We start from the raw sequence: 114,600 nt of genomic DNA, 5'->3' as shown, positions 1-114,600 counted from the left end.
GGCGGACCAGCTCGCTGTCCAGCCGAACCCGCTCACCCACGCGCTACTCCCCGGAGTCCGCGAGGCGAGCTTGCAGCGCGGTGTGCACGGCGTCGAACACGGCGACGTGCTCCCGCACCGGCTGGTCGCCCAGCGAGCCCAGCGGGATCAGGGCCGCATCGACCGCGGCATCCCCCGTGGACTCGCCGTTGGCGCTCAACTCGTGCACGCATGCTCCTCGTCTGTGATCCGCGGTGGGCAAACCCCACAAGCGGATCGGTGGTGCTCGCAGCTGCCCACGCTACCGGGCCGGTGCGCTGATCAGGCCTCGTCCACCGGGAACTCGGGGATCGAGTCGCTCGCGACCGCGAGGCCCTCGTCGACCGCCGCCCACGCCGCGGCACAGGCCGAGCGCAGCAGGTCGAGCCGATCGACGACGTCGTCGGCCCCGCGCAGCTCGAGCCGTCCGTCGACGACCCGCGCGGCCGCTCCGCGCGTGCTGAACCATCCGGCCGCGGACCGCTCCGGCACCGGATGCGGCACGAGCAGGCTCGCGAGGTCCGCACCGAGGTAGTCCGGCCGTTCGCGCGGGTGCGCAAGCACAGCGTCCCGTCCACTGCTGACGCCGGTGAGGACGTGCAGCCCGGGGTAGTGCGCCGCGCGCGCCCCGGCGAGGTCGGTGTCGAGCCGATCGCCGACGACCAGGGGCCGCTCGGCACCGGCACGCGAGACCGCGAGCTGGTACATGGTCGGCTCCGGCTTGCCCGCACTGTCCGGCACGACGCCGGTCGCCGCACGCACCGCTGCCACGAGCGAGCCGTTGCCCGGGGCCAGGCCCCGCGCGGTCGGCAGGCTGAGGTCCAGGTTGCTCGCCACGTGCCACGCTCCACGCTCGATCGCGTAGGCCGCCTCGGCGAGCTGCGTCCAACCGAGCTCGGGGGCGAACCCCTGGGCGACGGCCACGGGCCCGTCGTCGGCCGAGGTCACCACGACGAAGCCGGCCGCCTGCACGGCGGTGACGAGCCCTGCTCCGCCGATGACCAGCACCTTCGCACCAGGGGCCAGCCGGGTCGCCAAGACCCCGGCCGCCGCCTGCGCGGCCGACATGATGTCGTCCGGCTCGGCCGGGATCCCGAGCCCGCTGAGCTGGGCCGCCACGGACTCCGGCTCGCGCGAGGCGTTGTTCGTCACGAAGACCAGGCGCATCCCGTGCGCCCGAGCGCCGGCGAGGCCGTCGGCCGCACCGTCGATCGGGTCGTGGCCGCGGTAGGTGACGCCGTCAAGATCGACGAGCGCCAGGTCGTACCGCTGGGCCAACGGGATGTCGCACCCGAGCAGGCCGATCACGTGTCGGTCGGCGCCGGCTCGGGCGAACCGGCCACGGCCGGCTCGTCGTCCTGGTCGTCCTCGTCGTCGTCGCTGCCTTCGTCGAGATCGAAGACGACGACGTCGTCCTCGTCATCCCCGTCGGCCTCGGCGAGCTCGGCCGCCGTGAAGCCGGCGAGCGACGCCACCGCGTCGTCGGGCCGACCCAGCGCCTCGAGGGCCGCAGCACGTGCCTGCGCCACGCGAACCGCCACGATCCCGGCCGCGCCACCCAGCTTCGTGATCGCACTCTCGGACAGGACGGCGTACGCGGCCTCGGCCTCGCCGAGGTCCAGCCGCGCGCCGCTGACGACGATGGCAAGCTCGATCGCGGCACCGGGCTCGAGACCCTCGGCCTCGTCGGACGCCGCCAGGGCGATCGCCCGCTCCGGTCGGCCCAGGCCCCGCTCGCAGTCGGCCATGATCGCCAGGTGCTCGGAGGAGCCGTTGAGCCGGCGGACCGTGCGCAGCTCACGCAGCGCCTCGGCGTACCGACCGGTCTTGTAGGCCGCGAGGCCCGCCGCTTCCCGGACCACGTCGACGCGACCGGCGCGCCGCACGGCGGCCTGGGCGTGCTCGTACGAGAGCTCGGGATCGGAGTCGAGCAGCCGACCCGCCATGACGAGGTGCTGACCGACGCCCTCGGCGTTCTCCTTGCTCAGGGTGCGCAAGCGAGCGCGCACCGTGCGATCGAGATCCGAGTACTGCACGTCCTCGGGGATCTCGGGCGCGACGATCCGTGCTTCCTCCGGCGCCCGTACCAGACGGTGATCGTCCGGGTTGGGCTCGCGACGCATCGCGGGCGCAGGGCTCCGCGGGGAGCTCTCGTGCCGGTCACGCCGGTCCGAGCTCTCGCTGGAACGCACGGGACGATCGGTCCGCGGCGCGGAACGGGCCGGACGGTCGGCGCTGCGCGACTCGCGGCTGCTGCCCTGGTACGGCGTGCGCTCGCGTCGGTCCTGCGTCGGCGGCCGCTGCGTCGTCGGACGATCGCTCGTGCGGTCGTCATAGGTGCGCGCGGGACGGTCGGCAGCCGGACGGTCGGTCGCGGGCCGATCCTCGTAGGACCGAGCGGGACGATCGGTCGACGGACGACTCGCGGAGCGATCGTCGTACGACCGGGCGGGGCGATCGGTGGACGGACGACTCGACGAACGGTCGTCATACGAACGAGCCGGACGATCCGTCGAGGGACGACTCGACGAACGGTCGTCATACGAACGAGCCGGACGATCCGTGGACGGACGACTCGACGAACGGTCGTCATACGAACGAGCCGGACGATCCGTGGACGGACGACTCGACGAACGGTCGTCATACGAACGAGCCGGACGATCCGTCGAGGGACGACTCGACGAACGGTCCTCATACGAACGAGCCGGACGATCCGTGGACGGACGACTCGACGAACGGTCCTCATAAGCACGGGGCGGACGCGCGGCACCGCGGTTGTCGCTCCCGCGCACCTCACCGCCGCGGTAGTCGCTGCGATCGCGACGGTCCGGCGTCTGCGGACGGAACGCCGGCCGATCGCTGCCGGTCCGGTCGTCGTTCGAGCGGTACGGCGGACGGGCGCCTGTCGACGGGCGCTCGCCAGCGGGCCGATACGGCCGGTCACCGCTGCGGTTGTCGCTGCGGTTGTCGCTGCGGTTGTCGCTGCGGTTGTCGCTGCGGTCCTCCCAGCGCGGGGAACGCGCCGGACGATCGTCGTTCGAGCGGAACGGAGCGCGAGCTGCGGCGGACGGGCGGTTCGGACGCTCGCCGCGCTCGCCAGCGGGACGGAACGGCCGGTCGGAGCGGTCACCCGAGGGGCGAGCGGGACGGTCATCGTTCGAGCGGTACGGCGGACGGGCTCCGGTCGACGAAGACCGCGGACGCTCGCCACGCTCGCCGGCCGGACGGAACGGCCGGTCGGAACGCTCGCCCGCAGGCCGGTACGGGCGATCGCCCTGCTCGCCGGCGGGGCGATACGGACGATCGGAGCGCTCACCGGCGGGGCGGGCAGGACGCTCCGGGGTGCGGTCGTCCCAACGCGTGTTGCGCGCGGGGCGCTCGTCCTTCGACCGGAACGGCGGGCGACCGCCGCTCGACGGGCGGTCGGAACGCGCGCCAGCTGGCCGGTACGGACGGTCTCCGCCCCGCGAAGCTCCGGACGGCCCACCGCTGCGGGCACCGCCTCGGCCGCGCCCGTCGGAGCCTGCTGAACCGCTCGCGTTGCCGGCGTCGTTGTTCACGTGTCTTCCCCTCATCGTCCTGCGTCGTTCCATGATCTCATTTACCGCTGGCGCGAAGCACATCGTCGCGCCGAAGGAGCACTGGCCCCGGCGGGGCGATCTCTCGCCCCGCGGGCCACACGATCTCGCGCTGCTTGGCGCAAGAGAAATAGAAAGAGCCACCCCATTGGGGTGGCTCCTTCTGTAATGGTTGTCCGGCGGCGACCTACTCTCCCACACAGTCTCCCGTGCAGTACCATCGGCGCAGAGGGGCTTAGCTTCCGGGTTCGGAATGGGACCGGGCGTTTCCCCCTCGCTATGACCGCCGTAACTCTATGGAGATATCAGGTTGCGGTGTTTTCCCGACCGTATCTCGGGAACCGCACAGTGGACGCGACAGCATTGTGTAAGTGTGTCAAGTTATCGGCTTATTAGTACCGGTCAGCTTCACGGGTCTTTAGTCCCCGCTTCCACATCCGGCCTATCTACCCAGTGGTCTAGCTGGGAGCCTCTCGGGATGAATCCCGTGGAAACCTCATCTTGAAGCAGGCTTCCCGCTTAGATGCTTTCAGCGGTTATCCCTTCCGAACGTAGCTAACCAGCCGTGCTCCTGGCGGAACAACTGGCACACCAGAGGTTCGTCCGTCCCGGTCCTCTCGTACTAGGGACAGCCCTTCTCAAGTTTCCTGCGCGCGCAGCGGATAGGGACCGAACTGTCTCACGACGTTCTAAACCCAGCTCGCGTACCGCTTTAATGGGCGAACAGCCCAACCCTTGGGACCTACTCCAGCCCCAGGATGCGACGAGCCGACATCGAGGTGCCAAACCATGCCGTCGATATGGACTCTTGGGCAAGATCAGCCTGTTATCCCCGGGGTACCTTTTATCCGTTGAGCGACGGCGCTTCCACAAGCCACCGCCGGATCACTAGTTCCGACTTTCGTCCCTGCTCGACCTGTCAGTCTCACAGTCAAGCTCCCTTGTGCACTTGCACTCGACACCTGATTGCCAACCAGGCTGAGGGAACCTTTGAGCGCCTCCGTTACATTTTAGGAGGCAACCGCCCCAGTTAAACTACCCATCAGGCACTGTCCCTGATCCGGATTACGGACCGAGGTTAGATATCCAGAGCGACCAGAGTGGTATTTCAACGTTGACTCCACCGACACTGGCGTGCCGGCTTCACAGTCTCCCACCTATCCTACACAAGCCGCACCGAACACCAATACCAAACTATAGTAAAGGTCCCGGGGTCTTTCCGTCCTGCTGCGCGTAACGAGCATCTTTACTCGTAGTGCAATTTCGCCGAGTTCACGGTTGAGACAGCGGAGAAGTCGTTACGCCATTCGTGCAGGTCGGAACTTACCCGACAAGGAATTTCGCTACCTTAGGATGGTTATAGTTACCACCGCCGTTTACTGGGGCTTAAATTCTGAGCTTCGCCTTGCGGCTGACCCGTCCTCTTAACCTTCCAGCACCGGGCAGGCGTCAGTCCGTATACATCGTCTTGCGACTTCGCACGGACCTGTGTTTTTAGTAAACAGTCGCTTCTCCCTGGTCTCTGCGGCCTTCGAACGCTTCCCCAGCTAGTGGGTTCACGCCTCAGGCCCCCCTTCTCCCGAAGTTACGGGGCATTTTGCCGAGTTCCTTAACCATGATTCTCTCGATCACCTTAGTATTCTCTACCTGATCACCTGAGTCGGTTTAGGGTACGGGCGGCTAGAATCTCGCGTCGAGGCTTTTCTTGGCAGCATAGGATCACTCAATCATCCCGCATAAGCGGTCACCATCAGTTCTCAGGCTTCACGAGAGGCGGATTTGCCTACCTCTCACCCTACGACCTTAGACGTGGACTACCATCGCCACGCTGAGCTACCTTCCTGCGTCACCCCTGTTAATACGCTTACCTAATACCGGTTCGGTTCGCACGCTCCCCCGTCACGTCCCCGAAGGGATCTAGACGGCTTCAGGTGCTTAGCATCACCGGGCTCGGTATGGGCGATTCTTCGCCGGTACGGGAATATCAACCCGTTGTCCATCGACTACGCCTGTCGGCCTCGCCTTAGGTCCCGACTTACCCAGGGCGGATTAGCCTGGCCCTGGAACCCTTGATCATTCGGCGGACGGGTTTCTCACCCGTCTTTCGCTACTCATGCCTGCATTCTCACTCGTGTGGGCTCCACCACTGGGTTACCCCGCAGCTTCACTGCCCACACGACGCTCCCCTACCCATCCAGACACCTGGACCACGAAGGCCTGGTTATTATCTGAATGCCACAGCTTCGGCGGTATGCTTGAGCCCCGCTACATTGTCGGCGCGGAATCACTTGACCAGTGAGCTATTACGCACTCTTTCAAGGGTGGCTGCTTCTAAGCCAACCTCCTGGTTGTCTGTGCAACTCCACATCCTTTCCCACTTAGCATACGCTTGGGGGCCTTAGCTGGTGGTCTGGGCTGTTTCCCTCTCGACAAAGGAGCTTATCCCCCGCAGTCTCACTGCCACGCTCTCACTTACCGGCATTCGGAGTTTGGCTAACATCAGTAACCTTGTAGGGCCCATCCGCTATCCAGTAGCTCTACCTCCGGCAAGAAACACGTGACGCTGCACCTAAATGCATTTCGGGGAGAACCAGCTATCACGGAGTTTGATTGGCCTTTCACCCCTAACCACAGGTCATCCCCTCGGTTTTCAACCCAAGTGGGTTCGGTCCTCCACGCGGTCTTACCCGCGCTTCAACCTGCCCATGGCTAGATCACTCCGCTTCGGGTCTAGAGCATGCGACTGAATCGCCCTGTTCGGACTCGCTTTCGCTACGGCTTCCCCACACGGGTTAACCTCGCCACATACCACTAACTCGCAGGCTCATTCTTCAAAAGGCACGCTGTCACCCCTGCTAGGGAGGCTCCAACGGATTGTAGGCACACGGTTTCAGGTACTATTTCACTCCCCTCCCGGGGTACTTTTCACCTTTCCCTCACGGTACTTGTCCGCTATCGGTCACTAGGTAGTATTTAGGCTTAGACAGTGGTCTGTCCAGATTCACACGGGATTTCTCGGGCCCCGTGCTACTTGGGATCCCCTTCGGGAGGCCACGCCATTTCGTCTACGGGGGTCACACCCTCTGTGCCGGGCCTTTCAATGCCCTTCGACTATGACGCGACTTTCTGACTCCCTGCTCATTGGGCAGAATGAACTGAAAGGTCCCACAACCCCGACTACGCAACGCCTGCCAGCTTTAACACGCAATCGGTTTGGCCTGTTCCGCTTTCGCTCGCCACTACTCACGGAATATCTCTTCCTGTCGGTACTGAGATGTTTCACTTCCCGACGTTCCCTCCACACACCCTATATATTCAGGTGCGGGTCACTGGACATGACTCCAGCGGGGTTTCCCCATTCGGAGATCCTCGGATCACGGTTCGTTTGCCAACTCCCCGAGGCTTATCGCAGGCTACAACGTCCTTCTTCGGCTCCTAGTGCCAAGGCATCCACCATGTGCCCTTAAAAACTTGACCACAATAATTCTTACAAAGATGCTCGCGTCCACTGTGCAGTTCTCAAGCTACGGGCGGTCCCACACATATCCCCGAACCGACTCATTGCGCTCCCACCGAAGTAGAAGAGGCGAGCCGGTTTTGCCGGGTTCCGTGTGATCCGCTAGCAGTCACCCTCCCCAGAACTCGAGGAGCACGTGACCTGACGAAACAAGCTTTCGCTCGTTCCCTCAGGACCCAGCAGCGTGCCAAGACCTCTCACCCCACTGGCGACCAGCAACTTTCCTTCCCCCGAACGAGCCGGCAGGAGTACTCGCCACCGATCACCGAAGCGATCAGCCATAGTCGATGTTCCACCCGTGAGCACTGCCCCCGACGCGTTCGGCCGAGGCACAGGCCTGGACAAACCCACCCACCCACTACAGGCGAGCAACGCTGCCAGAGCTCCTTAGAAAGGAGGTGATCCAGCCGCACCTTCCGGTACGGCTACCTTGTTACGACTTAGTCCCAATCGCCAGTCCCACCTTCGACAGCTCCCTCCCCACAAGTGAGGTTGGGCCACCGGCTTCGGGTGTTACCGACTTTCGTGACTTGACGGGCGGTGTGTACAAGGCCCGGGAACGTATTCACCGCAGCGTTGCTGATCTGCGATTACTAGCGACTCCGACTTCATGGGGTCGAGTTGCAGACCCCAATCCGAACTGAGACCGGCTTTTTGGGATTCGCTCCACCTTGCGGTATCGCAGCCCTTTGTACCGGCCATTGTAGCATGCGTGAAGCCCAAGACATAAGGGGCATGATGATTTGACGTCATCCCCACCTTCCTCCGAGTTGACCCCGGCAGTCTCCTATGAGTCCCCGGCATGACCCGCTGGCAACATAGGACGAGGGTTGCGCTCGTTGCGGGACTTAACCCAACATCTCACGACACGAGCTGACGACAACCATGCACCACCTGTATACCGACCTTGCGGGGAGCACATCTCTGCACTTTTCCGGTATATGTCAAGCCTTGGTAAGGTTCTTCGCGTTGCATCGAATTAATCCGCATGCTCCGCCGCTTGTGCGGGCCCCCGTCAATTTCTTTGAGTTTTAGCCTTGCGGCCGTACTCCCCAGGCGGGGCACTTAATGCGTTAGCTGCGGCACGGAGCTCGTGGAATGAGCCCCACACCTAGTGCCCAACGTTTACGGCATGGACTACCAGGGTATCTAATCCTGTTCGCTCCCCATGCTTTCGCTCCTCAGCGTCAGTTGCGGCCCAGAGACCTGCCTTCGCCATCGGTGTTCCTCCTGATATCTGCGCATTCCACCGCTACACCAGGAATTCCAGTCTCCCCTACCGCACTCTAGTCTGCCCGTATCCACTGCAAGCCCGAGGTTGAGCCTCGAGTTTTCACAACAGACGCGACAGACCGCCTACGAGCTCTTTACGCCCAATAATTCCGGACAACGCTTGCGCCCTACGTATTACCGCGGCTGCTGGCACGTAGTTAGCCGGCGCTTCTTCTGCAGGTACCGTCACTTTCGCTTCTTCCCTGCTGAAAGAGGTTTACAACCCGAAGGCCTTCATCCCTCACGCGGCGTCGCTGCATCAGGCTTTCGCCCATTGTGCAATATTCCCCACTGCTGCCTCCCGTAGGAGTCTGGGCCGTATCTCAGTCCCAGTGTGGCCGGTCGCCCTCTCAGGCCGGCTACCCGTCGTCGCCTTGGTGAGCCATTACCTCACCAACTAGCTGATAGGCCGCGAGTCCATCCCAGACCGATAAATCTTTCCAGACGCTCCCCATGCGAGGACGTCTCATATCCGGTATTAGCTCCGATTTCCCGAAGTTATCCCAGAGTCTGGGGCAGGTTACTCACGTGTTACTCACCCGTTCGCCACTGATCAGCTGAAGCAAGCTCCAGCGTCACCGTTCGACTTGCATGTGTTAAGCACGCCGCCAGCGTTCGTCCTGAGCCAGAATCAAACTCTCCGTAAATGTCTATTAGCCCCTCACCACCGAAGCAGCAAGGAAACCGACAACACGAAATGACCCCCGAAGGGACCAGTTGAACTGACCAAAATAAAGACACCCACCACCGAAGCGGTGAACGCTCGCAATTTAGCCAATATAAATCCACCGAACCACCCCGACCAGATCAAAGACCTGGACGAAGCAACCGATGAACCAAATGGCATCGACTACTATATTTGGCACGCTGTTGAGTTCTCAAGGAACGACCGCGCATCGCTTTCGGCCTTTCAACCGGCTGCGAGGCAACTGTTCTAACTTACCCGAACTTCCCCGTCCGACCAAATCCGCATTCCCAGCGAATCTTTCGAAACCAATGAGTTCGACTCCCGCAACAATACCCGACGCAAGGAGCGCCCGATAACAATTGACTTGGGGTGGTTACCTTCCGGGACCAGCCACCGTCTCGCGCTCCGAAGCGCTGCGGTGTCCGTTCCTCCCTGCTGGGCAACATCGAGAAGAGTACGCACACTCTCCAGGTGCGTCAAATCGCGCCCCGGACGGCCCAAGGAGCGGCCCGGTCAGCGCTTCGCGTCGACGACCGCGAGCGTGCGCTTCCCGCGGCGCAGCACAGCCCAGCGACCGTGCAGGAGGTCGCTCGGCGCGAGCGCCGCCGCCTCGTCCACGATCTTGACGTTGTTCACGGAGGCCCCGCCCTCGGCGATCGCGCGCCGGGCTGCCGCCTTGCTCGGGACCACTCCGGTGGCGGCGAGGAGGTCGACGAGTAGATCGCCGGCGCCGCCCGCCGCGGTCGGCAGCTCGGCGACGGCAGCCGCCGTCGTCGGCTCGTCGAGATCACGCAGCTCACCGCGACCGAACAGCGCCGCGCTGGCCGCGACCACCTTGTCGGCCGCCGCGCGTCCGTGCACGAGCGCGGTGACGTCGAAGGCGAGCGCGCGCTGCGCCTCGCGGGCCGCCGGACGCTCGGCCACGGACTGCTCCAGCTCCGCGATCTGGTCCCGCGTGCGGTAGGTGAAGATCTTCAGGTATCCCACGACGTCGGCGTCGTCGGCGTTGAGCCAGAACTGGTAGAAGGCGTACGGGCTCGTCATCTCGGGGTCGAGCCACACGGTGCCGGTCTCGGTCTTGCCGAACTTGGTCCCGTCCGCCTTGGTGATCAGCGGCGTCGTCAGGGCGTGCGCGGAGACGCGCTCGACCTTGTGGATCAGCTCGACCCCGGAGAGCAGGTTGCCCCACTGGTCGTTGCCGCCGGTCTGCAGGGTCGCGCCGTACCGCCGGTTCAGCTCGAGGAAGTCCATCCCCTGCAGGATCTGGTAGCTGAACTCGGTGAAGCTGATGCCCTGCTCGCTGTTCAGACGACGCGCGACGGTGTCCTTCGCGAGCATGGTGCCCAGGCGGTAGTGCTTGCCGATGTCGCGCAGGAAGTCGATCGCCGACATCGGTGCGGTCCAGTCGAGGTTGTTCACCATGCGCGCGGCAGCGGGACCCTCGAAGTCGAGCAGGGGCTCGATCTGCCGCCGGATCCGGTCCACCCACTGCGCCACGACCTCCGGCGGGTTGAGCGTGCGCTCCCCCACCATCTTCGGGTCGCCGATCAGCCCGGTCGCCCCGCCGACCAGCGCGAGCGGCTTGTGCCCGGCCAGCTGCAGCCGGTGCACGGTGAGGACCTGGACGAGGTTGCCGATGTGCAGGCTCGGGGCGGTGGGGTCGAAGCCGCAGTAGAACGTGACCGGCCCGCCCGCCAGGGCGGCGCGTAGCGCCTCGACGTCCGTGGTCTGGGCCACGAGCCCGCGCCACTGCAGTTCGTCCAGGACGTCACTCACGTAGATCCTCCTCGTCGTGCGGCCGCCGCAGCGAACTGGCGGTGTCGGGGCGAGTCTGCCGCACCTGGCCGCGCACCCGGGCATCGCGCCCCGGCGACGCGGCTCGAGGGCCCCCGGCGCGGAAGTCGGAGACCGTGGGCTCGTCGGCCAGCCAGAACCGCCAGCCGAACCGGGCGCCGTCGGCCCCCGGGCCGCTCACCCCGACCCGGGGCCCGCTCCGGACCGTCCCCGCGGTCGGTCCACCGGCCAGGTGCACGACGACGACCCCGCCCGGGTCGACGACGTCCGTCCCGTCCAGCGTCAGGTCGATGCCCAGCGCGACGGCGAGCCGCGCGGGCCCCCGGGCGAGGTCGCGGTCCGTGCGCGCCACCCCGGCGAGAGTCCGCCGGGCGCGCGCCAGGTTCCGCCCGTCGGTCACCTCGCCGGCCCGCAGCAGGACCGCTGCCGCCTCGCCGTGCGGGCCGCACACGACGTTGGCGCACGCGTGGATGCCGAGGTGGCGGTAGACGTAGAGCCTGCCCGGCGCTCCGAACATCGTGGCGTTGCGTGCGCTCGGGCCCCGGAACGCGTGGGACGCCGGGTCCGCAGCGCCGCGGTATGCCTCGACCTCGGTGAGCCGCACGGTCACCGGCCCGTCGGCATGAGTCGTGGTGATGAGTGCGCCGAGCAGGCCGTGGGCGACGTGGAGCACGTCCCGCTCGAACCAGGCCCGGGTCGCGACCTGCCTCGTCATCGCGGCAACCCGCCCCACGTCGTGGTGTCGACGATCTCGTCGGCGCGGGACCGGGTCTCGTCGGCGAGGAAGTGGGCGGCCTCGTCGTGCGCCCAGCCCGACCAGTGCGCACGGTCGGCCTCGCCGCCGCGCGCGAGCCAACGAGCCAGCCGCACGTCCGCCGGCGCCTCGACCCACACCCGCAGCACCGCCACCGGGTCCACGGCGCGGCGGGCCGAGCCACAGCCCTCGAGCACGAGGAAGTCCGCAGCGGGGACGTCGTGCCACTCGGCGAACTCCTGCGCGATCCAGTCGTAGCGCCGGTACCGGCCTGGCCGGCCGGCGGCCAGCGGCTCCAGGACCCACTCCTGGAGCCGCGGCAGCATCCCGACGAGCCCGCCCCAACCGTCGAGCAGGTCGTCGACGTGCAGCACCTGCGCGCCCAGCGCGACCCCGAGGCGGTCCGCCAGGGTGGTCTTGCCGGAACCGGCCGGGCCGTCGACGCACACGAGCCGGACACCGCCGAGCCGGGGTGCGCTCCCCCGGACTCGCGCGGCCAGTCGGTCGAGCAGAGCGGGTACCGCCTCGTGGGTCATCGCGGCCGGGTCAGCCCCGCGACCAGATCCGCAGCTCCGACGCGCGCGCTCGCGCCCGCCCGAGCTGCTCGGCGACGCGCACCGGAGCGGTGCCGCCGAAGGACGACCGCGACGCGAGCGACCCCTCGACCGTCAGGACGTCGCGCACGGCCGGCGTGAGGTGCGCCGAGATGCCGGCGAGCTCGGCGTCCGACAGGTCCCACAGCTCGATGCCGCGGTCCTCGCACTCGCGCACGCACGCCCCGGCCAGCTCATGCGCGACCCGGAACGGGACGCCCTGGCGCACGAGCCACTCGGCGATGTCCGTCGCGAGCGAGAAGCCCTGCGGCGCGAGCTCGGCCATCCGACCGGTGTCGAACGTGAGCGTGGCGACCATGCCCGCGAACGCGGGAAGCAGGAGCGCGAGCGTGTCGATCTGGTCGAACACCGGCTCCTTGTCCTCCTGCAGGTCGCGGTTGTACGCGAGCGGCAGGCCCTTGAGCGTCGACAGCAGCCCGGTGAGGTCGCCGATCATGCGACCCGCCTTGCCCCGGGCCAGCTCGGCGACGTCGGGGTTCTTCTTCTGCGGCATGATGCTCGACCCCGTGGAGTACGCGTCGTCGAGCCGCACGAAACCGAACTCCCGGGTCGCCCAGATGATGATCTCCTCGGCCAGCCGGGACAGGTCGACGCCGGTCATCGCGGCGACGAAGGCGAACTCCGCCACCACGTCGCGGCTCGCGGTGCCGTCGATCGAGTTCTCGACCGGACCGTCGAACCCGAGCTCGGCGGCGATCGCGGCCGGGTCGAGCCCGAGGGAGGATCCCGCCAGCGCGCCGGACCCGTAGGGCGACCGGGCCGCGCGCGCGTCCCAGTCCACCCAGCGCTCGACGTCGCGGAGCATCGGCCACGCGTGCGCGAGCAGGTGGTGCGCGAGCAGCACCGGCTGCGCGTGCTGCATGTGCGTGCGCCCCGGCATCGGCGCCTCGCCGTGCGCTGCAGCCTGGTCGACCAGCGCGTCCACGACGTCGAGCAGCAGGCCCGAGATGAGGCGAGCCTCCTCGCGCAGGTACATCCGCACGAGGGTGGCGACCTGGTCGTTGCGCGACCGGCCGGCCCGGAGCTTGCCGCCGAGGTCCACCCCGGCGCGGTCGAGCAGGCCGCGCTCGAGCGCGGTGTGCACGTCCTCGTCGCCCGGGTCGGGTCGGAAGGCGCCGCTGGCCACGTCGACGCGCAGCTTCTCGAGAGCGACCAGCATGGCGTCGAGCTCGGCGTCGGACAGGAGCCCGGCGCCGTGCAGCACGCGGGCGTGCGCGACCGACCCCGCGAGGTCGTGCCGCGCCAGCCGCCAGTCGAAGTGCGTGCTGAGCGAGAGCGCGGCGAGTGCCTCGGAGGGCCCGCCGGCGAAGCGGCCCCCCCAGAGGCTGACAGGCGCCTGGTCAGGCACCGGCGGTGACGTTCGTCGGGAGCGGCTTGACCGGGCTCAGGTCCACGCCGTTGCCGAACTTGACGTCGCGCGCGGCGGAGAGCTTCGCGGTGAGGCCGTAGATCTCGATGAAGCCCTTGGCCTGCGACTGGTCGAACGAGTCGCCGGTGTCGTAGGTCGCGAGGTTGAAGTCGTACAGGCTCGAGTCGCTGCGCCGGCCGCTGACGACGGCCCGGCCGCCGTGCAGCACGAGGCGCACGTCGCCCGAGACGTACCGCTGCGTGTCCTCGATGAACGTGTCGAGCGAGCGCTTGAGCGGCGAGAACCACATGCCGTCGTAGACCAGCTCGGTCCAGCGCTGGCCGACGGTCCGCTTGAACCGGGCCTGCTCACGCTCCACCGTGACGTTCTCCAGCTCCTGGTGCGCCGCGATGAGCGCGACGGCGCCGGGGGCCTCGTAGACCTCGCGCGACTTGATGCCGACGAGGCGGTCCTCGACGATGTCGATCCGGCCGATGCCCTGGGCACCGGCGCGGCGGTTCATCTCCTGGATGGCCTGCAGCGGGGTGACGGGGACGCCGTCGAGCGCGACGGGTACGCCCTGCTCGAACGTGATGATGACCTCGTCGGCGACCGGCGGGAACGTCGGGTCGTCGGTGTAGGTGTAGACGTCCTTGGTCGGCGAGTTCCAGATGTCCTCGAGGAACCCGGTCTCCACCGCGCGGCCCCACACGTTCTGGTCGATCGAGAACGGGTTGTGCTTGGTGGTCTCGATCGGCAGCGCGTGCCGCGTGGCGTACTCGATGGCCTTGTCCCGCGTGAGGGCGAGGTCGCGCACCGGGGCGATGCACTTGAGGTCGGGTGCGAGCGAGGTGATGCCCACCTCGAACCGGACCTGGTCGTTGCCCTTGCCGGTGCAGCCGTGCGCGACGGTGGTCGCGCCGAACTGGCGTGCGGCCCGCACGAGGTGCTTGACGATGACCGGGCGCGAGATCGCGGAGACGAGCGGGTAGCGGTCGAGGTACAGCGCGTTCGCCTTGAGGGCGGGCATGCAGTACTCGGTCGCGAACTCGTCGCGGGCGTCGGCCACGTAGGCCTCGACGGCGCCGCAGTCCAGCGCGCGCTGGCGGATGACGTTGAGGTCCTCGCCACCCTGGCCGACGTCGACGGCGACAGCGATCACCTCGGCCCCCGTGGCCTCGGCGATCCAACCGATGCCGACCGAGGTGTCGAGACCGCCGGAGTAGGCAAGGACGACGCGTTCTTTCATGGCACTTCTCTTTCGTCAGGGGTAGCGGAGGAAGTTGTGGTGGAGGCCAGGGCGAGGAACCTGGCCGCGAGCGCGCGTCCGCTCGATCCGGCGGAGGCGCTGTCGTTCTCGCGGGCGATCACGAGCACGGTGTCGTCGCCCGCGATGGTGCCGAGCACTCCGGGCATGACGGAGTGGTCGATCGCGGACGCGAAGAACTGGGCCGCTCCCGGCGGCGTACGGAGCACGACGAGATCACCCGAGGCGTCCGCGGTCACGAGCAGCTCGGCGCACAGGCGCGCGAGCCGGGCCGCGAGGTACTCCGTGTCGGCCGCGGGCTGGGGGCTGCGGTCGCCGCCCTCGGCCGGGACGGCGTAGGCCAGCGCGCCGGTCGCGGTGCGGATCTTCACGGCGCGCAGCTCGACCAGGTCGCGCGACAGCGTCGCCTGGGTGACCGACACGCCGGCCTCCGCGAGCGCGGCGGCGAGCTCGGACTGCGAGTGCACCGGGTACCGGGACAGCAGCGTGGCGATGAGCGCGTGCCGGGCCGCCTTGGTCGCCGGCACGCGGGCGGTGCCGACCAGGCCGGTACGCACCGCCCCCAGCGGGGTCGCGGCACTCATTGCTGCTCCAAGAGCCAGCAGAGCAGGGCCTTCTGGGCGTGCAGCCGGTTCTCGGCCTCGTCCCAGACGGCGGACTGCGGGCCGTCGATCACCTCGGCGGTGATCTCCTTGCCGCGGTACGCGGGCAGGCAGTGGAGCACGATCGCGTCCGGGGCCGCCAGCGCCAGCGCCGCGGCGTCCAGGCGGAACGGCACGAACGGCGCCTCCCGCGCGGCGGCCTCGGCCTCCTGCCCCATGGACACCCAGGTGTCGGTCGCCACGACGTCGACGCCCGCGAGCGCTTCCGAACGATCGTGCGTGACGAGGACCGAGCCACCGGTGGAGGCGGCGATCTCGACGGCGTCGGCCACCACCGCGGGGTCCGGCACGTGCGACGCAGGGGTGCCGATCCGGACGTGCATCCCCGCCGTCGCGCAACCGAGCAGGTACGAGGCGGCCATGTTGTTGGCGCCGTCCCCGACATACCCCAACGTCAGGCCGGGCAAGGCGTCGACGCCGCCCTGCTTGGCGCGGTACTGGGCGATCGTGAGCAGGTCCGCGAGCACCTGGCAGGGGTGGAACTGGTCGGTGAGCGCGTTGACGACCGGGATGCTGACGTGCGCGGCCATCTCCTCCAGGCGCCCCTGGCCGTACGTGCGCCAGACGATCGCCGAGACCATGCCACCGAGCACCTTGGCGGTGTCCGAGATCGACTCCCGCACCCCGATCCCGGCCAGCTTGCCGTCGACGAGCATCGGGTAGCCGCCGAGCTCGGCGATCCCGACCGCGAACGAGACCTGGGTGCGCAGGGTCGGCTTGTCCAGGAGGACCGCCACCGCCCGGGGACCCGCCAGCGGCGTGCGGATGAACCGGTCGTCGCGGTAGGCCAGGGCGAGCTCGAGCACGTCGTGCTGCTCGCTCGGGGACAGGTCGTCGTCGCGCAGGAAGTGGCGGGTCATGCGGAGACCTCCCGGTCGGGGGCAGCGAGGTCGGGGACGGCTCCCAGGAAGGCGACGAAGTCGGCCGCCTGCTCGCGCGTGAGGATCAGCGGCGGCACGAGCCGCAGGGTCGTCGGGCGCACGGCGTTGACGATGAACCCGGCGTCGAGCGCGAGCGCGGCGACCTGCGGCGCGACGGGAGCGGCGAGCTCGACGGCGAGGAGCAGGCCGTTCCCGCGCGTCCCGGTCACGAGTGGCTGGTGCAGCGCGGCGATGCCCTGCTGGAGCAGCGCACCGATCTCGGTCGCGTGCGCCAGCAGCCCGTCCCGTTCGATGACGCCGATGGTGGCCAGGCCGGCCGCGGCCGCGACGGGGTTGCCGCCGAACGTCGTGCCGTGCTGGCCGCGGCCGAGAAGCGTCGCGGCATGCTCGCCGTACGCGATCGCGGCCCCGATCGGGAAGCCGCCGCCCAGGCCCTTGGCCAGCGTGACGACGTCAGGCACGATGCCGCCGCCGAGGTGCGCATGCTGGTGGGCGAGCCACTCGCCCGTGCGCCCCATGCCGGTCTGGACCTCGTCGATGACGAGCAGCGCCCCGTGCGCCGCGGTGAGCTCCCGGGCGCGGGCGAGGTAACCCGCGGGCAGCGGGCGCACGCCCGCCTCGCCCTGGATCGGCTCGACGAACAGCGCCGCGACGTCGTCGTCCATGGCGGCCTCGAGCGCCGCGGTGTCGCCGAAGGCGATGAACTCGACGCCGCCCGGGAGCGGCTCGAACGGCGCGCGGTAGGCGGCCTTGTGGGTCAGCGCGAGCGCGCCCATCGTGCGGCCGTGGAACGAGCCCTCGAGCGCGAGGATCCGGGGGCGGCCGGTGCGGCGCGCCATCTTGAACGCGGCCTCGTTGGCCTCGGTGCCGGAGTTGGTGAAGAACACGCGGGAGCCCTCGCCGGCGCGGGCGAGGGCGAGCAGCCGTTCCGCGAGCGCGATCTGGGTCGGCGTGCCGAAGAAGTTCGAGACGTGCCCGAGCGTGCCGAGCTGGGCGGAGATGGCCGCCGTCAGCGTCGGGTGGGCGTGGCCGAGCGCGTTGACGGCGATGCCCGCGAGCAGGTCGAGGTAGCGCTTGCCGTCCGCGTCCCAGACGTACGCCCCCTCACCGCGCACGAGCACGCACTGCGGCGGGCCGAACGTGTCCATCACGGCGTGCGAGTAGCGCTCGGTCCAGTGCGCCCCCGAGTCGGGGGTGGTCAGGACGCTCGTTGATGTCGCGAGATCTCCGGCGGACGTCATGAGCGCACCTCGGGTGTGATGATCGGCATGGCTGCGGTGAAGGGTGAGGGCGACGGCTCGTCGTCGGGCAGCACCATGGTCCCGATGCCCCCCGAGGTGAACACCTCAACGAGGATCGCGTGCGCCTCGCGGCCGTCGATGACGTGCGCCCGGCCGACGCCGCCGGTGACGGCGCGCCAGCAGGCCTCCATCTTCGGGCGCATGCCGCTGTCCAGGTTCGGCAGCAGCTGGGCGAGCGCGCTGGCGCGGATGCGCCGGACGAGCGTGGTGCGGTCCGGCCAGCTCGTGTACAGGCCCTCGACGTCGGTCAGGACGATGAGCTTGCGCGCCCCGAGCGCGACCGCCAGCGCCGCGGCGGCGGTGTCCGCGTTGACGTTGAGCACCTGGGTCGGGTCGTCGATGTCGGGGGCGACGGTCGAGACCACCGGGATGCGACCGGCGTCGAGCAGATCGAGCACCGCGCCGGGGTTGACGCCGACGACATCGCCGACCAGGCCGATGTCGACCGGGCGGCCGTCGATGATCGCGGGGCGACGGCTCGCCTGGAGCAGCCCGCCGTCCTCGCCCGAGAGCCCGACGGCGTAGGGGCCGTGCGCGTTGATCAGCCCGACGAGCTCGCGCGAGACCTGACCCGTCAGGACCATCCGGACGACGTCCATCGTCTCGGGGGTGGTGACACGCAGGCCGTTGCGGAACTCGCTCTCGATCCCGAGCCGGTCGAGCATCGTGTTGATCTGCGGCCCGCCGCCGTGCACGACGACCGGGCGCAGGCCGACCTGCTTGAGGAACACCATGTCCTGGGCGAACGCACGCTTGAGCGTGTCGTCGGTCATCGCGTTGCCGCCGTACTTGATCACGACGAGCGCGCCCGAGAACCGCTGCAGCCACGGCAGGGCCTCGATGAGGACCTCGGCCTTCTGGTGCTCGTTGAGGTCCCGCCGGGTGTCGAAGTCACCCAGGTCAGCGAGGGTGCTCATGACGCGTACGCGCTGTTCTCGTGGACGTAGTCGTGGGTGAGGTCGTTGCTCCACACCGTGGCCCGTGCGTCGCCGGCGTGCAGGTCGATCTCCACGTGCACCTCGCGGGCCGACGCGAGGTCGACGAGCGAGCGATCGGCACCCACCCCGCCGCCGCGGCAGATCTGCACGCCGTTGATCGACACGTCGAGCTGGTCGGCCTCGTAGGGCGCGACGTCGACGGGCACCGTGCCGACGGCGGCGAGCACGCGACCCCAGTTCGGGTCGTTGCCGAACACGGCCGCCTTGAACAGGTTGGACCGGGTCACGGCGCGCGCGACGGCGACGGCGGCGTGCTCGGTGGTGGCGTTGACGACGCTCACCGCGATGTCGTGGCTCGCGCCCTCGGCGTCGGCCACCATCGCGCGGGCCAGGGACGCGCACGCGGCGGTGACGGCGGCGGTCAGCTCCGCGAGGCTCACGACGACGCCGCTCGCCCCGCTCACGAGCAGCGCGACGGTGTCGTTCGTGGACATGCAGCCGTCGGAGTCGACGCGGTCGAAGGTCGCGGCCGTCGCGGCACGCAGCGCCGCATCGGCGGTCGCGGCGTCCACGGACGCGTCGGTGGTCAGCACGCAGAGCATCGTGGCCAGGCCCGGCGCGAGCATGCCGGCGCCCTTGGCCATCCCGCCCACGGACCACGGCCGGCCGTCCGCGCCCACGCGGTCGAGGGCGACGGTCTTGGGCACGGTGTCGGTGGTCATGATCGCGGTGGCTGCGGCGGGGCCGCCGTCGCCGGCCAGCTCGGGTGCGGCGGCGGTGATCCCGGCGAGCAGGACGCCCATCGCCAGCCGCTCCCCGATGAGACCGGTCGAGCACACCAGGACGTCCCCGGCCGACAGGCCGAGCGCTGCGGCGGTGTGCTCGGCGGTCCGGTGCGTGTCCGCGAACCCCTCGGGCCCGGTGCACGCGTTGGCGCCCCCGGAGTTCAGCACGATCGCCTGGGCGACGCCGTCGGCCACGGCCTGGCGCGACCAGACGACGGGCGCGGCCTGGACCCGGTTGGAGGTGAAGACGGCAGCCGCGACCCGCAGCGGGCCGTCGTTGACGACGAGCGCGAGGTCGGGCCGACCCGAGGTCTTGAGCCCGGCGGTCACGCCGGCGGCCCGGAAGCCCCGGGGATGGGTGACGGTCACGGTGCGACTCCGTTCATGGTGAGGCCGAGCGTCTCGGGCAGGCCGAGGGCGAGGTTGAGGGACTGCAGCGCCCCGCCGGCGGTGCCCTTGACGAGGTTGTCGATGGCGGTGACGGTCACGACCCGACCGGCACGCTCGTCGACCATGACCTGGACCAGGGCGGTGTTGGACCCGAGGGTCGCGGCGGTCGTGGGCCACAGCAGCCCTCGACCGGGGACGTGCGGGAGCAGGCGGACGAACGGCTCGTCGGCGTACGCGGCCTCCCAGGCCGCGCGGACCGTGGCCGCGCTGGTGCCGGGCACGAGGCGCGCCGTGGCCGTCGCGAGGATCCCGCGGGCCATGGGCACCAAGGTCGGGGTGAACGATATCCGCACGTCCGCGGCGCCGGCGACGCGCAGGTTCTGCTCGATCTCGGGGATGTGCCGGTGCACGCCGCCCACGCCGTACGGCTGGGCGGAGCCGAAGGCCTCGGCGGCCAGCAGGTGACCCTTGAGGGTCTTGCCGGCGCCCGAGTAGCCGTTCGCGAGCACGGCGACCAGGTCGTCCGGCTCGATCACGCCGGCAGCGATGCCCGGCTGCAGGCCGAGCGTCACCGCTGTCACGTTGCAGCCCGGGACGGCGATCCGGGTGGCGCCGACGAGCGCGGCCCGCTGGGTCTTGGCGGCACTCTCGCCGGCGTGCAGGAGCTCCGGCAGCCCGTAGGGCCAGCTCCCGGCGTAGCTGCCGCCGTAGAACTGAGCCCACGCGTGCGCGTCGGTCAGGCGGTGGTCGGCCCCGAGGTCGATGACGATCGTGTCGGCGCCGAGCTGGGCCGCGATCTCGCCCGAGGCTCCGTGCGGCAGCCCGAGGACGACGACGTCGTGGCCCGCGAGCGTCTGCGCGGAGGTCGGCTCGAGGATCCGATCGGCGATCTCGCGCAGGTGCGGGTGGTGCTCGCCGAGCGCCGAACCGGCGTTGGCGTGCGCGGTGAGGGTGCCGATGCGCGCCTCGGGGTGGCCGAGCAGGAGGCGAAGGGCCTCACCGCCGGCGTACCCACTGGCGCCGGCGACGGCTACGGAGAACGACATGTGCATGAACATACACGCGGGTGTAGATCAATACATAATCGCGTCGAGGGATGATCCGGGCGCCAGGGTAGGTTGCCGGAGCATGCGCGTAGTTCGAGCAATCTCCCCCGGCGGTCCCGAGGTCCTGTCCATCGTCGACGTTCCCGATCCCGTTGCGGGACCCGGCCAGCTGCTCGTGCGGGTCGCGGCCGCGGGGGTCAACTTCATCGACACCTACAAGCGCTCCGGGCTCTACCCGATGCACTTCCCCCACGTCGTGGGTGCCGAGGGAGCGGGCACGGTGGTGGCGATCGGCGCCGACGTCGTCGGGTTCGCCGCCGGTGACCGGGTCGCCTGGTGCGACGGGGCCGGCTCCTACGCCGAGCTCGTCGCGATCAGCGCCGACCGCGCCCTGGCCGTCCCGGCCGGCGTGAGCGACCTCGTGGCCGCGGCCCTGCCGCTGCAGGGGCTCACCGCGCACTACCTCGCCACCTCGACCTTCCCGGTCTCGGCCGGTCAGGACGTGCTCGTGCACGCGGGGGCGGGCGGCGTCGGGCTGCTGCTCACCCAGCTCGCCGTCGCGCGGGGCGCGCGCGTGATCACGACCGTCTCGACCCGCGCGAAGGAGGAGCTCTCCCGCGCGGCCGGCGCGAGCGACGTCGTGCGCTACACCGAGCTGGCGGACATCACGCGGGAGCTGCCGACGATCGTGCGCGACCTGACGGGCGGGGCGGGGGTCCACACCGTGTTCGACGGCGTCGGGCGCACCACGTTCGACGCCTCGCTCGCCTCCTTGCGGCGGCGCGGCGGGCTCGCCCTGTTCGGCGGCTCGTCCGGTCCGGTCCCACCGGTGGACCCGCAGCGGCTCAACGCGGCCGGGTCGGTCTACCTCACCCGACCGACACTCGGCCACTACATCGCCACGCGGGACGAGCTGGCTGCGCGCGCGGACGAGCTCTTCGCCGCGGTCACGGCCGGCTCGCTCGACGTCCGCGTCGGCGCCACCTTCTCGCTCACCGATGCCGCCCAGGCCCACCGCGCCCTCGAGGGGCGCGCCACCACCGGAAAGGTTCTCCTCGTCCCATGACGATCTCCTCCCCCTCAGCCCCGTCCACGACCCGGCTGCAGGTCGACGTCTGGTCGGACGTCGCATGCCCGTGGTGCTTCATCGGCAAGCGGCGGTTCGCGAGCGCGCTCGAACAGTTCGAGCACCGCGAGCACGTCGACGTCACGTGGCGCAGCTACGAGCTCGCGCCCGACGCCGAGGTCGGTTCGACCCTGACGGAGGCCGAGCTGCTCGTCGAGCGCAAGGGCATCCCGCTCGTCGCCGTGCAGGAGATGTTCGAGCAGGTGACCGCCATGGCGGCCGCCGAGGGCCTGGCGTACGACTTCGAGATCGTGCGGCCCGCGAACACATTCGACGCGCACCGGCTCATCCACCTGGCTGCGGCCGGCGGTCCCGGCGTCGCCGACGCCGTCGTCGAGGCGCTGATGACCGCCCACTTCAGCCACGGTGTCGCGATCGACGACCACGACGAGCTCGTCGCGATCGCCGAGCGCTGCGGGCTGAGCCCGGATGATGTCCGCGCCGCCCTCGCCGGAGACGAGACCGGGCAGGCCGCGGGCGCCGCGGTCCACGCCGACATCGACCAGGCCCGAGCCATCGGCATCACCGGCGTGCCGTTCTTCGCGTTCGACCGCCGGCTGGCGGTCTCCGGGGCCCAGAGCACCGAGCTGTTCGCGAGTGCGCTGAACCAGGCCTGGGCGGGTCTCGAGCCCGCCGCGGACCTCTCCTAGCGGCGCGCGCGTGACCTCCGCTCCCCGCCCGATCGCGCCGGCCGACCTACCAGCGCTCGCCGCGCTGAACGACGCCGCCGTGCCCGCGGTCAGTCCGCTCGGGCTCGACGGACTGACGGCGCTCGTCCCGCACTGCGAGGTCGCCGTCGTGATCGACGACGACGACGGCGTCCCGGTCGCGTTCCTGCTCGCCCTCACCCCGGGGGCGGCCTACGCGAGCGAGAACTACCAGTGGTTTGAGACCCACCGGCCCGGCTCGCTGTACGTCGACCGTCTCGCCGTCGCGCCGCGCGCGTTCGGGGTGGGCCTCGGCCGGCTGCTCTACGAGACGGTGTCGGGGCGTGCGCATCGGCTCGACCTGGCGGAGATCACCTGCGAGGTGAACCTCGAGCCGCCGAACCCCGAGTCGATGGCGTTCCACGCCCGGCTCGGGTTCACCCAGGTTGGCGAGCAGGTGACGAAGGGTGGTTCGGTGCGGGTCGCCCTGCTGGCCCGGACGGCCTGACCGCACCCTGGCGTTTGTGGGTAGGTCTTGCTAGAATCAAACACATGTTCGACGACGAGCAGGTGGGCAGCGATGATGACGCGGGTGACCGCGTGCTGGGCGTGCGAGACGTGCCGCCGCGCCGAGCCGGGCGCGCGGCGAGCACCGGTGCCGGTTCGGGCGCGGGTGCCGGCTTGTCGGGGGTGCGGGGCGCCCGGTCGTCGGTAGCTGCGGGGCGGGGCGTTGTGTCGTTCTTGGCACCGTCCGCGGAGCTGGTGGCGTTCTGGGATGCGACGGACGTGCCGGTCGCGGCGCCGGTGCCCCCGGCGGATCTGGTGGCGTTCTGGGAGTTCGTCGACGCGCAGCTGGGCGAGCCGGAGCCGCCGGTGGAGTTCGGGGAGCCGGTCGTGGATGGGCTGGACGACTTCGCCCTGGTGGAGCTGATCGGGGACCTGGAGCGCGAGGCGTCGCGGGCGCGGGCCCGTCAGCTGACCGTGGTGGAGGCCCTGTCGCGGCGGGAGTCGATGAACCCGTTCTGGCCCGTGCGCGTGGCTCAGCCGAACATCACCGCCGAGGAGGTCGCCGCCGCCCTGGGCACCTCCCGCGCCGCTGGCCGGACCCTGGTGGACACCGCCCGGCTGCTGGCCGGACCCCTGCTGCCCACCGCCGCCGCGCTGCACGCCGGGGACATCGACTGGGGCAAAGCGAAGATCTTCGCCGCCGTCCTGGGCGATGTCGCACTCCAGGTCGCAGTGGACGTGCAGGCCCGGGTGCTTCCCGACGCGGGCCGGCGCACCCACGCCCAGCTACGCCGCGACCTGGCCCGGGCGTTGATCGTGGTCGACCCCACCGACGCCGAACAACGCGCCGTGCGCGCGGTCGACAAACGCCGCGTGTGCCACCCCAAGCGCCTGGCGGACGGCATGGCCGGCATCTGGGCCGTCCTGCCCGCCGCCGTGGCCACCCAGATCGACAACGCCCTGTCCGCCGCAGCGCGCACCGCCCGCACCGCCGGCGACCCCCGCACCCCCGACCAGCTGCGCGCCGACACCCTTGCCGCCGCCCTGACCGGCACCTGCGGTCACGGGCCGCTCGGGGTCGGGGCGTTCGCGGCCGGGCCGTTCGGACCCGGGGCGTCGATCGGCGGGTTGACCGGAGTCGGGAGCTGCTGTGTCGGGGCGTTCGGGTCCGGGGCGTCCAACGGTGGTTCGTGCGCCGCGGGGCCGTCCGCGGCCGGGACTTCCACCTCCGGTGCGTGCGGTCGGGGGTGTGCCGGGGTGCGCGTGGACGTGACCGTGTCCCTGGCCACCCTGCTCGGGCAGGACGAGAACCCCGGGGAGCTGGCCGGATACGGGCCCATCACCGCGCAGACCGCCCGCCGGTTAGCCACCGCGGGCACGTGGCGGCGCCTGGTGACCGACCCCACCTCCGGCACCGTCCTGGACGTCGGCACAACCCGCTACCGGCCCCCCGACGACCTCGCCGCGATCATCCGCGCCCGCGACACCCGCTGCCTGGCCCCGATCTGCGAGATCCCCTCCCACCGCTGCGAGCTGGACCACCGCGACCCGTTCCACCCCGACGGCACCGGCGGATCGACCTCCGCAGCCAACCTCAACCCGCTGTGCAAACGCGACCACCTGATCAAGACCCACGCCCGCTGGCACCTGACCCGATCCACCGACGGCACCGCGACCTGGACCACCCCCACCGGCCACGTCTACCACCACCGACCCGAACCACCCCCCGGACACGAACCCCCACTCGCCTGGGACGACACACCACCACCGTTCTGACGTGGACCGCAGGCCGTCAGGCGCCGCGCAGAACCGCCCCGACGCGTCGGGTCGCCTCGGCGACGGCCGCTTCGCGGACCGCGATGGCGTCCTCGGCCGTGAGCGTGCGGTCCGTTGCCCGCAGGCGCAGCGAGAAGGCCAGCGACTTCTTGGCCTCCCCGACCTGCGTCCCGGTGTAGACGTCGAACAGCCGGAGCTCCTCGAGCAGCTCACCGGCACCGTCCCGTACCGCAGCGAACACGTCGGCGGCGGGAACTCCGGCGTCGACCACGAGCGCGATGTCTTCCTTGGCAACCGGGAACGTCGACAGCGCAACCGCGTGCAGCGGCTCCACCGACGCCGCCGCGAGGAGCACGTCGAGATCGAGCTCGAACGCGACGGACCTCGCGGGGAGGTCGAGCGCGGCGACCACCTTCGGGTTCAGCTCGCCGGCATGCCCGACGAGCGTGCCGTCCGGCAGGGTGAACCGAGCGCACCGGCCCGGGTGCCACGGCGCGTGGTCCGGATCGGCCGAGACGGTCAGCTCGACGCCGACGATCGCCGCGACCCGCTGGACGGCCGCGATCGCGTCGGTGTGGTCGACCCGGCGTCCCGGACCCCACCAGCCGGCCGGCTCCGCGTTCCCGGCGAGGATGCCGGCCACGTGGCGGGGCTGCGGCGGAACGGCGGCACGCAGGCGCGCCAGCTCGTCGTCCGTCGGCCGGGACTCGATCCCCGGTCGCCCGGCGGGACCGGCCCCGGCCACAGGACGAGTCACGAGGCCGATCTCGAACAGGGCCAAATCGGTGCTGCCGCGCCCGACGTTGGCCAGCGCCGCATCGACGAGCGTCGCGAGCACGCTCGTGCGCAGCTCGGGGCGCTCCTCCGAGAGCGGGTTGGCCAGCCGGGCGGCGGCGCGCCGTGGATCGTCAGCCGGGAGCCCGAACACGTCGTGGATGGTCGGCGAGACGAACGGGTAGGTCAGCACCTCGACCAGACCCGATTCCGCCAAAGAGCGCGCGACGGACCGACGGGTGCGCTGCGCCGCGGTGAGACCGCGCCCCGCGGGCGCCACCGGCAGTACCGATGGGATCTGGTCGTACCCCCGCAGCCGGGCCACCTCCTCGACGAGGTCGATCGGGGCGGTCAGGTCGGGCCGCCAGGTCGGCGCCACGACGCGCAGGACGTCCCGCTCGAATTCGACAGTGCACCCGATCTGCTCGAGCACCCCGCGCACGACCTCGGCCGGGTAGTCGACGCCGACGATCCGGGTGGGCAGGTCGAACGGCAGCAGGATCGGCTCGGTCACCGCCCGCCGGTCGACGTCGGTCAGGCCGCCGTCGGCCACGCCACCGCCGTGCTCGATCAGCAGGTCGACCACGCGCTGGACCGCGACGGGCGGCAGGGCGGGGTCGACGCCGCGCTCGAACCGGCGCGACGCCTCCGAGGCCAGCTTGTGCCGTCGGGACGTCCGCGCGATCGACACGGGGTCGAAGTGGGCGCCCTCGATGAGGACGTCGGTCGTGGTCGGCGTGACCTCGCTCGAGGCACCGCCCATCACGCCCGCGATCCCGAGAACGCGCGAGGCCCGCCCGGACCCGCCGCCGTCCGTGATCAGGAGGTCCTCGGGGTCGAGCCGACGCACGACGTCGTCCAGGGTCGTCAGGCTCTCCCCGGCCCGCGCCCGGCGGACGACGATCGGGGCGACGAGCCCCGCGAGGTCGTAGGCGTGCAACGGCTGCCCGAGCTCGAGCATCACGTAGTTCGTGACGTCGACCGCGAGCGAGATCGGCCGCATGCCGGCCTGGGTGAGACGGCGCTGCATCCAGACCGGGGAGGGTCCGGAGGCCGCGACCCCGCGCACGATGCGCGCGACGAAACGGTCCGAGCCGGCCTGGTCTCGCAGCGGGGCCTCGTCCGCGAGCTCGACGGCAAACCCGGCACCGGATGTGACGGTGAGCTCGACGTGGGCCGGGTCGCGGAAGGCCGCGCCGGTGGCGTGCGAGTACTCCCGCGCCACCCCACGCAACGAGAAGCAGTAGCCCCGGTCGGGGGTCACGTTGATCTCGAGGGTCTGCTCGCCGAGCCCTAGCAGCTCGATGGCGTCGGTGCCCGGCGCCGGTGCTCCCTCGAGCACGATGATCCCGTCGTGGGAGTCGCCGAGCCCGAGCTCGCGCTCGGAGCAGATCATCCCGTCCGAGACGTGCCCGTAGGTCTTGCGGGCGGCGATCGGGAACGGCCCAGGCAGGACTGCGCCAGGCAGGGCCACGACCACGTGATCGCCCGCGGCGAAGTTGTGCGCGCCGCACACGATGCCGCGCGGGACGGTCCGCGCACCGGTGTCGTCGGGGTCGTTGAGCACCCCGACGTCGACCGCGCACCAGTTGATGGTCTTGCCGTTCTTGTGCTTCTCGGGTTCGAGCGAGACGACCCGCCCGACAACGAGCGGCCCGGTCACCGAGGCGCCGTGAAGCTCCTCGTCCTCGAGCCCCACGCGCGCCAGGTCGGCGGCCACCAGCATCGCGCCGGCCTCGGTCGTCGTCGCGCCCGCAGGCAGGTCGACCCACTCGGCAAGCCAGGGCATCGGTACGCGCGGCATCAGATCTCCATCCCGAACTGCAGGGAGAACCGCACGTCCCCCTCGACCATGTCGTGCATGTCAGCGATGTCGTGGCGGAACATCAGCGTGCGCTCGATCCCCATGCCGAACGCGAAACCCGTGTAGACGTCCGGGTCGATCCCGGCGGCGCGCAGCACGTTCGGGTGGACCATGCCGCAACCGCCCCACTCGATCCACCCGGGGCCGCCCTTCTTGCCCTCGAACCAGACGTCCGGCTCGGCGGAGGGCTCGGTGAACGGGAAGTACGACGGCCGGAACCGGATCTTCGCCGAGTCGCCGAACATCGCCTTCGCGAGGTGGTCGAGGGTGCCCTTGAGGTGCGCCATCGTCAGGCCCTTGTCGATCGCCAGGCCCTCGACCTGGTGGAACACCGGCGTGTGGGTCGTGTCGAGCTCGTCGGTGCGGAACACCTTGCCGGGGCACACCACATAGATCGGCACGTCCCGCTCGAGCATCGTGCGCGCCTGCACCGGCGACGTGTGCGTGCGCAGCACGAGGCCGCTCGTGGGCGGATCGATGAAGAACGTGTCCTGCATCTGGCGCGCGGGGTGGTCAGCGTCGAGGTTGAGCGCGTCGAAGTTGAACCACTCGGCCTCGACCTCGGGGCCCTCGGCGATCTCCCAGCCCATCGCGAGGAAGACGTCGCCGATGCGCTCCTGGAGCGACTCCAGCGGGTGCCGAGCGCCCTTCGGGCCCCGCTCGGCCGGCAGAGTGACGTCCACCCCTTCGGTACCCAGCACGAGCTCGTCCCGCAGCACCTCGAGCTCCGCCTGGCGGACGGCGATCGCGCGGCCCACCTGGCCGCGGGTCGCGCCGAGCAGCTTGCCGGCGCGCGCCTTGTCGGCGGCCGCGAGCTGCCCGATCTCGCGGTTCGCGAGGGAGAGCGCGCTGCGGTCGCCGGTATGGGCCAGGCGCGCCGTCTTGAGCTCGTCGAGGTCCGACGCCGCCGCGATCGCGGCCAGCGCGGCCGACAGTGCCGCCGCGACACCAGCCTCGTCCAGCGGGGACAGCGGAGCGTCAGCGGGCTCTTCGTTGATGTGCGAGGGGGACATCCGAACCTTCCGGGCAGGTACAGGCGACCGAACGCGCGTTGCGCCTGGCCGCAGGAAGTCTAGAGCCGGGCGCCAGCGGCACCGTTCAACGCGAAGCCCGCCACACGGTCGTAGGCGGGCCCGCCGCCTCGCCCCTCCCCCGGTCGGGAGCTGACGAGCACGATCTCGTCGACCTGCCAGCTCGGCCCCTCGTACACCGCCAAGGCGTGCGCGAGCGGGCCGACGTGGTCGGTGGACGAGCCCCTGCTCGCGCCGCGCACGCGCGCCACGGTCAGGTGCGCGCGGGACCGCACCCGATGGTCGTCGCGACCCGTGACGTCCCGGCCGAGGTCGACGCAGGCCGCGCTCAGCGCCGCGAGGGGCACCACGTCCCCGCCGCAGCCGATCCAGAAGATCCGGCGGTCGAACACTCCAGCCCCGCGTAGCCGCAGCTCCAGAGGCGAGCGCTCGTCCGCCACCGCCTCGAGCCCCACGGACAGCTCGTCGGCCTCGCCGGCCGACACCTCGCCGTAGAACGCGAGGGTCAGGTGCCGATCGTCCGCCGGTGCCCAGCGCAAGGCCGAGCGGGCGTCGTCGGGCAACGGGCTTCGCACGGACTCAAGGGCGAGCTCGAGGTGCTCCAGCACGGGAGCCGGCGGCACCACGGCGACGAAGAGCCTCATCGTCGAAGACTTAGCGCTGGGCGCGTGCCGAGGCATACAAGCACACGGCCGCCGCGGTCGCGAGGTTGAGCGACTCGGCTTGGCCGCGGATCGGCACCCGCACGACGGCGTCCGCCAGCACGAGCTCGTGCGCCGGCAGGCCCCACGCCTCGTTGCCGAACACCCACGCGGTGGGTGCGGCAAGATCGGGCGCCGCGCCACGCTCGTCGAGGCGGCCGGCGATGTCGAGCAGGTCGTCGAGGTCGTGCTCGCCGGTGCCGTCGGCAGCAAGGATCCCGACTCCGGCGGCGCGCAGCGCCTGGGTCACGGTGTCGAGCGCCACGCCGGTCACGACCGGCAGGTGGAACAGCGAGCCGGCGGTGGCCCGGATGGTCTTGGGGTTGTGCACGTCGACGCTCTCCAGCGTGAGCACGACGGCGTCCGCGCCCGCGGCGTCGGCCGCGCGGATCACGGCACCGGCATTACCCGGGTCGCGCACGCTCGCGAGAATCGCCACGAGGGTCGGCTTCAGGACGAGGATGTCCTCGAGCGTGGCCGAGGAGACGTTCGCGACGGCGACGACCCCCTGCGCGTCGGGGGACATCGCGGCCAGCACCTCGTCAGAGGCGAGGTGGACAGGGATGCCGCGCTCCTGCGCGTCGGAGACGACCTCGCCGTAGCGGTCGGCCGCCGCGACGGTCAGGTACAGCTCGTGGACCGAGGCGAACCGCACGACCTCGCGCACCGCCTGCGGGCCCTCCACGAGGAACCGCCCGGTGCGCGCACGCATCGAGCGCCCGGACAACGAGCGAACTGCCTTGACCCGCTCGGCGCGGGGGTTGGTCAGCTCGATCGCGGACGGAGACGTCATGACGAGGTCTTCCGGTGTCCGGGCGCTCGGTGGTGGTGTGACGATGCTCAGGCTGCGACGGCCGGGGCGTTGACGTCCGCCGGCAGTGCATCCTTCGCGACCTGAACCAGGACGGCGAAGGCGGCAGCGTCGTTGACGGCCATGTCGGCCAGGACGCGACGGTCAACCTCGACGCCAGCGGCCTTGAGGCCCTGGATGAGGCGGTTGTACGTCAGGCCGTTCGCGCGGGACGCAGCGTTGATGCGCTGGATCCACAGGCGACGGAAGTCGCCCTTGCGCTTCTTACGGTCGCGGTAGGCGTAGACGAGGGAGTGGGTGACCTGCTCCTTCGCCTTCCGGTAGAGACGCGAACGCTGGCCACGGTAGCCAGCGGCGCGTGCGAGGGTACTGCGGCGCTTCTTGTGGGCGTTTACTGCCCGCTTCACGCGTGCCACGTGATGCTCCTTGCGTTTCGGGGCTCAGGGGTGAGGAAGTGGCGCGCGGTGCGCGCCGCCAGGCTCACTTACCGAGCAGCTTCTTGATCTTCGGGGCGTCGGTCGGGGAAACGACCAGGTCACTCGTTAGGCGGCGCTTGCGACGGCTCGACTTGTGCTCGAGCAGGTGCCGATTGCCGGCCTGCTCGCGCATGATCTTGCCGGAACCGGTAACCCGGAAGCGCTTCTTCGCCCCGGAATGCGTCTTCATCTTCGGCATGGCTGCCGCTCTCCTCTGGTCGCACCGCGCGGACTTCGCGCGATTCGTTGTGGGCAGATGCCTGTGGGCGTCCGCTCAGTCAGTCACGTGCTGTGGTTCAGGCCGATCCCCCCGCTGCCGGGGGCTGAGGTGCCGCAGGCTTGCTCGCCGACGGCTTGCTCGTGGCCGGCTTCGCAGCCGACGGCTTGGCAGCCGCCGGTTTCGGAGCAGGACGCGGGGTCGGCGTGGGCCGCGGAACCGCGGTGGGCCGAGGAGTCGCCACGGGCTTCGGTGCGGCGACGGGCTTGGGTGCTGCTGCCGGCTTGGCTGCAGCTGGCTTGGCGACAACCGGCTTGGCTGCTGCGACCGGCGCCGGGGCGGGGGTCGTCGGTGCAGGTGCGGCCGGAGCCTTCACGACGGGAACCACCGGGGGGCGGTCTCCGCGGGAGCGGGGGTGACGACGGGCGCGACCGGAGCGGCCTCGACCGGTGCAGGCGCAGCAACCGGAGCGGCTTTCGCCACCGGGGGTGCAGCAACCGGAGCGGTGTGAGCCGGGGCGGCGGGCGCCTGTGCCTCGCGTGCCGTCTCGGCACCCTTGGCTGCGCGTCGCAGCTCCTGCTTCTGGTCGGCCTTCTTCTTGGTCGGGCCGAGCACCATGATCATGTTGCGCCCGTCCTGCTTGGGCGAGCTCTCGATGAAGCCGAGCTCGGCAACATCGTCGGCCAGGCGCGTGAGCAGCCGGATACCCATCTCGGGGCGGGACTGCTCGCGGCCGCGGAACATGATCATGACCTTGACCTTGTCGCCGGCCTTGAGGAACCGCTCGACGTGGCCCTTCTTGGTGCCGTAGTCGTGCGGGTCGATCTTCAGCCGGAAACGGATCTCCTTGAGCACGGTGTTCGTCTGGTTGCGACGAGCCTCGCGGGCCTTCATGTCTGCTTCGTACTTGAACTTGCCGAAGTCCATGAGCTTGCAGACAGGGGGGCGTGCGTCGGGCGCAACTTCAACCAGGTCGAGGTCGGCCTCCTGCGCAAGGCGCAGCGCGTCCTCAACGCGGACGATGCCGACCTGCTCCCCGTTGGGGCCGACGAGTCGGACCTCAGGGACGCGGATCCGATCGTTGATTCGGGCCTCGGTGATGTGGGTGCTCCTCGTGCTCGCGGTTTTCCACCACCGACGAGGAAGGCCCCCGCCGATGAGCACAGGCGGAGGCCGGGAGTCCGTCGGCGCGGTGCGAACGAGCTCGCGCCACGGCGAAGAGCTAAAAAGACGGTGACCCGTCGATCGCTCTCTCGGACCTATGACCCGGCACCTGTCGCCTTGACGGACAGTTGGTACGCGGGTGGGATTGGCTCCACTTGTGCACCGGAGAACCTTGCTCGCACGAATGCGGGCACGACTCCCCGATTGGTCAGCGCAAAGGCTACCACCCGCCCGCCGCAGGCTCGACCCCGCCCGGCCCCGACGTGCTCAGACCACCGTGCCCTTACTTGAACGGTTCCAGTAAAGGTGGCACTGTCTTGGTATGACCAATCCACGGATCCTTCGGGGGCACGGCCTGCGGGTGACCGGGCCCCGCGTCGCGGTCCTCGAGGCGGTCGCACTGCTCCCCCACACCGACACGCTCGGCATCCTCACGCAGGTGCGCCGAACGCTGCCGAACGTCTCCGTGCAGGCCGTGTACGACGTGCTGCGGACCCTGACCGAGGTCGGTCTTGTCCGGCGGATCGAGCCCGCCGGGCACCCTGCGCGCTACGAGCGCCGCGTCGGGGACAACCATCACCACGTCGTGTGCCGCGGCTGCGGCGCGCTCGACGACGTGGACTGCGCCACCGGCGCCGCCCCGTGCCTGGAACCGATCGCCGCCCATGGCTTCACGATCGAGCAGGCCGAGGTCACCTACTGGGGTCTGTGCCCCGCATGCCAGCAACCTACGAAACCAAGGAGAACCTCGTCATGACCATCGCGAACACCACCAGCCAGACCGGCAGCCCCATCACGAGCGACGCCCACTCACTGACCGTCGGCGCCGACGGCGTCACAGCGCTGCACGACCGCTATCTCGTCGAGAAGCTCGCGCAGTTCAACCGCGAGCGGATCCCGGAGCGGGTCGTGCACGCCAAGGGCGGCGGCGCGTTCGGGGAGTTCGTCGCGACCGGGGACGTGTCGGCGTACACCCGCGCGGCCGTGTTCCAGCCTGGCGCGCGGACCGAGACCCTGCAGCGGTTCTCGTCCGTGGCGGGCGAGCAGGGCTCCCCCGACACCTGGCGGGACGTGCGCGGGTTCTCGGTGAAGTTCTACACGACCGAGGGCAACTACGACATCGTCGGCAACAACACCCCGGTGTTCTTCATCCGGGACGGGATCAAGTTCCCGGACTTCATCCACTCCCAGAAGCGGCTGCCCGGCACGGGCCTGCGGGACGCCGACATGCAGTGGGACTTCTGGACGTTGTCGCCGGAGTCCGCCCACCAGGTGACCTACCTCATGGGCGACCGCGGCCTGCCCCGCTCCTGGCGCCAGATGCCCGGTTTCGGTTCGCACACCTACCAGTGGATCAACGCCGCCGGGGAGAAGTTCTGGGTCAAGTACCACTTCAAGTCCAACCAGGGCAACGTCGAGATGACCGAGGCCGAAGGCGAGCTGATCGCCGGCGCGGACGCGGACTACTACCGCCGCGACCTGCACACCGCCATCGCCGCCGGCGACTTCCCGTCGTGGGACGTCTTCGTCCAGGTCATGGCCTACGAGGACGCCAAGACGTATCGCTTCAACCCGTTCGACGTCACCAAGGTGTGGCCGTTCGGGGACTACCCGCTGATCAAGGTCGGCACCCACACCCTCAACCGGAACCCGGAGAACTTCTTCGCCCAGATCGAGCAGGCCGCCTTCTCCCCCGCGAACACCGTCCCCGGGATCGACATCAGCCCCGACAAGATGCTGATGGCCCGCGTGTTCTCCTACCCCGACGCCCAGCGGTACCGGGTGGGCACCAACTACGCGGACATCCCGGTGAACGCACCGCACGCGGCCGCGGTGCACACGTACTCGCAGGACGGCGCGGCACGGCACGGCTTCAAGCCGTCGTCCGCGCCGGTGTACGCACCCAACTCCTTCGGCGGACCGGTGGCCGACGCCGATGCCGCCGGCGAGGGCTCCTGGGAGAGCGACGGTGAGCTGGTCCGCTCCGCGGCGACGCTGCACTCGCAGGACGACGACTTCGGTCAGGCCGGCTCGCTCTACCGCGACGTGTTCGACGACGCGGCGAAGGCCCGCTTCGTCGCGACGCTCACCGGCCAGGGCGCGTCGATCACGATCCCGGCGATCCTCGAGCGGTTCTTCGCGTACTGGACCAACGTCGACGCCGACCTCGGCGCCACCCTGCGGGCCGCCGTCGTCGGGCTGGTTCCCGCCGTCTGACAGTCCTGGGGTCGTTGACCGCACTCGCCGGGCTCCGCATCGTGGGACAGATGCGGGGCCCGGCGTCACGGCCCGGATGCGGGCCCGGAGTCACTGCCCAGGTGAGAGGATCCAGGCATGTCAGCCCCCCTCGCCCAGCCCGGTCCCGACGTCAACTCCGCCACCCGGGACATCGCCGACGTGTCCGCGATCGAGATCATCACGACCGCCGCGGTGCACCTCATGAGCGCCGCGGCCGTCAAGTGCGGGCTGAGCGAGTCCACGCCGGAGCACCCGGGCTCGGACTACCTCGACCTGGACGAGGCCCGCAAGCTCATCACCGCCCTGGCCGCCCTGGTCACCGCCGCGGCCCCCGACCTCGGCAACCAGCACGCGCGGTCCTTGCGCGACGGCCTGCGCTCGCTCCAGCTCGCCTTCCGCGAGGCCTCGCCGTTCCCGGACGCGCCCGGCGACGGGCCCGGCGAGAAGTTCACCGGGTACGTCAGCTGACTCGAGTCAGCTGACCACCGACTCGAGCCGAGCGCGAGCACGTGCCCGGAAGCTCCGCAGCGCGACGAGCCCGGCGCCGGCCACGACCGCACCGATGACGCCTGCGGCGAGGAAGCCCGCCGATGCCCCGTACCGATCGATCAGCGCGCCGCACAGCGGCGCCCCGAGCGCGGCGCCCACCGTCATCGCGGACCCGTTCCAGCCCATCACCTCGCCGCGCCGGTGCTCGGGCACGATCCGGACCAGCATCGCCGTGATCGCCGACAGCGCGGGCGCGCACGGCACCCCGGCGATCACGACGGCGATCGCGAGCAGGAGCGGGGTCCCCGCGAACGCGGCCGGGATCGTCAGCAGCGCCAGGGCGAGCACCAGTACGAGCGGGTGGATCGAGTGCCGGCCGCCGCCGTAGGCGAGCCCCCCGACGAGGGACCCACCGGCCCACAGCGCGATCATCCAGCCCGCCGACGACGCCTGGTCCCACTCCACGAGCGCCGCGATGATGCTCACGTCCGTGCCGTTGAGCACGAGGGACGCGGCGGCGGCCGCCAGCAGCACGACGAGGAGTGCCGGCGTGAAGGCCCGACCGGTCGGCGCGGGCAGCACGACCTCGGGTCCCGACGGCGCGACCCGTCCCGCAACCCGTCCCGCTTCGCGCGCGAGCACGCCCGCACTGCTCGTCGGCGGGTCGAACCACATGAGCAGCCCGCCCGCCCCCACGGTCGCGAACCCGACCGCGACCAGCGCCGCGGTCGTCGACCAGGTCGTGGCGACCAGCACGGCGAGCGCGGGCGCGAGCATGAACGTGAGCTCGGTGCACACGGAGTCGAGCGCGAACGCCGTCCGCTGCTCGTCCGGGGGCACGAGCACGGCGAGCGACTGCCGCACCACCGAGAAGACCGGCACCATGAACAGCCCCGCCAGCGCGGCGGCCCCGACGAGCGCCTCGAAGCTGAGGAACGGCGCCGCGGTCCAGATGGTCGCCTCGATGAGGACCGAGGGCAGCAGCGCACGGCGCAGGCCCAGCCGGTCGACCAGACGCCCGCGCCACGGGGCCCCGATCGCCATCCCGATCGTGGCCGCGGCCGCCACGATCCCCGCCGCCCCGTACCCGCGGCCGAGGGGGCCCACGACGTGCAGCGTGACGATCACCCCGAGCGACGCGTTGGGCACGCGCGCGACGAGCGCGACCAGCACGAGGCGAAGCACCGCGGGCCGCCGGAGCAGGCGCCCATAGGGGGCGAGGGACATCTGCCCATCCTCCCCTCCAGGGCGACCGGCGCGGGCCGCTGTCCCTATCCTGGGCGGTGTGACGATCGATCCGACCCCCGCTGCAGCCCCCGACCATGACGAGCTGCACGGGTGGACGCCGGAGCCGCTCGCGGCCCCGGGCCCACGCCGCCGCCGTCCGTGGGGCCTGGTCGTCGTGTCCCTCCTGCTCGTGGCGGCCCTCGCGCTCAGCGGCTACCTGTGGACGACGACGCGCGGCTACCAGGGGCTCGCGGCGTCGACCGAGCACGAGGCGAGACTCATCGGCGCTGAGCTCGCCACGACCCGCACCTCGCTCGACGGCGCCACGGCCGAGCTGGCCGCGGTGCGTGCCCAGCTCGCCACGGCGCAGGCCCGGATCACGACCCTGGCCGACGAGAAGGCGCAGATCGGCGACGACCGCGAGGCCCAGCGCCAGCTCGTCGACTACCAGCAGCGCGTCAGCGTGGCCGCCGGCACCGTGGCCTCGGCGCTCGACCGGTGCATCCAGGGCCAGAACCAGCTGATCGAGTACCTCAAGAACGCGAGCGCCTACGCGCCGGCCGACCTGACCACGTTCGAGTCCGAGGTCGACGGCCTCTGCCAGTCCGCGACCGCGGCCAACCAGGCGCTCCAGGACGAGCTGGCCAAGTGACGGCCCACCGCCGGCGCCTCGCCGGGCTCACCGCGGGACTCGCCCTCACCCTTGCCCTGTCGGGCTGCGGGGCACTGCCCCCGCTGCCGGGCCCGGTCCCCACCGACCTGGTGCCCTCCTCCGCCCCGGGCGCCACGCCGACCACGACCGGGAACCTCTCGCCGGACGGCTTCGATGTCGCGCAGCGCATGGCGGTACGCATCCGCAACGTCGGCTGCAACTCCCTGTCCACCGGCTCCGGGTTCGCGATCGACGCCACCACCCTCATCACCAACCGGCATGTCGTGGCCGACTCGGCCGACCTCCAGCTGAGCACGTACGACGGGCAGGACATCAAGGCCACGGCCGCGAGCACCGCCTCGCTCGCCGACCTCGCGATCGTGCGGACGGTCGACACGCTGCCGGCCTTCCCCGAGCTCGCCGCCGCGGACCCCCAGCCCGGCGACGAGGTGACCGTCGTCGGCTACCCGCAGGGCGGTCAGCTCACCGTCACGAGCGGGCGCGTGATAGGGGCGACGACCGACCCGCTCAACGAGAACCTCGGCGAGGTGCTCGTGACGGACGCCCCGGTCGAACCGGGCAGCTCGGGCTCGGCGGTGCTCGACACCGACGGCAGGGTCGTGGGCGTCGTCTACGCCAAGAACGCCGACAACATGAGCTTCATCGTTCCGATCGGTACGCTCCGAGAGATGCTCGCCGACGAGACCGCGTTCGTGCCCTCGCCGGAGTGCAGCGGCTGATCCGAGGGCCGGCAGCCGTGTGAAACCGGGAGGTCACCGTGTCCGAAAGCATCGTTTCCGCGAGCGCAGGGTCTGGCAGCACCCCGTCCGAGAAGATCCCCCCGTTCGACCCCAGCGCGATGACGCGGGCCGCGAGCGACTCGATGAGCGTCCGCCGGGTGTTCGGCGAGGCCTACTCACACAACGGGACCTGGGTCGTCCCGGTGGCCAAGCTGATCGGCGGAACGGGGAACGGGTTCGGGATCGGGACCGCCTCCGGGAGCGGCGTGCCCGGCCGCGGGCCCAAGTCCACCGAGGGCGAGTCGGCGACCCGAGGGCTGCACGGCGAGAGCGAGGGCACCGGCGGCGGGGGTGGCTTCGGCGCCCTCGTGCGCCCGCTCGGCGTCTACGTCATCGACGACGGCGGAGTGCACTGGCGGCCGGCGATCGACGTGAACCGCGCGATCCTCGGCGGTCAGGCGGTCGCGATCGTGATCTCGCTGTCGCTCGCCTGGGTGCTGCGGCGAGCCTGGCGCTGAGCCCTACCCGCCACCGCTACCGCGCGGTCGTCAGTCGCAGCTCGAGCGAGTCGACGCGAGCGGCGATCGTCGGGTCGGCGGCCAGCGCCGCGTTGACGCGCGCCAGCACACCGTCCAGGCCGGCCCGGTCGAGCCCGGCCACCAGCGCCAGCACGACGGCGATCTCGGCGCGACGGCCCGGCTCGACCGCGGCCTGCGCGACCTGAGGCACGCGCTCCACCGCGGCGCGCACCGCGGCGACGACGCCGTCGACGACCACGCCCTCGACGACGGCTGGCTCCCAGGGGAGCTGCTGGGCAAGCGCCCAGACGGCCGGACGCGGCACGAGCACCGTGACGGGGCCGCCCGGATCCAGCACCATGACCTCCCACCCCTCGTCCACCGCCGACAACGCGGCCCGGTCGACGGCGGTCGGCACGGGCCGGGCGTCCGCGCGCCAGGCCGCCATGGACGCGACCGAGGTGAACACCGGCAACGCCGTGCGGCCGTCCGGAGCCCGCAGCGCGACGATTCCGGCCGAGGCCTCCTTGTCGACCACGTGCTCGGCGCCCGCGTGCACGACGACGTCGGCCACCCCGAGCTCGGCGAGCACCGGGATCAGGACCCGGGTCCGCGCGAGGGCGGCCACGACCTCGGGCAGGGAGCCGGTGCCGGTGTGCAGTCTCTCGAGCTCGATGGCCAACCGCGGGTCGGCAGAACCGTCGTCGGACGCGAACGGCGACGACGGCGGCAGCGCGCGTCCGCTCATCGCGGGCACCTCACGGCCGGCCGGCCACGTCCAGGGCCTGCGGCAGGGTGAAGGCCCCGGCGTAGAGCGCCTTGCCGACGATCGCCCCCTCCAGGCCGAGCGGGACGAGCGCGCGCAGCGCGACCAGGTCGGCCAGGCTCGAGATCCCCCCCGACGCGACGACGGGCGCCTGCGTCCGCGCGCAGACCTCGCTGAGCAGCTCGAGGTTCGGCCCGCGCAGCGTGCCGTCCTTGGTCACGTCGGTCACGACGTACCGCGCGCAACCGGCGTCGTCCAGCCGGGCGAGCACCTCCCAGAGGTCGCCGCCCTCCTTCGTCCAGCCGCGTGCCGCGAGCGTCGTCCCACGCACGTCCAGGCCGACGGCGATGGCGGCGCCGTACCGGGCGATCGCGCGCGCCGTCCACACAGGGTCTTCCAGCGCTGCCGTGCCCAGGTTGACGCGCGCCGCGCCGGCCGCCAACGCCCGGTCGAGCGAGGCGTCGTCGCGGATCCCGCCGGACATCTCGACCTTCACGCCCAGGCCGGCCAGCGCGCCGGCGACCTCGGCCAGGGCGGGGGCGTTCGAGCCCCTGCCGAACGCGGCGTCGAGGTCGACGAGGTGCACCCACTCGGCGCCGCCGGCCTGCCAGTCGAGCGCCGCGGTGAGCGGGTCGCCGTAGGACGTCTCGGACCCGGCCTCACCCTGCACGAGGCGGACGGCCTGGCCGTTCGCGACGTCGACGGCGGGCAGCAGCTCCAGGCGGGCGGTCGGTTCCGGGCGGTCCGTCATGGTGTCCTGTCGGTGAGGAGGTGGTGGGCGGTCACGGCGGGCGCGCTCAACGGAGCGCGCCGACCCAGTTCGCGAGCAGGTGGCTGCCGGCGTCGCCGGACTTCTCGGGATGGAACTGCGTCGCGGTGAGCGGGCCGTTCTCGACCGCGGCGACGAACGGGCCACCGTGGTCGGCCCAGGTCACCTTCGGCGGGGTGAACAGCGCGTCGCCCAGCGGCGGAAAGCTCCGGGCCGCGTACGAGTGCACGAAGTAGAACCGTTCGTGCTCCACCCCGGCGAACAGCCGGGAGTCCGACGGCGGCTCGACCGTCGCCCAGCCCATGTGCGGCACGACGTCGGCCTCGAGCCGGTCGACGAGCCCGGGCCACTCCCCCAGGCCGGGTGTCCGCACGCCGTGCTCGTCGCCCGCCTCGAACAGGACCTGCATGCCCACGCAGATGCCCAGGACCGGCCGGCCACCGGCAAGGCGCCGACCGATGATCTGCCCGCCGTGGACGTCCGCGAGCCCGCGCATGACGGCGGCGAACGCGCCCACGCCCGGGACCACGAGCCCGTCGGCGACCTCGGCCTGGCGCGCGTCGGAGGTCAGCAGCACGCGCGCACCGACACGCTCGAGCGCCCGGACCGCCGATCGGACGTTGCCGAAGCCGTAGTCGAGGACCACGACGGACGGGGCGGTGAGTCCGGTCACCGGCGCGCCGCGCGCGCAGCAGAGGCGAGGACGCGCATCGCCTTCAGGCGCGACATGCCCACGCTCGAGACGACGCCCTCGAGGTCGGCCGGGGTCGTCTCGCCCAGCACCAGGTCCTCGAGCACCTCGGGGGCATCCCCGAGCACGAGCCCCGGCGCGAGGTCGTCCCCCCGGCTCCCGTCGAGCCAGCGCGAGGCGCTGATCTGGCCCTCGCGGGACTCGAGCAGGACGAGCGGGACGCCCCGCAGCAGGCGCGAGATCGCGCCGGCCGCCTCGGCCGGCGCTTCACCCTGGGTCGCGCGGAGCACCGCGAGCGCACCCACCTCGGACGGCACGACGTCGGCCGCGATCTTCGAGATCGCACAGGTGGCCGCGAGCGCGAGCGCATCCGCCACCGGCGTCACGAGCAGGGCGAGGCTGACCTCCCCCAGGAGGGACGACGCGTCGTCGGGCACGCTCACAGCGCACCCTTCGTGGACGGGATGCCCTCGACGCGGGCGTCGGGCTCGACCGCCGCGCGCAGGGCACGGGCGACCGCCTTGAACTGCGCCTCCACGATGTGGTGCGGGTCGCGTCCGGCGAGCACGCGCACGTGCAGGCAGATGCCTGCGTGGTGCGCGATGGACTCGAGAACGTGCCGCGTGAGCGACCCGGTGAAGTGCCCACCGATGAGGTGGTACTCCTGCCCGGCGGGCTCGCCGGTGTGCACGAGGTACGGCCGGCCGGAGACGTCGACGACGGCCTGGGCGAGCGCCTCGTCGAGCGGCACCGTCGCGTCGCCGAAACGCGCGATCCCGGCCTTGTCCCCGAGCGCGATCCGCAGCGCGTCCCCGAGCGCGATCGCGACGTCCTCGACCGTGTGGTGCACGTCGATGTGCGTGTCGCCGGTGGCCCGGACCGTGAGGTCGATGAGCGAGTGCTTGCCGAGCGCCGTGAGCATGTGGTCGTAGAACGGCACGGACGTCGAGATGTCGGTGCGCCCGCGACCGTCGAGATCCACCTCGACGAGGACGCTGGACTCGGAGGTCGATCGCTCGACCCTCGCCGTGCGGGCGCGCACGGGTGCTGTGCTCGTCGTGCTCGTCGTGCTCGTGTCGTTCACAGCGCGGCCACCTCCACCAGGGCGTCCTTGAACGCCGTCATCTCGTCCGGGGTACCGATCGACACCCGCAGCCAACCTTCGGGGCCGACCTCCCGGATCAGCACCCCCGCTCGAGCAGACCCTGCCAGATCGCATGGCGGTCGTCGAACGTGCCGAACAGCACGAAGTTCGCGTCCGTGTCCGCGACAGTCAATCCCTGGGCACGCAGCCAGGCGACGCACGCGTCGCGCTCGTCGCGCAGCGAGCCGATCTGCGCCATCAGCGCCGGTGCGTGCCGCAGCGCTGCGCGAGCGACAGCCTGGGTCACGCCCGACAGGTGGTACGGCAGGCGCACGACCCGCAACGCGTCGATGAGCTCGGGCGCGGCGGCGAGGTACCCCACGCGGGCCCCGGCCAGACCGAAGGCCTTCGACATCGTCCGGCTGACCGCGAGCTGGGGCCAGCGGTCGAGCAGCTCGAGCGCCGAGGGCACCCCGGCGCGCCGGAACTCGCCGTAGGCCTCGTCCACGACGACGACGCACCCACCCGGCACCCGCGACGCGGCGTGGAGCACGGCCTCGATCGTCGCGGTCGGCAGCACCGTCCCGGTCGGGTTGTTCGGGCTCGCGAGCAGCACGACTGTCGGCGCGTGCGCCGCGATCGCGTCTGCCGCCGCCGTGGGATCGAGCGAGAAGTCCGCTTCTCTGCGCCCGGCGAACCAGGCGGTCGAGGTGTCCCGCGCGTACTCCGGGTACATCGAGTAGGTCGGAGCGAACGACAGCGCCGTGCGGCCCGGCCCGCCGAAGGCCTGCAGCAGGTGGAGCATCACCTCGTTCGAGCCGTTCGCGGCCCAGATCTGGTCCGGGCCGAGCCGCACCCCGGACTCACGCTCGAGGTACCGGGCGAGATCCTCGCGCAGCGCGCCGAAGTCACGATCGGGGTAGCGGTTGAGGTCGCGCGCGGCGACGGCGACGTCGGCGGCGATGTCCGCGACGACGTCGTCGGCCAAGGGGTAGGGGTTCTCGTTGACGTTCAGCCGCACGGGCACGTCCAGCTGGGGCGCACCGTAGGGGGACAGGCCCGCGAGCTCGGGGCGCAGAGGAAGGGGCACCACCCGAGTCTACGTAAGACCGGTGCGACAGCCGCCGTCGCGACCAGGAGCGACACGGCAAACCTGCCGGTGACCGGGGCCCTTCGTCCCGGTCGCCACCGGTAGCGCCCCCCTAGCGTTGGACCCATAGCAGGCCACCCAGCGGACCCTGTGCGCGAGGAGGCAACGATGGACACCATGCGAGCAGCCGTCGTGCGGTCTTTCGGGCGGCCTCTCTCGATCGAACAGGTGCCCATCCCCGTCCCGGGACCGCACCAGGCCCTGGTCAAGGTCCAGTACACCGGCGTGTGCCACACCGACCTGCACACCGTGCGCGGCGACTGGCGCACCCCCGCGGCACTGCCGTTGATCCCGGGGCACGAGGGCCACGGCCCCGTCGTCGCGCTGGGTCCGGACGTGACCGGCGTGCGGATCGGCGACCAGCTGGGCGGCACCTGGATCGCGAGCGCGTGCGGCCAGTGCGAGGCGTGCCTCGCCGGGGAAGAGCCGCTGTGCCCGTCGCAGAAGAACGGCGGCTACTCGACCAACGGCTCCTTCGCCGAGTACATGCTGCTCGACACCCGGTACGCCGCGCGAATCCCCGCCGGTGCCGATGCCGTCGGGGTGTGCCCGATTCTGTGCGGCGGCCTCACCGCCTACAAGGCGCTCAAGGTCTCCGGGGCCCGGACCGGGCAGTGGGTCGCGATCTCGGGGATCGGCGGCGTCGGCCACCTCGCCGTCCAGTACGCGCGGGCCATGGGCCTGCGCGTCGCGGCGATCGACGTGGACGAGTCGAAGCTGGCGCTCGCGCGCAAGCACGGCGCCGAGCTCACCGTGAACGCCCTCACCCAGGACCCGGGCGTCGAGCTGACCGCCCAGGTCGGCGGGGCGCACGCCGTCATCCTCACCGCCACCACCGCCCAGGCGTTCACCAACTCGCTCGCGATGCTCCGCCCCGGCGGGACGGCCGTCCTCGTCGGGATGCCGCCCGGGAGCTTCCCGCTCGACATCGTCGACACCGTGCGGCGCGGCCTGACCGTGCGCGGCTCGATTGTCGGCAACCGCCTCGACCTCGCCGAGGCGCTCGACCTGTACGCGACCCGCGTGGTGGACCCGAGCGTGACCCTGCGGCCACTCAGCGAGGTCGACGCCGTGCTCGCCGAGTTCGCCGGCGGTCAGATCGACGGAAGCGTCGTGCTGGACCCGACGACCTGACTCGTGGGTGGGTCTGCCTACCATCGACGCATGACCCTCTCGCAGACGTCCGCAGCGCGCCCGACGTCCACCGTGGATCGCAGCGCGCTGCAGGCCCAGGCGCAGGCCGCGCTCGTCGCGCTCGTCGGCCGCGACGACGCCGTGCTGCGCGCCGACCAGTGGACGGCGATCGAGGCCCTCGTGGCCGACCGGCGGCGTGCCCTGGTCGTCCAGCGCACCGGGTGGGGAAAGTCCGCGGTGTACTTCGTGGCCACCGCGCTCCTGCGAGCGGCGGGCGCGGGCCCGACCGTGATCATCTCCCCGCTGCTCGCGCTGATGCGCAACCAGGTCGACGCCGCCCAGCGCGCCGGGATCCGCGCCGAGACCATCAACTCGTCCAACGTCCAGGACTGGGCATCCGTCCAGGCGCGCGTCGCCGCCGGTGAGGTGGACGTCCTGCTCGTCTCGCCCGAGCGGCTGAACAACCCCGGCTTCCGCGAGGAGGTCCTCCCCCGGCTCGCGGCCACCGCGGGGCTCGTGGTCGTGGACGAGGCGCACTGCATCTCCGACTGGGGTCACGACTTCCGACCCGACTACCGGCGCATCCGCACGCTCCTGGCCGAGCTGCCCACCGGGATCCCGGTGCTGGCCACGACGGCAACCGCCAACGCCCGGGTCACGGCCGACGTCGCCGAGCAGCTCGCGGTGACCGGCGCTCTCGCAGGGACAGGCGCTGCTGGTCACGACCTCGCCGACGTCCTCGTGCTGCGCGGCTCGCTCGACCGCGAGAGCCTGCACCTGTCGGTGCGCCAGCTGCCGAGCACGGCGGCGCAGCTGGCCTGGCTCGCGCACAACCTGCCCCGGATCGAGGGTTCCGGGATCATCTACTGCCTCACGGTCGCGGCCGCCCAGCAGGTCGCCGAGTACCTGCGCGGCAACGGGATGCAGGTCCGCGCCTACACGGGCCAGACCGACACCGCCGAGCGTGAGGTGGCCGAGCAGGACCTGCTGGCCAACCGGGTCAAGGCGCTCGCGGCGACGTCGGCGCTCGGGATGGGCTTCGACAAGGGCGACCTCGCGTTCGTGATCCATCTCGGCGCACCCGCGTCGCCGATCGCGTACTACCAGCAGGTCGGCCGCGCCGGGCGCGCGACCGAGCAGGCCGAGGTCGTGCTGCTGCCCGCGCGCGAGGACCGCGCGATCTGGGACTACTTCGCCTCCATGGCGTTCCCGCCCGAGGCCGAGGTCCGAGCCACGCTCGCCGCCCTCGAGGGTGCGGGCACGCTGTCGACCGCGGCGCTCGAGACCCGGGTCTCGCTGCGCCGCAACCGCCTCGAGCTCATGCTCAAGGTGCTCGACGTCGACGGCGCCGTCGCGCGCGTCCGCGGCGGCTGGACCTCCACCGGGCAGACGTGGGACTACGACGCCGACCGCTACGAGCGGGTCGCGGCGACCCGACGGGCCGAGCAGCAGGCGATGGTCGACTACGTGCGCGGTGACGAGTGCCGCATGGCGTTCCTGCGGGCCGCGCTCGACGACCCCGAGCTCGTCCCCGGCTGGCGGTGCGGTCGCTGCGACGTGTGCGGCGGGGTGTCTCTCGACGTCGCACCCGACGAGCAGGAGGTCGCCGCAGCACGCGAGCAGTTGTCCGTCCCGGGCGTCGAGGTCGAGCCGCGCCGGCAGTGGCCGACCGGCATGGCGGGCCTCGGGGTGGAGCTCTCCGGCCGGATCGCGGTGAACGAACGGGCCGAGACCGGACGGGCGGTCGCGCGCCTCGACGGCATCGGCTGGGGCGGGCTGCTCCGGGACCTCTTCTCGACCCCGAGCGGCTCGCCCGACGGCGGCCTGCCCGTCGCGCTCCGCCGACCGGTGCTCGACGTGCTCAAGGCCTGGCAGCCGGACCCGGCGCCGGCGGGCATCGTCGTGATCGCCTCGCAGGGGCGCACCGAGCTCGTGGACCACCTCGCCGCCGGCATCGCGCGCCAGCTCGACCTCCCGATCCTCGGGCACGTCCGTCCCGTCGCCGGGATCGGCCCCGGTCGGCACGACGTCAACTCCGCGCAGCGGCTCGGTGGCGTGGCCCACCGCCTCGAGCTCGACCTGGGGCCGCAGGGCGCCGCGGGCCTCGACGGCCGCGCCGTCCTCCTCGTGGACGACCGCACGGACTCCGGCTGGACGCTCACCGTGGGCGCCCGACTGCTGCGCCGGGCCGGCGCTGGGGCCGTCTACCCGTTCGTGCTCGGCGTGGGCTGACTCGGCGTCGGCCGACCCGGGGCGAATTCACCCCCAGATCCTCTGATTCGCGACCTTTCCGGCGCCGATGGGGTAGTTCAAGGGGGCTGACGACCCCATCGGAGCAGTCATGCGCGCCAGCGGCACCCCAATGAAGACGGTTGCGGGCCCGGCGCGCCCCTGGCGTCTCCAGCTGTGGGTCTTGGGCGCCTGCATGGTCGGGCTGGGGATCGCCATCGGGCTGGTATTCCCGTACTTCCTCCTCGCGGTGCACATCTCGACCGCCCACGAGGCCGCGGCGTGGAGCACCAGGAGCGCGTGCCTCAGTGCCGGGATCGTCGTCGGTGGGATCAACTACCTGCTCGCCCGGGTAGTCCTCGGCGGCAGACTCCGGCAGAGCGAGGAGCGATACCGGTCGCTCATCGACCAGTCGTCCGACCTCGTTCTCGTGACCGACCACGGTGGCCAGGCCTGCTTCCTGAGCCCGTCCGCGACCCGGCTGCTCGCGTCGCGGATTCCCGACGCGCAGGACCAGATCGACCTCGTCGCCGCGGTCGACGAGCCCGATCGCGGGGTGCTGACCGAAGCCTTGCGCGCCGCCACTCCCGGAGAGCGGTCCTCGGTCGAGGTCCACCTCACCACTCCGGTCGAGGTGCTCACGTTCGACGTGTCCATCCAGGACCTGAGCCAGTGCCCGAGCGTGCGCGGGCTCGTCATCACGGCGCACGACGTGACCAACCAGCGGGCGCTCCAGCGCGAGCTCGAGTACCGCGGGATGCACGACACCCTGACCGGGCTGCCGAACCGCCTGCTCCTCGCCGACCGCTGCACTGCCTCGCTCCACCAGGACGTCGCGGCCCGGACCCGCACCGGGCTGCTGCTGATCGACGTGGACCGGTTCAAGGAGGTCAACGACACCTTTGGCCACCACTACGGCGACGAGCTGTTGACCCAGATCGGGCTACGGCTCGGGCGCCTTGTGCAGGATGGCGACACCGTTGCACGGCTGGGGGGCGACGAGTTCGCGGTGCTGCTGCCGAACGTGGGCACGCTCGCCGACGCCACGGCCTGCGCCGCCCGGATCCGCGTCGCACTGGAGGACCCCTTCCGGATCGAGGGCATCGAGATCGGCGTGGACGCGAGCATCGGCGTGGTGCGCTCCGGGGACCACGGCCACGACGTGACCACCCTGCTCCGGCGCGCAGACATCGCCATGTACGTGGCCAAGTCGCGCAACCTGGGCACCTTCGCCTACGACCCGGCCGCCGACGGGCACTCCCCTGCCAAGGTCGCGCTGCTCGCCGAGCTCCGTCGCGCCCTCGACGGCGGTGAGCTGGTGCTGCACTACCAGCCGAAGGTGCAGATCACCTCAGGCGCCGTCGTCGGCGCCGAGGCCCTGGTCCGGTGGCAGCACCCGACGCGCGGCCTGGTCTTCCCGGACGAGTTCATCCCGCTCGCCGAGGAGACCCCGCTGATCGGGCCCCTCACCCTCACGGTCCTCGACCTCGCGCTCGCGCAGGCGCGGGTGTGGTCCGACGCTGGCCGTCCGCTGCCGGTGTCGGTGAACCTCTCGGCCCGCAACCTCCTGGACGAGGACCTCCCCGAACGGATCGACACGATCCTCGCCGCCCACGGCGTACCGCCCGAGCTGCTCGAGCTCGAGGTCACCGAGTCGGCGATCATGACCGAGCCCGCGCGTGCGACCGAGCTGCTCGAGCAGCTCGCCGACCGCGGGATCCGGATCTCGATCGACGACTTCGGCGTCGGGTACACCAGCCTCGGGCAGCTGACGAGCTTGCCGGTCAGCGAGCTGAAGATCGACCGGTCGTTCGTGATGACGATGGCCGAGGACCGTAGCAACGCGCTGATCGTGCGGAGCGTCGTCGACCTCGGGCACGCGCTCGACCTGACGCTGGTGGCCGAGGGCGTGGAGAACGAGCAGATCCTGGCAACGCTGGGCAGCCTGGGCTGCGACGTCGCGCAGGGCTACCACCTGTCGCGCCCGGTGCCCGCAGCCGCGTTCGACGCCTGGTGCGCCGATCGACCGTTGGCCGCGCCGGATGGTCCCCGGCTGGCAGAGGTCCCGCGTCAGGTGACTCGCTCGTCGATCCGGCACTGACGTTCCGCGTCCGTCGGGCCCGGTGGGGGCGCGAAGCTCGCCGCGAGCCGGGCGAATCCCTCGTCAAGGGTGACCGCCGGCGTCCAGCCCAGCACCTTGCGGGTCCGCCGCTGGTCGAACCAGTGCGCGGTCGAGAGCTGCTCCGCGAGGAACCGTGTCATGGGCGGCTCGCCCCAGCCCGGATGACCGGTCCAGACCGCCTCGATGACCCCGCCGACCGCCCGGGCGACGGTGGGCGGCAGCGACCAGGTCGGGCTGGGCACGCCCGCCGCAGCGCAGATCCCGGCGAGCAGATCGCGGACCGGGCGCGGCTCGCCGTTCGTCACCACGTAGGCCGCCCCGAACGCCGACCGGCCCGCGACCAGGGCCGCGGCGATCGCATCGGCCGCGTTGTCCACGTAGGTGGTGTCGATCAGCGCCGCGCCCGACCCCAGCAGCGGCAGCCGGCCGGCCCGCGCACGCTCGACCACGCGCGCGACGAGCTGGGTGTCCCCCGGGCCCCACACGATGTGCGGCCGGACGGCGAGCACGCGCAGCTCGGGCGAGTCGGTCGCTAGCGCCGCGAGCTCGGCCCGCGCCTTCGTGCGGGCGTAGGCACCCCGGGCCCGTGCCGGGTCCGCCGGATCCGCGCCCGCCCCCACGAGCGACGCACCCGCGTGCGCGACCGAGGGCGAGGACACCATCACGAAGCGACGCGCACCCGCGTCGAGCGCAGCGGCGAGCACCGCGGCGGTGCCGTGCACGTTGACCGCCTCGAACTCCGACTCGGCCCCGGTGAACGAGACCTTCGCGGCGAGGTGCACCACTGCCTCACAGCCCTGCATCGCGTGCGCGACGGCGACCGGATCGGTCACGGAGCCGAGCACCTCGTCGGCGTCGGGCACCCCCGCGGGGTGCCGCTGGAACGTCCGGACCGCGTGCCCGTCGCGCTGCAGCCGGATCGCGACGGCGCGTCCGAGCATCCCGCTCGCCCCGGTCACCAGCACCCGCCGACCCTGGTCTTCCCCCGTCGACGGAGCAGTCACGGCGCGACCATGCGCCCGCCCGCGAGCACGCCGCCCGCCCAGAGCGCGATCCTGGTCCGCTCGACCTTGGAGTTGTGGCGGACGTCGGTCGGCAACCGGGGCACGACGAGCACCGCGGCGACGGGCCCGTCGACTGCCGCCCGCACGCGCGCGGTCAGCTCGGTGGAGGCGAGCGCGGGCCGCCGCACCGGCGGGAGGCACTCGACCACGAGCACCACCTGCTGCACACCAGCGGGGCCGACGCCGACAGCCGCCGCCCGCCCCACGCCGTCGATCCCCTCGGCGAGACGCTCGAGGCGGACGGGGGTCAGCACGCCGTCCGCGGTCGTGATCACGTGCCCGAGGCGCCCCTCGACCCACAGCCGACCGGCCGCGTCGAGCTGGCCGACGTCGCCGGTGCGGTGCCAGCCGAGGTCACGGGCCGAGGCCCGCTGGGTCAGCCACAGGCGGTCGTAGTGGTCCATCACCTGCGGGCCCTGCACGAGGATCTCGCCCACGACGTCGGGCACAGATGCGGGCGCTCCGGTGGCGGCGCCGGCAGCGTCCAGCGCGCTGACGGCCACTCGAGTCCCCTCGACCGGGCGGCCCACGCACACGCCGCGAGCGACCCGCTCGCCAGCGACGGCCGCTCGGATCTCGTCGAGCGAGATGTCGGTGACCAGCAGCGACTCGGTCATGCCGTACGGGGTGTGCGCCTGCGCGGCGGGCATGAGCTCCACGGCGGCGGCGAGCAGCTCGGGCGGCACCGGCGCCCCGGCCGAGAGGAACAGTCGGACCCCCGCGAGCGCGCGACGGCCGGCCTCGTCCAGCCCACCGGCGCTGGCGACGACGGCGGTGAGGGCGGCGGGCGAAGCGAAGACGACATCCGCATTGATCGCCGCGACCGCGTCCGCGAGCGCGGCGGCCGTGAGCGTCCGGGGCGCGGTCACATCCATGTCGGGGCTCGCGCAGGTGGCTCCCAGGGCGGGTCCGAGCAGGGCGAACGGCGCGAACCCGGCCACGAGCGCGGTACCGGGTCCGATCCCGTAGGTCGCGCCGACGACGTCCCGCATCGCGGCGAGCTGCCCGTGGCTGTACGTGACCCCCTTCGCGGGGCCGGTCGACCCGGAGGTGAACAGGATCGCGGCCGGCTGGTCGGGACCGGGCACTGCCGGGAGGTCCGCGAGCTCGCCGGTGGCACCCCTGCGGCGGCCGCGCTCCGCGAGCTCGACGAGCGTGGTCTCGACGCCGAGCACGCGCCGCGACGCCCCGGTGAACGGCCCGGCACCGAACCGGCGTGCGCGCCAGCCCAGCGCTCGCGCCGCGGCGAGGGCGCGCTCGATCCCGATGACGACGTCGGGGCTCGCTCCACGCACCGCACGCGAGAGCCCGCGGATCCCGAGCCCGGCGTCCGCGACCACGACGACGGCGCCGATCCGCAGGCAGGCGTAGAGCGCGGCCGTGAGGTCCGCGCCCGGCGGGACGAGCAGGCACACCCGTTGCCCCGGGGTGACCCCGGCATCGCCCAGCCCGCGCGCGATCTCGTCGACCCGCCGCGCCAGCAGTGACCACGAGATCGTTCGCGCCGCACCCTGGCCGGCCGGGGCGAGCTCCACGAGGGCGGTGCCGTCATCCTGGGCGCGCGCGGCCAGGGCTGCGCCGAGCGGACGGAACGGTGCGCCGTCGGCCGTCGGGACGGGCCGTGCACCCGCCGCTCGCTCGGCTCGACCCTGGTCCGCGAGCCAGGTCACGACGGCGCCCGCGACGTCGACGTCCTCCGCCACAAGGTGCCCCGCACCCTCGAACCGGTGCACGTCGGCGCGCGGCAGCCGATCGATCACGTCGTCGAGGAACCGACCCTGGAAGACCGGGTCGCGCGGGCCCCACAGCACGAGGGCCGGTACGTCCACGGTCCGCACGGCGGCAGCGAGCTCGTCGAGCGTTCGCCGGCTGGGGTGCCCCGCCGCGAGCGGGATGTCTGCCACGAAGTCGCCGATGGCGACCCGGCGCGCGCGCGTGCGATACGGCGCCCGGTACGCGTCGCGCACGTCAGCCGGCAGTGGCGGGTGGGCGAGCGCCAGCGCGGTCGACAGGAAGGCGGTCGTCGTCACGGTGCTCGTGCGCAGCACGCCGCCCGTCAGTGCGAGCCGCAACGGCGCCGGCGCGGCGACCCCGAGCTCGGAGTAGACCGCGGTGTTGGTCAGCACGACGCCGGCCAGCTGGGCGCGGTGCTCGACCGCCCACCCGAGCGAGACGGCGCCGCCCCAGTCATGCCCGACGGTGACCACCGGCCCGGTCAGGTCGAGCGCCTCGGTGAGCCGGCCGAGCTCGACGACGCGGTCACGCAACCGGTGCGGACGGCCGTGGTCGGACCTGTCCGAGAAGCCCATCCCGAGCTGGTCCACGGCGATCACGCGCCACGGCGGCGCACCGTCGGCGCCCGGCCGCGCGGCCTGGCGGAGCAGGTCCCGCCACAGGTACGACCACGTGGGGTTCCCGTGCACGCAGAGCAGCGTGCCCGCGGGCTCGCTCTCGAGGTCCCCGGCGTTGTCCAACAGGTGCCAGGTCTGGGCGGCACCGTCCGCTCGCGGTACCGCGACGAGCCGAGACCAGGAGGCGTCGAGCCCGGGCAGCCCAGCAGGGGGAAGCTGGGCGGAAAGTGGTCCTACCACGCGATCTCGAGCATCGCGGTGTTCAGTCCCGAGCCCACCCCCATGCACAGCACCCGGTCGCCGGCCGCCAGGCTGCCGACCTCGCCCGCGAGCGTGACGGGAAGCGACGCCGGTCCGATGTTGCCGAACGTGGGGAACGTGCGAGGCACCCGCGCGCCGTCGATGCCGAGGGCCTCGACGATCGCGTCGACGTGAACGCGCGAGACCTGGTGCATGACGTAGCGGTCCATGTCCGCCCAGTCCCACTCGACCTGGGCCTCACGCCAGGCGGCCGTCACGAGCTCCAGGCCACCCGAGAGCAGCCCCGTCGGGTCCGTGCGCATGCCGTCAAAACCGCCGACGCATAGGTCGTGGTGCTGCGTCGCTGCCCGGGAGACCCCGCCCAGCAACCGGTGACCACCAGGATGGTCCGCGGCGGGGCCCAGCACCGCGGCGGCGGCACCCGACCCGAGCGTCAGGGTCGCGAACGCGTCGAGGAAGTCCTGCCGGGTGGCCTCGGGGCGGGCGAGCCGGGTGAGCGTGGCCTCCTGGGTGGGCCGGGCATCCTCGCCGTCGACGATCAGGGCGTACCGGATCGCGCCGGAGTCGATCAGGCCGGCGGCGAGCGTGAGCCCGTTGACGAACCCCAGGCACGCGTTCGTCAGGTCGAAGTTCAGCGCGGCGGACGACAGGCTCAGCCCGTCGTGGACCTTCGACGCGACGGACGGCTCGAGGTGCGCGCGGGTCACCGACGTGTTGATGAGCAGGCCGACATCCCCGGCGTCGACCCCGGCCTCGGCGAGCGCCTTCGCCCCGGCCGCGATGGCGGCGTCGTCGAACGACGTCTCTGCGTCCCACCACCGCCGCTCGTGCACCCCGGCCACCCGCTGCAGGAGGCCGCGCGGGAGCCGCAGCCGTCGCAGGCTGGCCTCGAGCTGCTCGTCGAACCACGTCGAGGGAACGACGACGGGCGCCTCGAGCGCGGTGATGGCCAGCAGGGCCGTACCCGCATGCTTCAGGGTGGCGTTGCCGTTCACGTGTGCACCTGGTTTCTGCCGTCGAGTCCGGACCCCATCCTCACATCGGCGGCGCGCCACGTCTCGCCGACCGTGCGCTCGACGGTCAGAACCGGGCCCGCACAGCCTCGCCGTGCGCCGGCAGGTCCTCCGCGTTCGCGAGCGCCACGATGGCGTCCGCGACCTCGGCAAGGGCCGCCGCGTCGTACTCGATGACCTGCACGGCCTTGACGAAGCTGTGCACGCCGAGCCCGCTGGCGAAGTGCGAACACCCCCCGGTGGGCAAGACGTGGTTGGACCCGGCCATGTAGTCGCCGAGGGAGACCGGCGAGTACGTGCCGACGAAGATCGCCCCGGCGTTGCGGACCCGTTCGGCGAGCGCCGCGGCCCCGACGGTCTGGATCTCCAGGTGCTCGGCGCCGTACGCGTCGACCACCGCGAGCCCCTGCTCGAGGTCGTCCACGAGCACGACCGCCGACTGCGGGCCCGACAGGGCCGTGAGCACGCGCGCCGCGTGCCGGGTGCCCTCGACGCGATCGACGAGCCGGGCCTCGACGGCGTCGGCGAGCTCGACCGAGTCGGTCACGAGCACCGAGGCTGCCATGGGGTCGTGCTCCGCCTGGCTTACGAGGTCGGCCGCGACGTGCACCGGGTCCGCCCCCGCGTCCGCGAGGACCATGATCTCCGTCGGTCCTGCCTCCGAGTCGATCCCGACGATGCCGCGCACGAGCCGCTTGGCGGCAGCGACGTACAGGTTGCCGGGGCCGGTGATGACCTCCACCGGCTCGCACAGCCACGCGCCGTCGACCGGCTCCGAGCCGATCGCACCGTAGGCAAACATAGCGATGGCCTGGGCGCCGCCCGCGGCGTAGACCTCGTCGACGCCGAGCAACGCGCACGCCGCCAGGACCGTCGCGTTCGGCAGCCCGCCGTTGTCGCGCTGCGGCGGGGACGCGACCGCGAGCGACGGCACGCCGGCCTCCTGCGCGGCCACGACGTTCATCACGACGGAGGACGGGTAGACGGCGAGACCGCCCGGGACGTACAGCCCGACCCGGCCGACGGCGACCCACCGCTGGCGCACCACGGCGCCCGGGGCGAGCTCCAGGCGGAAGTCGGCCGGACGCTGGGCGGCGTGCACGGCACGCACGCGCCGGATGGTCTCCTCGAGCGCGGCGCGCACGGCGGGGTCGAGCCCGGCCAGGGCCGCGGCGAGGGCCTCGGGCGGAACCCGCAGGTGGACCGGCCGGACCCCGTCGAACCGCTCGGCGAGATCGCGCAGGGCCGCCGCACCCTCGGTGCGGACGGCCTCGAGGATGGGCATGACGAGATGGGTCGCGGCGTCCACGTCGATCTCGGCCCGCGGCAGGGCGGCGACGAGCTCACGGGTGGACAGGGTGCGACCGCGCAGGTCGAGGCGGGTGATCACCGCTCGATTCTAGTTGGGGCCCGCCGGGCCCGGGCGCGCGCGAGGCATGATGGGCACATGAACGACGCCCCCATCACCCCGGTCGCCATCACCGGCGACACCATCCGGCTCGGCCAGTTCCTCAAGCTGTCGGGGCTCGCGGAGACCGGCGCCCACGCGCGCGAGCTGCTCGTGGACAACGAGGTGACCGTGAACGGCGAGGCCGAGGCCCGCCGGGGCCGCCAGCTGCACCGCGGCGACGTCGTGCAGCTCGACACCCCGAAGGGCTCGTCCCGCGCGTCGGTCGCCTGACCGGCCAACCCCGCTCGCTCAGCGCACCGTGCCCATGACCCGGTCGACGACGAGGTGGAGCACGACCCGCGCCGGCTGGGCCCCGAGCTCGCGGTACCGGTCGGCGTACCGCTCGACCGCCTCGGCGATCTGCGCCGGGTCCCGCGACATCGTCACGGTCCCCTCCAGCGTCAGCCATCGCTGACCCTCGAACTGGCACAGCGCGGCCCGCAACGGGGCGCCGTCCGGCCCGCCGCGCTCCACGACGCGCGCCTTGACGGACGTGTCGCGCGTGGTGATCCGCGCCCGCCCCTGTGCCGCGTCCCAGGTGAACGCCACGGGCACGACGTGCGGACCGCCGTCGGGCCGGACCGTGGTGAGCGTGGCCAGGTGCCGCACGGTGACGAACTCGAGCTGGTCGGGCGTGAGCGTGATCATGAGGCGAGGCACGCCGGGCCGAGCAGGGCCTTGAGGTCACCGAACAGCGCGGACGAGCGCTCGACCCGCAGCGACTCCTCGAGCCGCATCACGGTCGCCCGGCCCGGGCTCGTCAGGCGCAGGTGCACCTCGATCACGCCGGGGTGGTTCGCGAGGATCTCGCGCAGGCGCTCCACGACCGGGGGCGTGCACCGCGCGACCGACATCGAGACGGTCACGGGAGTGTCCGCGACCGAGGAGATGTCCGGCAGCGACACCTCCATGGCTTGGAGCTGCATCGTGTCGTCCCGCCGCCGGACCCGGCCGCGGATGACGACGACCTGGTCCTCGGCGAGCACGGTCGAGTAGGCGAGGTAGGTCTCGCCGAAGAACATGATCTCGACCGAGGCCTCCATGTCCTCGACCGTGACCGCGGCCCAGGGGTTGCCCTGCTTGGACATCTTGCGCTGCATCGAGGTGATCAGGCCGGCGATCACGACGGTCGAACCGTCGGGGCGGGTCTCGTCGGCGAGCAGGTGTGCGATCGAGGTGTCCGCGGCCGACGACAGCACGTGCTCGAGCCCGGACAGCGGGTGGTCCGAGACGTACAGCCCGAGCATCTCGCGCTCGAACGCGAGCAGCTGCTTCTTGTCCCAGTCGGGGATGTCGGGGACCTCGACGCTGAACGACAGCCCGTCATCCTCGGCCCCGTCGCCGCCGAAGCCCGCGAACAGGTCGAACTGCCCCTCGGCCTCCTTGCGCTTGACCCCGATCACGGACTCGACGGCCTGCTCGTGCACCAGGAGCAACGCGCGCCGGGTGTGGCCGAGCGAGTCGAACGCACCGGCCTTGATCAGCGACTCGATCGTCCGCTTGTTGCAGACCACGGCCGGGACCTTGTCGAGGAAGTCCGTGAACGACTCGAACGCGCCCTTCGCCTCGCGCGCCGCGACGATCGCGTCGACGACGTTCGCCCCGACGTTGCGCACGGCGGTGAGGCCGAACCGGATGTCGGTGCCCACGGCCGTGAAGTTGGCCGACGACGAGTTCACGTCGGGCGGCAGCACGAAGTTGCCCATGTGCCGGCACTCGCCGAGGTAGAGCGCGGACTTGTCCTTGTCGTCCTTGACCGAGGTGAGCAGCGCGGCCATGTACTCGGAGGGGTAGTTCGCCTTGAGGTACCCGGTCCAGTACGACACGACGCCGTACGCAGCCGAGTGGGCCTTGTTGAAGGCGTACCCGGCGAACGGCACCAGCACGTCCCACACGGCCTTGACTGCGGAGTCGGAGTACCCGCGCTCGCGCATGCCGGCCTGGAACGGCACGAACTCCTTGTCCAGGATCGACTGCTTCTTCTTACCCATCGCGCGGCGCAGCAGGTCGGCCTGGCCCAGGGTGTACCCGGCGAGCTTCTGCGCGGCCTTCTGCACCTGCTCCTGGTAGACGATCAGTCCGTGCGTGATCCCGACGACGTCCTCGAGAGCCTCGACGAGCTCGGGGTGGATCGGGGTGATCTCCTGCAACCCGTTCTTGCGCAGCGCGTAGTTCGTGTGCGACTGCATGCCCATCGGGCCCGGGCGGTACAGCGCGATGACGGCGGAGATGTCCTCGAAGGTGTCGGGGTGGAGCTGCCGCAGCAGCGCGCGCATCGGGCCGCCGTCGAGCTGGAACACTCCCAGGGTGTCCCCGCGGCCGAGCAGCTCGTAGGTGGCCGCGTCGTCGAGCGGCAGGTCCTCGACCCGGATGGCCGGCTTGCCGTTCGCGACGATGTTCTCGAGCGCGTCGTCGAGGATCGTGAGGTTGCGCAGGCCGAGGAAGTCCATCTTGATCAGCCCGAGCGCCTCGGACGTCGGCTGGTCGAACTGGGTGATGATCGCGCCGTCCGCCTCGCGGCGCATGATCGGCACGATGTCGATCAGCGGCTCGCTGGACATGATGACCCCGGCCGCGTGGACCCCCCACTGGCGCTTGAGGTTCTCCAGGCCGCGCGCGGTCTCCACCACGCGCTGCGCGTCGGGGTCGGCCGCCACGACCTGGCGGAACCCGTCGGCCTCGGCGTACCGCGGGTGCTTGGGGTCGTAGATCCCCGACAGCGGGATGTCCTTGCCCATGACCCCGGGCGGCATGGCCTTGGTGAGCTTGTCGCCCATCGCGTACGGGAAACCGAGCACGCGCGAGGCGTCCTTGAGCGCCTGCTTGGCCTTGATCGTGCCGAAGGTGACGATCTGGGCGACCTTCTCCTCGCCGTACTTGTCCGTGACGTACCGGATCACCTCACCGCGGCGCCGTTCGTCGAAGTCGACGTCGACGTCGGGCCACGAGATGCGCTCGGGGTTGAGGAACCGTTCGAAGATCAACCCGTGCACCAACGGGTCGAGCTCGGTGATCCCCATCGCGTACGACGCCATCGAGCCGGCGGCCGACCCACGCCCAGGGCCCACGCGGATGCCCTGCGCCTTGGCCCAGTTGATGAAGTCGGCCACGACGAGGAAGTACCCCGGGAAGCCGAGATCGGAGATGACGCCGGTCTCGTAGTCCGCCTGCTTGCGCACGTCGTCCGGGATGCCACCCGCGTACCGGCGGTTCAGGCCGGTCTCGACCTCCTTGATGAACCAGGACTGCTCGTTCTCCCCGGGTGGGCACGGGAAGTTCGGCATGTAGTCGACGTCGGTCTTGAACGTCACCTCGCACTGCTCCGCGATGAGCAGCGTGTTGTCGCATGCCTGCGGCAGCTCGGCCCACGTCCGCCGCATCTCCTCGGAGCTCTTGATGTAGAAGTCCGCGGCGTCGAACTTGAACCGCTTCGGGTCTGCGAGCGTCGACCCGGACTGCACGCACAGCAGCACCTCGTGCGCCTTGTGGTCTTCCTTGGTCGTGTAGTGCGAGTCGTTGGTCGCCACCAGCGGTGCGCCGATCGCGTCCGCGACCAGCAGGAGGTCCTTGGCGACCCGCTGCTCGATGTCGAGCCCGTGGTTCATCAGCTCGACGTAGTAGTTCTCCTTGCCGAAGATGTCCTGGAACTCCCCGGCCGCGCGCACGGCCTCGTCGAACTGGCCGAGCCGCAATCGGGTCTGCACCTCGCCCGAGGGGCAGCCGGTGGTCGCGATGAGGCCCGTGCCGTACCGCTGGAGGAGGTCGCGATCCATCCGGGGCTTGTACAGCTGCCCCTCGAGCGACGCGTACGAGGACATCCGGAACAGGTTGTGCATGCCGGCGGTGTTCTTCGCCCAGAGCGTCAGGTGCGTGTAGGCCCCACCACCGGACACGTCGTCACGGGACTGGTGCGCCTCACCCCACTTCACCCGGGTGCGGTCGAGCCGGCTCGTGCCGGGCGTGAGGTAGGCCTCGACGCCGATGACCGGCCGGACCCCGGCCGCGTTCGCCTTGGACCAGAAGTCGAAGGCGCCGAACAGGAAGCCGTGGTCCGTGATGGCGATCGACTTCTGCCCGAGCCGCTTGACCTCCGTGAACAGATCGTCCAGCCGCGCGGCGCCGTCGAGCATGGAGTACTCGGTGTGGACATGGAGGTTCACGAAGTCCGAGGACGTAGAAGACGGCATAGGCGGATTCTAGGTCAGCCCTCCGACGGGCTCGGGCGACACACGCGAGCGCGTCGAGCTCAGCGCTCGGCGGCCCGATCGGTGGCCCGGTACGGCTCGCGCAGCCGGTCGAGCCCGGCGGCGAGGTCGGCCGGGTACTCGCTGGTGACCACGAGCGGCAGTCCCGTCGCGGGGTGGTCGAAGCCGAGCCGCACCGCGTGCAGCCACTGCCGCGTCAGCCCGGTGCGCTTCGCCAGGGTCGGGTCGGCACCGTAGGTGATGTCGCCGACGCACGGGTGCCGCAGCGCGGCGAAGTGCACCCGGATCTGGTGGGTGCGTCCGGTCTCGAGGTGCACCTCGACCAGGGACGCGGCCGGGAACATCTCGAGCACCTCGTAGTGGGTGATCGAGGGCTTGCCGTCCGCGACCACGGCGAACTTGTAGTCCGCGGTGGGGTGCCGCCCGATTGGAGCGTCGATCGTCCCGGTCGTGGGCTCGGGGTGGCCCTGCACGAGCGCGTGGTAGATCTTCTCCACCGTGCGTTCCTTGAACGCGCGCTTGAGCACGGTGTACGCGTGCTCGCTCTTCGCGACGACCATCAGGCCCGACGTGCCGACGTCGAGGCGGTGCACGATGCCCTGCCGCTCCGCGGCCCCCGACGTGGAGATCCGGTAGCCCGCCGCGATGAGCGCCCCGACCACCGTCGGCCCGGTCCAGCCCGGCGACGGATGGGCGGCCACCCCGACCGGCTTGTCGACGACCACGACGTCGTCGTCGTCGTACGCGATGCGCATGCCCGGAACCGGCTCGGCGACGATGACCGGCGCAGCGGAGCCGGAACCCGGCAGGTCCCCGAGCTCGACCTCGAGCCAGGCCCCGGCCACCAGCCGGTCGGACTTGCCCATGATCTTGCCGTCGAGCAGCACGCCACCGGCCGCGGCCAGGTCGGCCGCCCGGGTGCGGGACAGGCCCAGCAGGCGCGCGAGCCCGGCGTCGACCCGCTCACCGGCGAGACCGTCGGGTACGGGTAGCGCTCGTTGCTCAGCCACGCGGGGACTCCGATTCTTGTGCGGCGGGGCCGGAGGCCCGGACCTCGCGAGTTCCGTCCAGCCCGATGCCGAGCAACGAGGCCACGATGATGAGTCCCGCCGCGGCCACGATCGCGATGTCCGCGACGTTCCCGACGAAGACGTTGCCGTAGGCGATGAAGTCGACGACGTGCCCGCGCGCGAAGCCCGGCTCGCGCAGGAACCGGTCGACGAGGTTGCCGAGCGCGCCCCCCAGCAGCAGGCCCAGCGCGATCGCCCAGACGAGTGACCCGATCCGGCGCGACGCCCGGACCACGACCACGACGACGACCGTCGCCACGATCGTGAGCACCCAGGTCATCCCGGTCGCGATCGACAGCGCAGCCCCCGGGTTGTGGATCAGGCTCAACCCGAGCAGGTCACCGAGCAGCGCGGTCCGCTCCCCCGGCACGAGCGCCGCCTCGGCCCAGATCTTCGTGAGCTGGTCGATCACCAGCACGGCCACGGCGAGCACGCTCAGTCCGATCAGCAGTCGGCGCCGGCGTGCGGGCGCGACGGCAACCGTCAGCGGTTCGGAGGCGCGGTCGGCGGGCGGCTCGGACTGGGGCGACACATCAGGGGTGTTGGACATCGCCGAGAAGTGTCCCACGGGCGGGGCACCGACGTCAGCGGCGCTCCTCGCGGTGCTTGCAGTCGACGCAGAGGATCGCGCGCGGGAAGGCCTGGACCCGCGCCTTGCCGATCGCCTTGCCGCACGAGTCGCAGGTGCCGAACGTGCCCGCCGTGATCCGGGCGAGCGCCCGGTTGGCCTGCACGAGCATGTCCCGGGTGTTGTTCACGAGCGTGAGCTCCTGCTCGCGCTCGAGCGCGCTCGAGCCGGAGTCCGCCTGGTCGTCGCCGGCGCCGTCGCCGGAGTTGCGCAGCAGGTCGGAGAGCTCGGCGTCCGCGGCGGAGAGCTCCGAACCCAGCCGGACGACCTCGCGGGAGAGCTCGGCTGCGACCTCGCGAACCTCGCGCACGGTCCAGGGCTTCTCGCCCTCCCGCACCGGGAACGAGCGCACGGCCTTGGCGAGATCGGGCAGATCGGTTGCCGCCGTGGTGCTGAGCGCTTCGTGGATTGCCACGGACGTCCCCCTTTGTCGTGGTTCAGGACACTAGACGCCTGTGACCCGAGACACAACACACCACGCCCGGAAATCCGGGCGTGGTGTGAGGGGTTCGTGCTGGTCGGTCGGGGCTTACAGGCTCCCGGCGTCGGCGTTCTGGCCACCCTGGGGCGGCAACGCGCTGCCCCGGTTGTCGAGGTCGCCGAGCAGGTTCTCGAGGTAGCTCTTCAGGCGCGTGCGGTAGTCCCGCTCGAACACGCGAAGCTCGTCGATCTTCCGTTCGAGGAGGCTGCGCTCCTTCTCGAGCTGCGTGAGCGTCTGGTGCGAGGTCTGCTCGGCCTCGCGAACGATCCGCGTGCCCTGCGTCTTGGCTTCCGTGATGATCCGGTCGCCCTCTTCCTGGCCGCTGCGCACGTAGTCGTCGTGCAGCTTCTGAGCCAGGGCGAGCATGCCGGTCGCAGACTCGGGCTCGCTCGTGCGGGCGGTGACGGCCACGGGCGGTGCCACCACGGCGGCGACGACAGGGGCCGGGGCCGCAACGGGTGTCGGCTCGGGCTCAGCAGGCTTGACCGGAGCGGCCGAGCCCTTCTGTGCGCCCGCACGACTGAGCTCGGCGATGCGCGACTCGGCGGCCGCGAGCTTCGACTTCAGCTCGTCGTTCTCGCCCTGAACCGCGCGGAGCGTGTTGACGACGTCGTCGAGAAAGTCGTCGACTTCGTCCTGGTCGTAGCCCTCGCGGAACTTCGTCGCCTGAAACTTCTTGTTCAGGACGTCGTCTGCGGTCAGCATTGCCATCGGTGTCACCTCAGTAGTTCGTGCCGCTCGCGATCGAGCTGGTCAGTCGGTAGCCCACCGACCACCAGCGCTCACGTTAGCGGAGTTTGAGTGGAGAAAAGGACTCAGACGCGTGCAGCCAGGCTGTTGAGGATGTTGGCCAGGAAGATGCAGCCCAGCATAAGCACCAAAAAACCCAGGTCGAGCTGGACCGAGCCCAACCGCAAGGGCGGGATGAACCGCCGCAAGAAGCGGAGCGGCGGATCGGTCAACGAGTAGATCACCTCGGCGATGACGAGGACGACGCCGTGCGGTCGCCAGTCTCGCGCCAGGATCTGAACCCAGTCGAACACGACCCGGATCAGGAGCACCAAGACGTACAGATTGACGATCGCGCCTGCGAGCTGGAGTACGACAGACACCGAATCAGCTCTGGTTGTAGAACCCGGCCCGGACCTCGCCCGGGACGGCCTGCTCTTCGGCCGTCACCTCGACGTGGGCGGGCGAGAGCAGGAAGACCTTGCTGGTGACGCGCTCGATGGCGCCGTGGAGCCCGAAGATCAGGCCGGCGGAGAAGTCGACGAGCCGCTTGGCGTCCGAGTCGTCCATGTCCGACAGGTTGATGATCACCGGGGTGCCCTCGCGGAACGCCTCGCCGATCTTGCGGGCGTCGTTGTAGGAGCGCGGGTGCACGGTCGTGATCCGACGCAGCTCCCCTGCCGGTGCCGCCGCGACGGCGGGACGGGGGGTGGCCGACCTGATCGGTGTCACCTGGGCCTCGTACTCGTGCGGCACGGTCGTCTCCAGCTCCTCGTACTCCTCGACGTCATCGGCTTGTTCGTCACCGCGCTCGTCGGCGAGACCGAGGTACAGCATTGTCTTGCGTAGCGCTCCGGCCATCGCCCTTTTCCTCTCGTGCTCTCGTATCCTGCGCATTCACGCTAGCAAGCGCCCGACCCCGATCACGCCCGACACGCCCGGGATCTGAGCCGTCGTACGGATCACCCCCGCGAATCGGCCGGTGGGAGGTCCGCCGCGCTGCGACCGGTGCGAGTAGAACCGCTCGTCGGTCAAGGTGCAGATCGCCAGGTCCTCGACCCGGCTCACCCCGGCGGCCGCGAGCGTCGCCGCCACCCCGGCCGGCAGGTCGAGCGCGGGGGTGCCCCACGACGTCGTCGACCAGGAGGCCGGCACGACGGCGGCCACCTCGGCCCTCAGGTCGGCAGGCACCTCGTAGCACGCACCGCAGATCGCGGGACCGATGACGGCGCGGATCCGGTCCGCGCGGGCACCCAGGTCCACCATCGCGGCGAGCGCGCTCTGGACGACCCCGTCGGCCAGTCCACGGCGCCCGGCGTGCACAGCTCCGACGACGCCCACGGCGGGATCCGCGAGCAGGACCGGGACGCAGTCCGCCACCAGGACGGCGACCCCTGCACCGGTGGCCGCCACGAGTGCGTCGACCTCGCCGACGGAATCCGGCGTCACTCCTGAGAGCTCGGGTCCGATGATCGCGACCCGCGCCCCGTGCACCTGCGAGGCGAACTGCACCGCACCGCCCGACCAGGCCTCCACGAGCCTGCGGTTCGCACGCACGCGGGCGGGATCGTCGTCGACGTTGAGCCCGAGGTTGAGCGAGGCGTGGGCACCCGAGCTCACACCCCCCGAGCGGGTCGTGAAAGCGGCGCGCACGCCCTCCCCGAGGTCGACCTCGACCACGGGGAGCGCGGTGCGCGCCGGCTCCAACTCGCTACTTGAGGAAATCGGGGATGTCGAGCTCTTCGTCCGCACGCCGCACGGCGTCCGCACCGAAGATCCGGGGCACCTCGAGGGAGGCGGCCGCCTGGCCGCCGTCGGGCGTGGACGCGAGGAACGCGGGCACCGGGGCCTGGGGCGCGGACGCCTGGCTCGGCACGCCATTACCCGCGGGCGCGGGGTGCGCGGCCCGGTGCTGCGCGACGGTCGGGACGTCGTCGGCCGCGGGGGTGGACGACGGCCGGCTCGAGCCGGAGACCTGACCCAGCGCGCGGGCGTCCCGGCGCTGGTGCGGCGAGCCGCTGTCGAACCCGGCCGCGATGACGGTGACCCGCACCTCGTCGCCGAGCGCGTCGTCGATGACCGCACCGAAGATGATGTTCGCCTCGGGGTGCGCGGCCTCCTGGACGAGCCGCGCCGCCTCGTTGATCTCGAAGAGCCCGAGGTCGCTGCCGCCCTGGATGCTGAGCAGCACACCGTGCGCGCCGTCGATGCTCGCCTCGAGCAGCGGCGACGAGATCGCCAGCTCGGCGGCCTGCACCGCGCGATCGTCCCCGCGGGCCGAACCGATGCCCATGAGCGCACTGCCGGCGCCCTGCATGACCGACTTCACGTCGGCGAAGTCGAGGTTGATCAGGCCGGGGGTGGTGATGAGGTCCGTGATGCCCTGGACGCCGGAGAGCAGCACCTGGTCGGCCGAGTGGAACGCGTCGAGCACGGAGACCGAGCGGTCCGAGATGGACAGCAAGCGGTCGTTCGGGATCACGATGAGCGTGTCGACCTCGGCCCGCAGGCCGTCGATCCCGGTGTCGGCCTGGACCGAGCGACGCCGTCCCTCGAACGTGAACGGGCGCGTGACGACGCCGATCGTCAGGGCACCCAGGGCGCGGGCGATCCGGGCGACGACGGGCGCGCCACCGGTGCCGGTGCCGCCACCCTCGCCGGCGGTCACGAAGACCATGTCGGCGCCCCGCAGGACGTCTTCGATCTCCTCGGCGTGGTCCTCGGCGGCCTTCTTGCCGACCTCCGGGTCGGCGCCGGCGCCGAGGCCGCGGGTGAGCTCGCGGCCGACGTCGAGCTTCACGTCGGCATCGGACATGAGCAGGGCCTGGGCGTCGGTGTTGATCGCGATGAACTCGACACCCTTGAGCCCGACCTCGATCATCCGGTTGACGGCGTTGACGCCACCGCCTCCGATACCGACCACCTTGATGACCGCCAGGTAGTTCTGCGGAGCTGCCACGTCATTCCCTCTCGTTCTGCGCTCGTCCTGCTGCTGCATGCAACCTTCACCTTGAGGTAGAAGGTTAGAGTTATGTCAAGTAGTTCTGGCGGTGACGCTAAGGGGCGCAGGGCCTGGGAGCAACGACCGCGCCGCGCGTGTCGCTCACATCCTTGTGCGGGTTCGTTCACCGGGTTCGTTCACCGGGTGATGGGCAACGTCGGGGCCGAGACGTCGAACACCTTCGCGGCAGCCGTGACCGGGGCCGCGCGCAGCGCCTGGAGGACCGCCACCTTGAGCGTCGCATCGCTCGCGCTCCCCCAATTCACGGTGGCGCCGTCCCGCAGCCCCATCTGGACGGTGTCCTGGCTCGACGCCTGGGCCGTGGCGACCTCGGCACGCAACGCGGGCGGCAACGCCTCGAGCACGGTCAGCACGGCGGTGAGCGTGCGCTTGTTCTCGCCGTCGATCGGCACGGAGACGACCGGCAGGCCCTCCGGCGCCGCCAGGGCCCACCCGACCTGATATCCCTCGGCGTCGAGCAGCGTGAAGCCCGCGGGATCGCCGGCGCTCGGGCCGGACGCTGTCGCCGGCTGGGGAACCGCGGCCACCGGCTCGCGGGCGACGAGGACGATCGCCAGCCCGCGCGGCCACGAACGCGTGACCTTCGCCTGGCGCACGCCGGGCACGTCGAGCACCCGGTCGCGCAGCCCGATCGCGTCGAGGCGCGGCAGCGGGATCCCTGCGACCCGGCCGACGACGGCGCTCACGTCGTCGACCGCGACCACGGTGCCCGCACCGGTGATGGTGACCTCCGCCGGGTCGAGGGCGAACACCGGCGAGAACAGCACGAGCCACGCGACGCCGAGGCCGGCCACGACGGCGGCCGTGGTCAGGATGACCTTCTTGCGCACGAGTCGACGCCGCGCCGCGAGCCGTTCCGCGAAGCGCACGGCGGAGCCGGTCGACACCACGGTCGGCCGGACCGGGACGCCCAGGGCGCGTCGGCCGGCCGTGTAGGTGGTCACGTTGCTGCTCGGTGTGCTGCGCGGCGGTTCCTTGGGCGCGGGCACCTTCGGGGCTGGGGCCTTCGAAGCAGAGGCCTTCGAAGCGGGCACCCTGGGGGCGAGCGACTTGGGGGCGGGCACCTTGGGGGCGGAGGTCTTCGGAGCCGCAGCCTTCGGAGCCGCAGCCTTCGGGGCCGGCGCGCGAGCGGGGCCGGACGACGACGGGCCGGACGGACGGCGGCCCGGGATGGGTCGCCCCGGCCGGCTCGGGGTCATCGCGGTGGACCCTGGCGCGTCGCCAGGGCCTCGAGCACCACCTGGGCCAGCTCGGTGACATCCCCCGCGCCGACGGTGAGCACCAGGTCGCCCGGCTCGGCGCGCTCGGCGATGCGCCGCGCGGCCGCCATCCGGTCGGGCACCAGCTCGGCCTTGCCCGGGGTCGCCACCTGGTCGGTGATCAGCGCGCTCGTGACCGTCGGGTCAGGGTCCTCGCGTGCGCCGTAGATGTCGGTGAGCACGACGGCGTCGGCCAGGTCGAGAGCGCGCGCGAACTGCGTCGCGAACGCGCGGGTGCGGGAGTACAGGTGCGGCTGGAAGAGCACCAGCACCCGGCCGCCGCGCGCCACCGGCCGCGCGGCGCGCAGCAGGGCGGCGACCTCGGTCGGGTGGTGGGCGTAGTCGTCGACGACACGAACCCCCGCGGCGCTCCCCCGCTCCTCGAACCGTCGACCCGTCCCGCGGAACGCGCCGAGGCCCGCCACGGCGACCTCCGGCTCGACCCCGACGAGCCGCGCGGCGATCCAGGCGGCCGCTGCGTCGAGCGCGTTGTGAGCGCCCGGCACCGCCAGGTGCAGGTCCAGCTCGAGCACGCCGTCGACCACGGCGACGCCGGCGCCGCGCAGCGCCGGGTGCGCGGTGCGCAGGCCGAAGGTAGATCCCGCACCCGCGGCCTGGTACCGCTCGACCACGACGTCGGCGTCGGGCGCCACGCCGTAGGTCAGCACCTGGGCGCCGCGAGCGGCGAGCGACGCGCGCGCGGCGGCGACGAGTCGGACCGCACCGGGGTCGTCGGCGCAGGCGACCAGGGCCCCGCCGGCCACGATCCGGGTGGCGAACTCCTCGAACGCCTGCTCGAAGGCCTCCCGGGTGCCGTAGTGGTCCAGGTGGTCGGGCTCGACGTTCGTCACCACGGCGATCGTGGGCGCGTAGGCGAGGAACGAGCCGTCGGACTCGTCGGCCTCAGCCACGAAGACGTCACCGACGCCGTCGTGCGCGCCGCCGAGCGGCCCGGGTGCGGGGTGGCTCCCGGGATCGACGGCAACGGGCAGCTCGAACAGCACGGTGCCCCCGATGGCGAACGACGGGTCGAGCCCGGCGGAGGCGAGCGCGACCGCGATCATCGCGGACGTGGTGGTCTTCCCGTGCGCCCCGGCGACGGCGATCGATCGCCGATCGGCCATGAGGGCAGCCAGCGCCTGGGACCGGTGCAGGACCCGCAGGCCGAGCACGCGGGCGTGGGCGAGCTCGGGGTTGGTCTCGCGGACGGCCGTCGACACCACGACCGTCTGCGCGCCGGCGACGTGGGCGGCGTCGTGACCCACCCAGATCGTGACCCCGGCGGTCCGGAGCCCCGCCAAGGCGGGCCCCTCGCGCGCGTCGGAACCGCTCACCTCGAGGCCGCGCGCCGCGAGCAGCGCGGCGATCGCGGACATCCCCGCGCCGCCGACGCCGATGAGATGGGTGCGCCCGAAGTCGGCCAGCGGCACCGTCGGGGCGCTCACTTCGACCCCCGTGCGGCACGTTCGGCGGCGCGTTCGACCAGGTCGGCGACGCGCGCTGCTCCGTCGCGCACCCCGACGGAGGCAGCCGCCCGTCCCATCGCGGCCAGGGCTGCCCCGTCGTGCAGCAGCGGCAGCACGTGCGCGCGCAGCCAGGCCGGGGTGAGGTCGGCGTCGTCGACGAGCAGGCCGCCGCCCGCCGCCACGACCGGGGCGGCGTTGAGCCGCTGCTCGCCGTTGCCGATCGGCAGCGGCACGTACACCGCGGGCAGGCCGAGCGCGGCGAGCTCGCTCACGGTGGCCGCGCCGGACCGGCACACGACGAGCGCGGCGACGGCGTAGGCCTGCTCCATCTCGGCCAGGTACTCGCGCACGTGGTAGTGCTCGCGGTCGGCGGCGTCGAGTTGCCCGACGACGTCGCGTACGGCCTCGGCCTTGCCCGCACCGGTCAGGTGGAGCACCTGCGCGCCGGCCGCGATCAGCTCGCCGGCGACGGCGGCGATCGCATCGTTGAGGTGGGCGGCGCCGAGGCTGCCGCCGGTGATGAGCACCACGGGACGCTCGGGTGCGAGCCCGAGCGTCGCGAGCGCCCGGTCTCGGGTACCGGTCGGATCGCCCGCACACTGGTCGACCAGGCCGGCCACGGCAGCGCGCAGCGGCATGCCGACCACCTGGGCGTGGGTCAGGCGCGTCCCGGGGAACGTCACGGCGACCTCCGCCGCCCAGCGGGCCCCGAGCCGGTTGGCCAGGCCCGGGCGCGCGTTCGCCTCGTGCACCACGACGGGGATCTTGCGGCTCCGGGCCGCGAGGTAGGCGGGCGTCGAGACGTACCCGCCGAAACCGATCACGACCTGCGCGTCGCCCGCGTCGATCGCCGCGCCGGCGGCGCGCACCGCGGCGCGCAGGCGGCCGGGCAGGCGGAACCAGTCGAGCGTCGGGCGTCGCGGCAGGGGCACCCGCGGCACGAGCGCGAGCGGGAGCCCGCGCGCGGGGACCAGCTCGGCCTCGAGCCCGGTCGCGGTGCCGAGCACCGTCAGCCGGGTGGCGCCGTCGCGCCGCTGCAGCTCCTCGGCGACCGCGAGCAACGGGTTCACGTGCCCGGCCGTCCCACCGCCGGCGAGCAGCACCGAGGTGAGCCGGAAGGTGCGGTCCTGCGCTCGGGGGGACACCGCGTCCGCCGCGGTCACCTCCGCGACGTCCCCGGACGGACCGAGCCCGGCCGCGCCTGCGCACCGGCACTGGGACCCGACCGGCCGATCACGGCGAGCGAGCGGCGCACGACCCCGGGACGCGCGGCCAAGGCCTCGGTCGCCCCCGGTTCCGCGCGCGCAAAGGAGATCACGATGCCGATTGCTGCCATGGACATGATGAGGGCGGATCCTCCGGCGGAGACGAGTGGGAGCGGGACGCCGATCACCGGGGCGAGCCCGATGACGACGGCGATGTTGATGAGAGCCTGGCCGATGAGCCAGAAGGCGATGCCGGCGGTCGTGATCTTGACGAACGGGTCCGGGTGCCGACGGATCACCCGGCTCATCGCCAGCGCGAGGAGCGTGAACAGCACCAGGACGAGCAGCGTGCCGACGAGGCCGAGCTCCTCACCGATGATCGCGAAGATGAAGTCGTTGTGCGCCTCGGGCAGGTAGGACCACTTCTCACGGCTCTGCCCGAGCCCCAGGCCCCACCACCCACCCGTGGCCAGGCCCCAGGTGCCGTGCAGGGTCTGGTAGCCACCGTCGGTCGGGTCGCAGGTGTTGCTCATCCAGCACGTGATCCGCGCGACCCGGTTGTTGCTGGTGGTGGCCAGGAACGCCACCCCGAGCGCCACGAACCCCCCGACCACGGCGAAGATCCGCAGGGGAACCCCGGCGATGAACATCGCGCCGGCGACCAGCAGCATGAGCACCATCGCGGTGCCGAGGTCCTGGCCGACCAGCACGAGCCCGACGAGCACCCCCGCGATCGGGAGCACCGGGATCACGGCGTGCTTCCACTCGTGCAGGAGGGGCTGCTTGCGGGCCAGCACGACGCCGAGCCAGAGCGCGAGGGCGACCTTGGCGGCCTCGGCGGGCTGGACGATCACCGGGCCGACGGCGAGCCAGTTGCGGTTGCCGTTCGCGGAGATCCCGAAGAAGACCACCATGAGCTGCAGGAAGGCCGCGGCCCCGAGCAGCGGCCAGCCGGCCCGCTTGTAGAACCGCAACGGGAGCCGGGACGCGATCCACAGCAGCGGCAGCCCGATCAGCGCGAAGCGGGCCTGCTTGGCGAACTCGGTGTACGCGGACTTGTCGGCGGCGAGCGACTCGACGCTCGAGCTGGACAGCACCATGACCAGACCGAGCACGACCAGGATCGCGGTCGCCCCGGTCAGCAGGTAGTAGCTCGTCACGACGCTGTTCCACTGGCCGAGCCGCGACCCGGGGGCGCGCGCGGTCTTCGCCTTCCGTTGTGGCGAGGTTGCTCGCACAGCCCTGATGGCGCGCGCCGGGCCGCTCTCCCGACGCATCCCGGCGGCCTGGGTCATCAGTGCACCGTGAGGGCGCGAGCAGCAGCAGCGAACGCGTCGCCCCGCTCGGCGTAGGACGTGAACTGATCCATCGAGGCGCACGCGGGGGCGAGCAGCACGGTGCCGCCCTGCCGGGCGAACCGGTGGGCCTGCTCCACGGCGCGAGTCATCACCGACCCAGTCTCGCCGGGATCGATGCAGACCACGGGAACCTCGGGCGCGTGTCGGGCGAGCGCCTCGCGCAGCGGCTGCTGGTCGACGCCGATCAGCACGACCGCGCGCAACCGGTCGCGCCGGGCCAGCACGAGCTCGTCGAAGGTGTTCCCCTTGGCGAGCCCGCCGGCCAGCCACACGACGGTGCCGGGCGAGAAGGCCGCCAGGGACGCGGCCGCGGCGTGCGCGTTGGTCGCCTTGGAGTCGTCGACGTACGGCACGCCGTCCACGGTGGCGACCGTCTGGATCCGGTGGGCTCCCGGCGCGAACGCCCGCAGGCCCGCCCGGACGGCGGACGGGTCGACGCCGTGCGCGAGCGCGAGCGCGGCCGCGGCCAGCGCGTCGGCCACCACGTGGGACGGCACGGAGCCGCACCGCGGGTCGACCGCGTCGGCGCTGCCGAGGTGCGCGAGGTCGTCGAGCGTCGCCAGCTCGATCGCGTGGGTGTGCCGAAGCGCGGCGAAGGCCCGGTCCACGAGCACGTCCTCGACGAGCCCGACCTGGCCGACGCCCGGGGTGCCGAGCGTGAACCCGACGGCCAGGGCGCCGTCGCGCACGTCGGCGTCGCGGACCAGCTGCTCGGTGAGCGGGTCGGCCGCGTTGTACACGCACGCGACCTGGGCCTGGGAGTAGACCCGCCCCTTGTCGTGCGTGTACGCCTCGAACGAGCCGTGCCAGTCGAGGTGGTCGGGTGCCACGTTGAGCACCGCCGCAGCCTGGGTCGACATCGTCCGGGTGAAGTGCAGCTGGAAGCTGGACAGCTCGACCGCGACGACGTCGAGGGTCGGGTCGGCGACGGCCGCCACGACGGGCACGCCCACGTTGCCGACGGCGAGCGCGTGCTCGCCCCCGGCGCGCAGGATCGACTCGAGCATGCCGACGCAGGTCGTCTTGCCGTTCGTGCCGGTGACCGCGAGCCAGGGGGCCGGTCCGGCGCCGTCCGGCCGCTGGGCCCGGAACCGCCAGGCGAGCTCGACCTCGCTCCACACCGGCAGGCCGCGCGCGACCGCCGCCGCGAGCAGCGGGTTCGACGGAGCCCAGCCGGGCGAGGCGACGACGAGGTCCGCGCGGTCCAACCGGCCCTCAGCGACGAAGGTGGCGGCGTCGGCGGCGTCGGCGTCCGGTTGGCGCGCGTCGACCGTCTCGACGACGGCGCCGCGCGCGGACAGAGCGACCACGGCCGCCCGCCCAGACATGCCCAGGCCGGCCACCACGACCCGTCGGCCGGTCAGATCAGTCGGGTCCTCGAACGGCTCGCGTTCGTTGGGCTGCATCAGCCGGCGACCCACTCGCCGTAGAACACGCCGACCCCGGCTGCGACGAACAGGCCCGCGATGAGCCAGAACCGAATCACGATCGTCACCTCGCCCCACCCCGACAGCTCGAAGTGATGATGCAGCGGTGCCATCTTGAAGACCCGTTTCCCGGTCATCTTGAAGAACCCGATCTGGATGACGTCGGACATGACGATCACGACGAAGAGCCCGCCGAGGATGGCGGCGAGGATCTCGGTCCGGGACAGGATCGACAGCCCCGCGAGCGCCCCGCCGAGCGCGAGCGACCCGGTGTCCCCCATGAAGATCTTGGCCGGGCTCGCGTTCCACCACAGGAACCCGAAGCAGGCACCGGTGATCGCCGCGGCGACCACCGCCAGCTCGAGCGGGTCACGCGTCTCGTAGCAGCGCGGACCGGCCGTGAGCAGCTTCTGGCAGGTCTGGTTCGACTGCCACACGCACACGATGACGTAGGCACCGAACACGACCAGCGACGCGCCGGTCGCCAGCCCGTCGAGCCCATCAGTGAGGTTGACGGCGTTCGACCAGGCCGTGATGAGGAAGTTCGCCCAGAGCACGAACAGGATCAGCCCGATGGTCAGGCCGGCGAAGGCCAGGTCGATCCCGGTGTCCCGGATGAACGAGATCCGCATGGACGCGGGCGTGCGGAAGTTCTCGTTCGGGAACTGCACCGCCGCGACCGCGAAGGTCACGCCGACGAGCCCCTGGCCGGCGATCTTCCAGCGCGCGCTCAGCCCGAGGCTGCGCTGGCGCGAGATCTTGATGTAGTCGTCGAGGAGGCCGACGATGCCGAGCCCGACCATGAGGAACAGCACGAGCAACGCGGAGGCGCTCGGGACGTTCCCGGTGAGCACGCTGCCCCCGGCCCACCCGAGCACGGTCGCCGCGATGATGACGACGCCGCCCATCGTCGGCGTGCCGCGCTTGGTGAAGTGCGCGGTCGGACCGTCCTGCCGGATGAACTGCCCGTACTGCTTGCGGACGAGGTAGCGGATGAACAGTGGCGTGCCCAGCAGCGCGAGCAGGAGGGAGAGGCCACCCGAGATCAGTACCGCCCTCATCGAACGGGCTCCCCGGGGAAGCTGGCCGCCGGGGCGTCCGGCGAGATCAGTCGGTCCCCGAGGCGCCACAGGCCCGAGCCGTAGGACGACTTGACCAGCACGACGTCACCGGGCCGGAGCTCCTGCTCCAGGTAGTCCCCCGCGGCGGTGACGTCGTCGGCGGTGGCGACCTCGTCCCCCCAGGAGCCCTCGAGGAGGGCGCCGTCGGCGATCGCGTGCGCCCCGGCGCCGACCACGACGGTCAGGGACACGTTCAGCCGCACGACCATCAGGCCGATCGCCTCGTGCTCGGTGCGCGACGTGTCGCCCAGCTCGAGCATCTCGCCCAGCACCGCCACGGACCGCCGGTCGCGCCCGGCGACGGTCGCGAGCGCCTTGAGCGCCGCGCGCATCGAGTCCGGGTTCGCGTTGTACGAGTCGTCGATCACGGTCACGCCGTCGGCGCGCTCCACGACGTGCATGCGGTGCGGGCTGAGCGCGTCGGCCGACGACAGCCGCTCGGCGACGTCGGCCAGGGACACCCCGAGGCGCAGAGCCACGGTCGCCGCGGCGAGGGCGTTGGAGATGTGGTGCTCCCCGACCAGCCGGAGCGCGACGGGCGCCTCGTGGCCACCCGAGCTCAGCGTGAACGAGGCCCGACCGGCCCGGTCGACCGTGGAGCCGGTGGCCCGGACGTCGGCTCCCACCGAGCTGCCGAAGGTGACGACGTCCCCGGGGGCGATCGCGGCCATCGCCGCCACGCGCGGGTCGTCGGCATTGAGGATGGCGGTGCCGAACGGGGCCAGGCCTGCGATGATCTCCGCCTTCGCCCGGCCGACGGCCTCGATCCCGCCGAACTCCCCGACGTGGGCGCTGCCCACGGCGAGCACGACGGCGATGTCGGGCGGTGCGATGCCTGTGAGGTAGGTCAGGTGCCCCATCCCGCTCGCGCCCATCTCGAGGACCAGGAAGCGCGTGCCCTCGTCGGCGCGCAGGATCGTCAGCGGCAGCCCGATCTCGTTGTTGAACGACGCGACCGGGGTGATCGTCTGACCGGTGGGGGTCAGCAGCTGCGCGAGCAGGTCTTTGGTGGTCGTCTTGCCGACCGAACCGGTCACGCCGACGACGCTCAGCGGGGTGTCCCCCGGCTCGTCGTCGGTCCGCAGCCGGACCAGGACGGCGGCCGCGAGCTCGCCGAGCGCGACCTCGACGTCGGCCACGATGACGCTCGGCACCGGTCCGTCGGGACCGGTCAGCTCGCGCGAGGCGAGCACGAGCACCGCACCCGCGGCGATCGCGGCGACGGCGTGGTCGTGCCCGTCGGAGTGCTCGCCCGGGAGCGCGACGAACAGCGAGCCGCGCGCGACCTCGCGCGAGTCCACGACGACCGGGCCGTGCACCATCAGCGCCGGTGCCACCGTCGCCGGGTACAGCCGACCTGAGGTCGCGGCGGCGACCTCGGCTGCGGTGAGCGCGATCACTCGGTCAACCCCGACGCCAGGGCCTCGCGCACGGCCGCTTTCAGCACGTCACGATCGTTGTACCGGTGGAAGACGCCGGCGATCTCCTGGGTCGGCTCGTGGCCCTTGCCCGTGATGATGATGGTGTCCTCGTCGTCGGCCAGTCTCAGGGCGAGGCGGATCGCCTCGTCGCGCGAGTTCGCCTCGAGGATGTCGACCCCGGACGGGCGCTCGGCCCGGGCCCCGGCGAGGATCTCCGCGCGGATCTGCGCGGGCACCTCGGAGCGGGGGTTCTCGTCGGTGACGATGAGCACATCCGCGAGGCGCGCGGCGGTGGCACCCATGATCGGGCGCTTGCCCATGTCGCGGTCGCCGTCGGACCCGAACACGATGAACAGCCGGCCCGGCGTGATGGGCCGGACCGCCTGGAGCGCGAGCTCGAGCGCGTCCGGCGTGTGGGCGTAGTCCACCAGGGCGAGCGGCCAGCCGTCGGTCCGCTCGATCACCCGCTCCATCCGGCCGGGGATCGCATGGGCCGAGCCGACGCCGGCGATCGCCTCGTCGAGCGTCACCCCCGCCCGCAGCGCGAGCACGATCGCGAGCGCGGCGTTCGAGACGTTCACCAGCCCGGGCAACGGGCTGAAGGCGGCGTGCAGGACGCCGTCGGGCCCGCGCAGGGTGAAGGTCGAGCCGACCCCGTCGAGGCCGATCGTCGCGGCGACGACGGCCCAGTCGGCGGTCTCGCCCTCGGGCGCGCCGACGTGGGTCGCGACGGACTCGACCGGGATCCGGGCCTGCGCCACGAGCCGGCGGCCCCACGCGTCATCGACGACGACGACGCCGCGGCGCGCCTGCTCGGGCGCGAACAGGCGCGCCTTGTCGGTGAAGTAGCCCTCCATGTCGCCATGGAAGTCGAGGTGGTCACGCTGCAGGTTGGTGAAGCCGACGACGTCGAAGGTGAGGCCGTGCACGCGCCCGAGCGCCAGCGCGTGGCTCGAGGCCTCGAGCGTCGCGGCCGTGGCGCCGCGCTCGGTGGCCAGCGCAAGGAGAGCGTGCAGCGCGGGAGCCTCGACCGTGGTCCGCGGGCTCTCGACCGCGTCCTCGCCGATCCGCAGCTCGACCGTGCCGAGCACGGCCGTGATGGCATGGGCGCGGCGCAGCGCGGCGTCCACGAAGTAGGTCGTGGTGGTCTTGCCGTTCGTGCCGGTCACGGCCACGGTCTCGAGGCCGTGCGCGGGCTGGCCGTAGACCCAGGCCGAGATGTCGCCGAGCAGGGCGCGCGGGTCGTCGGCCACCAGGACCGGCACCCCGAGCGGGGGCACCAGAGCGGCACACACGCGCGCACCGTCCGTGTCGGTGAGGATCGCGACGGCTCCCGCGGCCACGGCCCCGGCCGCATAGGTCGCGCCGTGGGCCTTGAGGCCGTGCAGTGCGACGAACAGGTCGCCGGGCTCGGTCGCCGAGCTGGCGACGGTGATGCCGGTGAACGTGACATCGGCGAGCGCGGAGGGTGCGGTGGAGGTCGCCAGGCGGACGGCGAACGCGCCGGTGAGGTCGGCGATCCCGTGGGTAGCTGGATGCGAAGGGCGCATTCGACCCAAGGGGGGTGTCATGGGGGTGAATCTACCGTGGACTGCCGCGGCCCCCGGTTGGCCGGTCACTCGTAGGAGATGGGGAAGAGGTCGGGCACGGAGCCGCTCGGTGCCACCTTGAGCATCTGGAGCGCGAAGCCGGCGACCTCGCTGAACACGGGTGCGGCCACCACCCCGCCCCACTCTGAGGTGCGCGGGTTGTTCATGACGACGCTGACGGCGATGGCCGGGTTGTCGGCCGGGGCGACGCCGATGAACGACGCCGTGATCCCGGTCGTCCCACCCAGACCCCAGGTCTGCGCCGTCCCCGTCTTGCCCGCGACACGGTAGCCGGGGATCGCTGCGGCTGATCCGGTGCCCTCGTCGACCGCGCTCTCCATCATCTTGAGCACGGTGGCGGCGGTCTCGGCCGACACGACCCTCGTGGCGGTCGCGGGGGCGGCTGCGACGGACGTGCCGTCGGCCCCCGTCGTCCCCTTGATGATGTGGGGCTGCATGCGCATGCCCCCGTTCGCGATGGTCGCGAAGACCTGGGTCGCCTGCAACGCGTTCACCGAGAGCCCCTGGCCGAACAGGACCGCGAACTTGGTGCGGCCGTCCCACTTGTCCGACGGGTGCAGGATCCCGGCTGACTCCCCCGCCAGCTCGACCCCGGTCCGGGTCCCGAAGCCGAACTTGGACAGGTAGTCGTACCGGACCTGCTGGGGGATGTTCTGCCCGATCATCACCGTGCCGGTGTTCGACGACTTGGCGAGCACGCCGGTGGTGGTCAGCTTGAGCAGCTCGTGGGGGTGCGAGTCCTTGAAGGTCTGGTTGTTCGCGGTCGTGTAGTGGTCCGGGACCTCCCAGCGGTCCAGCGGTGTGGCCACGCCGGTCTCGATCGCGGCGCACATCGTGATGACCTTGGCGGTCGAGCCGGGATCGAAGACGTTGGCCAGCGCTCGTGACCCGCGGGCATCGGCACTGGTCGCGCCCGGATCGTTGGGGTCGACCGTGCCCGAGTCCGCGATGGCGAGGATCTCCCCGGTCTTGACGGAGACCGCGATGACCGAGCCCGAGTCGGCCCCCGTGGCCGCGACGGCCTTGTCGAGCTCGTCCTGGGCCTTCCACTGCAGGTCCCGCAGGATCGTGAGCTGGACGTCCTGCCCGGCCACGGCGGGAACCTCCTCGCGCTTGCCGCCGGGGATCTCCTGCCCGCCGCGGCCGCGCTCGTACGTGTAGCGGCCGTCGGTTCCGGTGAGCGAGTCGTTCAGCGCGCTCTCGAGACCTTCCTGGCCGACGCCGTCGCGGTTGACGAAGCCGATGATGTTGCCGCCCACCGCGCGGGCGGGGTACACGCGCTGCGGGACCCGGTCACCGTTCACGCCGGTGATCGCGAGCTCACGCACGGCCCGCCAGACCTCGGGCAGCACGTCGCGCTTGATCACCACGTACCGCTTGTCGCCGGCGAGCTGGGCGCCGAGCTCGGCCGCGTCCATCCCGAGCGGCGCGGCAAGCTCGGCCGCGGCACCCGCGGCTCCCTCGGCCTGCACGGATCCGTTAGAGGTCCGCTTCCAGTCCGCGACCTCGGTCTGGTCGACCCAGATGGTGTAGCGCTCGACCGAGGTGGCGAGCACGACGCCGTTCGCGTCGGTGATCTCGCCGCGGGCGGCGGGCAGCCGCGCGGTGGACATGCGTTCGCTCAGCGCCTCGGCGGCCACCGCCTGCCCGCGCAGCCCCTGGACGTAGACCAGGCGACCGGCGAAGACCACGAGCACCACGAGCACGAACACGAGCAGCGCGTTGTGCCGCTGCTCGGGCCGGGCCGCGCGGCTCGGGGCGAGGACGGTCTCCCGCGGACGCCGGACGACGACCCGGGCCGCGTCGGACCGCAGCGTGCGCACCGCGCGTGGCTGGGCAGAGCCGGGCTGGACCGCACGCCGTGCGCGCGGGCGAGGTGCCGGTTGACCGGCACCCGTGGGGACCGGCCCGGTCATCCCCCGGCCCCGGCGGGGGTCGGGGAGCCGAGCACCGCGCCGTCGGACAGCCGAAGGAAGGCCAGCTCGGGCACGGGGACCATGCCGAGTGCCCGCGCCGAGGCGGCCAGCGCTCCGGGAGCCTTGTGCGCGAGGAGCTGGGACGTGAGCTCCTGCTGGGTGCGGGCCTCCTGGGCGAGCTTGATCTGCAGGTCGTGGGCCTGGTACGCGCCGCGGGCCATCGACGTGTTGAGCACGAGCGCACCGAGGAGCGCACCCACCAGGATGGCGATGCACAGCAGGACGAACGGCACCCGCGTGCGTGCGTGCGACGGTGCCCGCACGATGCGCAGGCGCGGCGCCTCAGATCGTGCGCGCTCGGGGACGAGGGCGGGCTCGAACGACCGCTGGCCGGGCGAGTAGGACTGCGGAAGGGCGCTCATGAGGACCTCCCCAGAAGGTGGGCGGGCGTGGGACGAAGGCGTTGCGCGGCGCGGAGGCGGACCGACTGAGACCGGGGGTTCGACTCCCGCTCCTCGGCCGAGGCCTCTTCCGCACCGCGGGTGAGCAGCTTGAGGTAGGGCTTGTGCGTCTCGGGCTCGACCGGGAGCCCGAGCGGTGCACTCGACTGCGCCCCAGCCGCGAACGCCCGCTTCACGAGCCGGTCCTCGAGCGAGTGGTAGGCCTCGACGACGATGCGGCCCCCGACCTCGAGTACCTCGATCGACTCGGGCAGGGCCCGCTCGAGGGACTCGAGCTCGCCGTTGACCTCGATGCGCAGGGCCTGGAACGTCCGCTTGCCGGGATGCCCCCCGGTCTTGCGGGTCACCGCGGGGATGCTCGCGCGCAGCAGGGACACGAGCTCGCCGGTGCGCGCGATCGGGGCACGCTCGCGCGCCGCCACCACGTTCTTCGCGATGCGGTGGGCGAACCGTTCCTCGCCGTAGTCACGCAGGATCCGGACCAGATCGGCCTCGGCGTAGGTGTTCAGGACGTCGGCGGCCGTCAGCGACGTGGTCGGGTCCATCCGCATGTCGAGCGGGGCGTCGTGCGCGTAGGAGAACCCGCGCTCGGCCTCGTCGAGCTGGAGCGAGGAGACCCCGAGATCCATCAGGACCCCCTGCACGGCGGGCAGGCCGAGCTGCCGGTGCACGACGTCACCGATCTCGTCGTAGACCGCGTGCACCGCGGTGAACCGGTCACCGAAGCGGGCGAGCCGGCGTCCCGCCAGCTCGAGGGCCTGCGGGTCCCGGTCGAGACCGATCACCCGGACCCCGCCGAACGCCTCGAGCACCGCCTCGGTGTGGCCCCCCATGCCGAGCGTGGAGTCGACCATCACCGCACCCGGCACGTCGAGGACCGGAGCGAGGAGCTCCACGCAGCGCGCGAGCATGACCGGCGTGTGCCGGTCAGAGGTCTCACGCGGTTCGGTCATCGGTCGTCCTTCGTGGATTGGGTGGTGCGGGTGGGGCTTGTACCTGGTGCACGTTGTTGGCCGGACGACCCCTCCGCCGTCCGACCAGGTCCCCCACCGACCTTCTGGCACCGGGGAAGTGCGCCAGAGCGGGCGGGAGGAGACCTCACCGGGCGGTGCGAGGAACGCGCCGCGAAAAGCTCAGAGGGTCCGGTTGGACGACACCCCCTCGGATGCGTCCGCGTAGTTGCCTTCCTCCGCGGCGAGGTAGGACTCCCAGGTTGCGAGGTCCCAGATCTCCACCCGGCGGCCGACACCGATCACGGCCACGTCGCGGTCGAGGCCGGCATACACGCGCAGCGGCGCCGGGATCGAGATCCGGCCCTGCTTGTCAGGAAGCTCATCGGTGGCACCGGAGAGGAACACGCGCGAGTAGTTCCGCGCCTGCTTGTCGGTGACCGACGACTCGCCGATCGTGTCGTGCATCCGACGAAACTCCTCAAACGGCAGCACATACAGGCAGTGCTCCTGCCCGCGGGTCATGACGAACCCCGGAGCGAGCTGGCCCCGGAACTTGGCGGGAAGGATCAGGCGCCCTTTGTCGTCCAGCCGGGGCGTGTAAGTGCCCAGAAAGGTCGGTTGTCCGCCGCCGAGGAAGTCGCTCACCTGAGCCGACCTCCCCTCGCCGTCCATCCCTCACCAAGTGCCTCCACAATACTCCACTTCCCTCCACCGTCAACGGATCAGCAGCCCGATTCACCCGACTAGCGGTACGTCGGTGCAGGTGAAAGAGGTGGCTCAAAGTGGAGGGGTTTTGAGCCGAACTGGCCCCCGGATCGGACCAAAGGGATCCCGACTCGCAATCCGCCACGTGCGCGCCCACCCATTTCGCCCAAATGGCTCGTCGCAGCCACCAGCCCCGCCTGATTCGGGGCTGGTGGCGGGCCCGGTGGAGGAAGGTGGAGGACGGGCCAGGCGAAGCGATTACCCCCGCAAGTGGCGTCGCCCGGCGGTACCTCGTCGCCTAGGCTCGGGTCAGTCCGCCAAAGGAGTCGACATGCTTCAGGCTGTACCCACCTCCACCGAGCTCGACGAGCTCGTGGAGACCGCTGAAAAGATCCGGGCCGGGATCGAACAGGTCATCAGCGGCCGCGCGGAGCTGGTCCGTCTCACGGTCGCCGTCCTCCTCGGCGAGGGCCACCTGCTCCTCGAGGACGTGCCCGGGGTCGGCAAGACCACGCTGGCCAAGGCCCTCGCTCGCAGCATCGACTGCACGGTCGGCCGGATCCAGTTCACCCCCGACCTGCTGCCCAGCGACCTCACGGGCGTCAACATCTTCCGGGCCCAGACCCACGAGTTCGAGTTCCGGCCCGGACCGGTGTTCGCCAACATCGTGATCGGCGACGAGATCAACCGCGCCTCCCCCAAGACGCAGTCGGCGCTCCTCGAGTGCATGCAGGAGGCCCAGGCGACGATCGACGGCATCACCTATCCGCTGCCGCGACCGTTCCTCGTGATCGCCACCCAGAACCCGATCGAGATGGAGGGCACCTATCCGCTCCCGGAGGCACAGCGGGACCGGTTCATGGCGCGACTCACGGTCGGCTACCCGGATCGCGACGCCGAGCTGGACATGCTCGACCGGCAGGAGGTGGCCGACCCGCTCGTCGACCTGCGCCCCGCGACCGACGCCGCGCACGTCGCACGCCTGATCGCCACGGCGCGGCGCCTGTACGCCTCGCCGGCCGTGAAGCGCTACATCGTCGACCTGGTCGGCGCGACCCGCGACGACAGCGGCCTGCGCCTGGGCGCCTCGCCCCGCGCTGCCATCCAGCTGCTGCGCGCGTCGAAGTCCCTCGCGGCCATGTCGGGCCGGGACCACGTCCTGCCCGACGACGTCCAGTCCCTCGCCGAGCCGGTCCTCGCGCACCGGCTGCTCCCGAGCACGGAGTCCCGGCTGGCCGGTCGGACGACGGTCGACGTGCTGCGCGCCGTCGTCGCCCGCACGGCCGTTCCGCCGGCCGAGGCCACCGCCCGAACCCGCCGCGCGACGGGCTGATCATCACGACGAACCTCGGGTCTGTGCGGCGACTGCGCTGGCCGACGCTGCCCTGGTTGCGCCCGACCGCGCGCGGCTGGGGGCTCGCGGGTGCGGGCAGCGCCGTGACGGCGCTCGGCATCGGCATCGGTTCGGCCGACCTCACCCGCCTCGGGCTGCTCGGACCGCTGGTCGTGCTGACCGGCGCCCTCTGGCTGCTGGCGGTCGATCCGACCGGCGGCCGCCACCCCCTGCGCGTGCACCGCTCGGCCCGGCCCAACCCGGTCTCGGTGGGCTCGCCCGCCACCGCTCGGGTCGAGATCCGCGCGTCCGACCTGTCCGGGCGCGCGCGTCTCGCCGAGCTGCACCTCGGCGAGCAGGCCGCCACCCAGCTCTCCGGTGGGCTGACCCTGCGGGCCCGCGTCGTTCGGGCGGCCGGCCAGATCACCCTCACCTACCCGATCCAGCCCACCCGCCGCGGTCGTTGGCCGCTCGGGCCGCTCGTCGTGCGCCGGACCGATCCGTTCGGCGTCGTACGGACCCGCGCGACGCTCGGGGAGCAGGCCGAGGTCGCCGTCTGGCCGGAGGTCGTCGAGCTGCCCCTGCCGCGCGGCTCGCTCGTGGGCGAGCCCGACCGGGTAGCCCTCGGCGCACGCACACCGTCGAGCGACGACGCCGCGCTGCGCGACTACCGCGTGGGCGACGACCTGCGCCGGGTTCACTGGGCCAGCTCGGCGCGACGCGGGGAGCTGCTCGTGCGCAGCGACGAGCGCGCCGGCCCGAGGCCCGCGAGCGTCCTCATCGACCTGCCGACCGATCGCCCCGGGATCGAGTGGACCATCTCGTTGGCGGCATCGATGGGGCTCGCGCTGCTCGAGGCCGGGCACCCCGTCCGTCTGCTCGGTGGGCGATCCGACGACGACGGGAGCACCATCGACTCCGCCGTGCGGCTGCACCACCTGCGCGACGGCTCAGCGGACACGGCCCGGATCGAGCTGTTGAACCTGACCGTGGACCTCGAACCGGCCCCGACCACCGTCGACGCGTCGAACGACCTGCTCGCGGTCGCGCGCGAGCTGACCGCTCCCGGCGGCGGCTCGGCGCTCGTGCTCGCGGTGATCGGGGCACTGGCGGCGCCCGCCCGCGACGCCTTCGCCCGCGTGAGCGACGTGAGCGAGGCCTTCGCCATCGTGCGCCTGCCCACCGCGGACGGCGCCGCCCGCCGCGAGGCCGAACGCACGCTCGACGACCTGCGACGCGCGGGTTGGCGAGCCGTCCCGGCGGCCGTGGGCGAGGGCGTCGGCGACTGCTGGCGCCGGTTGCTCGAGACCGACCGATGAGCGACGTCCCGCGCGGGCTGCGCACCTGGGTCGCGGGTGGGCTGTGCGCTCTCGCGGTGTCCGCCAGCGTGTACTCGCTCGCCCCCCTCATCCAGCCCGGTCGGTGGTTCACGGTCGCCGTCGCGAGCGTGACCGTCCTGGCCGCCCTCCTCGCCGGGGTCCGCGCCCTGACGCGGAGCTGGTGGGCGCCGACGCTCGTGGGGCTCGTCGCGACGGTCTTCGGGATCCTCGCGGCCTACGCGAGCCCGCCCGGACGCTTCCAGGCACTGCCCAACGGCGCCTCCCTTGGCCGCCTGGGCGACACGCTGCGCGCCGGGCTCGCGTACGTCGATGCTGCCCGTCCCCCGGCGCAGGAATCCCCCGAGCTCGAGCTGCTGGTGGTCGGCGGCGCGCTGCTCGTGCTCCTGCTCGTCGACCTCGTCGCGCTCGGGCTCGCGGCGCCGGCCTGGTCCGGCCTCGTGCTGCTCGCGCTCTGGCTCCCCGCGATCGCGCTCGAGAAGACCGTCAGCGTCTGGGCCTTCATCGGGACGGCCGCCGGCTACCTGGTGCTGCTCGCGCTGACGGCCGCACCGGCACCCGGGTCACGGGGCTCGCGAGGGCGACGGGACGCGAGCCGACGTACCGGTGCGGCCGTGGCGGGCGCCGCCACGGTGACGGTCGCCGCGATCGTGCTCGGCCCCGTCTCGGTGGCGGCGCCCGGCTTCGCGTCCATCCGCGTGCCGGACTTCGGGTCGGTGTCGGCGGGCTCACTGCGCCTCGCGCAGGACCTCGACCTGCGTGACAGCCTGGGCGCGCGGTCGAACGAGGTCGAGCTGACCTACCGCGCCGACCCGGTCACGGTCGGCCCGCTGCGCGTGTTCACGCTGCGAGACTTCGACGGGGAGAACTGGTCGCGCGACGACCGCCCGTCCTCGATCGCGGCGGACGACGCCCTGCTGTGGCCGGCGCGCGATCTCGCGAACCGTCCTGCGCAGGAGGCGAAGCCGATCGTGTCCGAGGTCACCGTACGGATCGCCGGGCTTCAGGAAGAACGACTGCCCGTGCCCGTCATGCCACGGACGGTCGACGCCCAGGACTGGACCTACGACGCCGAGCGCGACGAGGTCGTTCGCGGGAGCACCACCGGCCCCGGCCTCGAGTACTCGATCCGGACCGAGCTCCTCGACATCTCGGCGCAGACCCTGCGCGCCGCCCCCACGGACTTCCCCGCCGACCTCGACCAGTACCTCGCGGTACCGCAGACCTCACGGACGGGCGACGTCACCGCGACCGCCGCGGAGGTCACGGCCGGGCTCACCAACCACTACGACCAAGCTCTCGCACTGCAGAGCTACCTCCGCAACACCCAGAACTTCACCTACTCGACCGAGGTGCCCGCGGGCCAGAGCGACGACGCCGTCTGGGACTTCCTCGGGAGCAAGATCGGCTACTGCGTGCAGTTCGGGACCGCGATGACCGTGATGGCCCGCACGCTCGGGATCCCCGCCCGGCTCGCCGTCGGATTCCTGCCCGGCTCGCTGGCCGACAGCGGCGAACAGGTCGTCACCGGTCGGGACTCCCACGCGTGGCCCGAGCTCTACTTCCCCGACAGCGGCTGGATACGGTTCGAGCCCACGCCTGCCATCCAGTCCGGCGCCCCGCCCCGCTGGGCCGATCCGTTTGCCGGCGCGGGCGTAGCCCCGGTGCCCGAGCCGAACCCGCGCGCGCAGGGCGTCACTCCGAGCGCCTCGCCCACCGTCGCGCCGCAGGCGGCCGCGCCCACGGCAACGGCCCAGACGAGTCGTGGGCTCGCCATCGGCATCGGTTCACTGGTGACGGTGGTCGCCATCGGCCTGCTGACCTGGCTTGCCCGGCGCCGTCGGCCCGCGGGCACGAACGAACCCGGCTCGGAGGTGGCGTGGGGGCACCTGCGCACCCGTCTCGCGGCAGCGGGCATCACCTGGAGCGACGCCCGCACCCCACGCCAGGTCGTGGACCTCGTCACGGCGGAGCTGGAGCGCCGCAACGGCTCCGCGATGCGCACCGAGGCACAGGCCGCACTGCGTGACCTTGCCCTCGCCGTCGAGGACGTGCGCTACGCGCCGAACCCCCACGCCCGGGATCGCTCGGAGCTGGAGAACCTCGTCACGATCGTGCTGCGAGAGATCACCGCACCCGTGCCGGTCACGGTCCCCTCGAACTGAGCGGTCCGAACTGACGCGCGACCTACCGGCCGCCCTCGTCGCGGCGCCGATCCCAACGCGCCTCAAATCGCTTCATCAGACCGCCAGTCTGCTTCTTCTTCGCCTTCGCGCCAGAGCGAGGCGTCACTCCACCCTTGGAATCGACCACCCCGACCGGGCCAGACGATCTCGGCACCGCGAACGCGTAGACCGCTGCGGCGAACATGAGGAGGAATCCGATAACCCCGAGCCAGAGCTGCGAGAGTGCCGCACCCGCCACGAGCACCAGGAGACCCACAGTAAAACCCGAGCCGGCGATGACCCACCGAGCGATCCCACGGGAACCGCGGGATTGCAGGGTGCTCGCGAGCCGGGGGTCGTCAGACGTGAGCTGTCGCTCCATCTGCTCCAGTACACGTTGCTCGTACTCGGAGAGAGGCATTTTACCTCCGCATTACCCGCTGGGACTTGTCTCGTTCAGGATAGGTCCCGTTTCGCTGCCGCGATAGTTGATGGGGGGTCGACCATCCAAATTGGTCTCTTTCGGGCCTGTCGATGACGCTGCATGGATCGATCCGGACCCAAACCTGTCCCGGACGAGGTCCATCGCGCGCTCTGCGTCCCGTCGGGCGAGCCCCATCCCGCCGACGGCTTCCTCGAGGGTCGGTTGCTGGGGTGTTGTCCGCGCCGGTGAGAGACCCTCGGCGCGAACCCCCACCAACCGGATCGGCAATCCGTCCAGATCGACGCCCGCGAGCAGCTCGCGCGCCGCGAGGTAGATCTCGCGGCCCACCTCCGTCGGCGTCGGCAGGGTCCGAGAGCGCGTGAGGGTCCGGAAGTCCGAGGTCCGCACCTTGATGCTCACCGTGCGGCTGACCATCCCTTCGGCTCGCAGCCGCGCCGCGCACCGGTCGGCCAGCGCCAGCACCTGCGTCTGCACGACTGTGAGGTCGGCGACATCCACGGGGAACGTGACCTCCGCACCGATGCTCTTCTCGATCCGGCCCGGCGAGACAGGACGGGGGTCACGTCCCCAGGCCAGGTCGTGCAGGTGCGCCCCCGCGACCTTTCCCACAGCCCGCTGGACGGTGCTCACGTCGCTGTCAGCCAGCTCGGCGACGGTGCGCAGGCCCCAGCGCGCGAGCGACGCCTCGGTCCGTTCCCCCACGCCCCACAGGGCGCCGACGGGGAGCGCACGCAGGAACTCCACGGTCGCGGCCCGCGGGACGAGCAGCACGCCGTCGGGCTTGGCGTGCTGCGACGCCAGCTTGGCCACGAACTTGGTGCCGGCGATCCCCACGGAGCACGTGATGCCATGGTTCGCGTAGACCCGCTGGCGGATCCCCGCCGCGATCACCGTCGGCGGTCCGAGCCGTCGACGAGCCCCGGACACGTCCAGGAACGCCTCGTCGACGCTGACCTGCTCGACGAGAGTCGTGACCTCGCTGAGCAGCTCCATGACGGCGGTCGACACCTCGCGGTAGGCGGCCATGTCCGGCGGCACGACGACGGCCTGCGGACACATGCGACGGGCGATCTGCATCGGCATCGCCGAGTGCACGCCGAATGCGCGCGCCTCGTAGGTCGCCGCCAGCACGACCGAGCGTTCGGACCCGCCGACGATCACCGGTTTGCCCTGCAGGTGAGGTCGGCGCGCAAGCTCGACCGAGGCGAAGAACGCATCCATGTCGACGTGCAGGATCGAGCAGCCATCCTCCTGGGAGCCCCAGTCGCGCTTGACGAGCGCGGATCGCGGCGCGCGGCTCATCGCAGCCCGCTCACGAGGCCCGCACCGAGAGCAGCTGGCGGCGACCCTCGCCGCCCGGAGTGGTCACCGGCGCGGTGTCGAGCAGGGCACGCACCTCGTCGAGGAAGTCTTCCGCCGCACACAGCACCTCTTCGGCGCGCTGCGCGTCGACCGCGTCCGAGCGGCCCGCCTCCACCGCGCGTCGTCCCGCGGCGCCGGCGGCGAAGTACACCGACCAGCTCTCGACCTCGGGTGCGACGGCCGCGAGCATCTCCCACACGGTGCGGACCGCTCGCCGGCCGGTCGGCCGTCCACGAACCGCCAGCACGGCCGCAGCCGCGCGCAGGGACGCCAGGTGGGCGTGGACGAATCGTTCGCCGGCCTCGGACGAGAACTGCGCAGCGAGCAGCTCGGCATCGGCCCGCGCCATCAGATCGACGGCGGTGGCGGGCAGCGGTGCGGCGTGGACGGTTCGGTTCATGGCGGTACCTCCCCCCTCATTGTCGAACACACGTTCGACGTTCGTCAAGGCTGCACGACCCCCGGTCGCGATCGCCTACCGTTGAGCCGTGGGCGATCGCAGCGGTTCAGCAAGCCGGCGAGCACGTCCAGCCTCGCACCGGGCACTGACATCCGCTCCCGAGCTGCCCGAGGGACCCCTGGTGGTGTCGACGGGAACGGTCGAGCTGCACCGGGATCGCGACGATCCCGACGGGGTGACGGTCGTGCTCAACGGGGTGCCGAGCTCGCACCTCGACCTCGCCGACCCGACCCGGCTCGAGTTCGAGTACATGCAGCAGATGGCGGCCGTGATCGACCGGCTCGGCGAACCCGGCGCGCCGCTGCGCGTGATCCACCTGGGCGCCGCGGGCTGCACCATGGCCCGGTACGTGCAGGCGGTGCGGCCCGGCTCGCACCAGCTGGCCATCGAGCTCGATGCTGCCCTGGTCAGCCTCGTGCGGACCTGGTTCGACCTGCCGCGTGCCCCGCTGCTCAAGCTGCGGACCGGGGACGCGCGGACGGAGCTCGCGGGGCTGCCGTCCGCGAGCGCGGACGTGATCATCCGCGACGTCTTCGCCGGCGCGGCAACCCCTGAGCACGTCACGACGATCGAGTTCACGCGCGACGTCGCACGTGTCCTGCGGCCCGGCGGGATCTACCTGGCCAACTGCGCCGACCGTCCACCCCTCGATGAGGCGCGCTCGGAGCTGGCGACGCTACGGGCGGTGTTCGCCGACGTCGCGGCGACCGCCGAACCGGGCCAGCTCCGCGGGCGCCGCTACGGCAACCTCGTGCTCGCCGGGACCCAGGCGCCGGGGCTGCTCGCGTCAGCCGGTCTCGCCCGGGCGATCCGCTCGCTCCCGGCCCCGACCCGGCTGCTCCACGGCAAGGACCTCACCGCCTTCGTCGGCCACGCCGTGCCGCGCACGGACGGCCCGGTCGCCACGGACCACGTAGCCGACGACGTCGCCCGTGACACGTTCGAGGCCCCGTCCAGATCGGACGGGGCCTCGACGGTCGATTGAGTCTGGGTCAGAGCGGGCGAACCTGCTCTGCCTGCGGGCCCTTCGGTCCCTGAGTGATCTCGAACTCGACGCGCTGGCCCTCGTCGAGCGAGCGGTAACCCTGGCTCTCGATCGCGGAGTAGTGGACGAATACGTCGGGGCCTTCGCCGTCCTGGGCGATGAACCCGAAGCCCTTCTCAGCGTTGAACCACTTGACAGCACCCTGTGCCATGTTCTGTGTCCTTCTGTCCATCTGGGGCTTCGATGACCGGACCCGCTGCCCGACACCGTTGTCTGGGAGTCCGAACGACTCCGACGGGCAAGATCGTCTCACGATGGCCCCGGTCACGCCATGGATTCGGGCTCCTGGTGACCATGCGCCCTGGCACCAGTCCGCGCCCGCGTCGCGCGTGCGCTGACGCCCAGGCCGACCATGCCGACCACCCACGGGATCACGACGACCGACAACGCGAGCCGGTACTCATCGAGGGAGTACTCCCCCGCCGACCCCGAGCCCACCGCGTCGAGGACCAGCCCGATCCCGCCCATCGTGGCCAGCGACGCCACGAAACCCCCCGCGTTGATGAACCCCGACGCGGTTCCGAGCCGTTCGGGCGGGTGATGGCTGCGCGCGAAGTCGAAGCTGATCAGCGACGTCGGACCGCCGATGGCGATGACCACCATGAAGACCGTCAGGGCCCATAGCGGTCGTGGCCCGGCCGGGGCGAGGATCAGGACCCACACCGCGGCGGTCGCCACACTGACCCCGACCACGAACCCCACGCGTCGTCCCGGCCACCGCGCGGTGAACTCGCCGATCAACGGGCCCGCGAGGATCGCCGCGAGGACGTTGACCGTGAACAGCGCGCTCGCCTCGGCCGTCGTGCGCCCCTGCCCCTGCACGAGGAAGGGGAAGCCCCACAGCAGGATGATCGTGGTGCCCGAGAACTGCGACACGAAGTGGGTCCAGTACCCGAGCCAGGTGCCGGGCTCCGTGAGCGTCGCACGCAGGCGCGACGGCTCGGGCGCGAGCGAGACCCCGGCGGGCGCCACGCGGGGGTGGCGCGATCCCGGGCTCGACCCTGGTGTGTCCCGCACGAGGGCCAGGACAGCGACGACCATGACGGCGCCGAGCGCGGCGGCCGACCCGAACGCCGTCGGCCATCCCGGACCGTGCAGGAGCAGGACGAACGGAACGGCCGAGAGCACCTGGCCCAGCTGGCCCAGGATCCCCGTGAGCTGGGTGAGGAGCGGCACCTGCCGCGGCGGGAACCACGAGGGGATCAGGCGAACGACCGAGACGAACGTCAGCGCGTCGCCGGCCCCGACCAGGGCGCGTGCGCCCACGGCCGGCCCGATGGTGGTCACGACCGCGAGCGTGAGCTGCCCGAGCGCCATCAGCACGGCGCCGGTCGCGATCATCCGGCGCGGCCCGACACGGTCGAGCACGAGCCCGACCGGAAGCTGGAGCCCGGCGTACACCGCGAGCTGGACGACGACGAACAGGGACAGGACGGCGGCGCTCGCCCCGAACCGCTCGCCGGCCTGGAGACCCGCCACCCCGAGCGACGACCGGTCCAGCACGGCCACCACGTAGGCCAGGACCGCCGCGCCCCAGACGACGTATGCACGCCGCGTCGACGCCGTCGTACGCGCCGGAGCAGGTTCGACGGTCAGAGCGGGCGTGGGCACGGCTGTCATTCTCCCGTGCCGCGAAGGGGAATCAGTGCTGCACGAGCGGTCAGTGCCCCGCGCCGTCCCCGCCCTGCTGCGCAAGGAACCGCTCGAACTCCGCGCCGAGCTCGTCCGCGGTCGGGATCTCGGACGTGTCCGCGAGCAGGTTCGTCCGCCCGATCGCGTGCGCAAAGCTGTCGTACTGCTCTTCGAGGGCTCGGACGACGGCGCTCACCTCGGGCGAGGCCTCCACCTGCCGTTCGATCTCCTCGGTCGCGTCGCGAGCCGCGTCGGTCAGTGACGACACCTTCAGGTCCAGCCCTGTCGCGCGCTGGAGGTTCTCGAGCGCCGTCATGCTCGCCTGGGGGAAGGGCGACTGCGCAAGGTAGTGCGGCACGTGCACCGCGAACCCCATCGCGTCGTGCCCCGACTCGCCGAGGCGGAACTCGAGCAGGGCGCTCGCGCTGGCCGGGACCTGGACGGAGCCGAACCACGACGTGTGGTCGGCGATGAGCTCGGCCCGGGTGCCGTGCGCGGTCACCGAGAGCGGCCGCGTGTGCGGCACCCCCATGGGGATGCCATGGATCCCGATGGTGAGCGGGACGTCGAAACGCTCCACCAGCTGGCGGACGGCGGCCGCGTACCGCTCCCACTGGATGTCGGGCTCGAGGCCGTGCAGGAGCAGGAACGGGACCCCGCCCGCGTCCTCGACGAGGTCGAGCACGAGCTCGGGCTCGGCGTAGGCGCTCCAGGTGGTGGAGTCGAACGTCATGGTGGGGCGCCGGGAGCGGTAGTCGAGCAGCTGGTCGACGTCGAACGTGGCAAGCCGCGTGGTGCGCAGCTCGCTGGCGAGGTGGGTGGCGGCCAGCTGACCGGCACTGCCCGCGTCCACGAAGCCGCGCACGGCGTGCACGAGGACCGGACCCGTGTGGGTCAGCCCCGTACCTGCGGCGATCAGCAGTTCGGCGGCGTCGGGCTCGACGTCGTAGATCTCGCTCGGATCCAGCATGGTTCCTCTTCCGTTCCGTCAGCGACCTACGGTGAACGCGGCGCTCGATGGCGTGCGCACACCCGGCGGACCTCTGGGGTAACGCCACACACCGGCGGATACTTCCCCGTCGCGGCGCCCACCCGCCGGCGTCGGACCGGCAAATCCTACGGCGGCGAGCGATTGAGGTGCGCGGGCCGCCCACGAGAGCGGATAATGGACGCCGCCCAGATGGGCGGACGGTCTTTTCAGGCCGCGAACGCAGGTGGGCAGGAGTTCAGGCACATGGCGGGACGAGAGTCCGAGCTGCGCGGCGAGCAGGACACCGTCGACCGGCTGTACCACCGGCTCGACGCGTTGCGCTCCCAGACCCGGGAACGCTTGCGCGAGGTCCGCCGCGAAGGCCCGTCCGGCTCCCCGCAGAATCGCAGCGAGCGCGACGCGTTCGCCACGCTCTACGAGGACCGGATCGCCCAGCTCGAGGCCGTCGAGGACCGCCTGGCGTTCGGGCGGCTCGACCTGGACGACGGCGACCAGCGCTACATCGGCCGGATCGGCCTGACCGACGCCGACCACTCCTCACTGCTCACCGACTGGCGAGCGCCCGCAGCCCAGGCGTTCTACCGCGCGACAGCCGCCCACTCCGACGGCGTCGTGCGACGCCGTCACCTGATCACCCGCGGACGCTCCGTGACCGGCATCGAGGACGAGGTGCTCGACCTCGAATCCATCGGCACGGCCGACGCCGACCAGGTCGCCGAGCACCTCTCCGGGCTGACCGGTGAGGGGGCGCTCCTCGCGGCCCTCGCGGTCGGTCGGACCGGTCGGATGGGCGACATCGTCGCGACCATCCAGGCCGAGCAGGACGCCATCATCCGCGCAGAGCTCTCCGGCGCGCTCGTCGTGCAGGGCGGTCCCGGCACGGGCAAGACCGCCGTGGCACTGCACCGCGCCGCCTACCTGCTGTACTCCCACCGCCGCCTGCTCGAACGGTCCGGGGTGCTGCTGATCGGGCCGAGCCGGGTCTTCCTGCGGTACATCGACCAGGTCCTGCCCTCGCTCGGCGAGACCGGCGTCGTCACCACGACGATCGCCGAGCTCTACCCGCGTCTGGAGGCCGCCGGCGTCGAGGCGGAGGCGGTCGCCGAGATCAAGGGGCGGGCCGAGTTCGCCGCCGTGATCGCGCGCGCCGTCCGTCAGCGCCAGCGGGTTCCCGCGCGCGACGAGGAGTTCCGCATCGACGGGGCCACCGTGGTGATCACCCGGCACGACGTGACCGAGGCGATCGTCCGGGCGCGCCGCAACCACCGACCGCACAACCTCGCGCGCGTCACGTTCGTCCGCGAGATGCTCTCGCGCCTCGCGGACCAGTACATCGCCCAGCTGGGGTACTCCCTGGCGGCCGACGAACGGGGCGACGTGCTCGAGGAGCTCCGGTCCGATCGCGGCATCCGGATCGCGCTCAACCTCGCGTGGATGCCCCTGACCCCGCAGAAGCTGATCGAGGACCTGTTCACCCGACCGGCCCGGCTCGCCGCCGCGGCGCCCGGCCTGACCCGGACCGAACGGGCACTGCTCGCCCGCGGGCCCGGCGCCCCGTGGACCCCGGCGGACGTCCCGCTCCTGGACGAGGCCGCCGAGCTGCTCGGCGAGGACGACCAGGCAGGTCGGATCCAGGCCCGGGCGGACGCCGCGAACCGCACGGCCGAGCTGGACTACGCGCGGCGCGTGCTGGCGTCGTCGGGCAACGAGGGCCTGGTCTCGGCCGAGCTGCTCGCCGACCGCTTCGCCAACACCGGACCCCGCCTGACGACAGCGGAAAGGGCCGCCGCCGATCGGAGCTGGACCTATGCGCACGTCGTGGTGGACGAGGCGCAAGAGCTCTCTGCGATGGCGTGGCGGATGCTGCTGCGCCGGGTCCCGAGCCGGTCGATGACCATCGTCGGTGACGTCGCCCAGACGTCGACCGCGACCGGCGCCCACTCCTGGGCGAGCATGCTCAACCCGCTCCTGCGCGGGGCCTGGCGCCTGACGGAGCTGACGGTCAACTACCGCACCCCGGCCGTCGTGGCCGACGCCGCCCAACGCGTGGCCCGCGCCGCGCACCTGCCGGTGAGCTCGCTGACCTCGGCGCGCGAGGTCGACGACGCCCTGGTGATCGAGCACGTGCCCGACGACGCCGCGGTCGCCGCCGAGGTCGCCCGCCACGCCCGCATCGCGCTCGCCGGCCTGGACCACGGCGCGGAGGGCGGCCGGGTCGCCATCATCGCGCCCGGCGATCGGATCTTGGCCGTGCGCGAGGCGCTCCGGGACGCGGGGCTGGACGACTCCCTCGGCTCGGGGGCAGCGGTCCTCGACGCGCCGCTGATCCTGCTCACACCGCGCGAGGCCAAGGGGCTCGAGTTCGACGTCGTGGTGCTCGTGGAGCCGTCGGAGGTGGGGGCCGCGAGCGCCGGGGATCTCTACGTGGCGATGACCCGCCCCACCCGGCAGCTGCGTGTCGTGCATCACGATGAGCTCCCGGACGGGTTCACGACCACCGGCCCGAACGACCGGCTGTTCTGACCCGACCGGGCGTCCGGCGCGCTCCGGAGCAGGTCGCACGCACGCCTGCGACCTGCGGCGTCCACCGTCCGAGGGCCGGGACTCACTTGGCTGAGCGCGCCCGCGGGGGCACCATAGGGGACGTGCTCCGCGCCCTGCTCCTCGAAAACCTCCACCCGTTCGCCAAGTCGATCCTGGCCGCACAGGGCATCGAGGTGATCACGCGCACCGGTGCGCTCGACGAGTCCGAGCTCATCGACGCCCTTGCGGGCGTGCACCTGCTGGGAATCCGGTCCAAGACCCACGTCACCGAGAAGGTGCTCGCCGCGGCGCCCGACCTGATCGCCGTCGGCGCCTACTGCATCGGCACCAACCAGATCAATCTCGCCGCCGCCGCGAAGCGGGGGGTGGCCGCGTTCAACGCGCCGTTCTCGAACACCCGGTCGGTCGTCGAGGTCGCGCTCGCCGACATGATCGCCCTCACGCGCCGCCTGACCGTGCTCGACAAGTCGATGCACGCCGGCGTCTGGGACAAGACGTCCGAGGGTGCGCACGAGATCCGGGGCCGCACGCTCGGGATCATCGGCTACGGCAACATCGGCACGCAGCTGTCCGTCCTCGCCGAGAACCTCGGCATGACCGTCGTGTTCTACGACACCGCCGAGAAGCTCGCGCTGGGCAACGCCCAGCGGATGGAGACGCTCGACGAGCTGCTCGACGCCGCCGACATCGTCACGCTGCACGTGGACGGTCGTGACGGCAACGCCGGCCTGTTCGGAGCCAAGCAGTTCGCCCGCATGCGGCCCGGCGCCGTGTTCCTCAACCTCTCGCGCGGGTTCGTCGTCGACTACGCGGCGCTCGCGGAGGCGATCGAGTCCGGGCACGTGGCCGGTGCCGCGGTCGACGTGTTCCCGGTGGAGCCCAAGCGGCGCGGGGACGCGTTCGAGTCCGAGCTGCGCGGCCTGCCGAACGTCATCCTCACGCCCCACACGGGCGGCTCGACCGAGGAGGCCCAGGAGGCCATCGGCCAGTTCGTGTCGAACAAGCTGCGGGACTACCTCGCCACCGGGACCACGACGCTCAGCGTCAACGTCCCGAACCTCGCCCTCGAGCAGACCACCGGCATCCACCGGCTCGCCCACCTGCACCGCAACACCCCCGGCGTGCTCGCCGCGATGAACGCGGTGCTCGCGAACCACGGGGTCAACATCGAAGGTCAGATGCTCGCGACCCGCGGTGAGCTCGGCTACGTCGTCACCGACGTCAGCGCCCAGATCGACGACGAGGCCGCCGAGGCGCTGAAGCAGATGCCCCAGACGGTGCGCCTGCGTCTGCTCTCCTGACGGCAGACACAACGCGGGGCTCCGGTGCGGCAAGCGCCGCGCCGGAGCCCCGTGAGGTGCTGCTCGATCGGTCTGATCAGGCCGAGCCGGCCCGACGACGGAACGTGCGCTGCACGGGCCCGGAGGTCTCCGAGCCGTGCACGTGGCCCGTGTTGCTCTGGCCGTCGGCCGTCTTGTGCTGCCCGGCCTTCTTCCGGTCGAGCGCCTCGCGGAACTTCGCCTTGGCGTCCTCGCTCACGCCACCGTCTGCTGCGGCGTCCTCGTTTTCCTGCTGCGACATCCGGGTGCCTCCTTCTTGAGTCGTGCCGACCGCGGTGGTGCGGCCATTTCCCTGCACCTGGTCGGTGCCGGTGGTCGGTGACATACGGCTGGTCCCGCGCGTGCGGGAGGTGGGATCGCTCGAGGTGCCCGGCAACGAGAGCAGCCGGCCGAGCTCGGCGACCGACGACACGACATGGTCCGCGCCGGCAGCTAGCAGCTCGCCATCGGCGGCGAATCCCCACGCTACGCCGACTGACGTGACGCCGTTCGCGGCGGCCCCCTCGATGTCGTGGCGTCTGTCCCCCACCATGGCGACGCGCCCCGGATCCGGGTTCCCGAGCAGGCGCAGCGCGCCCGCCACGACGTCCGCCTTCGTCAGGCTCCCGTCGTCGGTGTTGCCGCCGATGACGGCGAAGGACGACTCCAGGCCGAAGTGCGCGAGGGTCAACGCACCCTCGAGCTCCGGCTTCGCGGTGGCCAGTGCGACGAGCACCCCGGCGGCGTCGAGGCTGCGGACGAGCTCGGCCATGCCGGGCACGAGGTCCGCCTCGTACAGCCCGACATCGAGGTGCCGCTGGCGGTACGCGGCCTCGGCAGCCGGCATCTGGGAGCTCGGCACGCCCAGGAGCGTGAAGTTCTCCCGCAGCGGCGGCCCGATCACCCAGCGGAGGTCGGCCTCGGGATCGGCCGGCCGGCCGATGGCCTCGAGCGCGTACCGGTAGGACCCGGTGATCCCGACCTCGGGATCGGTGAGTGTGCCGTCCAGGTCGAACAGGACAGCGTCGAAAGGCGCCACCACAGGCGCAGCTTCGACGGGCGCGGGGATCAGCACACCGACCAGCGTAACGGCGCGGCCAGGCGCACCCCGCCCGGCGGTCGGCACCTGCCCGCTGGCGTACGGTCGGGCCCATGCACCTTGCCGACGACGACCGCTACTCGACCATGCCCTATCGCCGCACCGGCCGGAGCGGGCTGGACCTGCCCACGATCTCGCTGGGGCTCTGGCAGAACTTCGGGGCCGCGAACGGGCTCGACCGCCAGCGCGAGATCATCCTGCACGCGTTCGACCGGGGCATCACCCACCTGGACCTCGCGAACAACTACGGCCCTCCGCCCGGGTCCACCGAGGAGAACTTCGGCCGGATCATGGCGAGCGACCTCACGCCGTACCGGGACGAGCTCGTGATCTCGACCAAGGCCGGCTACGACATGTGGCCCGGCCCGTACGGGGTGGGCGGCTCGCGCAAGTACCTGCTCGCGTCGCTGGACCAGTCGTTGGCCCGCATGGGGCTGGACTACGTCGACATCTTCTACAGCCACCGCTTCGATCCCAGCACGCCGCTGACCGAGACCATGGGAGCACTCAAGACGGCCGTCGACTCCGGCCGCGCGCTCTACGCCGGCATCTCCTCCTACAACGCCCACCGCACGCTCGAGGCGCTCGAGGTGGCCCGGTCGATCGGGCTGACCCTGACGATCCACCAGCCGTCCTACTCGATGCTCAACCGCTGGGTCGAGCGCCCGGACGCCGACGCGGACGGCCAGAGCCTCCTGGACGTCCTGGGCGAGGCCGGCCTCGGCACGATCGTGTTCTCTCCGCTCGCCCAGGGGATGCTCACGTCGAAGTACCTGGGCGGGGTGCCGGCCGGTTCGCGGGCCGCCCGCGGCGGGTCGCTCAGCCAGAACTTCCTCACGGCCGAGAACCTCGGGCACATCCGCGCCCTCGCCGACATCGCCGCAACCCGCGGTCAGTCCCTCGCCCAGCTTGCCATCGCGTGGGCGCTGCGGGATCCGCGCGTCACCTCGGCCCTCCTGGGGGCGAGCAGCGTCGCCCAGCTCGACGAGAACCTCGCCGCGCTCGACCGGCTCGACCTCGACGCCGACGAGCTCGCCGCGATCGAGGTCCACGCGATCGATGCCGGGGTCAACATCTGGGCAGCGCGGTCGAGCGACCTGTAGCCCGGGCCCCGGACCAGCGATCGCGCGGCCGGACCGCGCAGCCGAGGGGTCGATACCCGGACGATCCGGTACGCACCCGTAAGTTACTGTCTAGTAACTTACGGGTGCGTAGGTTATTCTCGAAGGGTGACTCCTACTCTGGCGGACCGCCCGTGGCTGGCTTCCTACTCCCCTGATGTGCCGGCCGATGTGGTCGTGCCCGATGAGCCCCTCACGGCTGCTCTGACGCGAGCCGCCGAGAACTTCGGCAGCAGGACCGCGATCGACTTCCTCGGGCGCGGACTGAGCTACCGCGGGCTCGCTCGGGACGTCGACCGGGCCGCCGGCGCACTGCGGGACCTCGGTGTCGTGGCTGGAGACCGGGTCGCCATCGCGCTGCCCAACTGCACCTCGCACGTGGTCGCGTTCTACGCGGTGCTCCGCCTCGGAGCCATCGTCGTGGAGCACAATCCCGTCTACAGCGCGGACGAGCTCGCCCACCAGCTGATCGACTCGGGCGCCGTCGTCGTCGTCTGCTGGCAGAAGACCGCCCCCACCGTCAAGGCCGTGCAGGACCGCACCGCGGTCCGCGCCGTGGTCGTCGTCGACCTCGCCGCCGACATGCCGTTCACCAAGCAGTTCCTCCTGCGGCTGCCCGTGGCCAAGGCGCGCACGCTGCGCTCCCAGCTGCAGGGACCGGTGCCCGCCGGCTGCCTCAGCTGGCACCACCTCCTGCGCCAGGCCAAGCCGATCGCGGCCGACCATCCCTTCCCGGCGTCGAGCGACGTCGCGCTCTTGCAGTACACCGGCGGGACGACCGGAACGCCCAAGGGTGCGATCCTCACGCACCGCAACCTCGTCGCGAACGCCGTCCAGGCCGACGCGTGGACCAACATGCGCCAGGGCGCGGAGACCGTCTACGGGATCCTGCCGTTCTTCCACGCGTTCGGGCTCACGCTCTGCATGACCTTCAGCGTCCGGATCGCCGCCACCATGGTCGCGTTCCCGAAGTTCGCCCCCTCGGCGGTCCTGACCGCCCAGAAGCGCCTCCCGGCCACCTTCATGGCCGGTGTCGCGCCGATGTTCGACCGCATCGCGGCCATGGCGACCGATCGGGACGCCGACCTGAGCACGGTCCGGGTCGCGTTCGCCGGCGCCATGCCCATCTCGGCCGCCACCGCGGCCCGGTGGGAGGAGCGCACGGGCGGACTGCTCATCGAGGGCTACGGAATGACGGAGACGTCCCCCCTCGCGGTGGGCAACCCGTGCTCGGTCGACCGTCGCCCGGGCACCCTGGGACTGCCCTTCCCCAGCACGGAGATCCGGATCGTCGACGTCGACGACCCGACCCGCGACGCCCCGCAGGACGAGCGCGGCGAGCTGCTCATCCGTGGACCGCAGGTGTTCGCCGGCTACTGGGGCCGACCTGACGAGACCACAGCCGTCCTGCTCCCGGGTGGCTGGCTCCGCACCGGAGACGTCGTCGTGGCCGACGCCGCCGGCTCCCTCACCCTGGTCGATCGCACCAAGGAGATGATCATCACCGGCGGCTTCAAGGTCTACCCGTCGCAGGTCGAGGACCTGATCCGCCAGATGCCGGGGATCGTCGATGTCGCCGTCGTCGGCGTGCCGGCCGGCGAGCAGGGCGAGCGGGTCGTAGCCGCGGTCGTCCTCGACGCCGACGGGCCAGAGGCGAGCGCCGTCGACCTGGCCACGGTTCGGGCCTGGTGCGAGAAGCGCCTGGCCCGGTACGCGATCCCCCGCCAGCTGGTCGTGCTCCCGGACCTGCCGCGGTCCGCGATCGGCAAGGTGCTGCGCCGCGTCGTGCGGGAAGAGCTGATCGCGACCCACGACAGCGCGTCCGCATGAGGCGGTTTGCTCTGATACCACCCGCGTTGCTGGTTCCGCACCCCCTCGAACAGGAGGATGATGGTAGTAATGTCCTCCCAGCCCACCGGTAGACGCCGGCACCTGCCCAACAGTCCGTTCAACGCCGCCCGAGAGGCGGCAGCTGCGGCAATCAAGCCGATCCCCGTCGGGGCCCGCGTCTCGCACGAGCGACACGGGCTCGGTCGAGTCGTCGCCCTTGACGGCGATCGCGCCGTCATCGTCGACTTCGGCGCGGGTGACCGCCGCCGCGTCGCGCTCGACAGCGCCAAGCTCGAACGGCTCTGACCCGACCCTGATCGTGGCCGCCGCGTTCTCGCGACCCCGTGATCGACGCTGTCTGTGAACGGCACTGTCTGTGAACGACGCTGTCTGTGAACGACGCTGTCTGTGAACCGCGCCCAGACCCCGGACCGTTTCCCGTGCGCTAGGGAGCGGTCGGGGTCGACTCGCCGTGGAGCGATCCCCGGTCGGGCTGCTCCTCGGAATCGGACTCTGCCAGCGCCGCAGCCTCGTGCTCGGCGCGCAGCAACGTGATCGCCGCCTCGAAGTCCTCGAGCGAGTTGAATCCCTGGTAGACGCTCGCGAACCGCAGGTAGGCCACCTCGTCGAGGTCGCGCAGCGGCCCGAGGATCGTCAACCCGATCTCGTAGGCGTCCAGCTCGGCGCTGCCGGTGCTCCGAATGTTCTCCTCGACCCGCTGCGCGAGCAGCGCGAGGTCGTCCTCGTTCACCGGCCGGCCCTGGCACGCCTTGCGGACACCGTTGATGATCTTCTCGCGGCTGAACGGCTCCGTCGCACCCGAGCGCTTCACGACCGACAGGCTCGCCGTCTCGACGGTGGTGAACCGTCGGTTGCACTGCGGGCACTGGCGCCGGCGGCGGATCGACGAGCCGTCATCCGACGTCCGGGAGTCCACCACCCGCGAGTCAGAGTGGTGGCAGAACGGACAGTGCACGCCGAGCCTCCGGTCCTGGTTTGCGCCGGGGTCGGCGCTCGGCGAAGAACTCCTCGGGCGCGCGGCGACCCTCGGCCACGGTATCTGGGCCAAAACCTAGAGGTCCGCGCGCCCAGACGCAAGGTGGCTTCGGCCGCGGCACGTGCCCCGGCCGCGGCAGATGGCGGTCAGCCTGCCGGGACCAGGATCTGCTGCCCGGCCCGCAGACCCGCCCCAGCCAGGCCGTTCAACGCGACGAGAGCGCCGACGGTGTCGCGAACGTCGTCGTTCGGGGCCGTGTAGGCCGTGGCGATCGCCCACAGGCTCTCCCCCGCGGCGACCGTATACGTGTCCACCGGGACGGCCTCGGCCGGCGAACCGGCCACCGCCCGGCCGCCGACGAGCACCCCGGCGAGCGCAAGTGCGACGGCACCGGCGGCGACCACCCGACGCCCCCGCGTCGTCAGCGTCAGAGTGCCTGATCCCGACATCCCCTGCGGGTGGACCGTTGCTGCGCTCATGTCCGTGCTCCTCTCGAATAGCCCGCGACCTGGGTCTCCGTGACCCGAGTCGAACACCTGTGCGTCGAACACCTGTGCGTCGAACGTCTGTACGATGTCTAGCACGAAGCACCGACGGTTGTCGAGACACGCTCGAACAGATGTTTGAAAGCGCGGCCTTGTTCTTCTAGGCTGTGTGTACGCCAGAGCAAGCGCACCACGAGCCACCCACACGCTCGGTCGAGCGTCGAGGGTGGACTCGAACAGGAGGAGGAGAACCGTGGCCACAGACACGAACACCCCCGGCGGTCCCCCGGACCCGCCAGCGACGCGAAAGACGCGCGCCGCCCTCGCGTCGGTCCACGCGCTCCCGGACAGTGCGCCGGACAGCGACGGGTTGACCGCGCGCCAGCGGCTGGTCCTCGAGACCATCCGGTCATCGGTCGCCCACCGCGGCTACCCGCCCACCATGCGGGAGATCGGCGAGGCGGTCGGCCTGACCAGCCCGTCGAGCGTCAAGCACCAGCTCACCGCGCTCGAGCGCAAGGGGTATCTGCGGCGCGACCCGAACCGGCCGCGCGCCATCGAGGTGATGCACCCGGACGACTCACGACCGATCCAGCGGCTGCAGCCGAGCACCGGGTCGCCGGCGAGCAGCTTCGGCGAGGAGCACCTCGCAGCGCAGGACGGCTCGCCCACGCCGTCCTACGTCCCGGTGGTCGGACGGATCGCCGCCGGCGGACCGATCCTGGCCGAGCAGGTCGTGGAGGACGTCTTCCCGCTCCCGCGCCAGCTGGTCGGTGACGGTGACCTGTTCCTGCTCCGCGTGGCCGGGGACTCGATGATCGACGCCGCGATCTGCGACGGCGACTGGGTCGTCGTCCGCCGCCAGCCGATCGCGGAGAACGGCGAGATCGTCGCGGCCATGATCGACGGCGAGGCGACCGTCAAGACCTTCAAGCGCACGGACGGGCACCTGTGGCTCCTGCCGCACAACCCGGCCTACTCCCCGATCAACGGCGACGAGGCGCAGGTCCTGGGTCGCGTCGTCAGCGTGCTGCGCAAGCTGTGACGGGGGCGTACTGATGCCCGGGCGGATGCGCGACCCCGGACCGTCGGCAACAGCCGACCGGCTCGCCGAGGCGCTTCAGTGCGAGCCCGCAGGTCGGCTCGAGGACTGCTCGCTCGCCGAGCTGCGCCGGCGCGCGGCCGCAGCCGGGATCGTCGGCCGATCCCGGCTGCGCAAGGACGAGCTGGTCCGAGCGCTGCGGTCGTCGTCGGGCGAGGCCTGACCCGGGTCTCGCCGCGGGCTCACCCGACCGGCGTCAGAAGCCGAACCGGCGCGCGACCGTCTTGAGGGCCTCCGCTGAGGTCCGCAGGTGCGCGAGTTCGTCCGGAGACATCGGGACCTCGAGCTCTCGCCCGGCCCCGGTCCGACCGACGACGGTCGGCACCGACAGGCAGATGTCGCTGATGCCGTAGTAGTCGTCGAGCAGGCTCGAGACCGGCAGCACCCGCCGTTCGTCCTTGAGGATCGCCTCGATGATGCGCGAGGCGGCGAGCGCCACGGCGTAGTTCGTGGCGCCCTTGCCGGCGATGATCTTGTACGCCGACTCGATGACGTCCCGAGCGATCCGCTCGCGCACGTCGAGCGTCAACGGCCCCGAGCTCCGGGTACCGCGCCAGTTCGGCAGGGGAACCCCGCCGATGGAAGCGGACTCCCACAGCGGGAACTCGCTGTCGCCGTGCTCGCCGACCATGTACGCGTGCACGTTCTGCACGGCGACCCCGGTGTGCTGCGCGATGAGGTAGCGCAGGCGCGAGGAGTCCAGGACGGTGCCCGAGCCGAAGAGCTGCGAGCGCGGCAGGCCAGAGATCTTCAGTGCCGCGTAGGTGACGATGTCGACCGGGTTGGTCACCATCACGAACACGGCGTTGGGCGCCTGCTCGACGAGCGGCGGCAGGATCATCCGCGTCAGCGCGATCGTCGCCTCGGCGAGGTCCAGGCGGGTCTGCCCGGGCTTCTGCTTCGCCCCGGCGGTCACCACGACGACGTCGGCGTCGGCGCACACGGCGATGTCGTCCGACCCGATCACCTCGGCCATCGGCATGAACTGGATCCCGTGCCCGAGGTCGGCCGCCTCGGCCTCGACCTTGGCCTTGTCGATGTCGTACAGGGCCACCGTGCGCGCCGCGCCGCGCATGAGGGCCGCGTACGCCACCGTCGCCCCCACCGCGCCCGCGCCGACCACTGCCAGCTTGGTGGTGCGGCGATCGGGCAGGGGGCCGCTCCCCCAGCCGATCTCGTCGCTGTCGTAGGTCTCACTCACAGGTCCTCCAGATGGCTCAACGGGTCACGCTAGTGCGGCGAGCCGCTCGAGCGCCGCGATGACGATCGACCGGTCGGTCGTCCGCCAGAAGTCGGGAAGTGAACGGGCCAGGAACTCGCCGTAGCGAGCCGTGGCAAGCCGTGGGTCAAGGACCGCGACCACGCCGCGGTCCGCCGTGCCGCGGATCAGTCGACCGGCGCCCTGGGCGAGGAGCAGCGCGGCGTGCGTCGCGGAGACCTGCATGAAGCCGTTCCCGCCCGCCGCCTCGACGGCTTCCGACCGCGCCGAGCGCACGGGGTCGTCGGGCCGGGGGAACGGGATGCGGTCGATCAGGACGAGCTGGCACGACGACCCGGGCACGTCGACACCCTGCCAGAGCGACAACGTGCCGAACAGGCAGGTCGCGGGGTCCTCGGCGAACGTGCGCACCAGCGTCGGCAGCTGGTCGTCCCCCTGGGCGAGCACCGGGAAGTCGAGCCGATCCCGCATCGCCTCGGCGACGGCGGTGGCGGCCCGCCGGGACGAGAACAGGCCGAGCGTGCGCCCACCCGCCGCCGTGATCAGGGTCGCGATCTCGTCGAGCTGGGCGTCGGTCGCCGCCTCGCGTCCGGGTGCCGGCAACCGCTTGGCGATGTAGAGGATCGCCTGGTGGGGGTAGTCGAACGGGCTGCCGACATCGAGCGAACGCCACGGCGTCGGCACGGCGTCAACCGGATGGCCGGATGCCAGGGCAACAGTCGGCGCCGGAGTCGACACCGACGCCGCTACGGCGTCCCCGGTCCGCTCCGCCGCGAGGTCGAGCCCGAGCGAGCGGGCGAGCGGGACGAACGACCCGCCGAGCGCCAGCGTCGCCGAGGTCAGCACCCCGGAGCGGCCCGCGAGCAGGTGCGTCCGGATCAGCCCGTTCACCGCGAGCGGTGCCGCGTGCAGGCGTGACATCCCGCTCGCGCGGCGGCCCCCGCCGTCGTCGTCGTCACGCGAGCACCAGAGCACGTCGCCGCCCGAGGCGGGCGGGCCCGCAGCCATCCGCTCCGCCGTCTCGAACAGGTTGAGCATCGCGGAGGCCGCCATCTTCAGACCGCCGTCGGCCGCGGCCTGGGCCGGGGCGCCCGCGGGCTTGAGCGCGGTCAGCAAGGTCCGGGACGCGTCCCGGATCGCCTCCACGGCGGTCGCGGCCGCGGGTGGCAGGCCGTCGCGGAACCGACCCTCGGGCAGCTCCACGATCACTGACCCGAACGCCGCGCTCGCCGCGTCGAGGTCCGTCGTGCCCACGCCGCCGTGCCGACGTGCCAGCCGGGCGGCGTGCTCGATCGTCGCGACGGACAGGTCGGCGGTCGCCTGCGCGGTGACCCGGTCGGTCAGCTCGTGCGCCTCGTCGACGATGAGCACCTCGTGCTCGGGCAGCACCCCCGGGCTGCCGGAGGCCGCGATCCCGAGCATCGCGTGGTTCGTGACCACGACGTCTGCTTCCTTGGCCAGGGTGCGGGCCCGGTTCGGGAAGCACTCCGTGATCTTCGGGCACTTGGGCCCCAGACACTCCATCGAGGTGACCGAGACCAGCCGCCAGGCCCGATCGGTGACGCCCGGCACGAGGTCGTCGCGGTCGCCCGACTCGGTCTCCTGAGCCCACTCGCGGGCCCGGACGACCTGGGCACCCAGGTTGGCCGCGCGCTTTCCGGCGCCCTCCGCGGGGGCCGGATGCTCGGCCGCGCCGGCGTGGTCACCGGGGAGGTCGAACAGCGTGCCGGGCTCGTCCGCGGGGAACCCGCCGTCGACCTTCTGCACGCAGAGGTAGTTGTGCCACCCCTTGAGGACAGCCACCTGCGGGAGCCGCGGCAGGCGCGGTCCGATCGCCGTCACGACGAGCGGCAGGTCGTGCGTGATGATCTGGCGCTGCAGCGCGAGGGTCGCGGTCGACACGATGACGCGCTGATCCTCGCGGACGGCGTGCTCCACGGCCGGGACCAGGTAGCCCAGCGACTTGCCCGTACCCGTGCCGGCCTGGACGAGCAGGTGCTCGCCCGCACCGATCGCAGCAGCCACGGCGAGCGCCATCTGGTGCTGGCCGTCACGGCGCGTGCCGCCCAGAGAGGCCACGGCGAGGTCGAGAAGCTCCTCGACCGGTGCCCCGGTCGCTCTCGGCGGAATCGGTTCTGGCACCGCGTCAGCCTAGTGCGGGGCCCGGCGGGTTCCCGCGGGCCGGGTCGGGATGTGCACACGCGAACGTCACGACGGTTAGGGGGTCGGGACGGCCGCCTCGGTGAGCTCTCGCGCCAGCGCCTCGTCCACGCGCGCCCGCAGCGCGGTCCCCGCGCCGGTGTGCTCCTCGGCCTGGATGTCACCGTCGCGGTGCACCCGGCTGACCAGGTCGCCACGGTCGTACGGGATCACGAGGTCGACGGCGACGCCAGGTCGCGGCAGCTGGTCGGCGATGAGCGCGAGCAGCTCGTCGATGCCTTCACCGGTGTGGGCCGAGACGACGATCGAGTGCACCTCCTGCGACCGCAGCCGGGCGATCACGTCAGGATCGGCGATGTCGGCCTTGTTGAGGATGATCACCTCAGGCACGTCGAACGCGCCCGGGATGTCGGCCAGCACGTGCCGGACCGCGGAGATCTGCCCCTCGGGGTCGGGGTGCGAGGCGTCCACGATGTGCAGCACGAGGTCCGAGTCGGCGACCTCCTCGAGAGTCGACCGGAACGCCTCGACGAGCTGGTGCGGCAGCGAACGCACGAACCCGACCGTGTCCGTGAGCGTGTAGATGCGGCCGTCGGCGGTCTCGGCGCGCCGGACCGTCGGGTCGAGCGTGGCGAACAGCGCGTTCTCCACGAGCACGCCCGCGCCCGTCAGCCGGTTGAGCAGCGAGGACTTGCCCGCGTTGGTGTACCCCGTGATCGCCACCGACGGGATCGAGTTGCGGCGACGCGACGAGCGCTTGGTCGCCCGGGCCGGCTCCATCGCCACGATCTCCCGACGCAGCTTGGCCATCCGCGTCCGGATCCGCCGCCGGTCGATCTCCATCTTGGTCTCACCAGGTCCGCGCGAGCCGATCCCGGCACCGGCCGCCACCCGGCCGCCCGCCTGTCGAGACATCGACTCGCCCCAGCCGCGCAGGCGCGGCAGGAGGTACTCGAGCTGGGCGAGCTCGACCTGCGCCTTGCCTTCGCGCGACTTCGCGTGCTGGGCGAAGATGTCGAGGATCAGGGCGGTCCGGTCGACGACCTTCACCTTGACGATGTCCTCGAGCGAGCGCCGTTGCGACGGGGCGAGCTCACCGTCGACGATCACGGTGTCGGCACCCGTCGCGGCGACGATGCCGGCCAGCTCGACCGCCTTGCCGGAACCGAGGTACGTGCCGGGATCGGGGTTCGAGCGACGCTGGAGCATCCCGTCGAGCACCTCGGAGCCGGCGGTCTCGGCGAGCGCCGCCAGCTCGGCGAGCGAGTTCTCCGCGTCCTGGACCGTGCCCTGCCCCCAGATGCCGACCAGCACGACCTTCTCAAGACGCAGCTGCCGGTACTCGACCTCGGTGACGTCCTGGAGCTCGGTCGACAGGCCGCCGACCCGGCGCAGCGACGTGCGCGCCTCGAGGTCGAACTGCTGGCCGTCGTAGGACGAGTGCACCGTCCCGCCGGCGTCGAGCGCCGTGCCGGCCCGGGCGAGCACGCGGGCGACCACGTCACCAGCGACGTCCTGCGCGCTGCGCGCGGACGGGAGCTCGCCACCCTGCGGCGGTCCGCCGGTCGTGACGCGGACGTCGGGGACGTCGGACGCGCCGTCGGGCATGGAACCGGACTCAGGATGGGTCACGTGCTACCTCTTTCTGTGCAGTGCTGCCCTCAGGGTGTCACGCCCTGACGGGAGCGAGCGAGCAGATTCTCTGTGGGCGTGACCGCGTAGGGTTCGCTTCGTGCCCGATTCCGCTTCCGGGGAACGTCCCGACGCCCCCCTCGACCGCCCCGAGACCGCCGACGAGGCCGCCGGGGACCACTACTTCACCGCCCAGCCCGCCTCGCCAGGCGAGCGACGCACCATCACCGTCTGGCTCGCCGAGCGCGAGCTCACGGTGGAGACGGCCGGCGGGGTCTTCTCGTCCTACCGGGTCGACCACGGCACCCGCGCGCTGCTGGGCTCGGTGCCGCCCCCGCCCGCGACCGGCGACCTGCTCGACCTCGGCTGTGGCTGGGGTCCGATCGCGCTGAGCCTGGCGCTCGCGTCGCCGGCAGCGACCGTCTGGGCCGTCGACGTGAACGAGCGCGCTCTCGACCTCATGCGCCGCAACGCGGAACGGCTCGGCCTGGGCAACATCCGCGCCGTCACCCCCGACGAGGTGCCCGACGACGTGTCGTTCGCGGCCGTCTGGTCCAACCCGCCGATCCGGGTCGGCAAGTCGGCTCTGCACGAGATGCTCAGCTCGTGGCTCCGGCGGCTCGCCCCGCACGCGTCCGCCCACCTGGTCGTGCAGCGCAACCTCGGCGCCGACTCGCTGCAGCGCTGGCTGGCCGACGAGCTCGGCGAGGCCGCGACGGTGACCCGGGCAGACACGGTCAAGGGCTTCCGCGTGCTGCGGGTCGACGCGACCGGGACCCCGTGATGATGCGCAGTCGCGGGACCGTGATCGTGGTCGGCGCCGTGGCCGTCCTCGGCCTGGGAGCGTCGATCATGGCCGGCGGGGCGCCCCCGACGAGTGGCCCGACGATCCCCGGCGACGGCCCCTGGGCCATCGCCCTCGATCACCCCCAGGGGGGCTGGAGCCGCTGCTTCGACGACGAAGCGGTCGCTGAGGCCGTGATGTCCGCCGACCAGCCGAGCTCCAGTGCCGCCGCGACCCTCCGGACGTCCGCCACGAAGGACGACGTCGAGCGGATCGCGACCTGCCTCGACCAATCGCTCACCGGCGGAACGGCGACGATCACCGAGACGGGCTGACCACGGGTTCGAGAACCACCACGGGAGTCTCGGTCGCCCGCCTGCTGGCGATCGTGTCGTTGTTCGGGTCGACCGCGAGCCAGCGCTGCCACAACCGATCGTGCTCCTCGCCCGCCGCCGCGCGCGCCCGCACCGGGCGCGGCTGCCCGCCGGCCAGTCGCACGACGGCGTCCGGGTGCGCCTTGAGGTTGAGCCACCACGCCGGATCGCCCTCGTCCCAACCGTTCATGGCCAGCGTGACCAGGTTCGGGCCATCCTCGAGGTAGCCGAGGATGACGCTGCGTTCCTGCCCGGACTTCCGGCCGATCGTCGTCAGGCGGAGCGCACCCCACCCGCGCTTGTTGGACGTGGTCCACAAGAAGCGGCCACCGCTGATCCGGTAGAGCGCGCGGTGAACCCGCCAGGCCAGGTGCACGAACCACGGCGGCGGCATGCGGGGTGGTGAGGTTGCCGGTGCACTCATGGTTGTCTCCTGGCGGGACGGATGCCACCTCGAGGTGGCAGGTCAGCTCCACGCTATCGGCGCGGTGCACCTGGCGCCGCTCTGCGATCGAGTCCCGATCTCGGGCGCCGGTCGCCCGCGCCCGATAGCGTCGAGAGGTGAGCCTGAGGGCACCCCGTCCGGACCGAACGGGCCCCCACCACCAACCTCGGGGGATCTTCATGGTCGATGACGACAGCCTGTCTGCGGTGCTCACGGACTTCGCCCGCACGATGCTGACCGACTTCTCCATCCAGGACATGCTCGACCTGCTGGTGCGCCGCATCGTCGACGTCCTGCCGATCACTGGCGCCGGCATCACGTTGATCGCCCCCGGCCTGGCGCCGCGGTACATCGCGGCGTCCAACGAGGCCGCGCTGCGCTTCGAGCGGTTGCAGTCCGAGCTCGGCGAGGGTCCGTGCCTGACGGCGTTCGAGACCGGCGAGCCCGTGTTCATCCCCGACCTGCCCGACGACGACCGGTTCCCGACCTTCGGACCCGCGGCCGTCACCGCCGGGATGGCCGCGGTGTTCACGTTCCCGATGCGCCACGGCGACGGACGACTGGGCGCCCTGGACCTGTACCGGGACACCACAGGTCCGATCAGCGCGAAGGCTCAGACGGCTGCGCAGACGCTCGCCGACGTGGCCGCGGCCTACCTGCTCAACGCCCAGGCCCGCGAGGAGGCGGCGCGGGTCGCCGAGTGGTTCCGGGAGAAGTCCCTGCACGACGCGTTGACCGGGCTGCCCAACCGGGCTCTGCTCCAAGAACGCCTCGAGCACTCCTCCCAGCGCGCTCAGCGCTCGAGCTCGACGGTGGCGGTGCTGTTCGTCGACCTGGACAACTTCAAGCGGGTCAACGACGCCTACGGGCACCCCGTCGGCGACGAGCTGCTCGTCGCCGTCGCTGACCGGCTGTCCGGCCTGGTGCGTCCCGGGGACACGATCGCGCGGGTCTCGGGCGACGAGTTCGTGTTCCTGTGCGAGGACCTCGCCCACGCCGATGACGTCGAGGCGGTCGTGGGACGCATCGAGGCCGCGTTCGCGGAACCGTTCGCACTGAGCATCGGGACGCTCAAGGCCACGGCGAGCGTCGGGATCGCGTACGCAGGTCCGGGTGAGGAAGTCAGCGACGAGCTCGTCATCGAGGCGGACATGGCGATGTACGAGTCGAAGCGCCGCAGCGGCACGACCCACCAGGTGGTCGACCTGCGCGTGACCCGGACCCCCGTGGCCCACCGCTCCCTGGAGCAGGACCTGCGCGCCGCGCTGCGCGGGGCGACCCTCGAGCTGGCCTACCAGCCGATCGTGCGCACGGCGGACGGCTTCATCGCGGGCGTCGAGGCGCTGCTGCGCTGGACCCATCCCGCCCGGGGGCCGATCTCGGCGGCGACCGCGATCGCCGTCGCGGAGCAGTCCGGGCTGATCACCGGGATCGGCACCTGGGTGCTGCAGCGGTCGTGCCGGGACTGGGTGGGCTGGCTCGCCCGGTACCCCGGACGGTCCCTGGACCTGGCGGTGAACGTCTCGGGTCGTCAGCTGATGGCGCCCGGGTTCGCCGCGAGCGTCGCGCGTGTGCTCGAGGCCACCGGCATGGACCCGAACGCCCTCGTCCTGGAGGTCACCGAGGCGGTGTTCGCCGCGGACGCCGAACACGCGACGATCGTGGTGGGCGACCTTCGATCGCGCGGCGTGCGGGTCGCGGTGGATGACTTCGGCACCGGGGCGACCCCGCTGGCGGACCTGCGGCGCTTCCCGGTGGACATCGTGAAGATCGATCCCCGGTTCGTGGTGGGGCTGGGAGACGACCCCGACGCGTCGACGACGATCACGGCCGTGACGCAGCTCGCGCACGCCCTGGGCAAGACCGTCACCGCGGAGGGCGTCGAGACGAGGGAGCAGTGCGATCAGGTGGCGAGCGCGGGGTGCGAGTTCGCCCAGGGCTACTACTTCGCCCGACCCATGTCCGCCCGAAGCTTCGTCACCCAGCTCAACTGAGCCCTTCGGAAGCGCGGGGACTCAGAGCGGTCCTGCGACCGCCTCGAGCGCCGCCCGGGCCTGCGCCAGGGTCGGGGCGCCGGTCGCCCGCGCGCGCTCCACCCCGCCGGCGTCCAGGATCACGACGGTCGGGGTCACGACGATGCCCAGACGTTCGCCGAGCGCATGGTGGTCGGCGATGTCGAGCTCGACATGGGCGATGCCCGTGGTCGTCTCGACCACCCGCTCGAAGACCCGGCGAGCGGCGCGGCACGGCGCGCAGAACGTGCTCGAGAACTGCACGACGGTCGCGCGCTCACCAAGCGGCCCGACGAGATCGTCGGGCGTCAACGACGTCACCGGGTGCCGACGAGCGCGGCCAGGTCGATCTCGCCCTCGGCGACGAGCGCGGCCGGACCCGCGAGCTCGACATGGCCGGACGCAAGCACCCGCACCCGCACGGTGCCGCCCGGCACGTCGACGAACCAGACGTCGGGCGCACCGGCACCCGCCCAGGTGCGCACGGCGAGCGCAGCCGCGCACGCGCCGGTCCCGCACGACCGGGTCTCGCCGACGCCGCGCTCGTGCACGCGCATCCGGACCCGACCGACCACGGACCCGTCGTCGGCCACCTCCTCGCCGAGCGGGACGACCAGCTCGACGTTGGTGCCGCCGCGGGGTTCGGGCCGCACCTCCGGAGCGCGGGTGAGATCGGCACCCGCCAGCTCGTCGGCGTCGGCGAGGGCGAGCACGACGTGCGGGTTGCCGACATCGACGCGCAGGGCGGGGCGCACGGCGGCGAGCCCGGCGACCGCCACGGCGGCGTCGGTACCCGCGAGCGCGGCCGCATCGCCCCCGGTGAGGTGCCAAGCCCCCATGTCGACGGCGTACCAGCCGTTCGGCTCGCGCCGCACGCGGCGCACCCCGGCGCGAGTGCCGACCGCGAGGCCGGCGCCGTCGTCGGCCCCGGATCCCGGCACGACCGCGAGCCCGAGGCGTTCGAGATAGGCCGCGAAGACGCGTACCCCGTTGCCGCACATCTCGGCCACCGACCCGTCGCCGTTGCGGTAGTCCATGAACCACACGGCACCGGGGTCACTCGCGAGGATCGCCGCCCCCTCGGGCAGCGACGCCGTCGGTGCGACCCGGATCACCCCGTCGCCGCCGATGCCGGCCCGGCGGTCCGTGAGTGCACGCACCAGCTCGGGGGTCAGGTCGAGCACCCCGGCGCGGTCGTCGAGCAGCACGAAGTCGTTCTCGGTGCCGTGACCCTTGGTGAAGCGCATCGTCATGCGCCCAGGGTACGGCGGGGTCCGCCCCCGACCGGGGGTCGTCCGTGGACCGTCAGGTCGCCGCGATCGGCCGCCGCGACGACCTCGAGGGCGTGGGAGACCAGGTCCGGATCGCGCGAGTCGAGCCAGTGCACGCGCTGGTCGCGACCGAACCACGTCATCTGCTTGCGCGCGAGCCGACGCGTGTTCGCGACCACGACGGCGCGCGCCGACTCCTCGTCACCCTCGCCGCGGATCATCGCGATCACCTCGGCGTAGCCGACGGCGCGCCCCGCCGTGCGCCCCATCCCCTGCAGCAGCAGGCCGAGCACCTCCTCGACCAGGCCCTGCTCCCACATGCGCTCGACCCGGCGCTCGACCCGCTCGTCGAGCACGGCGCGGTCGCAGTCGAGCCCGATCTGCACCGCGGGGACGACGTAGACCTGCTCGGGGAGGTTGGCGGTGTACGGCAGGCCGGTGATCTCGATGACCTCGAGCGCGCGCACGATCCGCCGCGTGTTCGCCGGCCCGATGGCGATCGCCGCCGCCGGGTCCAGGCGGGCGAGCTCGTCGTGCAGGTGCCGCGTGCCGTGCAGCTCCGCGCGCTCCTCCAGCCGGGCCCGGACGTCGGCATCCGTGCCGGGGAAGTCGAGCTTGTCGAGCAAGGCCCGGACGTACAGGCCCGAGCCGCCGACGACGACGCCCCGCGCGCCCCGGCCGGCGATGGCGGCGAGGTCCGCGCGCGCCTCGGTCTGGTACCGCGCGACGGAGGCGTCCTGCGAGACGTCGAGCACGTCGAGCTGGTGGTGCGGGATCCCGCGGCGCTCGTCGAGCGTCAGCTTCGCGGTCCCGACGTCCATGCCGCGGTAGAGCTGCATCGCGTCGGCATTGAGCACCTCGCCCCCCAGTCGCTCGGCCAGGGCGAGCCCGAGCTCGGACTTGCCGGTCGCGGTCGGTCCGACGACGGCGATCACGAGCGGGGTCGCGCTCATCGCCGATCCCCGGCCGGCAGGTGCCGCGGCAGGGTGCGCCAGCGGGCCACGACGTACGGGACCCCGTACGGGGCGGACACCTCGAGCACCGCGGCCTCGACCGGGATGTCGCCCGCGGCGCCGAGCAGCACCTGCATGGGCGCCCAGGCCGTGACCGCGAGCTCCGCCGCGAGGCCGGCGGTGAGCTGCGCGAGCCGTCCCCGGGCGGGTTCGTCCCCGAGCGCGAGGTCGGCGAGCAGGTCGGCGTCGAACGACGCGGCCCGCGCGTCCTCGGCCTGGGGCGCGTGCGCACCGTGCCGCGCGCTGAGCGATCCGGCGAGCACCAGGGCGACCCGGTCCGGTCCACGGACCAGGTCGGCTCCCCGGGTCCGCAACGCCTCGCCGCGCCCGTCGTCCGGCGCCTGCGAGGCGGCGACCTCCACCACGGTCACCGGTCCGGTCCACCCGGCGTGCGCCAGCAGCAGGAGGGCGACCGAGGCGCCGATGGCGGGCAGCGCGCCGTCGGGCACGCCCGCACCCCCGGACCAGTCGAGAGCGTCGTCGTCGATACCCGCCGCCGCGAGGCTCGCGCGGCCCGGGGCGTCGACCACCCGGTCCACGGGGCCGGGGGCGACCACGACCACGCGGTCCGGGGCCGAGCGGAGGAGGTCGCCGATCACGTCGAGGGCCGCCGCGCGCACCTCGGGCAGCACGACGGCGCGGCCGGCCGCCCCCGGGACGAGCAGGGCGGTCTCCGGGACAAGAACTGCGATGGCGAGCACGCCCCGACGGTAACCGCTCCCCCCCGGATTCGGGTCCGCGAGCCTGCGGGCTCGACCGCTCACCGACCGACGTGCCCGGGTAGGGTGCCTGCATGGGCTTCTTCCGGCGCGATCGCGGGGGCGAGTCGGCGGACGAGCCGGACGGACACGACGCGCTCTCCCCCGGCGAGCTGCACGCCCAGGTCGAGGACCTCATCGTGCGCGAGCTCGGAGGGTCGCTCCTCGCCGACGCCGACGTGCCCGAACCCCTGACGATCGCGCGCATCATCGCCTGGTTCGAGTCCCACGAGTTCAGCTACTTCATCGACAACGACGGCGACCTCGGCGGCCTGTGGCGTGGTCGGCTGTTCTACTTCTTCCTGTTCGGTGAGGAGTCCGAGATCCTGCAGATCCGCGGTCAGTGGAACCGCGAGGTCGCGATCGAACGGCTCGACGTCGTGCTTGAGGCCTGCAACGAATGGAACGCCGACCGGATCTGGCCCAAGGCCTACGCCCGGGTCCGGGACAACGGCATGGTCCACATCATCTCGGAGGTCGCCACGGACCTGGAGGACGGCGTGACGGACGCCCAGCTCGGCCAGCTGCTCAACTGCGGGTTGAGCACCGGGAACATGCTGTTCGACGCCATCGACGACCTGTTTCCCGATCCCGCGGCGGTCGCACCATGAAGCCCGACGCGCTGACCGGCTGGATCTCGCGGGTGTTCGGCAACGCCCGCCCGAAGTCTTCGCCCGAGATCCCGCCCCTGGAGCACACGACACCCCTGACCCGGGACCGGATCGCCGCCTACCTGGCCGCTCGCGGCTACCGCTACCTCATCGACGAGGACGGCGATCTGACGGGCATGTGGGAGGGCAGCCGGTTCTGGTTCCTCCTGCTCGGTGAGCATCACGAGATCATGCAGATCCGCGGCCGCTGGCACCGCACGCTGCCGGTCAAGCAGCGCTCCTCCGTGCTGCTCGCCGCGAACGACTGGAACCGCGAGCGCATCTGGCCGAAGGTCTACGTGCGCGAGGAGGACGACGAGCTCGCGCTGTACAGCGAGGTCTCGGTCGATCTCGAGCACGGCGCCACGACGTCCCAGCTCGGCCAGCTGCTCGCGTGCGGCCTGGGGACCGGGGTGCAGATGTTCACGGCGCTCGACGGGCTGCTTCCGGACGCGTCGCCCGGTGCGCCCCCCGCCGATCCGCCCTTCCCTTCCTGACGGGGTCGCTCTCACCGCGACCCGCCAACCGCCGCCTGCTACCCGCGTCGGAGCCCGGGCAGGCCGAGCGCGATCGGGGCGCGCGCGCCGGTCCCCGCGCCGTGCCCGTGCCCGACGGCGTCTTCGGCGTCAAGTCCCGTGCGCGCCCGTTCGCGGATCGCCCAGGCGTCCCCGGCGCGCGTGCGACGCACCTGGTAGCGGCCGCCGGCGAGCGCCGAGTCGGCCACGAGGTGGTGCGGCGCAGCGTGCGTGACGTCGACCGTGACGAGGTCACCGGGACGAGGCACCCGGGGGTCGAGGTCACGGGCGGCCCGGTCGGTCTTCTGCGCAGCCGACAGGTCGGCCGGCAGCGCGAGGTGCACCAGCCGGTTGTCCGCGGCGCGGCCCGACAGGCGGTGGGAGGCGCGGTCCTTGCGGCCGGACTCCTCGGCGATGAGGACCTCGACCGTGCGGCCGACCTGGGCCTCGTTCTCCTCGAGCGAGATCCGCTCCTGCAGCGCGTCCAGTCGCTCGTAGCGCTCCTGGACCACGGCCTTGGGGATCTGATCGGCCAGCGTGGCGGCCGGGGTCCCCGGCCGCGGGGAGTACTGGAAGGTGTAGGCCGACGCGAACCGGGCGAGCTCGACCACGCGCAGCGTCTCGGCGAAGTCCTCCTCGGTCTCCCCGGGGAAGCCGACGATGATGTCGGTCGTGATGGCCGCGTCGGGCATGACGGCCCGCACCCGGTCGAGGATGCCGAGGAACTTCTCCGACCGGTACGACCGCCGCATCGCACGGAGCACCCGGTCCGACCCGGACTGCAGCGGCATGTGCAGCTGCGGCATCACGGTCGGCGTGGCCGCCATGGCGTCGATGACGTCGTCGGTGAAGGCGGCCGGGTGCGGGCTGGTGAACCGCACCCGTTCCAGTCCGTCGATCGCGCCGCACGCGCGGAGCAGCTTGGCAAACGCGCCCCGGTCGCCGAACTCGACCCCGTAGCTGTTGACGTTCTGGCCGAGCAGCGTGACCTCGATCGCGCCAGCGTCGACCAGGGCCTGGACCTCGGCGAGGATCTCGCCCGGGCGGCGGTCGCGCTCCTTGCCGCGCAGCGACGGCACGATGCAGAACGTGCAGGTGTTGTTGCACCCGACGCTGATCGACACCCACCCGGCGTACACGCTCTCGCGCCGTGTGGGCAGGGTCGACGGGAAGACCTGGAGCGACTCGGCGATCTCGACCTCGGCGCGCTGGTTGTGCCGCGCCCGCTCGAGCAGCACCGGCAGGGCGTCGAGATTGTGCGTCCCGAACACGACATCGACCCACGGCGCGCGCTCGACGATGCCGGCGCGGTCCTTCTGTGCGAGACAGCCGCCGACGGCGATCTGCATGCCCGGCCACTCGCGCTTGATGCTCGCGAGCTGACCGAGGTTGCCGTACAGCTTGCCGGCCGCGTTCTCCCGGACTGCGCACGTGTTGATCACGACGATGTCGGCGACCGACGCCTCGGAGCCGTCCTCGGCGGGGGGTGCAGGCACGTACCCCGCGCGGTCGAGCATGCCGGCCATGTGCTCGGAGTCGTGCACGTTCATCTGGCAGCCCAGCGTGCG

Annotated in this window: 102 protein-coding genes, 3 rRNA genes and 1 pseudogene (1 of these 106 cut by a window edge); 30 read left to right on the top strand and 76 right to left on the bottom strand. The window is 71.9% G+C overall.

From position 1 onward, the window contains the following. The 18 genes from VTA80_RS18220 to argC form a co-directional block, all read right to left on the bottom strand. Nucleotides 1-40, bottom strand: the 5' end (the start) of a protein-coding gene (locus VTA80_RS18220; protein ID WP_407342493.1) for a TlyA family RNA methyltransferase. It extends 842 nt beyond the left edge of the window; 40 of the gene's 882 nt are visible here — the first part of the coding sequence; it begins with the start codon at nt 38-40; its stop codon lies off the left edge, out of view. Nucleotides 41-43: 3 nt separating this feature from the next. Continuing rightward, nucleotides 44-208, bottom strand: a complete 165-nt coding sequence (locus tag VTA80_RS18215; RefSeq protein WP_407342492.1) for a hypothetical protein — start codon at nt 206-208, stop codon at nt 44-46. Between the two features lie 92 nt (nt 209-300). Beyond that, a complete protein-coding gene (locus tag VTA80_RS18210; RefSeq protein WP_407342491.1) occupies nt 301-1,326 on the bottom strand; it encodes an HAD-IIA family hydrolase in 1,026 nt (341 codons plus the stop codon). Beyond that, on the bottom strand, nt 1,323-2,210 hold the full coding sequence (locus tag VTA80_RS18205) for a hypothetical protein (protein WP_407342490.1): 888 nt from the start codon (nt 2,208-2,210) through the stop codon (nt 1,323-1,325). The genes VTA80_RS18210 and VTA80_RS18205 overlap by 4 nt, the downstream gene beginning before the upstream one ends. A 1,560-nt stretch (nt 2,211-3,770) precedes the next feature. Continuing rightward, a 5S ribosomal RNA gene (rrf, locus tag VTA80_RS18200) occupies nt 3,771-3,887 on the bottom strand. Nucleotides 3,888-3,968: 81 nt separating this feature from the next. Beyond that, nucleotides 3,969-7,073, bottom strand: a 23S ribosomal RNA gene (locus tag VTA80_RS18195). Nucleotides 7,074-7,504: 431 nt separating this feature from the next. Beyond that, a 16S ribosomal RNA gene (locus tag VTA80_RS18190) occupies nt 7,505-9,032 on the bottom strand. The 16S, 23S and 5S rRNA genes sit together here, the layout of an rRNA operon. Before the next feature lie 554 nt (nt 9,033-9,586). After that, entirely contained in the window at nt 9,587-10,849 is a 1,263-nt protein-coding gene (tyrS, locus tag VTA80_RS18185) for a tyrosine--tRNA ligase (protein ID WP_407342489.1), read from the bottom strand. Continuing rightward, a complete protein-coding gene (locus VTA80_RS18180; RefSeq protein WP_407342488.1) occupies nt 10,842-11,582 on the bottom strand; it encodes a DNA-3-methyladenine glycosylase in 741 nt (246 codons plus the stop codon). Before VTA80_RS18180 ends, tyrS begins: the two co-directional genes overlap by 8 nt. Next, entirely contained in the window at nt 11,579-12,157 is a 579-nt protein-coding gene (locus VTA80_RS18175) for a uridine kinase (RefSeq protein WP_407342487.1), read from the bottom strand. The genes VTA80_RS18180 and VTA80_RS18175 overlap by 4 nt, the downstream gene beginning before the upstream one ends. A 10-nt stretch (nt 12,158-12,167) precedes the next feature. Further along, a complete protein-coding gene (gene argH, locus VTA80_RS18170; protein ID WP_407342486.1) occupies nt 12,168-13,583 on the bottom strand; it encodes an argininosuccinate lyase in 1,416 nt (471 codons plus the stop codon). Continuing rightward, nucleotides 13,576-14,832, bottom strand: coding sequence for an argininosuccinate synthase (locus VTA80_RS18165; RefSeq protein ID WP_407342485.1), 1,257 nt, complete (start codon nt 14,830-14,832; stop codon nt 13,576-13,578). Before VTA80_RS18165 ends, argH begins: the two co-directional genes overlap by 8 nt. Then, nucleotides 14,829-15,434: an arginine repressor gene (locus tag VTA80_RS18160; protein ID WP_407342484.1), complete on the bottom strand. Its 606-nt coding sequence runs from the start codon at nt 15,432-15,434 to the stop codon at nt 14,829-14,831. The genes VTA80_RS18165 and VTA80_RS18160 overlap by 4 nt, the downstream gene beginning before the upstream one ends. Beyond that, the gene (argF, locus tag VTA80_RS18155; RefSeq protein ID WP_407342483.1) at nt 15,431-16,372 is read right to left on the bottom strand and encodes an ornithine carbamoyltransferase; all 942 of its coding nucleotides are present in this window, start codon (nt 16,370-16,372) and stop codon (nt 15,431-15,433) included. The genes VTA80_RS18160 and argF overlap by 4 nt, the downstream gene beginning before the upstream one ends. Next, nucleotides 16,369-17,634, bottom strand: a complete 1,266-nt coding sequence (locus tag VTA80_RS18150) for an acetylornithine transaminase (protein ID WP_407342482.1) — start codon at nt 17,632-17,634, stop codon at nt 16,369-16,371. Before VTA80_RS18150 ends, argF begins: the two co-directional genes overlap by 4 nt. Beyond that, on the bottom strand, nt 17,631-18,611 hold the full coding sequence (gene argB / locus VTA80_RS18145; RefSeq protein WP_407342481.1) for an acetylglutamate kinase: 981 nt from the start codon (nt 18,609-18,611) through the stop codon (nt 17,631-17,633). The genes VTA80_RS18150 and argB overlap by 4 nt, the downstream gene beginning before the upstream one ends. After that, nucleotides 18,608-19,786, bottom strand: a complete 1,179-nt coding sequence (argJ, locus tag VTA80_RS18140) for a bifunctional glutamate N-acetyltransferase/amino-acid acetyltransferase ArgJ (protein WP_407342480.1) — start codon at nt 19,784-19,786, stop codon at nt 18,608-18,610. The genes argB and argJ overlap by 4 nt, the downstream gene beginning before the upstream one ends. Beyond that, on the bottom strand, nt 19,783-20,853 hold the full coding sequence (argC, locus tag VTA80_RS18135) for an N-acetyl-gamma-glutamyl-phosphate reductase (protein WP_407342479.1): 1,071 nt from the start codon (nt 20,851-20,853) through the stop codon (nt 19,783-19,785). Before argC ends, argJ begins: the two co-directional genes overlap by 4 nt. An 82-nt stretch (nt 20,854-20,935) precedes the next feature. Here argC and VTA80_RS18130 point away from each other — a divergent pair, with 82 nt between their 5' ends. The 4 genes from VTA80_RS18130 to VTA80_RS18115 are packed head-to-tail and all read left to right on the top strand — an operon-like array spanning nt 20,936 to nt 24,909. Further along, on the top strand, nt 20,936-21,919 hold the full coding sequence (locus VTA80_RS18130) for a quinone oxidoreductase family protein (protein WP_407342478.1): 984 nt from the start codon (nt 20,936-20,938) through the stop codon (nt 21,917-21,919). Continuing rightward, nucleotides 21,916-22,629, top strand: a complete 714-nt coding sequence (locus tag VTA80_RS18125; protein ID WP_407342477.1) for a DsbA family oxidoreductase — start codon at nt 21,916-21,918, stop codon at nt 22,627-22,629. Before VTA80_RS18130 ends, VTA80_RS18125 begins: the two co-directional genes overlap by 4 nt. 10 nt (nt 22,630-22,639) lie before the next feature. Next, entirely contained in the window at nt 22,640-23,134 is a 495-nt protein-coding gene (locus tag VTA80_RS18120) for a GNAT family N-acetyltransferase (protein WP_407342476.1), read from the top strand. A 44-nt stretch (nt 23,135-23,178) separates the two neighbouring features. Further along, the gene (locus VTA80_RS18115; RefSeq protein WP_407342475.1) at nt 23,179-24,909 is read left to right on the top strand and encodes a DUF222 domain-containing protein; all 1,731 of its coding nucleotides are present in this window, start codon (nt 23,179-23,181) and stop codon (nt 24,907-24,909) included. Between the two features lie 16 nt (nt 24,910-24,925). Here VTA80_RS18115 and pheT read toward each other — a convergent pair whose 3' ends face one another. The 7 genes from pheT to infC all read right to left on the bottom strand — a co-directional run bounded on the left by pheT (nt 24,926) and on the right by infC (nt 31,941). Beyond that, nucleotides 24,926-27,487: a phenylalanine--tRNA ligase subunit beta gene (gene pheT, locus VTA80_RS18110; RefSeq protein WP_407342474.1), complete on the bottom strand. Its 2,562-nt coding sequence runs from the start codon at nt 27,485-27,487 to the stop codon at nt 24,926-24,928. Beyond that, nucleotides 27,487-28,560, bottom strand: coding sequence for a phenylalanine--tRNA ligase subunit alpha (pheS, locus tag VTA80_RS18105; protein WP_407342473.1), 1,074 nt, complete (start codon nt 28,558-28,560; stop codon nt 27,487-27,489). The genes pheT and pheS overlap by 1 nt, the downstream gene beginning before the upstream one ends. A gap of 59 nt (nt 28,561-28,619) precedes the next feature. Beyond that, on the bottom strand, nt 28,620-29,222 hold the full coding sequence (thpR, locus tag VTA80_RS18100; protein WP_407342472.1) for an RNA 2',3'-cyclic phosphodiesterase: 603 nt from the start codon (nt 29,220-29,222) through the stop codon (nt 28,620-28,622). Nucleotides 29,223-29,232: 10 nt separating this feature from the next. Continuing rightward, a complete protein-coding gene (locus VTA80_RS18095) occupies nt 29,233-30,072 on the bottom strand; it encodes a TrmH family RNA methyltransferase (protein ID WP_407342471.1) in 840 nt (279 codons plus the stop codon). 47 nt (nt 30,073-30,119) lie between these two features. Beyond that, the gene (gene rplT, locus VTA80_RS18090; RefSeq protein ID WP_407342470.1) at nt 30,120-30,506 is read right to left on the bottom strand and encodes a 50S ribosomal protein L20; all 387 of its coding nucleotides are present in this window, start codon (nt 30,504-30,506) and stop codon (nt 30,120-30,122) included. A 64-nt stretch (nt 30,507-30,570) separates the two neighbouring features. Beyond that, on the bottom strand, nt 30,571-30,765 hold the full coding sequence (rpmI, locus tag VTA80_RS18085) for a 50S ribosomal protein L35 (RefSeq protein WP_407342469.1): 195 nt from the start codon (nt 30,763-30,765) through the stop codon (nt 30,571-30,573). Between the two features lie 390 nt (nt 30,766-31,155). Further along, nucleotides 31,156-31,941 carry a translation initiation factor IF-3 gene (infC, locus tag VTA80_RS18080; RefSeq protein ID WP_407345813.1) on the bottom strand — a complete coding sequence of 262 codons (786 nt, stop codon included), beginning with the start codon at nt 31,939-31,941 and terminating at the stop codon, nt 31,156-31,158. Between the two features lie 328 nt (nt 31,942-32,269). On the opposite strand from infC, the gene VTA80_RS18075 reads away from it, so the two are divergent. From VTA80_RS18075 to VTA80_RS18065, 3 genes are all read left to right on the top strand, one after another. Continuing rightward, nucleotides 32,270-32,704, top strand: a complete 435-nt coding sequence (locus tag VTA80_RS18075) for a Fur family transcriptional regulator (RefSeq protein ID WP_407342468.1) — start codon at nt 32,270-32,272, stop codon at nt 32,702-32,704. After that, on the top strand, nt 32,701-34,164 hold the full coding sequence (locus tag VTA80_RS18070; protein WP_407342467.1) for a catalase: 1,464 nt from the start codon (nt 32,701-32,703) through the stop codon (nt 34,162-34,164). Before VTA80_RS18075 ends, VTA80_RS18070 begins: the two co-directional genes overlap by 4 nt. A gap of 117 nt (nt 34,165-34,281) precedes the next feature. Then, nucleotides 34,282-34,653: a DUF1844 domain-containing protein gene (locus tag VTA80_RS18065; RefSeq protein WP_407342466.1), complete on the top strand. Its 372-nt coding sequence runs from the start codon at nt 34,282-34,284 to the stop codon at nt 34,651-34,653. A gap of 6 nt (nt 34,654-34,659) precedes the next feature. On the opposite strand, the gene VTA80_RS18060 is transcribed toward VTA80_RS18065, so the two are convergent. Continuing rightward, on the bottom strand, nt 34,660-35,901 hold the full coding sequence (locus tag VTA80_RS18060; RefSeq protein WP_407342465.1) for an MFS transporter: 1,242 nt from the start codon (nt 35,899-35,901) through the stop codon (nt 34,660-34,662). A gap of 58 nt (nt 35,902-35,959) precedes the next feature. Here VTA80_RS18060 and VTA80_RS18055 point away from each other — a divergent pair, with 58 nt between their 5' ends. From VTA80_RS18055 to VTA80_RS18045, 3 genes are read left to right on the top strand one after another with little or no spacing between them, the layout of a single operon-like run. After that, on the top strand, nt 35,960-36,553 hold the full coding sequence (locus tag VTA80_RS18055) for a hypothetical protein (protein WP_407342464.1): 594 nt from the start codon (nt 35,960-35,962) through the stop codon (nt 36,551-36,553). After that, nucleotides 36,550-37,293: a serine protease gene (locus tag VTA80_RS18050; RefSeq protein WP_407342463.1), complete on the top strand. Its 744-nt coding sequence runs from the start codon at nt 36,550-36,552 to the stop codon at nt 37,291-37,293. Before VTA80_RS18055 ends, VTA80_RS18050 begins: the two co-directional genes overlap by 4 nt. Before the next feature lie 38 nt (nt 37,294-37,331). Then, nucleotides 37,332-37,811, top strand: coding sequence for a spore germination protein GerW family protein (locus VTA80_RS18045; RefSeq protein ID WP_407342462.1), 480 nt, complete (start codon nt 37,332-37,334; stop codon nt 37,809-37,811). Nucleotides 37,812-37,827: 16 nt separating this feature from the next. Here the strand turns inward: VTA80_RS18045 and VTA80_RS18040 are convergent, their stop codons facing one another. The 6 genes and pseudogenes from VTA80_RS18040 to VTA80_RS18015 all read right to left on the bottom strand — a co-directional run bounded on the left by VTA80_RS18040 (nt 37,828) and on the right by VTA80_RS18015 (nt 42,214). After that, complete coding sequence (locus VTA80_RS18040; protein WP_407342461.1) at nt 37,828-38,559, bottom strand: SseB family protein; 732 nt, start codon at nt 38,557-38,559, stop codon at nt 37,828-37,830. Nucleotides 38,560-38,569: 10 nt separating this feature from the next. After that, on the bottom strand, nt 38,570-39,328 hold the full coding sequence (priA, locus tag VTA80_RS18035; protein WP_407342460.1) for a bifunctional 1-(5-phosphoribosyl)-5-((5-phosphoribosylamino)methylideneamino)imidazole-4-carboxamide isomerase/phosphoribosylanthranilate isomerase PriA: 759 nt from the start codon (nt 39,326-39,328) through the stop codon (nt 38,570-38,572). Nucleotides 39,329-39,374: 46 nt separating this feature from the next. Continuing rightward, nucleotides 39,375-40,019 carry an imidazole glycerol phosphate synthase subunit HisH gene (gene hisH / locus VTA80_RS18030; RefSeq protein ID WP_407342459.1) on the bottom strand — a complete coding sequence of 215 codons (645 nt, stop codon included), beginning with the start codon at nt 40,017-40,019 and terminating at the stop codon, nt 39,375-39,377. After that, a complete protein-coding gene (locus VTA80_RS18025) occupies nt 40,016-40,480 on the bottom strand; it encodes a hypothetical protein (protein ID WP_407342458.1) in 465 nt (154 codons plus the stop codon). Before VTA80_RS18025 ends, hisH begins: the two co-directional genes overlap by 4 nt. Further along, a complete protein-coding gene (hisB, locus tag VTA80_RS18020; protein WP_407345812.1) occupies nt 40,477-41,079 on the bottom strand; it encodes an imidazoleglycerol-phosphate dehydratase HisB in 603 nt (200 codons plus the stop codon). The genes VTA80_RS18025 and hisB overlap by 4 nt, the downstream gene beginning before the upstream one ends. 38 nt (nt 41,080-41,117) lie before the next feature. Further along, nucleotides 41,118-42,214: pseudogene (locus VTA80_RS18015) on the bottom strand (histidinol-phosphate transaminase). Between the two features lie 165 nt (nt 42,215-42,379). Here VTA80_RS18015 and VTA80_RS18010 point away from each other — a divergent pair. The 3 genes from VTA80_RS18010 to VTA80_RS18000 all read left to right on the top strand — a co-directional run bounded on the left by VTA80_RS18010 (nt 42,380) and on the right by VTA80_RS18000 (nt 47,735). Next, on the top strand, nt 42,380-43,405 hold the full coding sequence (locus VTA80_RS18010) for a zinc-dependent alcohol dehydrogenase (protein ID WP_407342457.1): 1,026 nt from the start codon (nt 42,380-42,382) through the stop codon (nt 43,403-43,405). Between the two features lie 30 nt (nt 43,406-43,435). Further along, the gene (locus VTA80_RS18005; RefSeq protein ID WP_407342456.1) at nt 43,436-45,637 is read left to right on the top strand and encodes a RecQ family ATP-dependent DNA helicase; all 2,202 of its coding nucleotides are present in this window, start codon (nt 43,436-43,438) and stop codon (nt 45,635-45,637) included. 130 nt (nt 45,638-45,767) lie between these two features. Beyond that, a complete protein-coding gene (locus VTA80_RS18000; protein ID WP_407342455.1) occupies nt 45,768-47,735 on the top strand; it encodes a putative bifunctional diguanylate cyclase/phosphodiesterase in 1,968 nt (655 codons plus the stop codon). Here VTA80_RS18000 and VTA80_RS17995 read toward each other — a convergent pair. The 4 genes from VTA80_RS17995 to hisD all read right to left on the bottom strand — a co-directional run bounded on the left by VTA80_RS17995 (nt 47,705) and on the right by hisD (nt 53,835). Further along, entirely contained in the window at nt 47,705-48,760 is a 1,056-nt protein-coding gene (locus VTA80_RS17995; RefSeq protein ID WP_407342454.1) for an NAD-dependent epimerase/dehydratase family protein, read from the bottom strand. The two genes, VTA80_RS18000 and VTA80_RS17995, sit on opposite strands and share 31 nt — an antisense overlap. Further along, complete coding sequence (locus VTA80_RS17990) at nt 48,757-51,411, bottom strand: alpha/beta fold hydrolase (RefSeq protein WP_407342453.1); 2,655 nt, start codon at nt 51,409-51,411, stop codon at nt 48,757-48,759. The genes VTA80_RS17995 and VTA80_RS17990 overlap by 4 nt, the downstream gene beginning before the upstream one ends. Next, nucleotides 51,405-52,427, bottom strand: a complete 1,023-nt coding sequence (locus VTA80_RS17985) for a 3-oxoacyl-ACP synthase III (RefSeq protein WP_407342452.1) — start codon at nt 52,425-52,427, stop codon at nt 51,405-51,407. The genes VTA80_RS17990 and VTA80_RS17985 overlap by 7 nt, the downstream gene beginning before the upstream one ends. Nucleotides 52,428-52,512: 85 nt before the next feature. After that, nucleotides 52,513-53,835: a histidinol dehydrogenase gene (gene hisD, locus VTA80_RS17980; protein WP_407342451.1), complete on the bottom strand. Its 1,323-nt coding sequence runs from the start codon at nt 53,833-53,835 to the stop codon at nt 52,513-52,515. A 57-nt stretch (nt 53,836-53,892) separates the two neighbouring features. Here hisD and VTA80_RS17975 point away from each other — a divergent pair, with 57 nt between their 5' ends. Continuing rightward, the gene (locus VTA80_RS17975) at nt 53,893-54,126 is read left to right on the top strand and encodes an RNA-binding S4 domain-containing protein (RefSeq protein ID WP_407342450.1); all 234 of its coding nucleotides are present in this window, start codon (nt 53,893-53,895) and stop codon (nt 54,124-54,126) included. Nucleotides 54,127-54,144: 18 nt separating this feature from the next. On the opposite strand, the gene VTA80_RS17970 is transcribed toward VTA80_RS17975, so the two are convergent. The 22 genes from VTA80_RS17970 to mraZ all read right to left on the bottom strand — a co-directional run bounded on the left by VTA80_RS17970 (nt 54,145) and on the right by mraZ (nt 78,899). Beyond that, nucleotides 54,145-54,543, bottom strand: coding sequence for a pyridoxamine 5'-phosphate oxidase family protein (locus tag VTA80_RS17970; protein ID WP_407342449.1), 399 nt, complete (start codon nt 54,541-54,543; stop codon nt 54,145-54,147). Continuing rightward, entirely contained in the window at nt 54,540-58,082 is a 3,543-nt protein-coding gene (dnaE, locus tag VTA80_RS17965) for a DNA polymerase III subunit alpha (protein WP_407342448.1), read from the bottom strand. Before dnaE ends, VTA80_RS17970 begins: the two co-directional genes overlap by 4 nt. Nucleotides 58,083-58,141: 59 nt before the next feature. Beyond that, nucleotides 58,142-59,110, bottom strand: coding sequence for an RluA family pseudouridine synthase (locus tag VTA80_RS17960; protein ID WP_407342447.1), 969 nt, complete (start codon nt 59,108-59,110; stop codon nt 58,142-58,144). After that, on the bottom strand, nt 59,103-59,720 hold the full coding sequence (locus VTA80_RS17955) for a signal peptidase II (RefSeq protein WP_407342446.1): 618 nt from the start codon (nt 59,718-59,720) through the stop codon (nt 59,103-59,105). The genes VTA80_RS17960 and VTA80_RS17955 overlap by 8 nt, the downstream gene beginning before the upstream one ends. A gap of 34 nt (nt 59,721-59,754) precedes the next feature. After that, the gene (locus tag VTA80_RS17950; protein WP_407342445.1) at nt 59,755-60,213 is read right to left on the bottom strand and encodes a TraR/DksA family transcriptional regulator; all 459 of its coding nucleotides are present in this window, start codon (nt 60,211-60,213) and stop codon (nt 59,755-59,757) included. Between the two features lie 114 nt (nt 60,214-60,327). Beyond that, entirely contained in the window at nt 60,328-60,990 is a 663-nt protein-coding gene (locus VTA80_RS17945; protein WP_407342444.1) for a DivIVA domain-containing protein, read from the bottom strand. A gap of 104 nt (nt 60,991-61,094) precedes the next feature. After that, complete coding sequence (locus tag VTA80_RS17940; protein ID WP_407342443.1) at nt 61,095-61,391, bottom strand: YggT family protein; 297 nt, start codon at nt 61,389-61,391, stop codon at nt 61,095-61,097. A gap of 4 nt (nt 61,392-61,395) precedes the next feature. Then, on the bottom strand, nt 61,396-61,869 hold the full coding sequence (locus VTA80_RS17935) for a cell division protein SepF (protein ID WP_407342442.1): 474 nt from the start codon (nt 61,867-61,869) through the stop codon (nt 61,396-61,398). A 36-nt stretch (nt 61,870-61,905) separates the two neighbouring features. After that, a complete protein-coding gene (locus tag VTA80_RS17930; protein ID WP_407342441.1) occupies nt 61,906-62,715 on the bottom strand; it encodes a polyphenol oxidase family protein in 810 nt (269 codons plus the stop codon). Nucleotides 62,716-62,719: 4 nt separating this feature from the next. Beyond that, entirely contained in the window at nt 62,720-63,967 is a 1,248-nt protein-coding gene (gene ftsZ / locus VTA80_RS17925) for a cell division protein FtsZ (protein WP_407342440.1), read from the bottom strand. Nucleotides 63,968-64,146: 179 nt separating this feature from the next. After that, a complete protein-coding gene (locus VTA80_RS17920) occupies nt 64,147-64,974 on the bottom strand; it encodes a cell division protein FtsQ/DivIB (RefSeq protein ID WP_407342439.1) in 828 nt (275 codons plus the stop codon). Between the two features lie 251 nt (nt 64,975-65,225). After that, nucleotides 65,226-66,734: a UDP-N-acetylmuramate--L-alanine ligase gene (gene murC, locus VTA80_RS17915; RefSeq protein WP_407342438.1), complete on the bottom strand. Its 1,509-nt coding sequence runs from the start codon at nt 66,732-66,734 to the stop codon at nt 65,226-65,228. Continuing rightward, the gene (gene murG / locus VTA80_RS17910) at nt 66,731-67,918 is read right to left on the bottom strand and encodes an undecaprenyldiphospho-muramoylpentapeptide beta-N-acetylglucosaminyltransferase (RefSeq protein ID WP_407342437.1); all 1,188 of its coding nucleotides are present in this window, start codon (nt 67,916-67,918) and stop codon (nt 66,731-66,733) included. The genes murC and murG overlap by 4 nt, the downstream gene beginning before the upstream one ends. Next, the gene (gene ftsW, locus VTA80_RS17905) at nt 67,915-69,255 is read right to left on the bottom strand and encodes a putative lipid II flippase FtsW (protein WP_407342436.1); all 1,341 of its coding nucleotides are present in this window, start codon (nt 69,253-69,255) and stop codon (nt 67,915-67,917) included. The genes murG and ftsW overlap by 4 nt, the downstream gene beginning before the upstream one ends. Next, nucleotides 69,255-70,724: a UDP-N-acetylmuramoyl-L-alanine--D-glutamate ligase gene (gene murD, locus VTA80_RS17900; RefSeq protein ID WP_407342435.1), complete on the bottom strand. Its 1,470-nt coding sequence runs from the start codon at nt 70,722-70,724 to the stop codon at nt 69,255-69,257. The genes ftsW and murD overlap by 1 nt, the downstream gene beginning before the upstream one ends. Next, nucleotides 70,724-71,806, bottom strand: coding sequence for a phospho-N-acetylmuramoyl-pentapeptide-transferase (gene mraY, locus VTA80_RS17895; protein ID WP_407342434.1), 1,083 nt, complete (start codon nt 71,804-71,806; stop codon nt 70,724-70,726). The genes murD and mraY overlap by 1 nt, the downstream gene beginning before the upstream one ends. Further along, nucleotides 71,803-73,266 (bottom strand): UDP-N-acetylmuramoyl-tripeptide--D-alanyl-D-alanine ligase, encoded by a 1,464-nt coding sequence (gene murF / locus VTA80_RS17890; RefSeq protein WP_407342433.1) that lies wholly within the window; start codon nt 73,264-73,266, stop codon nt 71,803-71,805. The genes mraY and murF overlap by 4 nt, the downstream gene beginning before the upstream one ends. After that, complete coding sequence (locus tag VTA80_RS17885; protein WP_407342432.1) at nt 73,263-74,858, bottom strand: UDP-N-acetylmuramoyl-L-alanyl-D-glutamate--2,6-diaminopimelate ligase; 1,596 nt, start codon at nt 74,856-74,858, stop codon at nt 73,263-73,265. The genes murF and VTA80_RS17885 overlap by 4 nt, the downstream gene beginning before the upstream one ends. A 44-nt stretch (nt 74,859-74,902) precedes the next feature. Then, nucleotides 74,903-76,720, bottom strand: a complete 1,818-nt coding sequence (locus VTA80_RS17880) for a peptidoglycan D,D-transpeptidase FtsI family protein (RefSeq protein WP_407342431.1) — start codon at nt 76,718-76,720, stop codon at nt 74,903-74,905. A gap of 89 nt (nt 76,721-76,809) precedes the next feature. Then, complete coding sequence (locus VTA80_RS17875; RefSeq protein WP_407342430.1) at nt 76,810-77,235, bottom strand: hypothetical protein; 426 nt, start codon at nt 77,233-77,235, stop codon at nt 76,810-76,812. Next, nucleotides 77,232-78,227: a 16S rRNA (cytosine(1402)-N(4))-methyltransferase RsmH gene (rsmH, locus tag VTA80_RS17870; protein ID WP_407342429.1), complete on the bottom strand. Its 996-nt coding sequence runs from the start codon at nt 78,225-78,227 to the stop codon at nt 77,232-77,234. Before rsmH ends, VTA80_RS17875 begins: the two co-directional genes overlap by 4 nt. Before the next feature lie 180 nt (nt 78,228-78,407). Next, complete coding sequence (gene mraZ, locus VTA80_RS17865) at nt 78,408-78,899, bottom strand: division/cell wall cluster transcriptional repressor MraZ (protein ID WP_407342428.1); 492 nt, start codon at nt 78,897-78,899, stop codon at nt 78,408-78,410. A gap of 364 nt (nt 78,900-79,263) precedes the next feature. Here mraZ and VTA80_RS17860 point away from each other — a divergent pair, with 364 nt between their 5' ends. Genes VTA80_RS17860 through VTA80_RS17850 form a run of 3 tightly spaced genes read left to right on the top strand, consistent with a single transcriptional unit; the run spans nt 79,264 to nt 83,767 of the window. Then, nucleotides 79,264-80,265: an AAA family ATPase gene (locus tag VTA80_RS17860; RefSeq protein WP_407342427.1), complete on the top strand. Its 1,002-nt coding sequence runs from the start codon at nt 79,264-79,266 to the stop codon at nt 80,263-80,265. Nucleotides 80,266-80,288: 23 nt separating this feature from the next. After that, the gene (locus VTA80_RS17855) at nt 80,289-81,584 is read left to right on the top strand and encodes a DUF58 domain-containing protein (RefSeq protein ID WP_407342426.1); all 1,296 of its coding nucleotides are present in this window, start codon (nt 80,289-80,291) and stop codon (nt 81,582-81,584) included. After that, nucleotides 81,581-83,767 carry a transglutaminaseTgpA domain-containing protein gene (locus VTA80_RS17850; protein ID WP_407342425.1) on the top strand — a complete coding sequence of 729 codons (2,187 nt, stop codon included), beginning with the start codon at nt 81,581-81,583 and terminating at the stop codon, nt 83,765-83,767. Before VTA80_RS17855 ends, VTA80_RS17850 begins: the two co-directional genes overlap by 4 nt. Before the next feature lie 22 nt (nt 83,768-83,789). On the opposite strand, the gene VTA80_RS17845 is transcribed toward VTA80_RS17850, so the two are convergent. Genes VTA80_RS17845 through VTA80_RS17835 form a run of 3 tightly spaced genes read right to left on the bottom strand, consistent with a single transcriptional unit; the run spans nt 83,790 to nt 85,974 of the window. Continuing rightward, complete coding sequence (locus VTA80_RS17845) at nt 83,790-84,188, bottom strand: DUF3040 domain-containing protein (protein WP_407342424.1); 399 nt, start codon at nt 84,186-84,188, stop codon at nt 83,790-83,792. A 12-nt stretch (nt 84,189-84,200) separates the two neighbouring features. Beyond that, nucleotides 84,201-85,514 carry a DNA polymerase IV gene (gene dinB / locus VTA80_RS17840; RefSeq protein WP_407342423.1) on the bottom strand — a complete coding sequence of 438 codons (1,314 nt, stop codon included), beginning with the start codon at nt 85,512-85,514 and terminating at the stop codon, nt 84,201-84,203. A 10-nt stretch (nt 85,515-85,524) separates the two neighbouring features. After that, nucleotides 85,525-85,974 (bottom strand): SAV_6107 family HEPN domain-containing protein, encoded by a 450-nt coding sequence (locus tag VTA80_RS17835; protein ID WP_407342422.1) that lies wholly within the window; start codon nt 85,972-85,974, stop codon nt 85,525-85,527. A gap of 184 nt (nt 85,975-86,158) precedes the next feature. On the opposite strand from VTA80_RS17835, the gene VTA80_RS17830 reads away from it, so the two are divergent. Beyond that, entirely contained in the window at nt 86,159-87,019 is an 861-nt protein-coding gene (locus tag VTA80_RS17830) for a spermidine synthase (protein WP_407342421.1), read from the top strand. 7 nt (nt 87,020-87,026) lie between these two features. On the opposite strand, the gene VTA80_RS17825 is transcribed toward VTA80_RS17830, so the two are convergent. From VTA80_RS17825 to VTA80_RS17815, 3 genes are all read right to left on the bottom strand, one after another. Further along, entirely contained in the window at nt 87,027-87,230 is a 204-nt protein-coding gene (locus VTA80_RS17825; RefSeq protein ID WP_130101214.1) for a cold-shock protein, read from the bottom strand. Between the two features lie 113 nt (nt 87,231-87,343). After that, complete coding sequence (locus tag VTA80_RS17820) at nt 87,344-88,690, bottom strand: nitrate/nitrite transporter (protein ID WP_407342420.1); 1,347 nt, start codon at nt 88,688-88,690, stop codon at nt 87,344-87,346. A 49-nt stretch (nt 88,691-88,739) separates the two neighbouring features. Then, nucleotides 88,740-89,681 carry a proteasome assembly chaperone family protein gene (locus tag VTA80_RS17815; protein ID WP_407342419.1) on the bottom strand — a complete coding sequence of 314 codons (942 nt, stop codon included), beginning with the start codon at nt 89,679-89,681 and terminating at the stop codon, nt 88,740-88,742. A 264-nt stretch (nt 89,682-89,945) separates the two neighbouring features. Between VTA80_RS17815 and VTA80_RS17810 the strand changes: the two genes are divergently transcribed. Continuing rightward, complete coding sequence (locus VTA80_RS17810) at nt 89,946-92,225, top strand: HelD family protein (RefSeq protein ID WP_407342418.1); 2,280 nt, start codon at nt 89,946-89,948, stop codon at nt 92,223-92,225. Nucleotides 92,226-92,347: 122 nt separating this feature from the next. Then, nucleotides 92,348-93,547 carry a phosphoglycerate dehydrogenase gene (gene serA, locus VTA80_RS17805; RefSeq protein WP_407342417.1) on the top strand — a complete coding sequence of 400 codons (1,200 nt, stop codon included), beginning with the start codon at nt 92,348-92,350 and terminating at the stop codon, nt 93,545-93,547. Nucleotides 93,548-93,623: 76 nt separating this feature from the next. Here the strand turns inward: serA and VTA80_RS17800 are convergent, their stop codons facing one another. Next, the gene (locus tag VTA80_RS17800) at nt 93,624-94,640 is read right to left on the bottom strand and encodes a DUF5302 family protein (protein WP_407342416.1); all 1,017 of its coding nucleotides are present in this window, start codon (nt 94,638-94,640) and stop codon (nt 93,624-93,626) included. 77 nt (nt 94,641-94,717) lie between these two features. On the opposite strand from VTA80_RS17800, the gene mgrA reads away from it, so the two are divergent. From mgrA to VTA80_RS17785, 3 genes are all read left to right on the top strand, one after another. Further along, nucleotides 94,718-95,767: an L-glyceraldehyde 3-phosphate reductase gene (gene mgrA / locus VTA80_RS17795; RefSeq protein WP_407342415.1), complete on the top strand. Its 1,050-nt coding sequence runs from the start codon at nt 94,718-94,720 to the stop codon at nt 95,765-95,767. 126 nt (nt 95,768-95,893) lie between these two features. Continuing rightward, on the top strand, nt 95,894-97,615 hold the full coding sequence (locus VTA80_RS17790) for an AMP-binding protein (RefSeq protein ID WP_407342414.1): 1,722 nt from the start codon (nt 95,894-95,896) through the stop codon (nt 97,613-97,615). Nucleotides 97,616-97,684: 69 nt separating this feature from the next. Next, a complete protein-coding gene (locus tag VTA80_RS17785) occupies nt 97,685-97,921 on the top strand; it encodes a hypothetical protein (protein WP_130101205.1) in 237 nt (78 codons plus the stop codon). A gap of 139 nt (nt 97,922-98,060) precedes the next feature. On the opposite strand, the gene nrdR is transcribed toward VTA80_RS17785, so the two are convergent. After that, nucleotides 98,061-98,591, bottom strand: a complete 531-nt coding sequence (gene nrdR / locus VTA80_RS17780; RefSeq protein WP_407342413.1) for a transcriptional regulator NrdR — start codon at nt 98,589-98,591, stop codon at nt 98,061-98,063. A gap of 167 nt (nt 98,592-98,758) precedes the next feature. Continuing rightward, on the bottom strand, nt 98,759-99,091 hold the full coding sequence (locus tag VTA80_RS17775; RefSeq protein ID WP_407342412.1) for a LysM peptidoglycan-binding domain-containing protein: 333 nt from the start codon (nt 99,089-99,091) through the stop codon (nt 98,759-98,761). Nucleotides 99,092-99,467: 376 nt separating this feature from the next. Here VTA80_RS17775 and lexA point away from each other — a divergent pair, with 376 nt between their 5' ends. Together lexA and VTA80_RS17765 are read left to right on the top strand one after the other, a co-directional pair. After that, the gene (gene lexA / locus VTA80_RS17770; RefSeq protein ID WP_407345810.1) at nt 99,468-100,142 is read left to right on the top strand and encodes a transcriptional repressor LexA; all 675 of its coding nucleotides are present in this window, start codon (nt 99,468-99,470) and stop codon (nt 100,140-100,142) included. Nucleotides 100,143-100,167: 25 nt separating this feature from the next. Then, a complete protein-coding gene (locus VTA80_RS17765) occupies nt 100,168-100,362 on the top strand; it encodes a hypothetical protein (protein ID WP_407342411.1) in 195 nt (64 codons plus the stop codon). A gap of 33 nt (nt 100,363-100,395) precedes the next feature. On the opposite strand, the gene VTA80_RS17760 is transcribed toward VTA80_RS17765, so the two are convergent. From VTA80_RS17760 to hflX, 3 genes are all read right to left on the bottom strand, one after another. Beyond that, nucleotides 100,396-101,400, bottom strand: coding sequence for an L-lactate dehydrogenase (locus VTA80_RS17760; protein WP_407342410.1), 1,005 nt, complete (start codon nt 101,398-101,400; stop codon nt 100,396-100,398). Nucleotides 101,401-101,424: 24 nt separating this feature from the next. Beyond that, entirely contained in the window at nt 101,425-103,560 is a 2,136-nt protein-coding gene (locus tag VTA80_RS17755) for an ATP-dependent DNA helicase (protein ID WP_407342409.1), read from the bottom strand. Nucleotides 103,561-103,635: 75 nt separating this feature from the next. Next, the gene (hflX, locus tag VTA80_RS17750; protein WP_407345809.1) at nt 103,636-105,186 is read right to left on the bottom strand and encodes a GTPase HflX; all 1,551 of its coding nucleotides are present in this window, start codon (nt 105,184-105,186) and stop codon (nt 103,636-103,638) included. Nucleotides 105,187-105,433: 247 nt separating this feature from the next. On the opposite strand from hflX, the gene VTA80_RS17745 reads away from it, so the two are divergent. Both VTA80_RS17745 and VTA80_RS17740 read left to right on the top strand, forming a co-directional pair. Then, a complete protein-coding gene (locus tag VTA80_RS17745) occupies nt 105,434-105,994 on the top strand; it encodes a class I SAM-dependent methyltransferase (RefSeq protein ID WP_407345808.1) in 561 nt (186 codons plus the stop codon). Continuing rightward, nucleotides 105,994-106,329, top strand: a complete 336-nt coding sequence (locus VTA80_RS17740) for a hypothetical protein (protein ID WP_407342408.1) — start codon at nt 105,994-105,996, stop codon at nt 106,327-106,329. Before VTA80_RS17745 ends, VTA80_RS17740 begins: the two co-directional genes overlap by 1 nt. Here VTA80_RS17740 and VTA80_RS17735 read toward each other — a convergent pair. Next, nucleotides 106,313-106,792 (bottom strand): nitroreductase/quinone reductase family protein, encoded by a 480-nt coding sequence (locus tag VTA80_RS17735; RefSeq protein WP_407342407.1) that lies wholly within the window; start codon nt 106,790-106,792, stop codon nt 106,313-106,315. The two genes, VTA80_RS17740 and VTA80_RS17735, sit on opposite strands and share 17 nt — an antisense overlap. A 200-nt stretch (nt 106,793-106,992) precedes the next feature. Here VTA80_RS17735 and VTA80_RS17730 point away from each other — a divergent pair, with 200 nt between their 5' ends. After that, nucleotides 106,993-108,807: a putative bifunctional diguanylate cyclase/phosphodiesterase gene (locus tag VTA80_RS17730; RefSeq protein ID WP_407342406.1), complete on the top strand. Its 1,815-nt coding sequence runs from the start codon at nt 106,993-106,995 to the stop codon at nt 108,805-108,807. Nucleotides 108,808-108,828: 21 nt separating this feature from the next. On the opposite strand, the gene VTA80_RS17725 is transcribed toward VTA80_RS17730, so the two are convergent. The 4 genes from VTA80_RS17725 to VTA80_RS17710 are packed head-to-tail and all read right to left on the bottom strand — an operon-like array spanning nt 108,829 to nt 111,810. Further along, the gene (locus VTA80_RS17725) at nt 108,829-109,146 is read right to left on the bottom strand and encodes a TlpA family protein disulfide reductase (RefSeq protein WP_407342405.1); all 318 of its coding nucleotides are present in this window, start codon (nt 109,144-109,146) and stop codon (nt 108,829-108,831) included. Next, nucleotides 109,143-110,078, bottom strand: a complete 936-nt coding sequence (gene dapF / locus VTA80_RS17720; RefSeq protein WP_407342404.1) for a diaminopimelate epimerase — start codon at nt 110,076-110,078, stop codon at nt 109,143-109,145. The genes VTA80_RS17725 and dapF overlap by 4 nt, the downstream gene beginning before the upstream one ends. Further along, nucleotides 110,075-111,049, bottom strand: coding sequence for a tRNA (adenosine(37)-N6)-dimethylallyltransferase MiaA (gene miaA, locus VTA80_RS17715; protein WP_407342403.1), 975 nt, complete (start codon nt 111,047-111,049; stop codon nt 110,075-110,077). Before miaA ends, dapF begins: the two co-directional genes overlap by 4 nt. After that, a complete protein-coding gene (locus VTA80_RS17710) occupies nt 111,046-111,810 on the bottom strand; it encodes a hypothetical protein (RefSeq protein WP_407342402.1) in 765 nt (254 codons plus the stop codon). The genes miaA and VTA80_RS17710 overlap by 4 nt, the downstream gene beginning before the upstream one ends. Nucleotides 111,811-111,902: 92 nt before the next feature. Between VTA80_RS17710 and VTA80_RS17705 the strand changes: the two genes are divergently transcribed. Both VTA80_RS17705 and VTA80_RS17700 read left to right on the top strand, forming a co-directional pair. Next, nucleotides 111,903-112,478, top strand: a complete 576-nt coding sequence (locus VTA80_RS17705; protein WP_407342401.1) for a YbjN domain-containing protein — start codon at nt 111,903-111,905, stop codon at nt 112,476-112,478. Continuing rightward, entirely contained in the window at nt 112,475-113,014 is a 540-nt protein-coding gene (locus VTA80_RS17700) for a YbjN domain-containing protein (RefSeq protein ID WP_407342400.1), read from the top strand. Before VTA80_RS17705 ends, VTA80_RS17700 begins: the two co-directional genes overlap by 4 nt. 38 nt (nt 113,015-113,052) lie before the next feature. Here the strand turns inward: VTA80_RS17700 and miaB are convergent, their stop codons facing one another. Next, a complete protein-coding gene (gene miaB, locus VTA80_RS17695) occupies nt 113,053-114,582 on the bottom strand; it encodes a tRNA (N6-isopentenyl adenosine(37)-C2)-methylthiotransferase MiaB (RefSeq protein WP_407345807.1) in 1,530 nt (509 codons plus the stop codon). Nucleotides 114,583-114,600: the final 18 nt, after the last annotated feature.

Source organism: Pengzhenrongella phosphoraccumulans, from assembly GCF_045689905.1.
In the GTDB taxonomy this organism is placed as follows: Bacteria; Actinomycetota; Actinomycetes; order Actinomycetales; family Cellulomonadaceae; genus Pengzhenrongella; species Pengzhenrongella phosphoraccumulans.
The sequence above is the reverse complement of the archived record's forward strand: the minus strand, read 5'-3'. Positions and strand labels throughout refer to the sequence as shown.

What these genes read in the sequence shown, in the direction of transcription:
- VTA80_RS17810 (WP_407342418.1), top strand. Translation starts at nt 89,946, where the DNA reads ATGGCGGGACGAGAGTCCGAGCTGCGCGGCGAGCAGGACACCGTCGAC.
- VTA80_RS17765 (WP_407342411.1), top strand. Translation starts at nt 100,168, where the DNA reads ATGCGCGACCCCGGACCGTCGGCAACAGCCGACCGGCTCGCCGAGGCG.
- ftsW (WP_407342436.1), bottom strand. Translation starts at nt 69,255, where the DNA reads ATGACCCAGGCCGCCGGGATGCGTCGGGAGAGCGGCCCGGCGCGCGCC.
- argF (WP_407342483.1), bottom strand. Translation starts at nt 16,372, where the DNA reads ATGACCCGCCACTTCCTGCGCGACGACGACCTGTCCCCGAGCGAGCAG.
- VTA80_RS18005 (WP_407342456.1), top strand. Translation starts at nt 43,436, where the DNA reads ATGACCCTCTCGCAGACGTCCGCAGCGCGCCCGACGTCCACCGTGGAT.
- VTA80_RS17815 (WP_407342419.1), bottom strand. Translation starts at nt 89,681, where the DNA reads ATGCTGGATCCGAGCGAGATCTACGACGTCGAGCCCGACGCCGCCGAA.
- VTA80_RS17740 (WP_407342408.1), top strand. Translation starts at nt 105,994, where the DNA reads ATGATGCGCAGTCGCGGGACCGTGATCGTGGTCGGCGCCGTGGCCGTC.
- murD (WP_407342435.1), bottom strand. Translation starts at nt 70,724, where the DNA reads ATGCAGCCCAACGAACGCGAGCCGTTCGAGGACCCGACTGATCTGACC.
- VTA80_RS17700 (WP_407342400.1), top strand. Translation starts at nt 112,475, where the DNA reads ATGAAGCCCGACGCGCTGACCGGCTGGATCTCGCGGGTGTTCGGCAAC.
- VTA80_RS18115 (WP_407342475.1), top strand. Translation starts at nt 23,179, where the DNA reads ATGTTCGACGACGAGCAGGTGGGCAGCGATGATGACGCGGGTGACCGC.
- VTA80_RS18075 (WP_407342468.1), top strand. Translation starts at nt 32,270, where the DNA reads ATGACCAATCCACGGATCCTTCGGGGGCACGGCCTGCGGGTGACCGGG.
- VTA80_RS17730 (WP_407342406.1), top strand. Translation starts at nt 106,993, where the DNA reads ATGGTCGATGACGACAGCCTGTCTGCGGTGCTCACGGACTTCGCCCGC.
- VTA80_RS18150 (WP_407342482.1), bottom strand. Translation starts at nt 17,634, where the DNA reads ATGACGTCCGCCGGAGATCTCGCGACATCAACGAGCGTCCTGACCACC.
- dapF (WP_407342404.1), bottom strand. Translation starts at nt 110,078, where the DNA reads ATGACGATGCGCTTCACCAAGGGTCACGGCACCGAGAACGACTTCGTG.
- VTA80_RS17935 (WP_407342442.1), bottom strand. Translation starts at nt 61,869, where the DNA reads ATGGCCGGAGCGCTACGCAAGACAATGCTGTACCTCGGTCTCGCCGAC.
- argB (WP_407342481.1), bottom strand. Translation starts at nt 18,611, where the DNA reads ATGAGCACCCTCGCTGACCTGGGTGACTTCGACACCCGGCGGGACCTC.
- VTA80_RS18010 (WP_407342457.1), top strand. Translation starts at nt 42,380, where the DNA reads ATGGACACCATGCGAGCAGCCGTCGTGCGGTCTTTCGGGCGGCCTCTC.
- VTA80_RS17775 (WP_407342412.1), bottom strand. Translation starts at nt 99,091, where the DNA reads ATGAGCGCAGCAACGGTCCACCCGCAGGGGATGTCGGGATCAGGCACT.
- VTA80_RS18095 (WP_407342471.1), bottom strand. Translation starts at nt 30,072, where the DNA reads ATGACGTCTCCGTCCGCGATCGAGCTGACCAACCCCCGCGCCGAGCGG.
- VTA80_RS18070 (WP_407342467.1), top strand. Translation starts at nt 32,701, where the DNA reads ATGACCATCGCGAACACCACCAGCCAGACCGGCAGCCCCATCACGAGC.
- hflX (WP_407345809.1), bottom strand. Translation starts at nt 105,186, where the DNA reads ATGCCCGACGGCGCGTCCGACGTCCCCGACGTCCGCGTCACGACCGGC.
- VTA80_RS17875 (WP_407342430.1), bottom strand. Translation starts at nt 77,235, where the DNA reads ATGAGCGCCCTTCCGCAGTCCTACTCGCCCGGCCAGCGGTCGTTCGAG.
- VTA80_RS17705 (WP_407342401.1), top strand. Translation starts at nt 111,903, where the DNA reads ATGGGCTTCTTCCGGCGCGATCGCGGGGGCGAGTCGGCGGACGAGCCG.
- VTA80_RS17785 (WP_130101205.1), top strand. Translation starts at nt 97,685, where the DNA reads ATGTCCTCCCAGCCCACCGGTAGACGCCGGCACCTGCCCAACAGTCCG.
- miaB (WP_407345807.1), bottom strand. Translation starts at nt 114,582, where the DNA reads ATGAACGTGCACGACTCCGAGCACATGGCCGGCATGCTCGACCGCGCG.
- VTA80_RS18160 (WP_407342484.1), bottom strand. Translation starts at nt 15,434, where the DNA reads ATGAGTGCCGCGACCCCGCTGGGGGCGGTGCGTACCGGCCTGGTCGGC.
- VTA80_RS18065 (WP_407342466.1), top strand. Translation starts at nt 34,282, where the DNA reads ATGTCAGCCCCCCTCGCCCAGCCCGGTCCCGACGTCAACTCCGCCACC.
- mraZ (WP_407342428.1), bottom strand. Translation starts at nt 78,899, where the DNA reads ATGGACGGCGAGGGGAGGTCGGCTCAGGTGAGCGACTTCCTCGGCGGC.
- VTA80_RS17945 (WP_407342444.1), bottom strand. Translation starts at nt 60,990, where the DNA reads ATGGCAATGCTGACCGCAGACGACGTCCTGAACAAGAAGTTTCAGGCG.
- pheT (WP_407342474.1), bottom strand. Translation starts at nt 27,487, where the DNA reads ATGCCGCGCGTACCGATGCCCTGGCTTGCCGAGTGGGTCGACCTGCCT.
- VTA80_RS17850 (WP_407342425.1), top strand. Translation starts at nt 81,581, where the DNA reads ATGAGCGACGTCCCGCGCGGGCTGCGCACCTGGGTCGCGGGTGGGCTG.
- VTA80_RS17825 (WP_130101214.1), bottom strand. Translation starts at nt 87,230, where the DNA reads ATGGCACAGGGTGCTGTCAAGTGGTTCAACGCTGAGAAGGGCTTCGGG.
- priA (WP_407342460.1), bottom strand. Translation starts at nt 39,328, where the DNA reads ATGACGGACCGCCCGGAACCGACCGCCCGCCTGGAGCTGCTGCCCGCC.
- VTA80_RS18040 (WP_407342461.1), bottom strand. Translation starts at nt 38,559, where the DNA reads ATGAGCGGACGCGCGCTGCCGCCGTCGTCGCCGTTCGCGTCCGACGAC.
- VTA80_RS17885 (WP_407342432.1), bottom strand. Translation starts at nt 74,858, where the DNA reads ATGACACCCCCCTTGGGTCGAATGCGCCCTTCGCATCCAGCTACCCAC.
- argC (WP_407342479.1), bottom strand. Translation starts at nt 20,853, where the DNA reads ATGTCGTTCTCCGTAGCCGTCGCCGGCGCCAGTGGGTACGCCGGCGGT.
- VTA80_RS18060 (WP_407342465.1), bottom strand. Translation starts at nt 35,901, where the DNA reads ATGTCCCTCGCCCCCTATGGGCGCCTGCTCCGGCGGCCCGCGGTGCTT.
- VTA80_RS17975 (WP_407342450.1), top strand. Translation starts at nt 53,893, where the DNA reads ATGAACGACGCCCCCATCACCCCGGTCGCCATCACCGGCGACACCATC.
- VTA80_RS17835 (WP_407342422.1), bottom strand. Translation starts at nt 85,974, where the DNA reads ATGAACCGAACCGTCCACGCCGCACCGCTGCCCGCCACCGCCGTCGAT.
- dinB (WP_407342423.1), bottom strand. Translation starts at nt 85,514, where the DNA reads ATGAGCCGCGCGCCGCGATCCGCGCTCGTCAAGCGCGACTGGGGCTCC.
- VTA80_RS17970 (WP_407342449.1), bottom strand. Translation starts at nt 54,543, where the DNA reads ATGATCACGCTCACGCCCGACCAGCTCGAGTTCGTCACCGTGCGGCAC.
- VTA80_RS18125 (WP_407342477.1), top strand. Translation starts at nt 21,916, where the DNA reads ATGACGATCTCCTCCCCCTCAGCCCCGTCCACGACCCGGCTGCAGGTC.
- pheS (WP_407342473.1), bottom strand. Translation starts at nt 28,560, where the DNA reads ATGTCCCCCTCGCACATCAACGAAGAGCCCGCTGACGCTCCGCTGTCC.
- VTA80_RS18175 (WP_407342487.1), bottom strand. Translation starts at nt 12,157, where the DNA reads ATGACCCACGAGGCGGTACCCGCTCTGCTCGACCGACTGGCCGCGCGA.
- miaA (WP_407342403.1), bottom strand. Translation starts at nt 111,049, where the DNA reads ATGAGCGCGACCCCGCTCGTGATCGCCGTCGTCGGACCGACCGCGACC.
- rsmH (WP_407342429.1), bottom strand. Translation starts at nt 78,227, where the DNA reads ATGACCGAACCGCGTGAGACCTCTGACCGGCACACGCCGGTCATGCTC.
- VTA80_RS18165 (WP_407342485.1), bottom strand. Translation starts at nt 14,832, where the DNA reads ATGAAAGAACGCGTCGTCCTTGCCTACTCCGGCGGTCTCGACACCTCG.
- VTA80_RS17860 (WP_407342427.1), top strand. Translation starts at nt 79,264, where the DNA reads ATGCTTCAGGCTGTACCCACCTCCACCGAGCTCGACGAGCTCGTGGAG.
- VTA80_RS17845 (WP_407342424.1), bottom strand. Translation starts at nt 84,188, where the DNA reads ATGCCTCTCTCCGAGTACGAGCAACGTGTACTGGAGCAGATGGAGCGA.
- dnaE (WP_407342448.1), bottom strand. Translation starts at nt 58,082, where the DNA reads ATGCCGTCTTCTACGTCCTCGGACTTCGTGAACCTCCATGTCCACACC.
- VTA80_RS17955 (WP_407342446.1), bottom strand. Translation starts at nt 59,720, where the DNA reads ATGTCCAACACCCCTGATGTGTCGCCCCAGTCCGAGCCGCCCGCCGAC.
- VTA80_RS18180 (WP_407342488.1), bottom strand. Translation starts at nt 11,582, where the DNA reads ATGACGAGGCAGGTCGCGACCCGGGCCTGGTTCGAGCGGGACGTGCTC.
- rpmI (WP_407342469.1), bottom strand. Translation starts at nt 30,765, where the DNA reads ATGCCGAAGATGAAGACGCATTCCGGGGCGAAGAAGCGCTTCCGGGTT.
- VTA80_RS17735 (WP_407342407.1), bottom strand. Translation starts at nt 106,792, where the DNA reads ATGAGTGCACCGGCAACCTCACCACCCCGCATGCCGCCGCCGTGGTTC.
- VTA80_RS18000 (WP_407342455.1), top strand. Translation starts at nt 45,768, where the DNA reads ATGAAGACGGTTGCGGGCCCGGCGCGCCCCTGGCGTCTCCAGCTGTGG.
- mgrA (WP_407342415.1), top strand. Translation starts at nt 94,718, where the DNA reads ATGCACCTTGCCGACGACGACCGCTACTCGACCATGCCCTATCGCCGC.
- mraY (WP_407342434.1), bottom strand. Translation starts at nt 71,806, where the DNA reads ATGAGGGCGGTACTGATCTCGGGTGGCCTCTCCCTCCTGCTCGCGCTG.
- thpR (WP_407342472.1), bottom strand. Translation starts at nt 29,222, where the DNA reads ATGAGGCTCTTCGTCGCCGTGGTGCCGCCGGCTCCCGTGCTGGAGCAC.
- VTA80_RS18130 (WP_407342478.1), top strand. Translation starts at nt 20,936, where the DNA reads ATGCGCGTAGTTCGAGCAATCTCCCCCGGCGGTCCCGAGGTCCTGTCC.